The organism is Winogradskyella sp. HaHa_3_26, assembly GCF_019278425.1.
Taxonomy (GTDB): domain Bacteria; phylum Bacteroidota; class Bacteroidia; order Flavobacteriales; family Flavobacteriaceae; genus Winogradskyella; species Winogradskyella undariae.
In genome coordinates this window covers 1,679,557-1,794,899 of the sequence record NZ_CP058981.1, presented here as the reverse complement: position 1 = coordinate 1,794,899, position 115,343 = coordinate 1,679,557, and the positions used below count along the sequence as shown (strand labels likewise).

Genomic DNA, 115,343 nt, shown 5'->3' with positions numbered 1-115,343 from the left:
GGGGCATTGTAACCTAGCTTATCGCTTCGCATCATTTGTAAATCTAACTGAACGGTACGTTTGCTAACATCAACATCTTTGCCTTCATATTCGTAAAGCGCATCTGAAACCGCTTCAATTAGGTCGTTGAGCGTCCATTTTTTAAACTGATTTTGAAGACACTTATCAATGGTTTTATATCTAATTAATGCGTTTTTGTTTACTGCCATATTGCTAAATCATTTTATACTAAGACTTAGCAGGTTTTAAAAACCTAGCAAGTCTAAAACTATAAATTTAAACGAAAAAAACAATACGCAAAAGGATTACGTAGTTGCTGAAACTTTTCATTTCAAAAAAAATTGCCATATTTGCACTAATAAATAACTAAAACAATAAATCTATGATATTACATAAATCAAAATATAGGATGCTGAAAAGCTATTTCTGTAGTGTAGAGAAATAGATAAAACTAAAATATTCAAGTTAAAAAAAGCATCCTCTTAAAAAAGGATGCTTTTTTTATTAATTTTTTTCAAGTTGATAATTATGCATGCCTAAAACGCAAATAACTACACTTCAATTCGTTAGATAATCTGCCATTTGCGGACAGGGATAACTTATTTTAAATTCGACGTAAATACTTGATTAACAATAAAATATGTTTAAATATAATTTGGATAGTTCAAAAATATCCCTTTATATTTGCAGCGGAATAATATTCCAAATTAGTCGCTAAGCATTACTGAAATGAAAATATATTTTCATAGAATGTACCCAAGAAAAGCTTGCTAAGCACAACCAAAATAGAAATAGAATTAAAAATTAGAAACTATGAGTTTATGTATAACATATCAAAACAATCCAAAAGGAATTCTGCCTTTTGTGATGCTTCGTGATTATCGTTAGATAAACTTTTCAAATTTATAAATGAGAAATCCGAAGCCAGTTAAACACTGTTTCGGATTTTTTGTTTTCCACAATTAGCGATTCTGCTAAACATCTTTCCACAAACAGTTATTACCTAATGTCATGCTGAGCGCAGTCGAAGCATCTTAAACGAATTTAAAAACAATTTTAAAATGAAACACACACAATTCACATAGAAACCGATTCCTAATTCGAAGTAATTATTGGAATCACCAAAACAGACAAAAAACAATTTTTAACATGTCTAATGAAACCAATAAACATAAAAGAACAGCGGTTAAAAGAAGTCCGTCGTTTACAAAATAGGCAATGGGAAATTTGGAAACTTCAACGTGAGTTAGGTTACATAAAATTTAAAGAACCTATACGTCACGGTTGGTATAAAGAAATTGTTATAACAGAAAGAATTGAACGCTATAAAAACAAGGCTGAAATTCTAGAACTTTATAATAAAATCGAAAGGTATTATTGGGGAAGAACGAAAGAAGAGGCTGAAAAGAAATGGCTGAATCAAACGTCAAAATACCTCATATACAAAGGATTTCCGACTATAAGCAAAAAGCAGTTTAACAAACTAAGTTTTAAAGCACAATGTATGTGTACTGCGTTTCAGTTTAGAAACGAAAACAAAAAACTAAGCGTTCGGTTTTATATAAGAATCCCAAAAGGAGCCTATAGAATTAAACACGCAAGAGCTTACATAACGCATAGAAAACGTATTGACCCAGAATTAATTAGAGAAGCAGATTATATCACATCTCAATTCAATAAAAAAGGCTATTACAACATTTATGAAGCTATGAATCCTTGGAAAGACGACTGGAATTTAACCTATTTCAAACAAGAAAAATTAAAAACAAAAAGACATCTCAAAGGGCTAAAAAAATACGCGCTTAAGGATGTTATTAACGAAACAGTATCATGGGAAAACCATTAATAAATACTAAAATAATACAAATAACCTCAGGACGAGGACCCGCAGAATGCTGTTGGGTTGTTGCTCAAATTCTAAAACATTTTTTAGAAGCTGTAAATAGCAAAGGCATTGACTATAAAATATTACAAAGAGAAAAAGGCATTGAGAACATGACGTTACATTCTGTAACTGTTCAACTCAAGGGCAATAATCTAAGTCGGTTTTTAAGTCAGTGGACAGGAACAATTCAGTGGATTGGCACTTCAACTTTTAGACCACAACACAAGCGTAAAAACTGGTTTGTTGGTTTATATGAAATTAGAAAAAGTGAACAATTTCAAATTCTTGAAAAAGATATCACCTATCAAGCCACTCGAAGTTCTGGACCAGGAGGACAACATGTAAACAAAGTGAGCTCAGCTATTAGAGCGACGCATCAGCCCACAAAAACGCAAGTGTTGGTTATGGATAGTCGCTCGCAACATCAAAACAAAAAAATAGCAAAAGCACGCTTACAAGAAAAAGTTGCAGAAGTACAATTGGAAGCTTTACAATCTGGAATTAAAAACCAATGGAAAAATCATCTATCGATAGAAAGGGGCAATCCTATAAAAGTTTTTAAAGGCAAAGATTTTAAGAGGAATACAATTGTAAAAGATTTTAAAAAACAACGTTGCGCATTAAAAAATGAATTGCGCAATCAATTAAAAAATTAAAAAATGGACACGAATTTGTTAAACAACTACGTGCTTAAAGCCATAGATGCTTATCCATACGAACTAGAAGAAACAGTAGAAAATCTAAACTACGCCTTATCCTACGAAGCAGACAACGCTTATGCTTTGTACTTAATGGGACGCTTACAAGCAGAGCAGTTTGGTGATTATGAAAAAGCCAAACACTATTACGCAGAGGCTTTGGCTAACAAACTAGATTTTCACAAAGTGTATTCAAAATACATTCTGGTTTTAATGTGGAATGAAGACTACGAAGAAGCTCAAAAACTTATTGACTTTTCTCTAACCGTTAAAGGGTTAAACAAAGGGGAAGTTTACTTGTTTCAAGGGCAACTTTTTGAAATTCTTCAAAAATACAAGAAGGCATTAAAGACTTTAAAGCTCGCAAAAAAGCACGTTTACAATAACAGTTTTATCAGTTTCATCGATTCTGAAATTAAAAGGATCAAAAACAAAATGAAACCTGAAAAGACTAAAAAAACTAAGAGCAAGAAGAAAAAAAAGAAGAAATAAGAATTTATCATTCCTAATTAAATAGGAATCAAAAAATATATAATACATGAATAAAAATATAATAATTATAGATCTCGAAGCCACATGTTGGAATGGAAAAATTCCAGCAGGTCAAGTCAATGAAATCATAGAAGTCGGCATCTGTGTCTTAGATACATCTACAGGATTAATATCTAAAAATGAAGGTATATTAATTAAACCTACACGTTCAGAAGTCAGTCCTTTTTGTACAGAACTAACAACAATTACACAAGAATTGTTGGACTCAGAAGGCATCACTTTTAAAGACGCTTGTGCAAAATTAAGAGATGACTATGATGCACATCAATACACTTGGGCAAGTTATGGTGCTTACGATTTAAATATGATGAAAAAACAGTGTAAGATTAGAGGTGTAGAATACCCTTTGTCTCAAAACCATATTAATGTAAAAACTTTGTTTTTTGAAGTTAAAGGTTTAAACCGGAAAGTTGGAATGAATGGTGCGTTAGACATCTTAGAAATTCCATTAGAAGGCACACATCATAGAGGAATTGACGATGCTAAGAACATTGCAAAAATTCTGAATTGGTGCTTAAATCAAAATATACAATTCTAAAAAAAAGAAGAAAAACAAAAAAAAATTTAACTACGCAAAAAGATTGCGCAATAGCATCAAATATTTGCAGTGTAATTAATAGGAAGTCTTTTTGGAATCAGATTTTTTACAGTAGCGCTCTGCCAGAATAAGGAATCTGGCAGAGCTCAATAGAAGTTCTTTGAAAGAAATTGAAGTTGAATTTTAGCTTCAATATTAATAAAATCATCATTAATTATTAATGATGTGAGGTGGCTTATCGTCTTTAGATAAACTTGGTAACAAGGATAAATCTATTTGTAGACAGTACAAGTGGAGACTGTATTCATTTTGAATATAGTACAAGTAAGCAAGCAGTTAACATAAATCATTATTTGCAAGGGACAACCGTTGACGCAGATAAGGATTTATAGCCAACACACAAGTTAGGCTTGAGGTGGAGACATCAATAGGAAAAGTTGTAGTAATGGGTTACATTTTTGGTTATCCAACCTAATGGAGCGCATTGCAGTATTAAAGTTACCCGACAGAAAACTGTTCGGCAACTTAAAGTACCGTGTGTTGGGAGACACACAAGGAAAAGGTTGGTATTTTGTAGGCCAAAATCTACGAAGCCATTTTCGAAGCCCTTTTCCTAGGTCAATATGTTTGGGTTCGATTCCCAATCCTACACCAATGAAGGATTGCTCAGGTAGAGCATTGTATTTTTATACAGAAAACGCAAAAGACTTCGAACATTATAGTAGTTAGTAGTTGCCTAAATCCATTGAAATATATGGAACGTTAGAGGTCGCAAGCCTTTAATGTGTGGTAAACATTCTAATAAGCCGCCTCAAGAGAGGACGTTTATGAATGGTGAGGGAGCCAACCCTCGTTATTGCAAAGCGTGGTAAAAAGCCACTATGCAAGCCAAGTCTAAGTTGCCGAACAGCTATAATGTATTAAGGCATCAGATAAGTACAGGATTCTCTAAGCAATGAGAAGAACGTGGAAAACTAGGGAAAGCGTAAGCCATAATTCTAGAAAAGCTTATCTAAAAGCGCAGGTATTCTCAGCACGCTTTTTTAAAATATTAATACCTCTTTAGCTCAAAAGGAAGAGCTGCGGAAAAAGATTTACGTAACCGTGGAGTGATAGGATTATGTGGTTGGTGGCACACTCACCAATGACTAGGTTTTGCAGAAGCACCGAAATGCACAAGATGTAAAGTAGGGAAGCGCATTTAGAGTCTGTCTGTTCATTATTATGAAAGTACCAGTTCGAATCTGGTAAGAGGTACAACGTTCTATAAAATATTAAAACTGGAAGCATTGAGCAATTGGTTGGCTCGCCAGACTGAAATGCGTTTTTACGCATTCAACGAATCCTATTAATAAATAGAATCCGTTGAGTTAAAATCTGGTCTTGATAAGCGTGTAGGTTCGAGTCCTACTGCTTCCACATCAAGCAAGTCTTGTTACGTGTTTCGGTATAGCACTATTGTATAAATCCTTACCAATTGGTATGAGGTTTTTATATTCAACTTGACTTGAAGGCTTCGGTTATTTGCCAAAATAATAGCCTCCATCTATGTACACAGGTTCGAATCCTGTCTTCTCTAACGGGAAGTAGCTAAGTCCGGTTAAGCAATAGATCAATTTGTAGGTTCGAGTCCTGCCAAACCCAAATGGGTTTGTGGCGAAATTGGTAGACGCGCAACACTTTAGATGTTGTATTGAAATGGACTCAAAATCCATATCCCAGAGCTTGGTTATCTCACAAAACTAACCACCAAGTGCGTCACACTATAAATGGCAAAACAAAGTGGACTAAAACTCGCAAAGGCAACTTGTTGCAAATGCAGTCAAGAAAACACCTTGAAATACTAATGTATTAAAAGACGCTTTAGGTTTTCTTTTAAGGATTCATTTTTCAATTAACAAGTCGATAATGTCGATTTAAAATTGATGAATCATCCAAGAAACAGAATTTAATACCCCTCTAAATCGCTTGTATTTCCGTAGTTAGAAAGATGGTTTTCTTTCGCTTTTTTTTAATTGAATAGCCATTCTCAAAAAGAGAATTCTATTATAAATATTTAACCGTTCTGATATAAAAAAACAAATCAGAACAAAAAATTAGAAATCATGTTTAAAGAAAGAATTCATGCAGGTACAGTAGGTTTAGTGTTTAAAAACGGTAATTACGCTCGCGTTATTACAGCAGGAAAACATTGGTTAAACTTTAGAGAACAAGTCTTAATATACGATTTGTCTCAAGCATTCGTTGCGCCAAAAGCATTAGAAATCTTACTTAAAGATGATGTTTTGGCTCAGCTCTTAACCGTTGTAGAAGTAAAGGATAGCGAAATTGTTTTAGTTTATGAAAACAACAACTTTAAACACATATTAACAGCTGGTCGTTACACGTTCTGGAAAGGCTTAATAAATTACAAATTTGTAACCGCAGATTTAAGTAAAATCGAAATTACAGAAGACATTAAAAAAGTCTTGTTTAGCACTATGCAATTGCGTCAATACATTAGAACTTTCGAAGTTGCGGCTTTCGAAAAAGCGATTATGATTGTTAATGACGAGTTTGTTAAAATCTTAGAACATGGAACCTACCATTTTTGGAAAAATGAACAAACCATTAAAATCTTAAAAGCAGATATGCGTCAGTTGCAATTAGAAGTTGCAGGTCAAGAATTATTGACCAAAGACAAAGCAGGCGTTCGTATTAATTTCTATGCACAATACAAAGTTACTAATGTAGAAACCGCGTTAATGCAAAGCAAAGATTACGAAAAGCAATTGTACATCACCTTGCAATTAGCGTTGCGTGCCTTTGTTGGTTCTTACACCTTAGACGAATTGTTAGAGCAAAAGGAAACGATTGCCAAAGCCGTTTTAGAAGATGTAAAAACACAAGCCACTAAGTTAGGTGTAAGCGTATTGTATGCAGGTTTGCGAGACGTTATTTTACCAGGTGATATGAAAGAGATTATGAATCAAGTATTGATTGCTCACAAAAAAGCGCAAGCTAATGTGGTGACAAGACGAGAAGAAACAGCCTCTACACGAAGCTTGTTAAATACCGCGAAATTAATGGAAGACAACAGCATGTTGTTCAAATTAAAGGAGATGGAATATGTTGAGAAAATTGCCGATAAAATTGGCGAAATCACGGTTGCTGGTAACGGTAATGTCATTGAACAATTAAAGGATATTTTCTCTGTGAATAAGTAGTGTTATGGTGTTACCCAAACCGAAAAAGGTTTGGGTCGCGCTTTTATTCATGCTTTTCTATTTTAAATTAATGAATTCATGAACATAAATGTTTCACTATATCTTTTTTAAGAAAAATAAAAAAGGATGCCGTTCCAACTACGAAGTAATCACGATTTCTTATTTAATAAAATAAGAATGGATGAGTAATCGCTAACGCAGAACTAGCGAAAAGCTTAATCAAAGCAAAGTGCCTTTAAGCAAAGGCAAAATGAACACAACAAGAAACAATACCTACAAGGTCATAAAACACCCTACAGGATAAAAAAAATTAAGTACGCAAAAACACTACGCAACACACTATAATATTTGTAGTGTAATTAAGATGTCATTCAGAGCACAGCGAAGAATCTCATCAGAGTAAATTATTAATTAAAAAGATTCCCACTTTCGTGGGAAATGAATATGAAAACAAAAATAACAGGTCACGATTTAAAGGCATTAGGTTACAGACAAGGCAAATGGATGAAAGAAGCCATTACACACATCAACAAAAACAACCTTGAAGACGAAGCAATAACAACCTATTTAGAGCAATTTAAATCACCAGATCCCATAGAATTACATAAAACACCCGTTAACTTTTCAATAAATATTAAAGCCGAAAACGAAGAAGAAAAAGACAACGTAGCTAAAGTGATTAACTCAATGCAAACCTTAATGAAAACACCAACATTAGTTAATGGTGCTATTATGCCAGATGCTTGTCCAACGGGTCCAGATGGAACAATTCCGGTTGGAGGTGTAGCTGTTGCAAAAAACGCCATTCATCCAGGGATGCATAGTGCAGATATTTGCTGTTCAGTAATGCTAACCGATTTTGGAAAAGCAGAACCTAAAGACGTTTTAGATGCAGCACATGCTATTACACATTTTGGACCGGGTGGACGTGATAGAGATTCACAGTTTCGTTTTCCAAAAGAATTATTAGACGCTTTTGAGTCTAATTACTTTTTAAATGATGGAGACATGCTTCAAATCGCAAGATCACATTTAGGAACACAAGGCGATGGTAATCATTTCTTGTTTGTTGGAACTTCTAAAAAAACAGGAAATACAATGATGGTCACACATCATGGTTCAAGAGGTCCGGGAGCAAGATTATATACAAAAGGGATGAAAATTGCTGAACGTTTTAGAAAAGAATTATCGCCAGATACTAAGAAACAAAATGCGTGGATTCCATTTGAAACTGAAGAAGGTAAAGCTTATTGGGAGGCGCTTCAAATTATAAGAGATTGGACAAAAACCAATCACGAAGTATTGCATAATTCAGTAGCTGAAACTCTAGAAATTAAGATTGAAAACCGTTACTGGAACGAGCACAACTTTGTCTTTAAAGATGGCGATTTATTTTACCATGCTAAAGGCGCAACACCTTTAGATCCTAAGTTTATGCCAGACATTACAGGACCACGATTGATTCCGTTAAATATGTCTGAGCCTGTTTTGATTGTTGAAGGTAATACCACAACCACTAATTTAGGTTTTGCACCACATGGAGCAGGTAGAAATGTGAGTAGAACCCAACATAGAAAAAGTAAAACGGGTTCTACGATGCAAATCTTTAAAGAAGAAACACGTGGATTAGATGTTCGGTTTTTCTCAAAAGAAATTGATATTACTGAGTTACCATCGGCTTATAAAAACGCAAAAGCAGTTAGAGAGCAAATGAATGAATTTAATCTCGGTAAAGTTATTGATGAGGTGATGCCTTATGGCTGTATTATGGCTGGTGATTTTCAGAAGAATGCACCTTGGAAAATTCGTAAAGAAAAGAAAAAACGAAATAGAAAATGATTAAAAAGACTTGCTAGGTTTTTAAAACCTGCAAAGTCTCATAATTAAACAGACCTAGCAGGTTTTAAAACCTTGCAGGTCTATAATTTTAACCTTAGAAAGGGGAAAAGTGGACTGACTTCAGTTGGTCTGCTTTTTAAAATTTATATATGAATAACGGTTACTGAATAAAGTAATTCGAAACTTTGAGAAGAAAGTATTGTGCTCAATACTTTTCAAAAAAGAAGTTATTTAGGAATCAACAGAAAATGAAAAAGGATGAACAGTTGTTCATCCTTTTTGCCCCAAATCTACCATAAACTTAACCTACTTATGTTATGGTAAATCAAATATAAGTGTACATTTTCTTAATTTTTAATTTTTTGGACAAACGACATATATATTAGTCTAAGCGTGGAAGACAAAGAGGGTTGCGGTGTAATTCGCTCCATATAGGGAGCTTGTGTGAATAAGATAATACACTTTATATAAAAAAAGGATGAACAGTTGTTCATCCTTTTTGCCCCAAATCTACCATGAACTTAACCTACTTATGTTATGGTAACGACAATGTATATTTTTTTTGATAAAAAAAATCAAAAACCAGACTAAGTGCGTTTTTATCCGACTAAAAGTGATTTTTGATTTTTAAATTAAATATCTGAGTGTTTAGTACGCTCTTCTTTTATTGCCTTCAAAGAAATTAATAAAAGCTCTGTTGACTACTCTATTACCGCCAGGTGTAGGGTAATCTCCTGTAAAGTACCAATCACCTAAATTATCAGGACAAGCCTCGTGTAGGTTTTTAACAGATTGAAAAATAACTTTCACTTCTGCTTTGGTGTCCTCTTCAATTAATAACTCTGCGATTTTATCAGAAATCTCTTCATCTGTAAAATTGTCGTATATCTCTTTTACGTAGTTTACAATCTCTTTATCTTTTCTGTTTACTTGCTCAATACATTTATCGTAAACATCTTTAACAATGTGGTATTGATTGGTTTCTTTTAATAACGCTAAAGCAGCTTTAAAAGCGATTAACGTTTCTAAATTAGCCATGTCTATACCATAACAATCAATAAAGCGTATTTGAGGTGCAGAAGAAACCACTACGATTTTCTTAGGGTTTAAGCGGTCCATCATTTTAATGATACTCTTTTTAAGAGTTGTACCTCTTACAATACTATCATCAATAATAACTAAGTTATCAGTTGGCTTTATAACACCGTATGTGATATCGTAAACGTGTGCAACAAGATCATCTCTACTGCTATCTTCAGTAATAAAAGTTCTTAATTTTACATCTTTAATAGCTATTTTTTCAATACGTGGACGTTCAGATAAGATATCTGTAACCGTTTCTGCAGATAGTTTACCATTACCATCAAGTATAGATTTTGTTTTTTGCTCGTTGAGGTGATCTTCAACAGCTTCAATCATACCAAAAAATGAAGTTTCTGCTGTGTTTGGTATATAGGTAAACACACTATTTTTAGTATCGTTATTAATAGCTTTTAAAACTTTAGGCATTAATAAGCGGCCTAATTTTTTTCGCTCTTGATAAATTTCAGAATCACTTCCACGAGAAAAGTATATACGTTCAAAAGAACAAGCTTTGCGTTCTAAAGGTTCTAATATTTTTTTAATCTGAGTAACTCCAGACTTTTTAGTAATAATAGCATGCCCTGGTTCTAATTCTTTAACAGCTTCAAAAGGAACGTTAAAAACGGTTTGGATTACTGGACGCTCTGATGCAACCACTACCACTTCGTCATCTTTATAATAATAAGCAGGTCTTATCCCAGAAGGATCTCTTAATACAAACGAATCTCCATGACCTAATAAACCAGCCATAGCATAACCACCATCCCAGTTTTTAGCAGCACGTCTTAATATTTTTCCAACTTTTAAACGTTCTGCAATTAAAGGAGAACACTCATTTTTATTATAACCTTCTTTTTTTAAATCTTTGTAAATTTTAGCAACAGCATCATCTAAAAAATGGCCAATTTTTTCCATTACAGTAACGGTATCAGCTTTTTCTTTTGGGTGTTGTCCTATTTCAATTAGGTTATCAAAAAGCTCATTAACATTAGTCATGTTAAAATTACCAGCAACAATAAGGTTTCTGTGCATCCAGTTGTTTTGTCTTAAAAACGGATGAACACTTTCTACACTGTTTTTACCATAAGTTCCGTAACGTACATGTCCTAATAAAACTTCTCCGATATATGGAATATGCTTTTTTTGTAAACTTACATCATCTTGGTATTGTGGATTATTAGTAAGATCATCGTTAATACGCTCGTTGATTTGAGCAAAAATATCTTGTATGGGTTGTTGGGCTATAGATCTTACACGACTAATGTAGCGTTCACCAGGTTTAGTATCTAATTTTATGCTTGCAAAACCAGCGCCGTCTTGTCCACGGTTGTGCTGTTTTTCCATCATTAAATACATTTTGTTTACACCATAAAAAGCACTACCATACTTTTCTTTATAGTATTCTAATGGTTTTAAAAGTCTAATAAGTGCAATACCGCACTCATGTTTTAAAGCATCACTCATAATTGTTTGTCCGCAATTAGTGTTATATGTTATTTTGAAAATAAAAACGCGCTCATTTTAGAGCGCGTTAGTTTATGATAATTCGATATCAAACTGTGTTAGAGTCTTAAACTGCTCTAAACGTTTGTAAATTTCTTTGTCTGTAATGTTTTGCATGCGTTCCGTTCCAAATTTCTCAACACAGAAGGAGGCTAAAGTAGAGCCATAAATAACGGCCGTTTTCATGTTTTCAAAAGAAAAATCATCGGTTTTTGCTAAATAACCAGCAAATCCTCCCGCAAATGTATCTCCGGCTCCTGTTGGGTCAAAAACTTCTTTTAAAGGAAGTGCAGGTGCATAGAATACCTGATCATCATGAAACAATAAAGCGCCGTGCTCTCCTTTTTTAATCACTACATATTTAGGACCCATTTCATGGATTTTCTTAGCAGCAACCACTAAAGAATATTCTCCAGTTAATTGTCTTGCTTCTTCATCGTTAATGGTAATGACATCAACATTTTTAATCACAGAAAGCAAATCATCTAAAGCGATATCCATCCAGAAATTCATGGTATCTAAAATGGCTAACTTAGGTTTCTTAGTCATTTGGTTTAATACACCTTGCTGTACTAAAGGGTGTAAGTTACCTAACATTACGACTTCTGCATCTTTGTAATTTTCAGGAACAACAGGATTAAAGTGTTCTAATACATTAAGCTCAGTTGCTAACGTATCACGAGAATTCATGTCGTTATGGTATTTACCACTCCAAAAGAAGGTTTTACCATCTTTTACAACTTCTATACCTTCAATATCAACGTTTCTATTTTTTAAGAGATCTAAATATTCTTGTGGAAAATCACCTCCAACTACAGAAACTGCTGCAGAATCTACATTAAAATTTGAAGCTGATAAACCTATATATGTTGCTGCTCCACCGAGGATTTTATCGGTTTTCCCAAAAGGGGTTTCAATAGCATCAAAAGCTACTGTACCAACAATTACTAACTTGCTCATTACCTTAATTTGAATTAAGTCGCAAATTTACGTAAAATATATTCTATGTGAAACATGAAATTAAACAATGGTAGTTAGGTTTTAATTCTTTCTATCTTAAACCTGACATCATTTTAATGACTAATGTGTCGTGTTTTTTAATTCTTGATGATATTTAACACCAACGATTAGATTTCACAAAAAGGCCACAATTTTTAAATTGTGGCCTTTTTGTAAACTTTAAAAAAATAGTATAAATTAAATTTTTGTATTATAATTTAACTATACCAATGTGCATTAGATCTCCGTTTACAGTAGTCGCAGAATTACCAATAAAATAACTAATATCTACAATATCGTCAGCTGCAAATACATATTGAAACGTACCAGAAGCTCCAAAATAATCTTGTGAAGGCAGGTTTACAGCACCTCTTGCCATGTACCCAGTACGTGTTCCATTTATAAATATTGCAAAAATGTATTTTACACTACCTGATTCTAAATTTCTAGTAGCCCAACTTGCATTTATTAAATAAGTTCCGTCTTCAAGGATTTTTATTTGACCATCACCTAATACTTCAAAATAATCAGTATTATTTTCAGTAACATCACTTGTACCTAAAGGAAAATTATCAAAACTAGATGAACTACTAGTTGTAAAAATTGATGCTCCATTAAAGTTTTTATACATTGTTAAAGAAGGTGTTCCTTCTGATTCTGAAGTTAAACGTTTCCAGCTTGTTGAGCTTAATTGGTAAACCTCAAGGCTTTCTGTTGTTGTATTATAAATAGTAAGACCTTCAGCAGGAGACGCAATAAGATCACGCTCTGTAGTTGTCATTCTAGGTAATAATAAACCACCTTCAGTACTTTGCAATTCTAAAATACTAGATGCATCTGGATTTTCTGTACCAATACCTACTTGGGCAAAACATGTTGTTGTGCATATTAAAAAAGCACCTAATAAATTTAAAATAGACTTCATGATTCTTGTTTTGTTGAACTTAGATGACAAATTAACATTAAAAAATGTAATTTATCAAGCTTCGATGCTTTAATTTTTAAATCGCATATGGGGCTTTTCTTGGGGAATTTTTCCTACAGTTTTTTTTAAATTGATTAAAGTTTGTTTAATTATATGATTTTCAGGTTTTTAAATTGCGGTTTTAAGGTGGTTATTTATTTTAAATATACAATTTTGTTGAGTGAAATATTTTTAAATGTTTGTGTGTCACATAGATTATTGCAATTTCACTTGAATAATTAAAATTATTGGCGTTTATTGCATACTTCCTGATAAATTTGGATCAAAATGAAATATAATTTTATTGTTTTATTGTCAATTTTTTGTTTAAGTCTTGAAGCTCAAGATTTATCAAGTACAATGACTGTTCGTGAAGGTACATCTGTTTCAATTGCAGATGGTGCTATTTTTACTGCTGATGAGTTAAATCTAAAATCTACATCAGATAGTTTTGCTTGCGTTATGTTAGACGGAACCATTACTGATGGAACTGTTGTTAATTATGATAGGTATGTTAATGTTGTTGGTACTTCTGGAGCAAACGGAGGAAATGATTTGGTGTCATTACCTGTTAAAGCTACCGATACAGATTATAATGACTTTTTAAATTATGGTACTGTTAATGGTGATGATAGCATGGCTAATTATAATTATATTCCAAGTTCAGGAGCTTTATATGCATTTGGTCCTTACAGTAATGTTAGTCAGTCGTATGTTAATTATAATTCAATTTCTAATGCTACGGTTTTATTACAGCGAGGTGTTGGCTATAGAGCTGCAACAAGTAGTGGACAGACCTTGAGATTTTCTGGTACTATATCTAAAGATACTGAAAACGTAACGATTACTACTACAGATCCAATAATTGCACCAGATACAACTGGTGATCCAAAAAATTGGAATTCAGTAGGGAATCCATATCCTACATATTTAAATTCTACTCTGTTTTTAGATGAAAATGAAGATCAATTAGCAGAAGATGCTGCAGGTATATATGGTTATAATAGCGGTACGCAGTCTGGTACTGGTACTATTGGTAATTTTACAATAATTAATAGATTGGTTAATATAGGTCTTAGTATAACTCCTGGTCAAGGGTTTTTAGTTGCTAATGATTTCACTGATGCCTCTAACGTCATAAGCTTTACACCTGCAATGCGTGTTTTTAGTGGCTCTGATGATTTTATATTAGGAAGAGATGAAAATGTAAATGAAATGGTAAGATTAAAGGCAGAACATGCTGGCGGTGATTTTGCTACAGAAATATATTTTAATGAGAATTCTACACATGGTGTAGATCGTGGTTATGATGCAAAGCTTTTTGGAGCATCATCACTTAGTTTTTCATTATACTCTGAATTACTAGAGGATAGTGAAGGAAATGGTATGGCTATTCAAAGTTTAGGGTCTTCAGATCTTAGTGATGTTGTTATTCCTTTAGGTCTTAAGGCTTCTCAAGGACAACAAATTACTTTTAGTATTGAAACTTCTACTTTGCCTGCTGATGTTGAGGTTTATCTTGAAGATAATATTGAAAACACATATACATTATTAAATCAGGGTAGTTATACATTTACGGCAGATACTGCAATTAGTGGAACAGGGAGATTTTATTTAAACATAGGTAACGTTACATTATCTCAAGTAGATAATGACTTTAATAGTTTAAGCTTATATGCTGCGAATAAAAATATTTTTGTAAATGGACAATTGTTAGCAACAACTCAGGTTGATGTTTATGATACTTTAGGACGTATAGTAATGTCTTCTAGTTTAGAAACAGGCTCTGATGCAAATAAAATTAATGCATCACAATTAAGCACAGGTATTTATGTGGTTAAATTGGCTAATGGTAAACAAGAGCTTACTAAAAAAGTGATTATTAAATAATAAGGAATTATATATAATTATAAAGGGTTCGTATTAAATTTAATACGAACCCTTTTTTGTTTGTTATTCTTAAAACAGGAGTGTTTTAGCTAGCTTCTAGTAATAGATAGGTGTTTGTGTTACTTTCTTCCAAAGTCCGCAGGAATCTCACCCCAAGCCTTTGTTTCCCACTTTACAATCGTTGTAGAATATTCATTAGTTTTTAACCACTCTACAGCACGATCTACCAAATCGTAAACAGGTTTGTTTTTTGTATTTCGTTTTAACTTAGAATTGCATGTTTTTTTACGTACCCAACTCATAGCGGTTCTAGAATCGGTGTACATAATGCGCTCGCTTTTATGTTGTTTTAAAAAAGCTAAACCGTGCACTAGTGCTAAAAATTCGCCAATATTATTAGTGCCTTGTTCAAAAGGCCCTTGAATAAAGAGTTGTTTTTTTGTTTTGGTATCTACACCTCTATATTCCATAATCCCAGGATTACCACTAGAAGCCGCATCTACAGAAATAGAATTGTAATTTGGTAATCCAATTTTCTTGAGTTCTGCATTAGTAAGGCCACTACTAAAGGTTTTGTTCTTACCGATGTAATCAAAATAATTTCCTTTTAATGCTTTTTCGGCTTCATCAAGTGTTGGGAATGATTTGTATTGCGCACCTTGGTAATCTTTTATTTGGGTTTTACATGCATTCCAAGAGGTAAAGACACCTTTTTTGTGTCCTTGCCAAACGGTATAATATTTTTTTTTCTTTTTACTCATCTTCAGTTTCCGTGAAAACGGGAATCTCTTTTGTTATTCTGAATGAAATGAAGAATCTCATAAAGATGCTTCGACAAGTTCAGCATGACATTTGATTAATTTTATAATAACTCATTAACTACTACAGGAAAATGCTCCATCTCTAACAAATGAATTTTTCCTGCAACATCATCTGCTGAATCCGATGGTAAAACTTCACATTTTGCTTGAAAAATAATAGCACCTTCATCGTAATTTTCGTTCACATAATGGATTGTGATACCTGTTTCAGTTTCTTTATTAGCAACCACAGCGTCATGAACATTCATGCCATACATGCCTTTTCCACCATAATTAGGAAGCAATGCAGGGTGAACATTAATAACTTTATTTTCGAATTCTTTTAATATGAATTCGGGAAACTTCCAAAGAAAACCAGCTAATATTATAAGGTCTGGTTGTGCCGTTTTTAAAATGTTTAAAACATCTTCGGACTTAGAAAAAGCAATTCGATTAAAAGACAATGCGCTAACATTTAGTTTTTTACAGCGCTCTAAAACTTTGGCATGAGGATTGTTTGTTAATACCTGAATAACAGACGCAGTATCGCTGTTTTGAAAGAACTTAATTAAATTTTCTGCATTAGATCCACTTCCGGAGGCAAAAATCACAATACGTTTCATCAATTAATTTTATTTTAGATTATATTGAAATGTAATTTATGAATTAAAATTTACAGAATGTTTAGCAAACTTTAGTTCAGTTCATTGCATTTACAGTTATATTTGTTTCAAATATTCGAACAAAAAAAAGAATAATAATTTACAATTAGCGGTAAAAACCAAATACTTCTATCGATTTGCATTATTTTATGTGTACATTTTATCGGTAAAGGTGTTTTTTAAAATAAAGTTTTTTACTTTTGCCGTCTAATAAAACTTAAAATTAAAAAATTATGTCAGACATTGCATCAAGAGTAAAAGCGATTATCGTAGACAAGTTAGGTGTTGATGAAAACGAAGTTGTAACTGAAGCAAGCTTCACAAACGATTTAGGAGCGGATTCATTAGATACTGTTGAATTGATAATGGAATTCGAAAAAGAATTTGATATTCAAATCCCAGATGATCAAGCAGAAAACATTGCAACAGTTGGTCAAGCAGTTTCTTATATAGAAGCAGCAAAATAATAACTCTATTTTTATGGAATTAAAGCGAGTAGTAGTTACAGGTTTAGGTGCACTTACACCAATAGGAAATACCAAAGATGAATATTGGGATGCTCTTATTAGTGGAAAAAGTGGTGCTGCCGAAGTAACACATTTTGATCCTGAAAAATTCAAGACTAAGTTCGCTTGTGAAATAAAAAACTTTGAAGTTACTGACTTTATTGATAGGAAATTAGCAAAGCGAATGGATAAGTTTTCGCAGTATGCAATGGTCGCTTCTGATGAAGCAATTGTAGACTCGAAACTAGATCTAGATTCTTTAAACAAACTAAGAGTAGGTGTTATTTGGGGAGCTGGTATTGGTGGTTTAGAAACATTTCAGAATGAAGTGTTAAACTTTGCTGCTGGTGATGGTACACCTCGTTTTAATCCTTTCTTCATTCCGAAAATGATTGCTGATATAGCACCTGGAAACATATCTATAAAATATGGTTTTATGGGTCCTAACTATACTACAGTATCTGCGTGTGCTTCTTCTGCAAACTCAATGATCGATGCTTTAAACACTATACGTTTAGGGACTTGTGATGTGATTATAACAGGAGGAAGTGAAGCTGCAGTTACTATTGCTGGTATGGGCGGATTTAATGCTATGCATGCTATGAGTACTCGAAATGACGATCCTCAATCAGCTTCTAGACCATTTGATGCTAACCGTGATGGTTTTGTGTTAGGTGAAGGTGCTGGTGCGATTGTTTTAGAAGAGTATGAACATGCAAAAGCAAGGGGAGCTAAAATTTACGCCGAAGTATTAGGTGGAGGTTTATCTTCTGACGCATATCATATGACAGCGCCACATCCTGATGGGATTGGAGTTGTTGCTGTAATGAAAAATTGTTTAGAAAACGCTGGTTTAAAACCGGAAGACGTAGATCATATAAATACACACGGAACATCTACACCTTTAGGTGATGTTGCAGAGTTAAAAGCTATATCTGAAGTATTTGGAAGCCACGCTAAGAACATAAATATTAATTCTACAAAATCTATGACAGGTCACTTGTTGGGTGCTGCTGGAGCTATTGAGTCTATTGCCTCAATATTAGCGATGGAGCATGGTATTGTACCACCAACAATCAACCACGAAACGGTTGACGAAAACATAGATCCAGAATTAAATTTAACGCTTAATAAAGCTCAGAAACGAGATATTAAAGTAGCAATGAGTAATACCTTTGGATTTGGTGGTCATAACGCCTGCGTATTATTCAAAAAATTAGATTAAATCCCGAATGAGCTTCATTCGTAACATATTAAATTCCCGCTCTCAAGAAGACGGGAATTTTTTTATTCAACTTAAGAAAATTATTGGGTTTAAACCCAAGACTAAGTCGTTGTATATTACTGCATTTACGCACCGTTCTATGAATATTAAGGACGCTAAAGGAAATGCAATTAACTATGAACGTCTAGAGTTTGTTGGTGACGCCATAATTGGGGCAGTTGTCGGCGCATACTTGTTTAAAGAGGTTCCACATGGTGATGAAGGTTATCTAACTAAGATGCGTTCTAAAGTGGTGAGCAGAGAAAATCTTAATAAGTTAGGTGAAGATCTAGGACTTATAAACTTTGTAGAAAGTAGAATTCCGACTTCTAATTTTGGTAATAACATACATGGTAATCTTTTTGAAGCTTTAGTTGGAGCCATTTACCTAGATAGAGGTTATAGTTTTAGTGAAAAATTTATTTACAAGAGTGTTATTACGCCACATGTAGATATTGAGTCCTTAGAAGGTAAGGTGATAAGTTATAAGAGTTTACTTATAGAATGGTGCCAAAAAGAAAAGAATACCTTTAATTATGAGGTTTATGAAGATACAGGTAAAGATGAGTTAAAACATTTTTCTGTAAAACTTTCTATTAATGATAAAGTCGTTTCTAAAGCTCGTGCCACATCTAAGAAAAAGGCCGAAGAAAAAGCTTCTAAACGCGCTTTTTTTGCTTTACAAAACAAAATTAACAGCTCTCATTAATCCGTAATTTCTTCCTATTAAATTAAAAGCATTTAACGAGAACGTTTTCGCTGGTTTTAAGAACTAATCTTAACCATTTCTTAAGCTAACTAATCTTTTAAAGTGGTATATTTGCAATTCAAAGTTATAATTGAATGGCTTTACACAAACTTCAGGTTGATGATTTTTATGATGACTCCTATACATTAATTGCGATTCATTGTAGGTTAGAAGATTATCGGTTGGCTTATTTGCTTAATAAACATTTAGAGCTTAGATTAGAGCGTAAAGATCAAGATGTTGACTTTAAATATTTGGAATCCTCTTACAGTATTTTTGAATGGGATAATGAAACCGAATATGTATTATGGAATTTAATTTCAAATGTATGTAAAAAGGAAGAAGATAGTCTGCTTAGTTCTGGGACGTTATTTGATGATAACGAAAAAGTACTGAAAACATTTTATCTAATTTCTGAATATAAAAAAGTAGATTTTTTTCTTAAAATTTCTGAAGAATCACACAATTTTGATGAAAACTCTATTTTAAGTAAGTTAAAAAGTATTCCACAAATTATAACAAGTTATACGGTAGATCCGTTAAAAATAAAATCAAAAGACCACTTAATTTTTTGAATAGATGTCACACAAGAAAACAAAAATAGTAGCCACATTAGGCCCAGCAACAAGTAGCAAAGAAGTTTTAAAAGCAATGCTAGATGAGGGGGCAAATGTATTTAGAATCAATTTCTCTCACGCTGATTATGCAGATGTTGAAGAGCGTATTAAAATGATTCGCGAACTTAATAAAGAGTATGGTTATAATGCTTCAATCTTAGGAGATTTACAAGGTCCTAAATTACGTGTTGGAGTAATGAAAGAAGAAGTCATCGTAAATGAAGGTGACGAAATTATTTTTGCTACAGGAGAACGTTTTGAAGGAACTAAGGATCGTGTTTACATGACTTATGATAGGTTTCCTCAAGATGCTAAACCAGGTGAACGTATATTATTAGATGACGGAAAATTAATTTTTGAAGTTGTATCTACAGATAATGTAAGTGAAGTAAAAGCTAAAGTAATTCAAGGAGGTCCATTAAAGTCTAAAAAAGGAGTTAACCTTCCTAATACAGATATTTCTCAGCCTGCATTAACAGAAAAAGATATAGAAGATGCAATTTTTGCAATCGGTCAAGAAGTAGATTGGATCGCTTTATCTTTTGTACGTCATGCTGAAGATTTAATGCAACTTGAAAAATTAATCAGTGAGCATAGTGCACATAAAATTCCAATTATAGCTAAAATTGAAAAACCAGAAGCAGTAGAAAATATCGATAAAATTGTTGCTTACTGTGACGGTTTAATGGTAGCTCGTGGTGATTTAGGTGTTGAAATTCCTGCAGAGGAAGTTCCTTTAATACAAAAACAATTAGTACTTAGAGCTAAGCGTGCTAGAATTCCTGTAATTATTGCTACCCAAATGATGGAAACAATGATTACAAGTTTAACACCAACACGTGCAGAGGTTAATGATGTTGCCAATTCTGTTATGGATGGTGCTGATGCAGTAATGTTATCTGGTGAAACTTCAGTTGGTCAATATCCTGTACAGGTTATTAGACAAATGGCTAATATTATTCGTACTGTAGAACATTCTCCACTTATTCAAGTACCACAATCTCCACCACATATTCGTACTAAACGTTACATAACTAAAGCGATTTGTTATCATGCAGCCAATATGGCAAATGAAATTAATGCAAAAGCGATATCTACATTAACAAATAGTGGGTATACGGCATTTCAAATTTCAGCATGGAGACCTTCAGCTCATATTTTAGTATTTACTTCTAACCGTCGTATTCTTACTCAATTGAGTTTATTATGGGGTGTTACAGCATTTTACTATGATAAGTTTGTAAGTACTGATGAAACGATTGATGACGTTAATACTATAGCTTGTAAAAAAGGTTATGCTAATGTTGGAGATATGCTTATTAGTTTAGCAGCGATGCCAATACAAGATAAAGGTATGGTAAATACACTAAGAGTTAGTGAGATTGAAAGCTGTAGCTTATAAATAATTTTGTTAATGATAACTTAGACTCTGTTTCAGTCTTTAGGTTAATTCGTTAGCTTACTATATTTCTAAAGTCAATTATTGAACGATTAAAATTTAAACTTTAATTGTACACTAATTGACTTTTTTTCTTTTAAATCCTTTTCAGGAAGTTTAGCATTGATGTTTAAATTAGATAGTGAAATTCCTAATAAACGAACGGAGTTATTCAGCCTATCTTGGTATAATAAATCCTTAGCTGTTTCTAAAATAATTGAAGTTTCTTTCACATAATAGGGCAAAGTTTTACTTCGTGTTTGTAATGTAAAATCACTATATTTTATTTTAAGAGTTATTGTTTTACCAGATACATTGCTTTTTTGCAATCGTTTTGCTACTTCTTCAGCAATCTGCTCTAATTTTTCTAGCATAAAGATTTCAGAAGAAAGATTTTCACTAAAGGTGCGTTCTGCAGCTAACGATTTACGAATGCGATTTGGTTTCACTTCACTTGTATGAATACCTCTTACAACATTGTAATAGTACAGACCAGATTTCCCAAAGTTTTTACTTAAGTAATCTATAGATTTAGTTTTTAAGTCTTTCCCTGTAAAAATCCCTTTTTGATACATTTTTTCGGCGGTTACTTTACCTACACCATAAAATTTTCTAATATCTAATTCCTCTAGAAAAGGAAGTACATCTTCGGGGTTTACGGTTTTTTGTCCATTTGGTTTATTGTAATCACTAGCAACCTTTGCTATAAATTTATTAATAGAGATGCCTGCGGAAGCTGTAAGGCCTACTTCTTCATATATCCTTTGTCTTATCTCTTCAGCAATTAAAGAAGCGCTAAAAAGCCCTTTTTTGTTTTCTGTTACATCTAAGTAAGCTTCATCAAGTGATAATGGTTCTACTAAGTCTGTATAATCTAAAAAAATGGTTCTTATTTTTTTTGAAATAGTTTTATAACGCTCAAAATCTGTTTTAACAAAAATTAAATCAGGACAAAGTTTTATCGCCAATCGGCCAGACATGGCACTTTTTACACCAAACTTTCTAGCTTCGTAACTTGCAGCACTTACAACACCTCTTGTTCCTCCACCTCCAACAGCTATGGCTTTACCTTTCAGTTCCGGATTGTCCAATTGTGCTACAGATGCATAAAATGCATCCATATCTACATGAATTATCTTTCTTATTGGTAAATCGCTTAGCATACTGTAAATTTATGAAATCCTGTGGCTGCAGGAATCTCTAATTTGAGATTATAATTAATTAAATAATATCCCTGTATTTTTCAGGACAAAAAATGGAAGAAATAGAACGTAAATTTTTAGTGACTTCTAATGTTTTTAAATCGGAAGCTTTTAATAGTTACAGTATAAAGCAAGGTTTTTTAAATAGTCATAAAGAACGAACTGTACGTATAAGATTAAAAGATGATCAAGGTTTTATTACCGTTAAAGGAAAGTCTTCAGTAAATGGGTTAACGCGTTTTGAGTGGGAAAAAGAAATATCTAAAACGGAAGCTGAAGCTTTATTATTACTTTGTGAACCTGGTATTATAGATAAAACACGTTATGAAGTTAAATCTAATAATCATGTTTTTGAGATTGATGAATTTTATGGTGACAATGAAGGTTTAATTATTGCTGAAGTTGAATTAATTTCTGAAAATGAAACCTATAAAAAACCAAATTGGTTAGGAAAGGAAGTTACTGGTGATATAAAATATTATAATTCAATATTAAGTAAATCCCCATATAAATCATGGTAAAATTAAAACAAGTACTTTTTTCTTCTTTGGTTGTTTGTAGTTTTTTTAGTTGTAAGAATGAAACGACAACGGAAGTTAATGCACAAATTCCACAAGTTGTTAATTCTAAGCAACCTGTAATTGAATTAGATAAAGTATTAAAAGAGCCAAAAATATCAGTAGCTGATTTAAAGAAACAGTTAGAAGCTGATGGGTTTAAGGTGTTTGATTATGTAGACAATAAGACTCAAGATACAATATTAATGCAACAATATTTTATGGCTTTCTTGAAAGAAGGACCTATTCGTAATCAGAATGAAGAAGAGGCTGCTTTACTACAAGAGGAACATTTAGCACACTTAAGTAAAATGTATAGTTTAGGTTTGGCTGATATCTCTGGTCCATTTGATGATGATGGAGATATTAGAGGTGTTACAATTTATAATGTACCTACATTAAAAATAGCTGATAGTTTAGCAAATTCTGATCCTATGGTTAAAGAGGGGAGGCTAACTATTGAAACTCATCCCTGGTGGGCTGCAAAAGGTCATCATTTACGGTAAATAAAAAAGCTCTGAATTTCTTCAGAGCTTTTTTTATAAATCATTAATTGATTTTTATTCTTCTATTGTTTCTGTTTCTTCAGTTACAATAATAAATTCAGAACGTCTGTTTTCAGCGTGTTGTGCTTTAGTACATCCAGTAGAACAATCTACTTTAGGTTCTGTTTCACCTTTACCTTCACCTGTAATACGAGATGCGTCAATACCTTTAGAGATTACATACTGTACCGTAGTTTTAGCTCTACGATCAGAAAGACCTGTATTATAAGATTCAGGTCCTCTAGAATCTGTATGAGAGGTTGCATAAATTTTCATTTCAGGATATTTGTTCATAATCTGAACCAATTTATCCAATTCAAATGCTGCTTGTGCTGTAATGTTTGACTTATCAAATTCGAAGAAAATCGGAGCTAAATCTATTGTTTCAGCTAAGATTAATTTTTCGATAGGATCTAAAGAAATCTGAACATTGTTTTCTTCTTCGTTAGTTCCTTTGACTTGTACTTTTTTACTGTCAAAACCATCCATAACAACTTCCAATTCTGTGTTTTCTTCACATTCTATCATGAATTCAACAAGACCTTCTGCGTTTGATGTTTTAGAAACAACCTTATTACCTTCTGCATCAAATAATGTTACTGTTGCACCTGCAATTGGCTCACGTGTTTTATCATCTAAAACTGTAGCATTAATTAATACATCACAAAGCGGTTGTAGTTTTTTAAATTCATAAATATCATCACTTCCTTTTCCGCCAGCTCTGTTAGAAGATACTAAACCTTGGTCATTTTCTTCGTCAATTATAAAGGCAAAATCATCAGTATTACTGTTTATAGGAATTCCTAAATTACGAATTGTAGCTATTTTACCATCTATTTCTTTTGTATAAAATACATCTAAACCACCAAGTCCTAAATGACCATTAGAAGAGAAATATAATGTATTGTTACTACTGATATATGGAAACATTTCTTGTGCTTCAGTATTTACTTTTTGTCCCATGTTAACAGGTTCTCCTAAAGTACCATCTGTATTAATAGAAGCTTTGTAGATATCAAAGTTTCCATATCCACCTGGCATATTAGAGGCAAAGTATATTGTTTTACCATCTGCACTTACTGAAGGATTTTTTACAGAATAGTTTTCACTGTTAATAGCTAAACTTTCTACAGTATCCCAATCATCACCTAATTTAGTTGCTTTAAATAAATAAAGTTGACTAAATCTAGCGCTGCTAATTGAATCTTTTTCGTAGTCTTTTTCAAAATAACTTTCTCTTGAAAAGTACATTGTTTTTCCATCTGGAGAAAAAGATACTAAACCTTCATGGTATTTTGTATTGATCTCATTGTTTGCTAATGTAGCTTCTTGAGAAGTACCATCTGTGTTTTTAGTAATGGTATAGATATCTAAAAATGGTTGATCATTCCAACCATAGTTTTTTCTATTATCATTACGACCAGAAGTAATATAAAGTTTACCATCATTCATAATACCTCCAAAGTCTGATTGTTCAGAATTATAATCAGCATTTTGAATGTTAAACTTTTTACCTTGTTCTAAAATTTTAGGTAAGTAATCTGGATTCTCCCTGTATGCAATAGCTCTATTATCTGAAGGGTTCATTGTAGCAAATTTATCCATTTGCACATTAGATGCTTCATACTTTCCATTAGCCTTGAGCATTTGTGAGTACTTAAAAACCATTTCAGGATCACTTGAAGTTTCTAAAGCTTTAGCATACCAGCGTTCTGCTTCTACGGTATTAAAAATGTTATAATAACTTTCTGCTAATTGTCCGTAAACATAGCTGTCTGCTTTTCCTTTTTCAACAAGCTTATTATAATCATCTACAGCCTTTACAAATTCGTAACGGTCAAAATGTTTATCTGCTTTTTTTGTGTCTTTGTTTTGAGCAGTTAAGCAAAAGCCACTCATCAACGTAATAAGTAATAATGTATTAAAGTTTTTCATAATTGTTTTAGCTTAACTGATTAAAAGTATCTAGGTGAACGAGAAACACGTTTTGGGAAATTAAGATCAAATAATAACATGATCTCATGAGATGCAGGCGCGTACTCTTTAATGTCTGATGTTATAGCATCGTATGCGTAACCAATTCTTACAGACGGTGTAATAGCAAAGTTTACTAAACCAGAAAACGAATCATCTAATCTGTAAGAAGCTCCTATTTCAAATTTCTTAAAGAATCTAGCATTTAAGTTAACATCAAAAGACGTCGGTGCATCAAAAGCAGATTTTACCATTACAGAAGGTTTAAGTTCTGTATTAGGTGAAATATCAAACACATAACCACCAGATAAGAAGTAGTGTTGCGTTTCAGATCCTATTTTATAACCATTTGCATCTAAATGCACTGATGATAATAAGTTAGGTGCAGATAAGGATACATAGTATTTATCGGTATAGTAAAATAATCCAGCACCAACGTTTGGAGTGACCTCATTAACATCTTGAGAAAAGAATGCATCAGTTGGATCTACAACATCTAAACTTGTTAAACCGATATCATGAAATGTAGCACCGGCTTTTACACCAAAGGCAAGGCGGTGTTCACCGCCAAGCTTTAGAGTGTATGAAAGATCTACATAAGCATTGGTTTCTGTAACCGGCCCAATATGATCTGAGATTAAAGACAGACCTAAGCCTAGGTTATTACCAATTGGTGTATGTCCAAAAAATGTTCCTGTTTCAGGTCCCCCATCAATCTTAGTCCATTGATTTCTGTATAATAGTCCAAAAGAAAGGTTTTCTTTTGATCCAGCATAAGCAGGATTTACTATGTTCATATTATACATGTACTGGGTGTACTGAGGATCTTGTTGACCGTGCATTTTAAATGCTAAAAGCAAGACCACTATAATAGTGAGTTTTTTCATTGTAATTATTTGATTCGGTTAGTTTTTATTTTGATTATCTGTTAATATAAACCCAAGCACTTTTAGATTTTGCTCCACCTTCATAAATAACGGTGTAGAAATAAGTTCCAACAGGTAAATCATCCCCATCGTTTGTTTGACCATGCCACTCATTTCTATAATTATCTTTAGAATATACAAGTGTTCCGTATCTATTAAATATTTCTAGTTTAATTACACCAAAACTGCTTAAGTCAAAAGTATCATTTTGACCTGGTGTAACACCTGGTGAAATACCCTCTGGGAAAACACAAGATTCAGCTTCTTCTACAGTAATATCTATTGGGTTTATACAGCCTGAATCGTTAAATTCTATTATTGCTGTATACTCACCTGACTCTAAAACAGTATCTAGAGTTAAGCCACTACCTTCAATTGGTGTACCTTCTAATTCCCAACTTATAGTTACATCTGCTTCATCAAAATTTAAAGGTAATATACCAATTGTAACCGGTGTAGTTGCATCTGGACATACAATATTATTATATTGAGCGTCAATATCAGCCAATGGCACAAGGTTTATCTCTATATTAAATGATGTTGTTTCGTAACATCCCGTTACTGTATTTAATGCTCTTACATAAATAGTTTCTCCACCACTAGTATACGTATTTGATAATGCATTTGTTCCTGCTTCTGCATCTTCTAATGACGTGTAATATGAAACTTCCATATTGTCTTCAGAAGTAACTTCACTGTCAATTGATGTTAAATTGAAATCTGTAAGACCATCAACTGCACCATCTAAATCATCACATACAATGAAATCTTGAGGTTGGTTAATTACTGGTCTTTCATTCACTATTAATTCTACATCAGCTAATTCAGGACATCCTAAATAACCATCGTTAAATGCAGCTGTATCTTCTACTCTTATTGTTAATGTTTCTCCTGCAGATTCATATGGAGAACTAACAGGGTTTAAAGTTTGATATGCATCACCTATACTCGTATAATACGTTACCGTAAATCCTGTAAGGCCAAGTGATGTTGTTAATGCATCTAAATCAAACTCTTCTATTCCATTTGCTTCAGGTCCATCACATACTGTAATTGTTTGTGGGTCAATAGGATCTGGTTTAACATATAGATTAATATTTACGAATTGAGATAAAGCGTTTGAATTACATTGAGTGTCAAATGCTTGTACTTGATAGACTCCTGATTCTGTAACGATAAGACTATTTCCGTTTTCACCATCTATTGTAGTTCCATCTTTAGTCCAGATAAAATCATCTGCAAAAGGTGAGTCTGTTTCAATTGTAATTGAATCATAATCACAAACAGGAACTTCATCTATTTCTGATACATCGTTAGTAGGGTCTATATAAATATCATCACTTACAATTGAAGCGGTTATATCTGCTATTGTACTACCGGCACCAGCACCTCCAACATTTGTTTGTCTTACTTGTATTACACCTACGTCTTGTGCAAAGTTTGTAATTAATAGTAGGTATATTTCGCCTTGTTGAGCTCCTGTAAGTGTAACATCTTCAACTGCAGCTGCAGAATAACTACAGTCTACTACAGCTGATAAATCACATAAATCGTCATCTTCTGCAAATGGTCCCCATAGAATAAAATCGACATCTAATTCTTCTCCAATTGGATTATCGTTAGCATCAAAAGCCGTGTTTTGTACCATTTCAATTAAAATATCTCCAGATGTTCCTATTTCTAAAAGACTATAGGTAGGGTTTGGTGTTGAAAATAGACAGTCTATAGTACCATCACCAGGAGTTACGTTTATTGTATTATAAGTATATAATATATCACTTTCATCACTACCACTACAATAGTTTTCAGCTAAGTCACATTCCAAGTTTTGAGGAGCAACGTATGGTGTAATACATAGATCAAAAGTTGTATCTTCATTAGAATTGCCACCAGAATATACTCTAATATAGTATGTTTCTCCAATGGTAAGATCCGTTGCTGCACTAGATACTTCAGAGAAGCCAGATGTACATGAAATTTCTGTTAAGTTGTCGCAAGTGCCCTCGTAAACTGAATGATCTAAATCAGTAGTATTACTGCCTCCTATGTTTGCAAACGAGATTAATTGAGATTCATTTTGTGCTACAAACTGAAACCAAACATCATCATCCGGATCTCCACCACATGATGGATCTGCAATACTAGGTTCCGTTGGTGTTGCAGCTAATAATGTACCTGGTGTGCTCTGTACACATAAGATGTCATCATTAACAAATGCAATAGTCGCATTACAAGGATTATCATTTTCTGGTGGACAACCTGTAATTTCGTAATTAGAACTACTTATAAGACAATTACTATCTTGTTCATTCTCAACGAAAACTTTTGCTACGGTTCCATATCCAAAAGGACCTACTTGGTAAGTACCTGTATTTAGCGCTTGTATTGTATTTGTATCAAAATTATTTGAAATTTCAAGTGAAGTTGCACTACCTAAATCATTAATAGTTACATTAATAAAAAATTGATCATTATCGCAATCTATAACTGTTTCGTATTCTGCTTCAGCTAACGTACAAGTTAAATCTTCAATGTTAACGATGAAATCTAAAGTTACCCCACTTGTTCCTGTATAACAAGGCGTTGGTGTTGAAAAATTAGTAGTTACGACACGCATTCTGTGCTCACCGACTTGAGCTGATAATGGTACTATAAAAGAAGCGTCAAATAAATGTGATGAATCTGTAAAATCTGCACCTGCTGATTCACCATCGAAGACTAATTCTGTATCATCGAAAATTAAATCATTATTAAAATCAATCCATACGCTAGTGTTATAGGTTGAAGTATGTCCAAATTCTATCTCGAAATCTGTTGTTATTCCTCTAAATATATTAACAACAGTTGATGTGTTGTTTTCATAATTAACATCTCCAGAACTAGGGAAATCTATAACTCCAAGTCTAGCATTGTTAACCCCATCACCTGTATTACTTGTTGGGAGTGAAACACAATACCCTGTATAGAATTCAAAAGGACCATTATAAGAACTTTCGTCACCAGGACTACATATTGCTTGTACATAAAATTCATAACTTGTATCAGCTGTTAATCCAGATAATACATATGGATTAGAGGTAATACCTAGTTCAAAAGTACCTGTACCCATTTGAAAACCAGCTTCACCATATTGTATATTCCATGATGTAGCTCCTGCAGCTTCTGTCCAACTTAATTCTGTTGAAGTTAAACTTAAGTTTGTCGCGGCTAAATCTACAGGTTCAGGACATGTAGGAATACCTCTTACTCTAAAGTTATCTACAAAGACTTGAACATCTACAGAGTCATCTACAGTTCCTTCAGATGCTAAAATTCCAAATTGTACAATCTGACCACTATATGCTGTTAAGTCTACTACAGGGTGTTCTCCATTTGCAGATACTACAGAAGTACTATCATAAGTTAATAGACTTATCCAAGTAGTTCCATTGTCTGTTGACATAAGTAGTTGTACAATATCATCAGAACCTAAAGTTCCTGCAACGGTTGAACTAGCATAATCCATAATACCAAAATCAAATTCTACTTGAAATGGTCCGCCTGTTAAATCAAATTGAGGGGTAAGTAACCAATCGCTTTTTGAAGCTAGCCATAAGTTAATAGCATAAGCACCTGTGTTTCCATCATTAAGAAATCCGTCCTCTAACCAAGACCCATTTCCAAAATCTGATGGTCCTGTTGTTGCATCTCCACTATCAGCTTCATCCCAACAATCTGGAGTTATATTTGAGAAGTTTTGAATATAATCAGGTATAAAAACATCACATAATGTTGTAAAAGTATAAGGTCCTGCCCATGCACTAAATTCACTGCCACAATTAGCTTGTACATAGTAGTCGTATGTTGTTAATCCGCTTAAGCCAGTTGCTGTATATGGATTAGAAATATCTGTTGCTGTTGGTGTCCCTGTCGGTGTAGTTCCATTAGGTACAACTTCAACATTCCATTGCGATACTGTTCCTGCTTGTTCCCAGCTAAGTTCTGCATTACTTGCTCCAATTCCTGTTGCTGTTAAAGCACTTGGGGGAACACAATCTGGTGCTTCTGTAATATTTATAGTCATATCCGCAGTTACACCATAGAAACCTGAATAACAAGGGTTGGGCGTTAATTGTCCAGAGTCAGCTGTACCTATTCTCATATTGTATACACCTAAAGGAGCATCTGGCATTAAAAAAGATGCGTCTAATATCGTTGGATTATTAAATGTAGATTCCCCTTGATAAAATAGCTCTGTATCGTTATCAAATACTAAATCATTATTGATATCAATCCAAACATTTACATAATATGTATATCCTGTAAGAAATGTTATTTGCATGTTAGCTGTTATAGAAGCTGCTAAATCAACTGTTGTAGCTGTAAAATCTTCATAAGTAATATCTCCACCAGATGTAAATACTTCACTTCCTAATTGTATTTGTCCAATACCATTACCATCATTGCTTGTTGGTGTAGAATCGCAATAACCTGTATAAAAAGTAAAAGGTCCAGCCCATTCGCTTGATCCGTTTGTTGTACCACAGTCAGATTGGTAGTATACATAATAGGTTGTAAACTCTGTTAAACCTGTTAAAGATGTTTCTGGTGTTCCTGTTATGTTAGTAGCAAATTCTTCCTCACCGTTTCCTGGGACAAAATCAGTTTCGCTAGTGTATTCTAAATTCCATAATGTTTCTGTATCTCCAGCATTCCAAGCTAAATCTACAGATGTTGTTGTTAACATTGAAGTAGACATCGCAGAAGGTATAATACATGTAGGACTTTCATATAATGTTACAACAATATTAGACCAGTTTGCATCAGAGATAAAATAAGATTGATTAATAATTAAGTCTAAGGTTCCGTCTGTTGTTGGGGCATAAGCTCCTGGTAACTCGCCAGCAAATGTTATAACGGCATCACTTCCCAAACTACCATTAGTTGTTGGTGGATCTATTGTAACGCTACCAGCTGATGTTGTTAGTGTTATATCAGCCTCTGAAGACCAAGGACCTCCAGCCCCTGCAGACCAATCTGCAGTTACTAAAAAGGAATTATAAGATCCTGATGATGAAGCTGGCACTCCAGATGAGTTTGCAACGTCATTTAGTTCAATAGTAACAGGTGTTCCTTCAACCACGTTTGTGGGACCTACTACTGTTGGAAAACTATACTGAGCACTAGCCGTTAGGAAAAATCCCAGCATAATTAAAAAAAGAGTAATTTTTTTCATAGTTAATCAGTTTGTTGAAAATTATTCGTTCTCTATAAAACACTTTCTTTTTGTAACTAGTTGATTACAAATAGTTTTGTTGGTTTTGTAGAGAATAAGAGGTGTGAAATGTACTGATTTCGCTAGTTAGACGATCATACAATACAAACCCGAATATATAAAAAATGTCTATTAACATCTTGTTAACACTGCTAAAATAGATTAACTACAAGATTAATCGATAAATGGTCTGTGGATTTTTTATGAAGGCTTTAATTCAATGAAAACAGGAAAGTGATCACTATAACCACCATGGTATTTTTGCCCCACAAAAGTTCGAAAAGGTTGGCCTTTGTACCGACCTTGCTGCTGAGTGATAAATTTATTGTTAAAAACCTGAGCATTATGGAATGCTAGTTTGGAGTTATTGGGGTCAAAAAAATTAGTACTAAACAAAATTTGATCGAATAATTGCCATTGAAAATTATGACTAGAACTTCCATTATCATAAGACCAAACCGTTTTAAAAGGATTAAAAAGAAGGCTTTCGTCTTCTAGTAATTGTATGCTTTTGGTATTGGGATTATCATTAAAGTCTCCCATTACAATTATTTTTGCATCTAGATCATCTTTTTTTAACGATTTAATAACGGAATTAACCACATTTGCGGCAGCAATACGCTTAAATTCGGTTTCTTTAATCCCTTCTCTTCGTGAAGACCAATGATTAACAATGACATTAATTTTTTCATTATTAAGTTCACCTTTTACTAGTAAGATATCTCTAGTATAATCTTGTTCTCCATTTTCTCTTTCAAGATACACAGAGAAAGTTTCAGAGTGGCTTACTTTAAATATAGCACTCTTATATAGTAATGCAACATCAATTCCTCTTTCATCTGGAGAGTCGTAATGTATATAACTATAGTTTTCACCTTTAAGATCAGGACTATTGATTAAGTCGGAAAGCGCTTTCTTATTTTCGACTTCAGCTAAGCCAACTAATATGGGTGACGTTTCATTATTATCATTACCTATTTTAGAAATTACGGACCCTAATTTCAATATTTTATTTTCGTAACGCTTTTTTGTCCATTGTTTTCTAGATGTTGGCAAAAAGTCATTATCATTTATTAGGTTATTGTTTTCTATGTCAAATAAATTTTCGATATTATAGAATGCAATAGTGTAATTTGGAGGTGTATTATTCATAGGGATTAAATATAGGTTTTTAAACATTATATTGGGATAAACCAAATGCTTAACTTTGTACTTTACTTTAAATATGATAGAAAAAAAAGATATAGATTTAGAAAAAGCAGTACTCATTGGTGTTGTAACTCAAAACCAGGATGAGGAAAAATCTAAAGAATACTTAGATGAATTAGAGTTTTTAACCTTTACTGCTGGTGGTGAAGTAGTAAAGCGTTTCACACAAAAAATGGCTATTCCTAATCCTAAAACCTTTATTGGTACAGGAAAAATGGAAGATGTAAGGTTGTTCGTTGAAGCAAATGATATAGGTACCGTTATTTTTGATGATGAATTATCACCAGCTCAAGAACGAAACATCAGTGGCATACTAAATTGCAAGATTCTTGATAGAACCAACCTTATTCTAGACATTTTTGCACAACGTGCACAAACGAGTTATGCTAGAACACAGGTTGAATTGGCACAGTGTGAATATTTACTACCAAGATTAAAAGGAATGTGGACACACCTTGAACGTCAAAAAGGGGGAATAGGAATGCGTGGACCTGGTGAAACAGAGATTGAAACAGATAGACGTATTGTACGTGATAAAATAGCATTATTAAAAGCAAAGATTAAAGTTATAGATAAACAACAAGCCGTACAACGTGGTAATCGTGGTAAAATGGTGCGTGTGGCGTTGGTTGGTTATACCAATGTAGGGAAATCTACTTTAATGAATGTGATTAGTAAAAGTGATGTTTTTGCTGAAAATAAATTGTTCGCCACCTTAGATACTACCGTTAGAAAAGTAGTGATTGGTAATTTGCCATTTTTAATGAGTGACACCGTTGGTTTCATTAGAAAATTACCAACCCAATTGGTGGAATCTTTTAAAAGTACTTTAGATGAAGTTCGCGAAGCTGATTTATTACTTCACGTTGTAGATATTTCTCATACTAATTTTGAAGAGCACATCGATTCGGTTAACCAGATTTTAGACGAAATTGATAGTAAAGACAAGCCAACTATCATGGTTTTTAATAAAATTGATGCTTATGAGCCAGAACCTTTTGACGAAGAAGATTTAGTTGAAGTACGCACAGAAGCTAATTTTACTATTGACGAATGGAAAAAAACATGGATGTCTAGGGTAGGTGATAATGCTTTATTTATTTCAGCATTAAATAAAGAGAACATGGACGATTTTAGAAAACGTGTTTATAAAGAAGTCAGAGAAATCCATGTGACCCGTTTTCCATACAATCATTTCCTATATCCAGATGTTGAAGATATAGAATAAAAACCTTTCCTTTTTATGAATACTTCCCAATCGCGTTTTAAAACTTCGATTAAAAAGATATTAAAAAGCAAATGGATAAAATGGCTCGTTATTTTAATAGCAGCCATTTTATTATTTCTTTTTGGTTTATACATTAGCATATATGCTGGTTTTTTTGGAAAAGTTCCAACCATAGACGATATCAGTTCTATTAAACAAGAACAAGCCACGCAGCTTTTAGATAAAGACGAAAAATTAATAGGTAAATACTATATTTATGACAGACAACCTGTAAAGTTTGAAGACTTACCCAAACATCTTATTGAAGCCTTAGTTGCGACAGAAGATTCTCGTTTTTATGAGCACGACGGTATAGATAATATTAGTTTAATGCGTGTGTTTGTTAAGAATTTAATTCTTCAAGATAAATCAGCCGGAGGAGGAAGTACAATAACGCTTCAGTTGGCTAAAAATTTATATGGAAGGAAGAATTATGCATTTTTTAGTATGCTAATTAATAAGTTTAAAGAGTCTATTGTAGCACAACGTATTGAAGAGGTTTATTCTAAAAACGAAATTTTAACCCTATACCTTAATACGGTTCCATTTTCCGATAATACCTATGGTATAGAAAGTGCATCGCTTAAATTCTTTAATAAATCGGTGAAAGATATTTCTATTAATGAAGCAGCAACTTTAGTTGGGACACTAAAAGCGAATACCTATTACAATCCCAGAGTACACTTAGATCGCAGTAAAGACCGACGTAATGTGGTTTTATTTCAGATGAAGAATTACGGTTATCTGTCTGAAGATTCCTTAGCTTATTATTCTGATCAGGCGTTAGAATTAGATTATCGCTCTTTTAATCACGATGTAGGTTTAGCCCCTTATTTTAGAGCTGAAGTTAAAAAGCAGTTAGAATCTATTTTAGATACTTTAGAAACACCAAATGGTGAAAAGTATGATTTATATAAAGATGGACTTATTGTACATACCACTCTAGACTACAAAATGCAAGAATTGGCAGAAATGGCCATGCAAGAGCACATGAGTAAATTGCAAGCTGCTTTTGAAAGTTCTTACGGGAAATTTGGACCTTGGGAAACAAATAGGAAACTTCTAGAAAGTGAAATTAATAAATTACCACAGGTAAAAGCTTACAAAGAAAAAGGACTTACGGATCAACAAATTAAAGATTCTTTAAGCATTAAACGACCAACAGATTTATTTACTTGGCAAGGCGATACGATTAAAAATATATCTACACTAGATAGTTTGAAGCATTATCTAAAGTTTTTAAATACAGGAATGCTATCTATTGAGCCAAAAACAGGAGCCGTAAAAGCTTATGTTGGTGGCATTGATTATCGCTATTTTAAATACGATCATATTTCGCAAAGTGAGCGCCAAATCGGCTCTACCTTTAAGCCTTTTGTATATACCGCTGCTATTGATAATGGATTAAATCCGTGTACCTATTTTTCATTGAACAAAGTAACCTATACTAATTATGATGATTGGACACCGACCAATTCAGGAAGCGAAGAGGAAGACATTTATATCAATTACAATTTAGAAAATGCTTTAAGTAATTCCGTTAATACCATTTCGGTTAAAGTGTTAGAAGAAGTGGGGATTGAAAAGGTGATTGCGCAAGTTGAAAAACTAGGAATCACAAAAGAAATGCCCGAAGAACCTTCTTTAGCATTAGGTGTTGCTGAAATTAATTTGAAAGAATTAACAGGTGCATATGCGAGTTACTTAAATAAAAGTAAATCCGTTACTCCTTATTATATCACTAAAATTGAAGATAAAAACGGAAATGTTATTGCAACCTTCGAACCTGAAATTGCCGAAAAACAAGCCTTCAGTGATTATACAAGGCAAGTGCTTTTAGAGATGATGAAATCTACAGTAAATAAAGGAACCGCAACACGATTGAGAAATACTTATGGTTTAACCAATGATATTGCAGGTAAAACAGGAACTACACAAAACAATAAAGATGGTTGGTTTGTTGGTTTAACGCCAAATTTAGTCACTATAACTTGGGTTGGTAATGACAACCATAGTATTGGATTTAAATCTACAGGAATGGGGCAAGGTGCCAATTCGGCTTTACCGATTTTTGCCAAATTCTATCAGAAGTTAAACAAGGATAACGACTATAAATCGATAACAAGGGCTAAGTTTGAAAAACCTTCAAATAAAGTATTAGAAGATTTAGATTGTGAGCCAACTAAACGAGATGGCTTTATTAAACGCTTGTTTAAGAAGAAGGATAAGAAAAAGAAGTTCAACTAAAGTTGTGATGTAATTGCATAAAAAAGCCTGTCTAAAGATAATTTAGACAGGCTTTTGTACTTTTTATAAGTTGGTTAATTAAAACGAGTATGATAAACCAACAGTGTAATAAGATTGTAATTTATTGTCTACAGAATCGAAAGTTTCTGAAGGATTACCTCCATCTGCAACAGGTAGATTTTGTATGTAATTTAAAGCTTCTTGTTTGTTGCTACGTAAACCAAAGTCAAAACCAACACCAATCATTTTCCATAATTTATAACTAAATGAGTTTGTCCATGTCCAGTTAGATAAATCAGAAGATTCATAGCTTTGAAAAGCAGATAGGTTTGTTTTGAAGTGGATAGCTCCAATTTGTCTTGTATAATCTGCTACAATTTTAGCACCTAAAGAAGATTCGAAAACAGTGTCTTCATCAGCAAAAACAAAATTGTAGTTTAAAGGATGTACTACTACGATTAGGTTTTCAATTGGTGTCCATGTTGCACCAATACCAAGGTCTAAATATCCAGGATCATTAAAGTTATCTAAAAGTGTTGTTCTGTATTCTCCTAAAGCTGAAATAGCTATTGTTTTAGTGATATTTCTACCGTAAAGGGAAGAAATATTAAAGACATCAGTAGTAGATTCGAAAGAATCGCTGTCCGTATTATCATCTTTATCATCTAATTTTACCCATGCAAAATTTGTAGTTAAAGCGTTTCTCCAAAAATATTTGTCTTCAATTTTATTTGCAAATGCATTAAAAGAAATTCCAATATTTCCAGAACTGTTATTTGGTGTTCCTTGAGAGTACCAGTCGCTAAATTCAGATAAGTTACCACCAATGGTACCAAAAGCACCTGTTCTCCAACCTGGTAAAGCGTCAATTTGTGCTTGTAAAGCATTAGCTTCTCCTTGAAACTTGTTTGCTTCTGCTTGTTTCTCGGCTTTTTGAGTTTGTAATTCTTCTTTTGTTTGAGAAAAACCAAAGCTAATGGCTAACATTAACGATGCTGATAAAAATAATTTCTTGTTGATATTCATAATAAGGTAAATTTTAATTTTTTATTGTTTTAGGTTACATTAATTAAATTACTCTATTGTTAGACCCATTTTATTGAGTGAAGTCACAATTTATATTCGATAATAATATAATTTAAAGGTGTAAAATTATTTTGTTTTCATCTAGTAAGCCAACTCAAAAATAGATTTTAATAAAATTTTAAGGTTTGCTTATGTTCTATCGTTTTTTATATAGAGGAACAGCAGAGCAAGCCTCGCCAAACATAATAGATCTGGCAATTGGTTTTAATTTTTGAGAGAGTAGTACTAATGCATTTGCTGGTACAGGTTTGTTAGAACAGCCTTTTATAATCACCGGAAACCCTTCATATTCTGAAGCATCTAAGTTAGAAATAATGTGAGCGTAAAGTAAAGATTCTAATTCATCTAAAGTACCTATAATAGTTTGTTGACTGTAGGTTTCTAGTTCTATAGCAATAAGCATATATGCCCAATCGGGTACAATAGCATCAGTAGAGCAGTGTAGTGCTACAAAACAATCTTGGTATTGGGACCAATCTTGTGCTGCAACATAAGCTCTAAATTCTTTTTCACGAAGTACAAAGCCTTCCAATAACCAATCTTTTATATCAAAAAGAACACGTTTCCCTTTAGGATAGTAATCTTCTAAATCTATAACTCTTAGTTTGCTACTTGCAACTCTATTTATAATGTCTTCTGCCATAATTTAAAGGTAATTATTTTATTGATAGCCTTCTGCTTGTAGTGTAAACAATTCAGCATACAGGTTTTGGTTTTTCATGAGTTCTTCATGGGTTCCAATTTCTAAAGCTTTACCGTGTTCTAATACCAAAATTCTATTGGCTTGACGAACAGTACTGAAACGATGCGAAATAATAATACTCGTTTTTCCTTCGGTTAAACCAATAAAACGTTCAAAAACGTCGCTTTCTGCTCTTGCATCTAAAGCGGAAGTTGGTTCATCTAAAACCATAACTTCTGCGTTTTTCATATAAGCTCTTGCTAAGGCTACTTTTTGCCATTGTCCTCCAGATAATTCTTGCCCGTTAAAAAAGCGTTTTCCTAATTGTTGATTGTAGCCTTTTTTTAGTTCTTTAACAACATCGTTAGCCAGACTTAGTTCTGCAGCATTTTCAATTTTAGCTTGGTTATCTATTTCGTTAATATTTCCAATGGCTATATTTTCTTTTACGGTAAATTCATATCGAAAAAAATCTTGGAAAATAACACCAAAATATTCCTGATATTCGGCTATGTTGAAACGATTAATATTAACGCCGTCTAATAATATTTCACCCGAAGTAGGTTCGTAAAAACGCAATAGTAGTTTTATTAATGTGGTTTTTCCGGCACCATTTTGACCTACAAAAGCGAGTTTTTCGCCTGCTTTTAATGTGAAGGTGATTCCTTTTAGAATTTCATTATCAGAATTAGGATAAGCGAAATGAACATCTTTAAATTCAAAGCCTATTTTAATATGTTTTGGTAATTTAATATCTTCTTTTGATTTCGAAACGATTGAAATATCAATAAAATCAAAATAATCCTTAAGATATAAGGCACTTTCCGAAATACGCGTAAACTTAGAAAAGAAGTCTTGTAAATTCTTCATTAAGCGGTTAAATGCACCTGATAAAAAGGTTAATTCACCCAAGGTTATTGTTCCTGATAGTACGCGATAGATAATAAACACATAAGCTCCGTAATAACTAATAGAACCTAAAACGTTGAATAGAAAGCCAAGTGCAGAACGCTTTATGGCTAGTGTTTTATTAAGCTGGTAATATTCTTCGGACAGGTTTTGAAAACGATTCACAATAAAATCTGTCAAGCCAAAAAGCTTAATTTCTTTTGCTGTTTTATCGTTAGCACCTATAAAACGTAAATAGTCTAATTCTCGACGTTCAGAAGTCCAGCTTCGTGCTAATGAATATTGTTGTTGGCTAAAGCGTACCTCATTTATAAATGAAGGGATAATACTTAGAACCAACAGAATTATTAAATACGGTTCAAAATAAATTAAACCTGCAACAAGTGTGGCGATAGAAATACCGCTTTGTACTTGAGAAAGTACGTTAGACATAAGTCCAACACGTCCGTTGGTTTGTGTTCTGGCACGTTCTAATTTATCGTAGAATTCAGAATCTTCTAATAAACTAATATTAATCTGATTGGTCTTTTTTATAATAGTAACAGAGCTGGTTATATTATACTCGTCACCAAGTAAACCATCAGTTAATGAAATGGCTCTGCTTATTAAATCTGAAAGGATGATTAAGCCAAATTCGGTCCCAACATAAGTCCAAAGTGTGTAATAATCTGGATTGTCTAATGAGATTTGTAAGATAATTTCATCTACAATCAGTTTTCCTATCCATAAAATAATAACAGGAAGTACGGCACCTATTAATCTACAGAATGCAGATAAAAGAAATAAGCTTTTGTTGACTTTCCAAATTTCTTTAAAAAATCGAGGAATATATACTAAAGCATTAAAAGACGATTTGAAATTTGTTTTCTTATCGTCTTTTAGTGATGTAAAATGTCTTCTTGGCATTTATAAATTTTAATTAAAGCATTCCAAGCTCTAACTTAGCTTCTTCGCTCATTAATTCTTGAGACCATGGTGGATCGAAAGTAATTTCTACTTCAGCATCTTTAACCTCGTTGAGAGACTTCACTTTTTCTTCTACTTCTAAAGGTAAAGTTTCTGCAACAGGACAATTAGGCGTTGTTAGTGTCATTAAGATTTTAACCTCATAATCTTCATTTATAAAAACATCATAGATCAATCCTAGTTCGTAGATGTCTACAGGGATTTCTGGATCGTATATTGTTTTTAAAACTCTAAGGATTTTCTCTCCTAATTCTGCCGTATCTATAGTATTATCGCTCATTTTTTTAGTTTATGTGTTTAAAGATTTAGAGTTTAGTGATGTAAAACTCTAATATTTAAACTTAATTCAATTGTGTCTGGTATGCAATAGCATACAATTTTAGTTGTTTTATCATGCTTACAAGGCCATTAGCTCTTGTTGGTGATAAATGTTCTTTTAAGCCAATTTTATCAATAAAATCGGTGTTTGCATCAAGGATTGCTTTAGGATGCTGGTTAGAAAATACTCTGATCAATATCGCAATAATACCTTTAGTTATAATGGCATCACTATCTGCAGTAAAGTTTACTTTATCGTCTTGCATATTGGCATGAACCCAAACCTTACTTTGGCAACCTTTAATAATATTATCTTCGGTCTTATATTTTTCTTCTATTATTGGTAAGTCTTTACCTAGATCTATCATGTATTGGTAACGTTCCTCCCAATCTTCAAACATAGAAAACTCGTCAATAATTTCGTTTTGTACTTCTTCAATAGTCATAGTCTCATTGTTTGTGGCAAAATTACAAAATCGCTATTGCTTTGCTAGTTTTTCTTTTACGGATAACACTTTATTAACTAAATTTTCAATAGCTTGTGGTGGATTACCGTGGTCAAAAGTTTTTGTCATGTACATTTGGTCTCCAACAGTAATAGACAGATTTGCGTGCGGTGCTCCATCATATTGATGTTTTGTAGATGGTGGTGTTAACTTATAGAGTGTTTCTAAATCAATAGCTTCTACTAATTCGTTTATGGCCTCCCAATCCTTTGTTTCAATTTGAAAGGTCTCATTATTGATAAGGCTTTCGTCTTTTGAAATTAAAATTTGATCTTTTGAAATAAGGATATAATCAAAAGAGTTTCTTGAGTAATATTTGTAATTAACAGAGGTCTGGTAATTGATATCGCTTTTTTTATTTTTTTCTAAAGGAATAGTTTGAGGTATTTTTGTTATTAATACTTTTTCATTATTTGAAAATGAAATTACATCATTTTTGATAGAAAAAGTATTGATAGAATTTAAGTGTTTTAGAACCTGTTTTTCAATGGCATTAACATCTTTACTGCACATTTTTTTTGTAGTAGCAATATTAGAAAAGCTGATGTTGTTATTTTCTACATTATATGATCCGAAGAAATTATTACATCCAGAAAACCCTGTAACTTTATTCGTAGCTTCATCAAAATGAATAGCTATTTTGTTTGAAGAGACATTGTTATCACCAATTTGGTTTATGTAATAGTTGCCCGAAGGTGTTTCTTGCATTTGTTTGCTGTTTTCAAGGGCTTTTTTAGACGAATCACAAGAGATGAATGTCAAAATAAAGGTAAAAAAACTAAGTAAAAATTTCATCTGTTAAGTGTTTAACGATTTAAGTTACACTTTTAATGCCAAGGTTTAAGAAAGCATCATGATTGCTTTTTTAAGCGCAACAATAAAAGCGTCAATTTCTTCTTTAGTATTGTAGAACATAAAGGAAGCTCTTATAGTTCCTGGAATCTTGTAGAAATCCATAATAGGTTGTGCGCAATGGTGACCTGTACGAACTGCGATACCCATTTTGTCTAAAATAGTTCCGATATCATAAGGGTGAATAGTGCTAACATTAAAAGAGATTACTGAGGTTTTTTCTTTTGCTGTACCGTAAATTTTAACGCCTTCAATTTTAAGCAATTCTTCTGTACCGTAATCTAAAAGTTCATTTTCATATTTAGCAATAGTATCAAAGCCAATATTATTCATGTAATCTAAAGCAGCTCCAAAAGCAATACCTCCACAGATATTAGGTGTTCCTGCTTCAAATTTATGTGGTAGTCCAGCGTAAGTTGTTTTTTCAAAGGTTACTTGGTCTATCATTTCACCACCACCTTGGTAGGGTGGTAATTTTTTAAGCCATTCTTCTTTTCCGTAAAGAACGCCTACTCCAGTTGGTCCACAAATTTTGTGTGCAGAACAAACATAAAAATCAACATCTAATGCTTGAACGTCTGGTTTTAAATGCGGACAAGATTGTGCGCCATCTACTAAAACAGCAGCTCCAACACTATGTGCTTTTTCTATAATATATTCAATAGGGTTTATAGTTCCTAAAGCGTTAGAAATATGATTTACAAAGACTAATTTTGTGTTTTCGTTTAGTAAAGCATCAAATTCTGGTAGAATTAATTCGCCATCCTGATTCATAGGAATGACCTTTAAAATTGCACCTGTGCGTTCGCAAAGCATTTGCCATGGCACTATATTGCTGTGGTGTTCTAAGGCAGATACTATAATCTCATCGCCTTTATTTAATAATGAAGTAAAACCTGTAGCAACCAAGTTAATACCATGAGTTGTACCTGCTGTATAAATAATTTCGTAGGGTTGCTTGGCATTAAAATGTTTTTGAATTTTAATACGTGCTTGCTCATAAGCGTCTGTTGCTTCTTGGCTTAGACTATGAACGCCTCTATGAATATTTGCATTGTAGTTTGTGTAATAATCTACAATAACATCTATAACTTGCTGAGGTGTTTGCGATGTTGCGGCGTTATCAAAATATACTAATGGTTTTCCGTTAACCTTACGATTAAGGATAGGGAAGTCTTTTCTTATTTTTTGTACGTCGAACATAGTTTATTTAAATATAAAACCTGTCGTGCTGTTGAAACAAAACAGGTTTAAAATTTTAGTTTATAAATCAAACCCAATATTTACGCCTAATTTTTCGGCAATAAGTTTAGTGATTCTTGTTTTCATTTCTGGAATTTTAACAGAATCTAAAACGGTATTACTAAATGCAAACATTAATAATGCTTTAGCTTCTTTCTCTGGAATACCACGAGAACGTAAGTAAAACATTGCGCTTTCATCTAATTGACCAATAGTACAACCGTGAGAACATTTTACATCATCTGCAAAAATTTCAAGTTGAGGTTTTGTGTTAATAGTTGCTTTATCGCTAATTAAAATATTGTTATTAGCTTGAAAAGCATTTGTTTTCTGTGCTAATTTTTCAACAAGAACTTTACCATTAAATACCCCTGTAGATTTATCATCAAAAATACCTTTGTAATCTTGGTGACTTTCGCAATTTGGTTCAATATGATGCACTAAAGTATTATGGTCTATATGTTGCTTATCACCAATAATGGTTATGCCTTTCATTGTAGAATCAATACGCTCACCGTTTTGGTAGAATTCAAGATTGTTTCTTACTAATTTACCTCCAAAAGAAAATGTATGCACTTTGGCTAAACTTTCTTGTTTTTGGTTAATAAAAGTACTATCAATTAAAGAGGCACTTTGGTTGTCATTTTGAATTTTATAATAGTCAACTATGGCACGTTTATTAGCAAAAATTTCAGTCACAGAATTCGTTAAAACAGCATTTTCTGTTAAGCTCTGGTGACGTTCAATAATTTGCACATGTGCATTTTCATTTACAACAATTAGATTACGAGGTTGTAATAGCATTGCAGCTTCGTTACCTGTTGAAAAATGTATAATTTGAATTGGCTTATCTACAACTTTGTTTTTTGGAATATTGATGTAAGCACCTTCCATAGAGAATGCAGTATTCAAAGAAGATAAGCTGTCTTTGTTAGCTATTTTATTAAAGTAATTGTCAATGATTACTTTGTATTTAGGCTTAGATAAAGCAGCAGACATTAAACAGACATCTAAACCATCGTGTGTTGTTTGAGATAGGTGTGATGAATATTTTCCGTCTACAAAAATGATTTTATACGAATCAATTTCATGGATAAAATATTCTTTAACATCTTTATATTCAAGTGCTTTTTCGCTTTTAGGAAATACACTATAATCCTGTTTTAAAACGGAATTTAATGATGTATATTTCCAGTTTTCCTGTTTTTTAGTAGGAAAACCTTCTGCTTCAAATATTTTTATAGCTTCTGTTCGTATGTCATGTATAGAAGAGTGTACATCTACATTATCTTCAAATGCCATAAATGACGATACTAATTTTTCTTTTAATTCCATATTTCTGTCATTCCTACAAAAGCAGGAATCTTTTTAATGTTAACTTATAAGTTTATTATGGATTCCTGATTTTTCAGGAATGACAAGCTAAGCTTATGCGTTTACTTCTTCTTTAATCCAATCGTAACCTTTTTCTTCTAGCTCATGTGCTAATTCTTTACCTCCGGATTTTACAATCTTTCCGTTTAATAAAACGTGAACAAAATCTGGTACGATATAATCTAATAAACGTTGGTAGTGTGTAATTACAATTACAGCGTTGTCTTTAGATTTTAATTTATTAACTCCATTAGAAACAATACGTAAAGCATCGATATCTAATCCTGAATCAGTTTCATCTAAAATGGCTAATTTAGGCTCTAACATTGCCATTTGAAAAATTTCATTTCTTTTCTTTTCACCACCAGAAAATCCTTCGTTTAAAGAACGTGATAAAAACTTACGGTCAATTTCTAATAATTCTGATTTCTCACGAATCATTTTTAACATGTCTTTAGCAGGCATATCTTCTAAACCTTTAGCTTTACGAGTAGAGTTAATAGCTGTTTTTATAAAATTAGTTACACTAACTCCAGGTATTTCTACAGGGTATTGAAATGATAAGAATACGCCATTGTGTGCTCTTTCTTCTGCAGCTAAATCTTCTATATCTTCATTTTCTAATAATATAGAACCTTCAGTAACTTCGTAGTCTTCTTTACCTGCAATTACTGAAGCTAAAGTACTTTTACCAGAACCATTTGGTCCCATAATAGCATGAACTTCTCCTGCTTTTACTTCAAGATTTATTCCTTTTAATATGGCTTTATCTCCTATACTTGCGTGTAAATTATTAATCTTTAACATAGTCTTATTTTGCTAATTTTATAACGTCTTTTGATTCTGGATCAGGTGCTTCCACCTTTAAAATTTCTTTTATTTCTACTCGGTACTGCCATCCTTCTTCGTCTTCGTTTTTTTCAAACTGTCTAACTCTGACGGTAACAGGTACCATATCTGTATCTTCTTTTTTATAAGCTTTTACTTGCTTATCTAGTTGGTGCATATTCTGGTCTATTACTACACCGTAAATTTCATTCGCGGTTTGTAATACTGCTGCATCTGCATAATACACAAATTCACCTCTTAAAGTAATAAACCCATCGTTTTGATCGTAAGATTTTGCACGATTTGCTTCTAGATTTACCTCTTCTTGTTTTGGTTCGTTTTTACAAGCAAATAATGCTAAAGCTAAAACGATGATTAAGTTGATTTTTTTCATATTTAAATTTTATATCTATAATACTTTTGCTTCAACTAAGCTTAGTGACCAACTTTAGGTTTGTTATCCAACAGAACCTTCTAAGCTAATCTCTAATAATTTACGAGCTTCAACTGCAAATTCCATTGGTAACTTATTCAATACCTCTTTACTAAAACCGTTAACAATTAATGCAATAGCTTTTTCAGTATCAATACCTCTTTGGTTACAATAGAAAATTTGATCTTCACCAATTTTACTTGTTGTTGCTTCGTGTTCTATTTTTGCTGTTTTGTTTTTTGCTTCTATATATGGGAATGTGTGTGCGCCACAATCGTTACCCATTAATAAACTATCACATTGTGAAAAGTTACGAGCGTTATCTGCTCTAGGTCCTATTTGAACCAATCCACGATACGAGTTTTGTGACTTACCAGCAGAAACACCTTTTGAAATAATAGTTGATTTTGTGTTTTTACCTAAGTGAATCATTTTAGTTCCTGTATCTGCTTGCTGATAATTATTAGTTACAGCAATAGAATAAAATTCACCTACTGAATTATCACCTTTTAATATACAGCTAGGATATTTCCATGTTACAGCAGAACCCGTTTCAACTTGTGTCCAAGAAATTTTTGCGTTTTTCTCACAAAGCCCCCTTTTTGTTACGAAATTGTAAACACCACCTTTACCTTCAGAGTTTCCAGGGTACCAGTTTTGTACTGTTGAATATTTTATTTCAGCATCATCTAAAGCAATAAGCTCTACAACAGCAGCGTGTAATTGATTTTCATCTCTGCTTGGGGCAGTACAACCTTCTAAATAAGAAACATAACTTCCTTCGTCTGCAACAAGAAGTGTTCTTTCAAATTGTCCTGTTCCTCCTTGATTAATTCTGAAGTAAGTAGACAATTCCATTGGGCATTTTACACCTTTTGGAATATAACAGAATGATCCGTCACTAAATACAGCAGAATTTAAAGCCGCATAGAAGTTATCTTTAATAGGTACAATTGTTCCTATATATTTTTTTACTAATTCTGGATGCTCTTTTATAGCTTCAGAAATAGACATAAAAATAATTCCTTTTTCAGCTAAAGTCTTTTTAAAAGTAGTTGCTACAGAAACAGAGTCTACAACAATATCCATTGCAACATTGTTCATTTTTTTCTGCTCATCTACAGATATCCCTAACTTTTTATACATTGCTAATAGATCTGGGTCTACATCGTCTAATGTTTTATTAGGGTCTATTGCAACTGGTGCAGAATAATATGCTATGGATTGAAAGTCTGGTTTCTTGTAATGTACATTTGCCCATTCTGGTTCGGTCATTTCTTTCCAAGCCTTAAAAGCCTCTAGTCTCCATTCGGTCATCCATTCTGGCTCTTCTTTTTTCTTAGAAATAGCGATAACAATTTCTTCATTTAGACCAATAGGGAAAGTTTCAGATTCTATATCTGTGAAAAAACCATATTCGTATTCTTTGGTTTTTAATTCTTCTCTAAGATCGTCTTCTGTATATTTACTCATAATAATTTTTACGTTTGTTTAAGCTTCTCCGAATTGGAAGGTTGAGGTAATTTTGATTTCTTGATTTAAAGAGAAAAAGATTCTCCACAACCACAAGTACGATTTGCATTAGGGTTATTAAATACGAAACCTGTTCCATTTAGTCCACCTGAATATTCTAAGGTTGTACCAATGAGATAAAGGAAGCTTTTTTTGTCTACAATGATTTTTATATCATTTACTTCAAAGATTTTGTCGTCTTCTAGTTGTGTTTTATCAAATTTTAAATCATAAGATAAACCAGAACAACCACCACTTTTTACACCAACTCTAACGAAATCGGTGCTTGGGTCGAAGCCATCATCAGTCATAAGTTCTATGACTTTCTTTTTTGCATGTTCAGAGACTTTAATCATATTTCATAGCTAGATTAATTCTAAATAGAATGCAAATATACAATATAGCAAGTGTTTAACCATAGGTACTAACATTATATTAGTATATGGTTAGATAAGCGTTGACTATAGTAGGTTAACCAAGTAAAGGCCAAGTAGAAAAGTGAATTAGGATGCGACTTTTGTTTTTGCGATGCATTTTGTAAGTCGATATAATTCTTGTAATGTTTCTGAGATTTGTTTGTTTGCAACAGTATTGTTTTCAAAATTTCCATGATGATCTGTAACAACAACTGTGTCGCAATGTGTGCATGTCATCTCTATCGTGTGATCTATATTTGTTTTAGATTTTACATAATTATGGCCAAAAATAGCACAAGGTAGAGCTTTGGTAGTCTTAGGTTTCATTAGTTAGGGTGTTTGGGGATGAGCAATTTATATAAATTTTGATTGCTACAGGTTGAAGTGCTTAATTTTTCGATGAAATGCACTTGTTTTGTTGGTTTTGAGTCGATTTATCTCAAAAATCTTATGTTTTTTTAATCGGAAATGAATTATTAAGGTTTGAATTTAAGTTGTTTAGAGTGTCTTTTATTAACTGTTTATAGCCGTTGTTCTGTTTGGTGTCTTTAAATTATTATTAAATTGTTTTATAAATAATTGTTTTAATTCAGCTTATTAAAAAAAAGCATAATATTTTTGCATTATGATTGAAGATAAAAACCCACAGCGAACTCCTTTGAGTGAATTAGGAGAGTTTAAACTAATTGAGCACTTAACTGAACATTTTAAAGTCACACAGAAATCCACAATTAAAAGTATTGGTGATGATGCTGCTGTACTTAATTTTGATAAGAAGCAAGTTGTTGTTTCTACTGATTTGCTTGTCGAAGGTGTGCATTTTGATTTGAGTTATGCGCCGTTAAAGCATTTAGGTTATAAAGCTATTGTTGTTAATCTTTCTGATATTTATGCTATGAATGCAACAGCAACTCAGGTTACTGTTTCTATAGCTGTATCTAACCGTTTTCCTTTAGAGGCTTTAGAAGAATTATATGCAGGTATTACAACTGCTGCTCAAGTTTACAATGTAGATGTCGTTGGTGGTGATACGACCTCTTCAACTTCTGGTTTAATTATTTCTGTTACCGCTATCGGTGAAGTTGAAAAAGGTGATGAAGTTTTAAGATCTGGTGCTAAACCTAATGATTTGTTAGTTCTATCTGGAGATATAGGTGGAGCATATATGGGATTACAAGTTTTAGAGCGCGAAAAAGAAGTCTTTAAAGTGAATCCGCAAAATCAACCAGATTTGTCGATGTATACTTATATTATAGAAAGACAATTAAAGCCTGAAGCTCGTAAGGATATTGTTGAATTACTTAAAGAATTAGATGTTAAACCAACGAGTATGATTGATGTGAGTGATGGTTTATCTTCAGAAGTGATACATTTATGTAAGCAAAGTAAGGTAGGTGTTGATCTTTATGAAAATAAGATTCCATTAGATCCTCAGGTTATTTCTACTTGTGAAGAATTTAATATAGATAGTACTACAATTGCTTTGAGTGGTGGCGAGGATTATGAATTATTGATGACTATATCTCAAGAAGATTTTCCTAAAATTAAGGCAAATCCTAATTTAACTGTTATTGGTTTTATGACAGAAGAAGACAGAGGAATGCATTTAGTTACTAGAAGTGAAGAGAAAATTCCTATTATAGCTAAAGGTTGGAATGCGCTTAAAGATCAATCATAAAGACTTTTTGCCCTTTCTCTAGTCGCTTGTTGTGTACGTGATTTAGTACGGTGTTAATTTCTTTAAATTTTGGAGTTAAAGGAATAAACTTTCCGTCTCCATCAATTGTTCTTTCAGTTTTACAATTTTTACACTGATATTCTTTTACGTGATAGGTTACATTTTTGGACACTTTGTAATTATGTCCAAACAATGCGCAATAAAGTTTTTTCATTAACGAGTCTTCTTAGGAGTTAGTGCGCTATTAAATGGAACTGGAATGTAATAAAAATAGTAGAAAAAAAGTTATCAACAATTAATAAATCGACGAACGGAGTGTTTTTTGCTTTAAACGTAACGATTTATGGTTGTATATACGCTCTAAAGCAGAGTTTATGTCCTGATGTTTAGGTGTTAATTCTGTGAGCTTTCCGTTACTACCTGTAGTTAACTGTTTTTTGCAGCATTTACAAGTGTATTCGTTTACGTGGTTAGTGACTTTTTTGGTGATTTCGTAGTTATGACCAAATAAATCACAGTAGATTTTGCTAGGTGCCATACTTGTGATATTTAATTTTCTTACGTAAACATAAAAAATATACGAAAACAAAGCGTTAAAAGACTTTATTTTTCGATAAAGTGTAACAATCTGTAAGTTAATTCTGATTTATTTTCAATATAGCTCATATGTCCACCGGATATTAGTGCGTAATCTATATCTGTGTTTTTAATTTGAAGAGTTAGAGAATCGCTATCTATTAAGCCATCTTCCTCTCCAATAATTATAATTTTCTTTATTGGTAGTTTTTTAAAGAGTTTTATATAGTTTGGCCGTAGCTTCATACCTTCTTGTGCAGCAATGTAACCTTGAACAGGTGTTAATAAGGCTTGCTGAAGTGCTTTATTGTAATCGGCTTCATGTTTAATTTTACTTTCAGCTGTAAATAAATTAGCAAAGGACATTTTTACTAAAGCTTCATAATTGGTTTGTGCCATTTTACAAGCTCTAGATCTAATTAGTTTTCGTTCTTCTGTATCGGCTTCAAATGTAGAATTCATTAAACAGAGTCCGTTAAATAGATTTGGGTGTTTTTCAGCGAGAGCTAAAGCAACATAAGCGCCCATAGAATGGCCAATAAAGTGTGCCTTTTCAATATTTAAATATTCTAAAACAGTAAAAACGGCTTCGGCCATAGTTTCCATAGTATGTACATAACCTAAACATTCTGTTTGTCCGTGACCTAAGAGGTCGATGCAAATAACCTGGTGTGCGTTAGTTAGTTTTGGAACTAAATCATTCCACATATTTACGCTTTCTAAGAAACCGTGCAGTAAAACAACAGATTGTCCTTTTCCTTCGGTAGTAAAATGTATGGTGCTGTTTTTATAGTCTAAAATCATATTAGCAAAGATATATTTTGAAAACATTATGGACCTTTATTCGTTATAACATTTTAGTATCTTTGGTGGCATTCAAAATTAAATTTTCATTTCATGTTTTTAAAACGATTTTTTACTTCGGTTCTATTTGTTTCAGTTTTCTTGTTAAATGCACAAATTAAAGAACAATCCTTAGATAGCTTAATTGAAGCAACATTAACCACGTTTGATGTTCCTGGTATCTCTGTTGGTATTTATAAGGATGGGAAAATTATCTATTCTAAAGGTCATGGTGTACGTTCATTGACTAATAAAAAGGAAATGAATGACGAGACTTTAGTGGGCATCGCTTCAAATAGTAAGGGATTTACATGTTTTGCTCTAGCAATGATGGTAGATGCGGGTAAGTTGAATTGGGATGATAAAGTTCGTCAGTATATTCCAGAATTCAAACTTCATGATGCTTGGGTAACTGAGCAATTTACGGTTAGAGATTTATTAACACACCGTAGCGGATTGGGTTTAGGTGCAGGTGATTTAATGTTTTTTCCTGAAGGAGGAGATTTTACAATTGACGATGTTATTGCTAATGTTCAGTATTTAGAACCTGAAAGTTCATTTAGAAGTCAGTTTAAGTATAATAATAACATGTTTATCATTGCGGGTGAAGTTTTAAAACGTGTAAGTGGTTTGTCTTGGGAAGAATTTATTGAAACTAAAATTTTGCAACCTGTTGGAATGACAAGTAGTAAAGCATCATACAATCGTGTTACCGATAAATCGAATATTATTGATGCGCATACAATGACTGAAGGTGAGGTTATTCAGATTCCGCATGATTGGAGTGCGCTTGCAAACCCAGCTGGTGGAATTGTAAGTAATATTACAGACATGCTAACATGGTCTCAGTTTTTAATGAATAATGCTGTAACTAAAAATGGAGAGCGTCTATTGAGCCAAAAACAATTTCATGAGCTTTGGCAATTACAAACCCCATTAAAAGTGTATCCAAATGATTCTTATAATTCTAACTTTAAAGGTTACGGTTTAGGTTGGTTTGTTTCTGATGTAAAAGGTGGACATAAACAAGTTTATCATACCGGTGGTTTATTAGGTACCGTAACTCAGTTTACAATGATTCCGGATTTAGACTTAGGGATTGTTGTTTTAACCAACCAAATGAATGGTTCTGCTTTTAGTACCATTACAAATACTATTAAAGATGCTTATTTAGGTTATGGCAATAGAAATTGGTTAGAGAATTATGGTTCAGGAAACGCTGATTACATTAAATTTAATGATAGTGTAAAAGCTGAGGTGTATGCTAAAGTAAAAAAAGCAAAGAAATTAAAAACGATACCAAAACCAGAACAGATTGTGGGGACTTATGCGGATGATTGGTTTGGGGATATTGTTATTTCTCATGAAGCTAAAAAAGGATATACAATTAAGAGTGTAAGATCTTCCCAGTTATTTGGTGAGTTATTACCATATAATTCAACAACTTTTGTGGCTAAGTGGAATAATCGAAGTTTTGATGCTGATGTTTATGTCCAATTTACCTTTAATGAAAAAGGAGAAGCTGTTTCTGCAACAATGAATTACATTGCTCCAATTACCGATTTTAGTTTCGATTTTGGAGATTTAGAACTTAAGAAAAAGTAGTAAGTGAATATTCAACGTAAAGAACTTTTAATAACTAGTTTTGGTCTGTTCTCTTTATTTTTTGGAGCAGGAAATTTATTAATTCCGCCATTATTAGGTTATAATGCAGGAGAGAATTGGTTTTTAGTAACCATTGGCTTCATGATTACAGCTGTTGTTATTCCTATTCTCGGGATTCTCGCTCATTCAAGATTACAAGGAACACTATTTGATTTTGGCAAAAAAGTATCTAAAAGTTTTAGTGTAATTTATTGTATTCTAATTTATGTCATTGCTGTTGCTATTCCATCACCAAGAACTGCTGTGGCAACACATGAAGTTGCTGTGTTTCCTGCTTTTGGAACAAGTCCTTTACTAACAAGTTCAATTTATTTCTCTTTGGTTTTGATTTTTGTGCTTAACCGGGCAAAAATCCTCAATGTTATCGGTAAATTTTTAACGCCTTTTATTGTGTTGCTTTTATTGGCTGTTATTGGTATTGCTTTGGCTTCTTCAGAATTTAATACAGGAGTTTCACAATCTAAAACACCAATTATTACAGGTTTTTTAGAAGGCTATCAAACCTTTGATGCTATTGCTTCCGTTGTTGTAGGTGCTGTGATTATTGTGTCTTTAAATTTTAAAAACATGTCAGTTGAGGCTTATAGTTCTAAGCGGACATTAATCAGGAAGTCGGGTTTTATAGCTGGTTTAGGTCTATTTGTTATTTATGCTGGTTTAATAGCTGTTGGTGCTTATTACGGCTCAGATATTTCTATAGATTCAGGATTAAGTAATGATATGCAACGTGCTAATTTATTGCGTGGTATTAGTATTGCTTCTTTAGGTGAATTTGGAAACACTATTCTTAGTGTTTTAATTTCATTAGCCTGTTTAACTACAGCTATTGGTATTGTGGCTGGTACTGCAGATTATTTTAAAGGTTTACTTAATGATTCTAAAAGAGTTTATATTATTTCGGCAGTTCTAGCTTGTGTATTTGGAGTTGTAGTTGGTCAGTTAGATTTTAATTCTATCATTCTAGTGGGTGTTCCGGTGTTATTATTTATATATCCAATTACTATTATTCTTATTTTGTTGAATGTCTTACCAGAAAATATTGCAACTCCTTTAGTTTTTAGAGCGGTTGTTGTCATTACAATTTTATTTAGCATTCCAGATGTTATTGGTTTTTTAAGTCCTACTGAAGGATTGAAAAGTATAACAAATTATATCCCTATGGCAAATTATAGTTTAGGTTGGGTCTTGCCTTCTTTTATTACTTTTTTGAGTGTTTCTGTTTTTCAGCTAAAGAAATAAAGGTCATTTATTTCTTCTAAAGTCTTAATTACACGGTTAATTATTCTATTTTTGTTATATATTTAACAAACTGTGTAAAAAATAACTATTTTTTTAATTTTTATGTTTATTCCAAATGTCACCTCTACATTTGTACCATAAAATTAAAAATTATGTTAGTATATAAGTTTGGAGGTACGTCAGTAGGTTCTGTAGTTAACATGAACCACGTTAAAGATATTATAAGCACTAAGGGTAAGAAGATTGTGGTTTTATCAGCAATGTCTGGTACTACTAATGCTCTGGTTGAAATTTCAAGTTTAATTAAGGGGAATGCAACTAACGAAGCAGAAGCAAAAATTAAGGAATTAAACGAAGCTTACAGAAAAACAGTTTTCGATTTAATTCAAAATAAAGCTTTATATCAAGAGGTGATTCAGTATGTTAATTCAATTTTTGAATCTTTATTAGCTGCTGTAAATCAACCACATTCTGTATTACTTCACAATACCATTTTAGCGAATGGAGAATTACTTTCTACATTTATGTTTAGTAGATTACTGCAACAAGATGGCTTAAAAGTTGCTTTATTGCCTGCTTTAGAATTTATGAGAACGGATAGAGCGAATGAACCAGATAACTTCTATATCAAACAGAATTTAGAGCGTTTAATGCAGGATACAAATGAAGCTGATGTTTATATTACTCAGGGTTTTATTTGCTTAGATGTCGATGGTGTAATAACTAATTTAGAACGTGGAGGTAGTGATTATACAGCAACTATTATTGGGGCTGCTATAGAAGCTGAAGAGGTACAGATTTGGACTGATATTGATGGATTTCATAATAACGATCCTCGTTTTGTAGATAACACAACAGCTTTATCACATTTATCTTATGATGAAGCTGCGGAGTTGGCTTATTTTGGAGCTAAAATTCTACATCCTCACACGGTAATGCCAATGCGTGCATTAGATATTCCGCTTCGATTAAAAAATACAATGGATCCTGAAGCTCATGGAACTTTAATTACTAATGAGGTTAATGGTGAAGGAATCAAAGCGATTGCGGCAAAAGATAATATTACAGCGATTAAAATTAAATCTGTACGCATGCTATTAGCACACGGATTTTTAAAGAAAGTTTTTGAGATTTTTGAGAAATATGAAACGTCAATAGATATGATTACAACCTCTGAAATTGCGGTGTCTTTAACGATAGATAATACGACTCATTTAGAGTCTATTACAGAGGAATTAGAAAAATTCGCAAAAGTTGCAATCGATGACTATATGAGTATCGTTTGTTTGGTTGGAAACCATATTATTTATCACCCAGATACACCAGAATTATTTCAAGTTTTACAAGACGTAAATGTAAGAATGATTGCATATGGTGGTAGTTATAATAATATATCACTTTTAGTAAATACGAGTGATAAATTAGAAACCTTGCAAAAATTACAACGCTATGTTTTTGAAGACAGCAGCGTTGCTGTTTAATTGATTAATTTTAATTTGTTCAAAAAAAAGCCAAAACATTAATTTGTTTTGGCTTTTTTATATTTAAGATTTATATGAGGGTTTTTAGTTCATAAGATCTTCAATCTCATCAGCTTCAATAGGGATGTTGCGCATTAAGTTGAAAGGTTCTCCGCTTTCTTGTATAACAACATCATCTTCAATACGGATTCCGAAACCTTCATCTGGAATGTAAAAACCAGGTTCTACGGTAAATACCATATTAGCTTTCATAGGTTCGTGAAGAATACCGTAATCATGAGTATCTAATCCCATATGGTGAGATGTTCCGTGCATAAAATATTTTTTATACGCAGGCCAATCTTTATCCTCATTTTGTACATCAGCTTTATCTAATAGTCCTAAGCTTAACATTTCTGAAGTTGCTATTTTTCCTACTTCCTTATGGTAATCTGCCCAAATTGTTCCGGGAGTTAGCATTTTGGTCGCTTCATTTTTTACACGATTTATAGCATTGTAAACTTCTTTTTGGCGTTTAGTAAATTTACCAGAAACAGGAATCGTTCTACTCATGTCACTTGCGTAATTAGCGTATTCTGCTCCGATATCTAAAAGAATTAAATCACCAGCTTTACATTGTTTATTGTTTTCAATATAGTGTAAAACGTTGGCGTTGTTTCCTGAAGCGACAATTGGTGTGTATGCAAATCCTTTTGAGCGATTGTTTAAAAACTCGTGCATAAACTCCGCTTCAATATTGTATTCCCAAACATCTGGTTTTACAAATTCTAAGATTCTTCTAAATCCTTTTTCTGTAATGTTACAAGCTTCTTGTATAATGTCTAATTCTAAAGGATGTTTTACAGAACGTAAACGTTGTAAAATAGGATTGCTCTTTTCTACTTTATGTGCTGGGAATTGTGCTCTAACTGCTTTATTAAATCTGTCTTCGCGTGTTTCTGTTGCTACACTAGCACGGTAATGTTCGTTAGTGTTGATGTAGATTGTGTCTGCTTGAGACATAATTTCTTTCATGACACGGTCAAAATCTTGAAGCCAATAAACGGTACTTACACCAGAGGTTTCAAAAGCTTTTTCTTTAGTCAATTTTTCACCTTCCCAAACAGCGATATGTGCATTTGTTTCGGTTAAAAATAAAATTTCTCGGTGTTTTGGATTCGGACAATCAGGAAAAAGTACTAAAGTACTTTCTTCTTGATCTACACCACTTAAATAAAATATGTTTCTATCTTGCTGAAAAGGTATAGTACTATCAGCCCCAATTGGGTAAACATCATTAGAGTTAAAAACAGCTAAACTGTTGCTAACCATTTTGTTTTTAAAGTTTTTTCTGTTGTTTATGAAGAGATCGGAGTTAATTTGATTGTATTTCATAATTTTGGAATTTATTTTGAATTACAAAGCTAAGGTTTTATTTAACGAATACTTAAAATAGAAGTTTTGTATCTTAGGTTTTTAACATTTCATTATCATTGTTAATTTTACAATTATAATGAACCTGAAAGTTGAGGTTGAAATTAAATATAAAAACTTACTACAACGTATTCGTTCAATGTTTACAGGGGATTCAAGAATAAAAATTTAATTATTATTTGTGGTGATGACCTATAAAGTGATATTAATCATAAAATTGAATTGAGCAACCGTATACTTTTGTTCAGCTAAATAAAAATAGTTATTGAATATGGGATTTATTTCAGAATTACTCACCAAAGACTACTTTGTATTATTCCTAGTTATTGGCTTTGGGATTGCGCTTGGTAATGTGCGAATAAAGGGAATTAGCTTTGATACTTCGGCAGTTATCTTTGTGGCTATTTTCTTTGGGTATTTATATAATTTTTATGGCGTAAATTTTAGTATTCCACCGATTATACAGAGTGTAGGTTTAGTATTGTTTATTTACACAATTGGTATGCAAGCTGGGCCTTCGTTTTTTAGTTCATTTAAAGAAAATGGAGCAAAACTTATTCTGCTTGCAGGAATTAGTGTCATAGCTGGTGGGCTTACTGCTATATCTATTTCTTATTTGTATGATGTAGATATGAACATGATGAGTGGTTTGCTAACAGGTGCATTAACTTCTACACCGGGTTTGGCAGCATCTATAGAAGCTTCAGGGTCACCGTTAGCATCCATTGGTTATGGTATTGCATATCCGTTTGGTGTTTTAGGAGTTATTTTATTTGTAAAGCTTGGGCCTTTATTATTTAAAGTGAATATTAAAACTGAAGAGAAGAATTTTGAAGAGATATCAAAATCAAGTACACCTCCAGTAATTAATAAGAATTTAATTATTTCTAATGAAAATGTAAACGGGAAAACGATTAAAGAATTGAGAATACGTTTTATGACTAAGGCGAATATTTCTCGTATAATGAAACCTAATCAACTTCCGTTCTATCCAACACGTGATACTATTTTAGAGACAGGTGATATTATAAAAGCAGTTGGGACTGTCAATGCATTAAGTCGTATAGAGCTATTGTTAGGTAAAGTTACTGATATAGAAATACCACGTAGTGGCAAATATGATATTAAGTGGTATGTTGTTAGTAATGATACTGTGGTTAACAAAACAATAAAAGAACTTAACCTTTTTGAAAATTACTCGGCAACCATCACACGTATAAGAAGAGCTAGTATAGATTTAGCACCTCACCCTACAACTCGAGTTAAATATGGTGATAAAGTTTTAGTATCTTCTTCTAAGGGTAATGTGTCAGCAGTAACACAGCTTTTTGGTGATAGTTTAAAAAGAATAGGAGAAACAAGTTTTTTACCTGTTGCATTTGGTATCGCTATCGGTGTAATACTTGGTTTTATTGCTATTCCATTAGGAAGTATGCATCTTAAATTGGGTTTAACAGGGGGTGTACTTTTAGCATCAATATTTTTAAGTTGGAAAGGTAAATTTGCTGGTGTAATTTGGAATTTGACAGGTCCTGCAAATCAAATATTACGTCAATTTGGACTGTTGTTATTTTTAACTCCCGTTGGCTTAAATGCAGGACAAAGTTTGGTTTCAGCCATTCAAGAGCATGGGGTTGTTTTATTTCTATATGGAGCAATTATTACATTAGTGCCAATGATTATAACAGTTATTGTAGGTCGCTTTTTTATGAAGATTAATTTCTTGTCTATTTTAGGTGCTTTAACAGGTGGAATGACATCAACACCGGGTTTAAGTGCTGCGGATTCTATGACAGAATCTGAAGCCCCTCAAATTGCTTATGCTGCAGTTTATCCTTTTTCATTGGTCTTAATTATAATAATTGCCGAAATAATGGCAGTGTTGTAATTGATAGAGCGTGTTCTAAAGTGTTGTATTCATTGATTTTATGATGTGTTCAAGAGGAAGACTAACAATGGTATTGAAGGCTAATTAAATTGATTCTAAATAAATTATTTATAACACGGTGAAGTTGTCAAAAACCCATTTGCTGTGTATCTTTGTTAAACATAAAAACTAATCAAATCAACAATGAGCGGAATTCTAAATTCGTCGATAGGAAGAAAGATTGCCATGGCACTTTCTGCGTTATTCCTAATTTTTTTCTTAATTATTCACTTAGCAGTTAACATTACGTCAGTTTTTAGTGCTGACTTGTTTAACGAATTATCTCATTTTATGGGAACCAATCCGTTAGTACAATTTGCGCTACAACCCGTTTTAGTTTTCGGAGTGATTTTTCACTTTGTACTTGGGTTTGTTTTAGAAGTGAGAAATAGAAAAGCTGTAGGGAATATTAGCTACAAAAAAAATAATGGAGCAGCAAACTCATCATGGATGAGTAGAAACATGATTTACAGTGGACTTGCTATTTTAGCATTTATTGTACTTCACTTTATTGATTTTTGGGTTCCAGAAATTAACCATAAATATATAGAAGTATTACCAGAAGATCCAACAAGATACTTTGGTGAGTTACAACATAAGTTTGTTCCAATATGGAGAGTTATAGCATATGTAGTAGCTTTTGTCTTCTTATCATTACACTTAATGCACGGATTTACTTCTTCTTTACAGTCAATGGGAGTTGCTTCTAGTAGAAAGAAATTCTTTAAAAACTTTGGGTTAGCATATTCAATTATCATTCCTTTAGGTTTTGTTATCGTAGCATTATTTCACCACTTTAACCATTAATCTTAAATATATATGGCTTTAGATTCAAAAGTACCAGAAGGTCCAATTAAAGATAAATGGACAACTTATAAAGATAATATCAATCTTGTAAACCCTGCAAACAAACGTCATATCGACATTATTGTAGTAGGAACAGGATTAGCTGGAGGTTCTGCAGCAGCAACTTTAGCAGAATTAGGATATAACGTAAAAGCTTTTGCTTACCAAGATTCACCTCGTAGAGCGCACTCAATTGCGGCTCAAGGTGGTATTAACGCAGCAAAAAATTACATGGGAGATGGTGACTCTAATTACCGTCTTTTTTATGATACTGTAAAAGGTGGAGATTACCGTTCGCGTGAAGCAAACGTCTATCGTTTAGCTGAGGTATCTGGTAATATTATTGACCAATGTGTTGCTCAAGGTGTTCCTTTTGCACGTGATTATGGTGGATTATTAGATAACCGTTCATTTGGTGGTGTATTAGTATCAAGAACGTTTTACGCTAAAGGACAAACAGGACAACAATTATTATTAGGAGCTTATTCTGCAATGAACCGTCAGATTGCTCGTGGTAAGATTGAGATGTTCAACCGTCACGAAATGTTAGATGTTGTAAAAGTTGATGGAAAAGCAAGAGGTATTATTGCTCGTAATTTAATTACAGGAGAAATAGAACGTCACTCAGCTCACGCCGTAGTTATAGCAACTGGAGGTTACGGAAATGTATATTTCTTATCAACCAACGCTATGGGTTCTAATGCAACTGCAGCTTGGAAAATACATAAAAAAGGAGCCTATTTCGCAAATCCTTGTTTTACACAAATTCACCCAACGTGTATTCCACGTTCAGGAGATTACCAATCTAAATTAACGTTGATGTCAGAGTCATTACGTAATGATGGTAGAATTTGGGTTCCTGCAAAATTAGAAGACGCTAAAGCAATACAACAAGGAAAATTAAAACCTACTGATATTGCAGAAGAAGATAGAGATTACTATTTAGAACGTCGTTACCCTGCTTTTGGTAACTTAGTACCACGTGATGTAGCATCTAGAGCAGCAAAAGAACGTTGCGATGCTGGTTATGGTGTTAATGGAACAGGAGAAGCTGTATATTTAGATTTCGCATCTGCTTTTGTACGTTATGGTAAAGAGCAAGCAAAGATTCATGGAATTAAAAATGCTTCTGACGCAGAAATTAAAAAATTAGGTCAAGGAATTATAGAAAGTAAGTATGGTAACTTATTTCAGATGTATGAAAAAATCATCGCTGAAAATCCATATGAAACTCCAATGATGATTTATCCTGCAACACACTATACAATGGGTGGTGTTTGGGTTGATTATAACTTAATGACTACTGTTGAAGGTTTATACTGTATTGGTGAAGCTAACTTCTCTGATCATGGTGCAAACAGACTTGGTGCTTCTGCTTTAATGCAAGGTTTAGCTGATGGTTATTTTGTATTACCTTATACAATTGGTGATTACTTATCTAATGATATTAGAACAGGAAAAATTTCAACTGAAACAAAAGAATTTGATGAAGTTGAAAAAGAAGTAAGAGATAGAATAGAATTCTTTATTAATAATGAGGGAACTAAGTCTGTCGATCATTTCCATAAACGTCTTGGGAAAGTAATGTGGGACAAAGTAGGAATGTCTAGAAACGCAAAAGATTTAACGGAAGCTATGGCTGAAATTAAAGCGATTCGTGAAGAATTCTGGAAAGAAGTAAAAGTTCCTGGTACTGCAAACGAAATGAATGTAGAATTAGAAAAAGCGGGTCGTGTTGCAGATTTCTTAGAATTAGGAGAATTATTTGCTAAAGATGCTTTAGAAAGAAACGAATCTTGTGGTGGACACTTTAGAGAAGAGTCTGTAGAACTAGATGGAGAACAAAAAGGAGAAGCAAAACGTAACGATAAAGATTACGCTTTTGTATCAGCTTGGGAATACAAAGGAGAACCAGCAGATGCGGTTTTACATAAAGAAGAATTAGAATTTAAAGATATTGAACTAAAACAACGTTCATACAAATAAGATTGACATTATGGATTTAACACTTAAAATTTGGAGACAAAAAGACTCACAAGATAAGGGTCAAATGGTCGATTATAAAGTAACTGATATTTCAGAACATATGTCTTTCTTAGAAATGATGGATGTTTTAAATGAACAATTAGTAAATACAGGTGAAGAGCCTGTTGCTTTTGATCATGATTGTCGTGAAGGAATTTGCGGAATGTGTTCTTTATATATTAACGGTGAAGCTCATGGTCCTGACCGTGGAATCACAACTTGCCAGTTACACATGCGTATGTTTAACGATGGTGATACTATTACAATTGAACCATGGAGAGCAGCAGCTTTTCCTGTAATTAAAGATTTAATTGTAGACAGAATGGCTTTTGAGCGTATTCAACAAGCAGGTGGTTATATTTCTGTAAACACTTCTGGTAATACACAAGATGCTAACTCACTTCCTATTTCTAAACACGCAGCAGACGAAGCTATGGATGCAGCAACTTGTATTGGTTGTGGTGCTTGTGTAGCGAGTTGTAAAAACTCTTCTGCTATGTTATTTGTAGGCGCTAAAGTATCTCAATATGCTTTATTACCTCAAGGACAAGTTGAAGCTGCAGATCGTGTTAAAAACATGGTAGCACAAATGGATCTTGAAGGTTTTGGTAACTGTACAAACACTGGTGCATGTGAGGTAGAATGTCCTAAAGGAATTTCTTTAGAAAACATTGCTCGTATGAACCGTGAATTTATGTCAGCAAACATTAAAGGTTAAGATTAAAACCTAATTTCTTCTCAACAGAAGACGTTAAATGATATATAAATCCCAAGCATAATTATGTCTTGGGATTTTTTCTTTTCTTATATTTCAATTTTATTATAGACTTATGCAAAATCCAGCGTCTTTTTACAAAGAACAACTAGAAATAAATCAAGCAGCTTCTAAACAAATATTTAAAAAGCTTAGCTTATATAGTATACTTAGACTTACCATTTTTGTACTTGTAGTAACAGGAATTTATTTTACCTATCAGAACTGGCAAATCGCTGCAGGAATTGCTTTAGTTGGTATTGCTTGTTTTTTGTTTCTATTAACTCGCTATACAGATCTAAAATCGAAACGAAACTTACATAAAAGGTTAATTGCTATTAATGAGGAAGAATTAAAAATAGCAAAAGGTGATTTTTATGAAAGAGCAGATGGGGAAGCGTTTCAAAACCCTAAACACTTTTTTAGTCTAGATATCGATTTATTTGGTAAAGGATCTTTCTTTCAATTTATGAATAGAACAGCACTTAAAGAAGGTGCTCAGAAATTGAGTGAAAATTTACTTTCTAACGATATAACTAATATCAAAGAGCGACAAGAAGCTATAAACGAATTAGGAGATTTACCAAAATGGAGACAAAATTATGTTGCTGTAGCTCAAGGCGTGGAGATAGAGCATTCTGCAACGTCAATAATTACCTGGTTAAAAGAATATAAACCTTTTTTAGGTAAAACACAGTATATTTTAACCATCGTATATGCTATGGCATCGGTTGTACTTTTAGGCTTAGGAATTACTGAAATTATATCGATTTCTATAGCCGGTTATTGGTTGCTGTTAGGTTTAGGGATTACAGGTCGTTATTTAAAACATATTAATAACCTTTCACAACATACGGAACGCGCAAAAGACACTTTTAGACAATATGCATTGTTATTAAAAGCGATTGAAACCACAGAATTTACTTCTAAATTATTAAAAGAAAAGCAAAAATTAATTCAGTCTGAAGATGTGAAAGCTTCTGAGATATTTTCAAAATTCTCAAAGGTTTTAGATGCTTTAGATAATAGAAACAATTTGATCTCTGCTGTTTTTGGGAATGGATTTCTTCTTATTGATATTAGAAATAGTTTTAATGTTGAAAAATGGATTTCTAAATATGGACATAAAGTAGATGATTGGTTTGAGGTTGTTACCTTTTTTGATGCCTTTAATAGTTTTGGTAATTATGCCTTTAATCATCAAGATTTTACTTACCCAATTATAACGGAAGATCCGGTGACTATTTTAGCAGAAGGTTTAGGGCATCCGTTATTAAATGCAGAAAAACGTGTAGATAGTGATTTAGAGTTAAAAGAAGAACAATTTTTCATTGTTACGGGTGCAAACATGGCAGGGAAAAGTACGTTTTTAAGAACTATAGCGCTTCATATCGTTATGGCTAATGTTGGACTACCAATTTGTGCAAAACAAAGTAAATACAAGCCTATTAAGTTAATTACAAGTATGCGAACTACAGATTCATTAACCGATGATAGTTCGTACTTCTTTAGTGAGCTTACACGCTTAAAGTTTGTGGTAGATACCATTGAAAATGATAAAAATTATTTTGTTATTCTAGATGAAATTCTAAAAGGAACAAACAGTACAGATAAAGCAATTGGCTCTCGTAAGTTTGTTGAGAAATTAGTGAAACAAAACGCTACAGGTATTATTGCAACCCACGATTTAAGTCTTACTGAAATTGAAAAAGAATTAGTAGCCGTAAAAAACTATTATTTTGATGCCGAAATTATAAATGATGAGCTCTTCTTCGATTATAAATTAAAGCAAGGTGTTTGCCAAAATATGAATGCCAGTTTCCTACTGAAGAAGATGGAAATTATATAAATTAAAAACCCTTTCTTAAAGATATAAGAAAGGGTTTTTAGTAATTATGTGTTTGCTTTTATTTCAATTTTAAAGCATCTACAGCATGATAGAAAAAGTCTTTTTCATCATTCATAGATACAAATAAACCATTAGGGAATTTTTTTCCTAAGGACGTCGTTACAATATCACAACCATCCGTTTCTAACGTTCCTAGATTTAAGGTTTTAACATAGCTATTATCACTACGTTTATAAAAGTTAAAACTATGATCTTGTTGGTTAGAGACTATAATAAAACCTTCACCATTTGGGTAAGTTGCTATAGCAATACCTTCAATGTCCTTTTTAAAGTTTTCACCACCAAATAGCGAAATCTCTTCATTTCCCATTTTAGGATCTGCATATATTTTTCTAATGCCAACACCTTCATCAGAGCAGTACACAAAACCTAATTCATCATCTACAGCAATAGCTTCGATTTCTTTTTTTCCACTAAATTTGCCTACTTTTCTTAAAAGATTAGCATGAATACCTAAAGAATCAGATTCTAAACTATACTGGTGTAAATAACCTTCTACAGGACCATTTTTTCGACTTACAAATACAGAAATAGCTTCTGTTTTAGGATTTTTATATATAGAAACTCCCATTGGTCGTTTCATTTCTACATCGGTTTCCTCAGTAAATACTTTAAATCCGCCATTATCTAAAGGTGTCATATCTGGAATAGAGTACATACGTATTTGATGTTTTTCTCTTTCTGAAAATACCATAATATCCGTTTCTGTAGAGTCGTTAATTTTAAATCCGTATTCTACATCGACGTTATTAGGATAAGCAATTCCTGTTAGACTTTTTTCTTTGATAATTTTTCCATCTAAGTCAAACGCATAAACACCGCCATTAACTTCGTCTTTATTGGTACCGAAAACAATACTTTGCTCAGGGTTTTCTTTGTTAATCCATATTGCAGGATCATCACTATCGTGTGGTAATTTTTCGGTTATTAAAGTTGGTGCTATTTCTGGTAAACCGTTTCCACATGAAACAATTACCATAGACATGATACTTAATATTATTACTTTCTTCATCTTCTTATTTTTTAAATAGGTCATATTTTAATCCTACAGTTAAACGCTTTTCGTAGTACTCCATTTGCATTGTTCTGCCTTTTACACCTTGGTAATAACGTAACGGTTGGTTGGTAATGTTGTTTAAATTAACATACATACTTAAGTTACTGCTAAGTGCAATGTTTGCATTGAAATCTAAGAAAAACTGCTCGTCATAATAACGATCTTCAAAAGCATTTCCGCCAATTTCATCGATGTAAGAATCTGAGTAATTAGTAGATATACGTAAACTGAATTTTTTTCCTGCATAACCTAAAGAAGCATTGTACATGTTAGGTGATGTTTGTGGTAAATCTAAGTCTAAACGCTCTTCACCATCTTCATTTCTAATTCCGTCTGTACTAGAAGTAAGGTATGTATAGTTTAAATACACACTAAGGTTTTTAGCAAAACCAGGTAGGAAGTCTAAACGACGTTGGAAAGAAAATTCAGCACCTAAAACAGAAGCATCATCACCGTTTAATGGTTGGTAAACTTCATAACCGTTTTCATCTTCTGATTGAAAAGTGTAAACAAAATCTTGAATATCTTTATAAAATACACCACCAGAAATAATACCTACAGACTTAAAGTAATGTTCTGCCATAATATCAAAATTCATAGATGTTGTAGGATTAAGTTCAGGATTTCCTAAAAATATCTCTTCATCTTCATTGCTTATTTCACGGTAAGCTACTAAATCTACATAGTTTGGGCGCGCTAAAGTATTTGTCCAAGCAAATCTTAATATCGTGTTGTCATTAATATCATATTTTAAATGCACACCTGGTAATACGTTAGTATAAGTGTTTTTATCTTTCAACGTATTAATTCCTGAAACATCACCATCTGTATCAAAAACTAACTCGCTACCTTCACTTTCAATAGACGTATGTTCTACTCTTATACCAGCTAATATGCTGAATTTGTCTGATAAATTTTGAGTTAACATCACGTAACCAGCATATACATCTTCATTGACGTCAAAGTTTCCTGTAATGTATTCTTCAGGAAGATCTTCACCTTCAAATAATTCTGTATTGTAAAGGTCTAGGTTCCCGATGAATTCTGGGCTAGCAAAATTTCCTATTTGATATTGGCTACCTGCTAAGAAATCTGAATTAGTATAGTTTCTTGTTGGTACCATTCCTAATAAATCTAAAGCACCTGTTTCATCTCCATATTCTGTAAAATCATTGTCTCTATTTTTATTCTTAATTCTAGTTTTTGCACCAATTTTTAAGAACCCTTCGTTGCCTTCAATTAAAGATAATGGCAAACGTGCATTTACAAACAAGTTGAAATCTTTCTCTTCAGTATATTGATTTTCTTCAGTTAATTCACCAAATTCAAAATCTTCAAAACTACCTTCTCCAGTTAATGGCGTGTATAATGGCTTATCTTCATTGTTGTTAAATGTAATTCCGTATTCGCTTTCGTATTCTAAATAACGTTCGTTTAAGCGTTCTTCAGAGGCTTTAGAGAAAGACGCGGTCCAATCTAATTGCATATCACCAAATAAGTGCTCACCACCTAAACTGTAGTTTTGCATTCTTTGATCTTCTAAACGTGTGTTTTGGTTACGGTCGCTATTAATACCACCTTTAGACTGACGTTTAGCTTCTACAAGAAAGCTAGTTAGGTTTCCATCAGCATCTACAGAGAAATCTCCTGCTCCGATATCTTCACCATCTAAAATTTCGTGTTCTAATCTAAATCTATTTTCTCTGTCATCTCTCCAGTTATAGATAGATTTGAAGAAAATAGTATTGTTTTCGTCTAATTTATAATCGAAATTAGCAGAAAAACTTCTTCTAATACGTTGTACTTGGTATTCTCTAATTTCAAATACATTGGCGTAAGGATTAACATCTACTTCTAGAAGATTGTCTTCATCTCCTGCATTATATTCAAATTCGTCAGTCCATTCTGCTTCTACATTATGACTACCAAAATCGTTATCATTAACAGATGCAGCTACTACCCAACCAAATTTGTCGTTTTTAGAGCGATCACCAACTAAGAAAGAACCATTTAAAATTCTTTTATCTGAAATAAAGTTGATACCAGAACCAGCTGTTGCAGATAAACGGAAACCTTGAGGTGATGTTTTGGTAATTAAATTTATTGATCCACCAAGCGCATCGGCATCCATATCAGGAGTTACTGCTTTATTAACTTCTATAGTTTGAATCATATCTGATGGAATTAAATCCATCTGTACATTTCTATTATCACTTTCTGCAGAAGGAATTCTACTTCCGTTTAAGGTTACCGAATTTAATTGTGGTGATAATCCACGTATAATAACGTTTCTTGCCTCACCTTGATCCATTTGCATGGTAATACCAGGAATACGTTTAATAGCATCTCCAATATTTGAATCTGGAAATTTACCAACTTGGTCTGTAGAAACAATGTTTGTAATATTTTGTTTGTTCTTTTGAGTGTTTAATGCTCTAGATTGTCCGCTTAGTCCAAATCCAGAAATTAATACTTCGTCTAAACTAGTGTCTTCAGAATTTAATGTAAAATTAAGAGTTACAGTTTCATTTGGTTTTACAACAACCGGATGTGTAATGTCTGCATAGCCTAAATACTCTATAGTAATATTGTAGTTACCTTGAGGTATGTTTACTAAGGTATACTTACCATTAAAATCAGAAACAGTTCCTTTGTTTATAGTTACTATTGAAACGGTAGATCCAGGAACTGTTAGTCCGTTTTCATCGGTTATGATTCCTTGGATATTTCCATTTTGTGCATATCCCAAAATCGGTAATGCTAATAAGAGGAATAGATTAAAAAATTTTTTCATTTTAGGTTGGTTTTGTTTTTTACAAAACTAGACTTAAGCACTATTTTTTAGCGAAAGTATGTGTTATCAAAAAGTAACAAAACCTAGTAAAATAGGCATATATAAGAGCAACATTTACATTAAGATAACATTGAAAAAAGATTAAGGATATGTAGTTTATAAATGGAGTAGAAATACCAAAAGATCGTCTTTAGAATCTATTGGTAATTTTTTTCTAAGTCTATATCTCGCAATTCTTACACTGTCTGGTGTAATATGAAGAATATTTGCAATTTCTTTAGAGGATAGATTAAGAGTTAAAAGCATGCTTAATCTCGTTTCTGAAGCAGAAAGTTGTGCTAATGCTACTTTGGTTAAATTTTCAAAGAAATTAGGTTGTATTTGACTGAAGTAACCCATAAGTTCTGTCCATTCATTTTGGTTAGCTAAATCGGCTTCTATTTCTTTTGATATAGCTATTAACTTCGTTTTTATTAAGGTGATGTTTCTGTCTTTTAATTTTGAAAGTGTCTTAGACACATCAGAAAGCATCTTGTTTTTATGAGCAATATTTAAACTGTAATTAGTTAGTGCAGATACTTTAATTTCTATTTCGTGCTTTAAAGATGTTTCTTGAGCTATTTTTTTATCTAGGTCAACCTGAAGTAATTGTTGTTTGTATTCTAAAATGTGTTTCTCGTGTTTCCTTCTTTTTTTCCAATAAATCAGCCCACCTATTAATCCTAAGATTATAAAAGCAGCACTTATTACAATGATATACTGTCTCACTTCTGTAATCTGCTTTTGTTTGTTTAGTAATAGTAATTCGGCTTCTTTTTCCTTTACAGCATAAAGTACTTCCATAGTACTAACGACTTCTATATTCTTTCTCTTTAATTCTTGTTCGTTTACTATACTTTGGTTGTTGAGGTATTTATAGGCTAATTCATAATTACCCATGTCAGAGTAAGTTCTGGCAAAGTCTTTATAAGCACTCTCTATTTGTGAGCTGTTGTTTGTTTCTTTTGCTAATTTTAAAGCTTCATTAGTGTATTTAAGCCCTTTTTCAAAATAACCATTTTTGCTATTAGCATCTCCTTTATTATTAATAATGTTTATTTTGATATCAGAATTACTGTTTTTAGCATACCCATATGCTTTTTTGAAATAATTATATGCGGTATCAAATTGTTCTAAATCTTCGTAAATACTCCCAATGTTTTCATTAGTTATAGCTAAACCAGTACTGTCTTTTAAAACCTGAAACGTTAACAAGCTAATGTTTTGGTATTCTAATGCTTTTTTATATTCCCCTTGTTTTTCGGCAATGCTTCCTAACAAAGCATGAACATTTGCAATACCTTTATTGTAATTAAGTGTTTTTGAAATTTGAAGACTTTTTGAGGCGTGGTTTTTAGCGTCATCAAATTTCTTTAAATCTAGATTTATTCGCGCTAAAGCATTTTCTACATAGACATAACTAGTGTCTTTTGTTTTATAAATATTACGAAAATCTTGATAATATTTTATAGCCTCACTAAATAGACTTAGTTGGTAAAAGAAATCACCTAACTTAAGGTGCAACTGTGCTATTTGTGTAGAATCTTGTGAGAATTTTGCTTTATGTAAGCTCTGTTTTAATTCATAAAGCTTTACGTCGAGATCTTTCAGTTCTCTGTTTGTGTTTTGTGCGTGAGATGTTATTCCCAAAGCACAGAAGATAAAAACAATAAATTTCAATTTAAGCAAAGCAACATCTATTTAGATAACTTGTAAAATAAAGCGATGTATATTAATTGAATGGTCTTGTTTTGTGAAGATAATGTTATATAATAAAAAAAGCGTCTAATATAGAATTAGACGCTTTTTAATGTTTTAAGAAAAGATGTTCTTAAGCCTCAAAAGGCTCTATAGAAACGTAAGATCTGTTATCTTTTTTCTTAGTAAATTTTACTAAACCATCAACTTTAGCATGTAAAGTATGATCTTTTCCTTGGTATACGTTCTCAGCTGGGTGATGAGTATTACCACGTTGTCTTAAAATGATATTTCCAGCAATAGCAGCTTGTCCACCAAATATCTTTACGCCTAAACGTTTTGATTCTGATTCTCTACCATTCTTCGAACTACCAACTCCTTTTTTATGAGCCATGATCTAAGGTTTTATTTTGTTAATATTAATGTAGTTGAAAATTACTTTTCAATTCCACCGTCTAATCTGTCTTGTAATTCTTTTAACTCGTCCCACTTACCATCTGCAGCTAATTTAGCTTGTTTTGGCCAAGTATCAGTAACGATGTGAGATAATCTAGAGCTAGCTTCAGAAAGGATGTTACTCAATTCCTCAGGTTTAGCTTCTGCAACTTTAGCAAAAGTATCTAAACCAGCGTTAACCAATGCTTCAGCAGCTTTTGGTCCAGCACCTTCGATTTTCTTTAAGTCATCAGCTTTACCAGTTGCTTTTTTAGCTTTTGGTGCTTCTGCTTTTTTAGTTTCCTTCTTTGGAGCAGCTTTTTTTGCTCCAGAAGCAGTAATACTTTCAATTACGATTTCAGTTAAAGATTGTCTGTGTCCGTTTTTTACACGGTAACCTTTACGTCTTTTCTTCTTGAAAACTATTACTTTGTCACCTTTAAGGTGCTTTAAGATTTTTGCACTAACTTGTGCTCCATCTATAGCTGGGGCGCCTAAAGTAATATTGTCACCATCACCTATTAAAAGAACATTGTCGAAAGAAACTTCCTGACCTTCTTCTATAGCTAAACGGTTAACAAAAACTCTTTGGTCTTTTGCAACTTTAAATTGCTGCCCTGCTATCTCTACAATTGCGTACATAGCGTAACGTTTTTATTAATTTGTTTATTAAAAATAATGCTTTCTTCTCAGAAAGCGGATGCAAATATACTCCTAATTTCTTAATTTACAAACGTTTTGAGTATTTTCAAAATGCTTTAGTGTTAAATAGATAAATATGAGCGATATTATTGGTATTGATTGGTTTAAGTCTTCGTGTTTTTAGATGTTATTATGCTCTAAAGTAAAATCATTGTTTATTTTTGTGAGACTTATGTAACAAATTACAATAAGTATAGACCAATACGTAAACATTTTAAACAAAACTACAATGAAAAACTATTTACTGGCTTTGGCTTCTTTGTTGTTATTTAGCCATCAGGCTATAGCACAAAAAGTTGAATTTGAGGAATTTGATCTAGACAATGGATTACATGTTATTATGCACAAAGATAATACAGCGCCTGTTGTTATAACATCTGTAATGTATGATGTTGGAGGAAAAGATGGTGACCGTGCTCGTACCGGATTTGCACACTTTTTTGAGCATTTATTATTTGAAGGATCAGAAAATATTGGTCGTGGAGAATTTATGAAAATTATCCCTGCAAACGGAGGTACTTTTAATGCTAACACTTCTCAAGATAGAACTTATTACTACGAGATTTTTCCTTCTAATAAATTAGAATTAGGATTGTGGTTAGAGTCAGAACGTATGTTACACCCGGTTATTGACCAAATAGGTGTTGATACACAAAATGAGGTTGTAAAGGAAGAAAAACGTCAAAGTATGGATAACAGGCCTTATGGTGGTTTATTAAAAGCAATTGGTGAGAATCTTTTCAGTGCACATCCTTACAAGGATCAAAACATTGGTAAAATGGAGCATTTAGATGCTGCAACCTTAGAAGAATTTAATGCGTTTTTTGATAAATATTATGTACCAAACAATGCTGTATTAGTAGTAGCGGGTGATATTGATTATCCTAAAACTAAAAAAATGGTGCAAGATTATTTTAGTGCTGTTAAAAAAGGACCTGAAGTAGTGCGTAACTTTCCAAAAGAAGCACCTATTACTGAAACTAAAAAAGCTATAGCTTACGATAAAAATATTCAAATACCTGCAATTATTGCTGCTTACCGTTTGCCTGGTCAATCAACCAGAGATGCTTATGTGTTAGATATGATATCTACTTATTTAAGTGCAGGAAAAAGTTCAGTACTTCAAAAAAAGTTAATGGATGAACAAAAACAAGCTTTAGGTGTACAAGCCGTTAATATCGGTCAAGTTGATTATAATATTTTTGCATTATTTGCTTTACCATTAGGTGATGTTAGTTTAGATACTTTATTAGCAGAAATGGATGAGGAAATTGTAAAAATTCAAGATGAATTAATTAGTGAACGTGATTACGAAAAGCTTTTAAATCAATACGAGAATAACTTTGTAAGTTCTAACTCTAGTGTTGCTGGTATTGCAAGTTCTTTAGCAACATACTATTTATTGTATGGTGATGTAAATATCATTAATAATCAATTAGAGACTTATAGATCTATAACAAGAGAAGATATTCAAGCAGCAGCTAAAAAGTATTTAAGTCCAAACCAACGAGTAGAAATTCAGTATCTACCAACAAAAGACGAACAATAATATGAAAACAGCATTTAACATGAACACTAAAATAGTAGCGTTTTTCGCATTATTTATAATGACTATTAGTGCCAATGCACAAATAGATAGATCTCAACCACCTGTGGCTGGTCCTGAACCAGAAATTTCAATAGACAAGCCAGAAGAGTTTACCTTAAAGAATGGATTAAAAGTACTTGTGGTAGAAAACCACGTTTTACCAAGAGTATCTTATTCTTTACGTATAGATAACAGTCCAATTGCAACAGGTAAAAAAGCTGGAGTAGAAAGTTTAATTGGAAGTATGTTAGGTAACGGAACAACAACAATTTCTAAAGACGCATTTAATGAAGAAATAGATTTCTTAGGTGCAAGTTTAAATATAGGAATTAGTGGAGGTTTTGGAAGTTCACTAACGAAGTACTCAGACAGAATATTAGAATTAATGGCTGATGCAGTGATTAATCCTCTATTAACTGAAGAAGAGTTTGATAAAGAAAAAACAAAATTAATAGAAGGTCTTAAATCTGATGCAAAAAGTGCAGATGCTATTGCGGGTAGAGTTGGTTCTGCTTTGGCTTACGGAACAAAACATCCTTACGGAGAGTTTGTGACAGAAGAAACTATAAATAATGTTTCTTTTGGTGATGCCGTTGCATTTTATGAAAAAAACTTCAATCCTAATAATGCATATTTAGTTGTTATTGGTGATGTAGAGTTTAAAGATGTTAAGAAGAAAATTAAAAAATACTTTAAAGATTGGACTAAGTCTGTAGATGTAAGTACTACGGTTCCAAAACCTAGTCCTAATGTACAGTACACACAAATTAATTTTGTAAATGTACCAGACGCAACACAATCTAATATTTCTCTTACTAATAATGTAAATTTAAAGATGAATGATCCAGATTATCATGCAGCTTTAATTACTAACAACATCTTAGGTGGTGGTGGAGAAGGTTATTTATTTAAAAACCTTAGAGAAGAGCATGGTTACACTTACGGAGCTTATTCTCGTTTAGGAACAGATAGGTATGGTGCATCTCGTTTTAATGCAACTGCTAAAGTTAGAAATGCAGTTACTGATAGTGCTGTAGTTGAAGCTATAAAAGAAATCAATAGAATTAAAACTGAACCTGTAGATCCACAGTTATTAAAAGATGCTAAGGCAAAATACGTTGGTAATTTTGTAATGGCTTTAGAGCGTCCGCAAACAATTGCTAGTTATGCTTTAAACATTAAATTAAATGATTTACCTGAAGATTTTTACACAACTTATTTGCAAAAAATAAATGATGTAACAGTTGAAGATATTCAGCGTGTCGCTAACAAATACTTCAAGACAGATAATTTAAGAATTGTAGTAGTAGGTAATGGTGCAGATGTATTAGATAATTTAGAGAAAACAGGAATTCCAATTATGTATTTTGATGAGTATGCAAATGCTACTGAAAAACCTGTATTTGATGTTAAGTTACCAGAAGGTGTAAATGCCAAATCTGTAATGAATAAATACATTGATGCTATTGGTGGTAAAGACAAAGTTGAAGCTTTAAGTTCTATTTTATTAAAATATGAAGCTAGTGCAATGGGGTCTACTATTATTAGTGAAGAAAAACGTATGGATGGTAAACTAGTACAGACCATTTTCATGAATGGAAATCCTATGATGACAGTTTTAACTACACAAGAAGTTGTGACTATGAACAAAAATCCACTTCCAGAAAATATGGTTGCTGATATGAAGGCTTTAGGTGGTTTATTTACAGAATTAAATTTATTAAATTCTGATAATTCAAAAATCACTAGCATTGAAGAAGTAGAAGGTAAAGATGCTTACAAAGTTCAGGTTTCTGGAGAGGTAGTTTCTTTAGCTTATTTTTATGATGTTGAAACAGGACTTAAAGTAAAAGAAGTACAAACGACTTCTATGCAAGGTCAAACTCAGAGTCAAGAAGTAGTTTTAAAAGATTATAAAGACTTCGAAGGAGTTAAGTTCCCAACAACTAGAGAAGGTTCTCAAATGGGACAACTGATCGTTTATAAGCTTTTAGAAGCTAAATTAAATTCAGGTGTAACAGCTGCTGATTTTAAATAATTAGAATAACATACATGTTTAAAAAAGCCGAAGTGAAAACTTCGGCTTTTTTTTATATCTAATCCTTTGAGTTCTTAATTATATGCCATGCTAAATTAACTCATGTAAATCTACGAACCGGTAGATATTTATAAAGAATATTTTAAATGATCACTTATAAATAAATTAATTATTCAGTTTATCCGCTGTAATTATTCTATGTGTAAAAGGAATTAATTGTTAGTCTAATCTTTCTTTCGGTATTTGTTATATAAATATTTTTGCCTTTTTTAATAAATTCAGATTCGTTAGTTTCTAATAGAATTTCAGAAATCAATGTTTCAATTTTATCTTTAGAAAGTTCTAAATTCAACTTTTTATTTATTCTACCGTAAACAAGTTCTGTGTAACAAATTTTGTTTAAAATATCTTTTTTGTAAGTGTTCATTTGTTAGTTTTTATTGGTAAATATATGTCAATTATAGAGTTTGCTTTGTTCTATTAAAACAGATAATCATCCGTTTTAAATTTTTAACTTGAGATTTTTTCAATGTCCGCGAACTCCTTTCAGATGAAATTTTAATTTGTTTTTGTTAGTCTTCATCACTTTAATAAAATAGTTAGATCACTTTATTGGTTATAACGATTTTAAATAAAGGTTTTTTATGTGAAATTAATATAAATGAGTCATAAAATTCGTTAATTATCACCTATGAAAGGGCAATATTTATTAGTTTTAGCCAAAATTTAATTAGTTAATTCAATGAAGACATTAAGAATAACAGGTTTAGTAGCGATTATGGCTTTTGTTTTTACATCTTGTAAAAATGAAACACAGCCAGAAGTGAAAACAGTAGAGGTAGCAGCAACAAAAAAAGAAGCTACTAAAACTTTAGATCCAAATGCAACTTATGCTAAAGTAGAATTTGGAATTGAAGGAATGACTTGTGCAATGGGTTGTGCTAAAGCTATTGAAAAGAAAATGGCTAAAATGGATGGTGTAAAATCTGCTAAAGTTGATTTTGATAAACGTCTAGCTATGGTTGAGTATGATGAAGCTAAAGTAACACCTAAGTCTTTAGAAGAAACAGTTGGTAAAGTTGCAGACATCTATAAAGTTAAAGACATGCATAAAGTTGATGCTTTTGGTGGTGAAAAAAAAGCTTGTAGTGCTGACTGTAAAAAAGAATGTTGTGCAAATAAAACAGAAGCTGATAAGAAAGCCTGTTCTAAAGATTGTAAAAAAGAATGTTGCAGCAAGGATAAAAAAACAGAAGAGAAAACTGAAGAAAAAGCTAAGTAGTTAGTTTTACAAAAAACACATATAGAAAAAACGCAATCCGAAAAGGGTTGCGTTTTTTTATTTAACTATTTTAAATAAGACCTTATTAAACTTTAAGTAATATAAGGGCTAGCATAATACAACCAGCAGGTATGATCCATAATAAATATATAGGCATAGTGTTAGGCTTAGCTTTTGCATTAAGAATGGTTCTTTTCTTTCCATTGTAGCGCATCCAATTTTTAGAGATTACGAATAGCGCTATTAAAACAAATAATACCCAAAACTTTGTTGAAGACATTACAGTCATCTTCATTTGTGTGGCAAATGCTTTTAAAAACGCTCCCAAAACAAGGATTATACTAACCTCTAAGGCATTAATATAAAATAAAGCTATAGATATACTTTTTTTACCCAATGCTTTTTTATAGTGGTTAAAAATGGAAATATAGTAAGTGTCAGATAATGCAGCCATTTGAGTAAAGTCTTTAAAAAAATAAAACCTGCTGATTACGTAATCAGCAGGTTTTAAAGATATGTTTATATTCTTAATTAGCCATGATAGAAATATCATCTATTTGGTAAGCTCCATCTAATGCTTCATTGTTTCCAGAACCAACAACTTTGAAGGCAATATGTATTGTACCTGTATAAGATGAAAGATCAATTAAACCAGAATCAACAAATTCATACCAAGAATTATTTTGAGAAGGTAAGTTTGCAGAAAGAGGAATCCAAGTTGCTCCTAATACATCAGTTCCATCAAAGTCACTAGAAACAAAAACTTCTAAAGTGTTTGCATCAGAATCTACATGGTGTTGAGCAGCTTTGAAGTTTAAGAACTCATTAGCTTGAGCGTCCATATCAAATCCAGGTGTAACTAACCAAGCAATGTTACTGTCATTACCAGATCCAAAAGTGCTAAATTCTGTATAGCTATTATCTTGGTAAGTTTTTTCTCTCCATCTCCAAGAACCTGCTTCAGCAAAGTTTGTCCATCCAGTAAAATCTAAATCGGTGTTATTAGTAGCAGTTTCAAAATCTTCAGAAAAAATATTAGTAAAATCAGATGGGTCTAAAGCAGAACATCTATCATTTTCCATATTTACATCATCAACTGTGTTTAATGCTAAAATGTAACTAGTAGCATCATAAGTTTTACTAACTACTGCTTTTATAGTTCCATTTCCTTCTGGTAAAAGGTCTGTTTTATAATCAGCAAAAGAACTTGTTTCTAATAAAAATGTTTCATATCCAAAACCACTACAAGTTTGTAATGTTCTAGATGTGTCATAAACTTCTACAGGATCAAAATAACGTAACCCAGCTAAGTTATCTGCAAACTCTACATTATTTACTTCAACAAACATTCCAACATGGTCATCTGTTACTTCAGAAAAGGTAAGGTTTAATGGAACAATCTCTTCAGATACGTTAGATCTTAATATGTTAGTTGCGATTTGATTAAAGTTTAATGATGTTACGGTACCACCATATTGGTCAAATTCTGGATCTGTACCAATAGTGTAAATACCACTACCTGTTCGCTCTTCACCAATATGAAGGTCTAAAAGTTTAATGTATACTTCTCTACCCTTATTAAATTGGTTATAATTATCTACTTGGTCTAAAATAACCTTCATAGCACTTGTTGGGTTTTCTGCACTATTTTGAATATATAATTCTTTGTAGAAATTACCAGCTTTATCGCTAGAAGAAATGTAACCTTTTATATAGATACTATCTGTAACTTGAAAAGGAATTGCATCGTCATTTTCGTCATCATTATTTGGATCTGAATTATATAATGCTTTAGCGTAACTAAACGGTACTTCATTATAATTATCAATTAAATCTTGAAGATCATAATTTTCGTCGTCTCCTAAGCTAGTTGGTATCGTGTAATCATCATCTTGAACACAAGATGTAATAGCTATTGAAGCTATTAAGACTAACATTAATTTTGAAAATTTAATCGCTTTATTCATAACTTTTTTGTTTATAATTATTGAATCTATGAAATTTACACATTTCATAATTGTGATATTATTTATTAATTTTTCTTTTTTAGAATCTTACGTTAAGGTTAACAAAGTAATTTGCACCACGTCCATACCAATATTTTGACCCAAATCTAGGGTTACCATCAGCATTATCGTCTCTTAACTCTGCGTAATTAGCATTTCTACCTTGTTCAAAACCACCTGTTTTATATACTTCGTCTAAGATATTACCAACACTAGCAAAAAGACTAATGTAGTAATCACCTACTTTCCAAGATTTACCACCAACAAGGTTTACCACCATATAATCGCTGATTTTTTCTTGTTTTAATAATTCGGTAGCTAAATCTTCGTCATAATCGTTTATTGGTAATCCGTCAGAATCTAAGTAGAAATTCTCTGTTCTTGTTAATGCATTAACGTCAATGTAAGCGTTAGAAAAGAAGTTGGCTGTTGCACCAAACCACCAGAAGTTAGGATCTCTATATTCAAAACCAATAGATGCAGCTCTTTGAGGACCCCCAGCTAATTTGTAATCTTTTAAATTTGCTTGACCATAATCAATTGAGCCATCACCAGAACCAAAACTGGCAGAAGTTAAATACAAGTTAGGATTGTTATCATAAGTATATTGACCTATTGAAGCAGCACCTTTTAATTTAATTGTTGGTGTTACTTGTGCTTCAAGACCTAATTCTACTCCTAAATGTTTTTTATCTATACCTTGTAAAACTTCTTGAACAAAGGCAGATGTATCATTGTCCTCTATATCGTTTCCTCCACTTAAACCATCAGCATAGTAGAATCCTACTTCGTTAGCATCTTCTATTTTAGAATAGAATGCTGTAACCTTTGCATTTACAATTGGAGATCTAAAAATATAACTTGCATCGAATGACGTTACTATTTCTTCACTAATGTCTTTTACAACATTATGATTTTCTCTAGAATTAGAGTATGTGTTTCTTAAGTTAGGAGCTCTTGTTAAATAACCACCGTTAACATCAATTAAATGTTTTCCGGAAATTTTATACGTAAATCCTGCTTTTCCACCTGCACCAGTAAAAGAAAGTTCTTCTCCTTTACCATAAGACGATGGTCTTCCGTCAAGTCCATCAAATCTACTATTTTCCCATAAACCTTCTCTTTGGTATGTTGTGTTAGCGATATTACCTGAAACGTAGAAATCAAATTTATTATACTTAAACTGTGCTTGAGCATAACCTGAAATTACTTCAGCAAATAAGTTATAGTTGTATCTGTATTTATCACCTTCACCTACTAAACGACCTGCGTTTCGGTTATCGTATTCAAAACCATCAAAAGAGTCAACGTTTAATAGACCTACACTAGAACCTAATAAGTCGATAACCTCACCGAAGTTTTCAGATTTAAGGTTTTTGTAGTTTACTGCACCATTCAAAATAATATGGTCATTAATTTCAGAAGTAAATATAGAGTTAACTGTTAATTGAGTGTCATCTGCTCTATCTTCGTATAATGCATAAGCAGAGCTAATATCATTGATGTTATTAGTAAGATTGGCATCTATAATACGGTTCCAATCTAATTGACCATCTGCTATAAATTCTTGTTCTGCTAAATAAGCACCTGCAAGATCATCTCTTTGCTCATGATAGCTAGGTAATAATTGGTAGTATGCAGCACTAGGGTTTCCTCCTCCAGAGTAATCTAATCTACTGTTTCCTAATTTACCAAATTGGTAACCTACATTAGTATTTAATTTTGTTTTAGAAGAAATATCCCAGTAATGATTTAACATAAAGATAGGTTCTTCAACTTCTTTAATACGTGAGTTTTTTTGCTCACCATCTAAACTACCCCAGTATTCATTGTATTTAATTCCTTTTAAGTCATAAACCTCCTGAGTGTTAGCTGAAGATTTTCCTCTTCTATTCGGTGTGTAAACAGAAGTAAAGTTAATACTGTGTTTATCGTTTATTTTCTTTTCTACAGAAGCGAAAAATGAGTTAGAATCATATACGGTTCCATCTACAAAACCTTCATCTCCCCATCGTCTACCAAGCATAAGAGCAAAAGACCATCCGTCATCTAGTAATCCAGAAGCGTAACTTGCCATAGCACGATTTGTATAACTTCTATTTGAATTAGAAAAAGTAACTCTACCACCTTTTCTGTAAGAAGACGCTCTTGTTATAATATTAGATGTTCCTAATACACCACCAAAGTTGTATTCAGAAGGTGTAAGACCTGTTGTTAACACTTGGTTACGCATCATGTCGTTTAATCCACCCCAATTACTCCATTGTGGTCTTCCGTTGTAAAGTTTGTTCATTTCAATACCGTTCATTAAAACAGAACCGTTTTCAGAATCTAATCCTCTTACCTTAAAAAATGAAGAACTAAATTCGAATGCTGCTGTTCTCTGAAAAATGTCTAATGAAGAAGATAATAAACCAGAGATGTTATCTGCCCCACTAGTATCATCATTTAATTCATCATCAGATAATGTAATTGTAAACATATCTTGTACATCGGATACATCGATATCTAAAGTCATATCTGTAATATCAACTGTCTGTCCTTTGTTTACGATAATAGGATAGCGTTTAGTCTTATATCCTGTTTTAGAAACTCTTAGAACTTGCTCTCCTAATGGAACATTGCTGGAGAAAGTAAATTCTCCGAAGCCATCAGTTAATGTTGATTTTTGAGTTTCTTCAATAGTTATTGTTACATCTGGAATTGGTTCAGAAGATGTAGCATCTTTTACACTACCTTTTATAATGGTGCTTTGCGCCATCATAGTAAAGGAAGTTAAAACTCCAAAGAGTAAAATAATTAGACTTTTTTTCATAATTAAATTTAAGTTAATAATGTTTGATTATTAAATAATAGTTATTTAAGGCGTGCAAATCTACATTATTTATAATAAATATATACTTTTGGCCCAAGAATTGTAAAGTAATTAATGTTAATTTAATATTCACAAGATGAAAAGTTTGAGGTTCAAATTTATAGCTATACTGTTGTTAGTGTCAGTAAGCATAAGTGCACAAGAAAAAAAGAAATACAAAATACATACCGTAGCTTTCTATAATTTAGAGAATTTATTTGATACTATAAATGACACAACTATATATGATGAAGCCAGTCCTATGATGGAATTGAATGAGTCTCTAAGAGGTGAGGCTTATAAGAAAAAACTTCATAATATGGCAAAAGTAATTGCAGATATAGGTTATGATGACACACATAACTCTCCTGCTGTAATTGGTGTTTCTGAAGTTGAAAACCTTCAGGTCTTGATGGATTTGGTTAATGATCCTCAATTATTAGATAAAGATTACGGTATTGTGCATTTTGATTCTCCTGACAAAAGAGGAATTGACGTCGCATTATTATATCAAAAAGCACTTTTTAAGCCTCTAGAAACGAGTTCTCATGAGTTACTTATATATGACGATTCTACAAGAAAACGTGTATTTACAAGAGATCAATTGTTAGTTAGTGGAGAATTAGAAGGAGACTTAATTCACATCATTGTTAACCACTGGCCATCTCGTAGTGGTGGTGAAGCAAGAAGTAGATTTAAGCGTGTTGCCGCTGGTAAATTGAATAAGCAAATTATTGATTCATTACAAGCTAATGATCCTTATGCTAAAATCATGACTATGGGAGATTTTAATGATAACCCAACAAATGATAGTATGAAAAAAGCTATAAAAACTGAAGCTGACAAAGAAGATGTAAAGCTTAAAGGTGTCTATAATCCTTTTGAGAATCTATATAAAAAACAAGGTTTAGGAACAACAGGTTATAGAGATGCTTGGAGTTTGTTTGATATGATTTTATTTACACAACCTTTATTAGAAAAGGATTATTCTTCTTATAGATTTTATAAAGCTGGTATTTTTAATAAAAGCTATTTAACAAACAAAGAAGGGCGTTACAAAGATTATCCTTTAAGAATGAAAAACGCAGGTCTTTCAGGTGGTTATAGTGATCACTTTCCTGTCTATATTTACTTAATTAAAGAAGATAATAAGAAATAGTCAACTTATTACATTATAAAAAAAGCGTCTAGAAATAATTTCTAGACGCTTTTTTTTATGTGTTATAATTTGAAATTTAAAACCAAATACTCCAAGGTATTTTAGCTAATACTAATACTAAAGCTAGCGTATAAAAAATAGCCAACATTTTAAATTTAGATCTAGATGTCAATTTCTTTTTGTGTTTAGAATAACCGATTGTTAATAAAGCTATCGCAATAAGCATTGTAAGTGGGTGCTCTACAACAAGGTTTCTTAATGCTTTGTTACCCATTAATTTTCCCATTCCACCAACTTGTTCTATTAATGAGAAGTAATCTTTCATAAAAAATAAAACAATTCCAAGTAGCAATTGAATGTGCATTGTTATGAGAGCAAATAGAGATAATCTAAAATCTTTAGCATCAAATTCTTTATCTCCAAAAAATTTAATAAGTGCGTTAAATGTAGCAAGTACTAATACTAAAAGTACTAAATATGCCCATTTTGAATGTATAAATTGAATAGTTCCCATAATGATAAGTTGATTTATTTCTGCAAAAATAGGGATTTACTCATGAAAGTTATTACTCCGAAATCGTAATTCGATGTTTTAATTCATTTCCTAGTTGGTCTGTAACCGTTATAATATGTTCACCAGGACTTGGTAAAATGGCCATATCGTGAATATCCTTTGTGCTTCCTATGTATTGATTATCAATATACCAATAGAGTTCTAACTCTGGTTTAGAAAGGGCTACTTTTAAGATGAGATCGTTTGTTTTTCCATCAAAATCTTTAGGTAAATAAATAGTGCTTTGTTGATTGGGATAAATAAATTCCATAGAAACTCCAGTAGATTCGGCACAATCAGACCGGTATGGAGGTAAGGGTTTGTAAAAAGGGTTTTTAGTCTTGTAATAATAAGCTTGTAAAGGTGGTAATATAAACCACGCTTTGTTAGTGATATTTGAAATGGCTTCGCAAGATGAATTTACTTGATACTGTTCTGAACTATCTAAATGGACTAATTTATGAAATGGACAGGCTTGTGTTTTTTTTCCACTAGCTTGAATGTATCGCATTTCTGTATCATCACAAATAGTAGAAGCTCTATAGCCACTTTTCTTACAGATGCTTACCTCTAGCATTTCGTCATAGGGTTTTGCAAACCAATTGCTCTTTGGTAATAGGTCAAAAACATCAAATAGAATAGGAGCGGCAGTTTGTACACCGACTAAACCGGGTCTTCCTTCTCCATCTGCATTACCAACCCAAACACCAACAACATAATCTTTAGTTGTACCAATTGCCCAAGCATCTCTAAAGCCAAAACTTGTTCCAGTTTTCCAAGCAATCTCTTGAGAAGAGTCGTAATATTCCCAACTTTCATCGCTTTCTGGTCGATTAACTTGTTTCATGCTTTCAAACGTTAAATATACGGAAGCGGCGTCAAAAACATTTTTTTCTTTCGATAATTTACCGAAATCAACATTTTCTTTCGAATCGAAAACGGGTTGTGTGAACTCGTTTGAGTAATATTGACTAGAATTCGCATTAAAATGGTTTAATGTAGAGGCCATGCCGGCATAACTTTTACACAAGTCCCAAAGGTTGCTTTCTGCACCTCCAAGCACAAGAGATAAACCGTAATGATTGGCGTTGTATTTTAAATCTTTAAGTTGAAGTGCTTTTAGGTAATGGTAAAAACGATCGAGTCCAAACTCTTGAAGCATTCTTACTGCTGGTACATTTAATGAACGTGATAAAGCTTCGTTAGCATGTACAGCTCCGTCGTAAGTTTTGTTATAATTTTCGGGTTGATAACTTCCAAACTGAGTTGGTACATCTGCAACTAAAGTATTTGGTAATAAATCGCCAGCATCTAACATTGCTGCATATAAAAAAGGTTTTAAAACACTACCAGTACTTCTTGGTTTATCAATAATATCAACACTATTTTGATGGGCTTTATCCGTTGGAGAATTACCTATATAAGTTAGGACTTCTCTTGTTTTTACATCTAAAACTAAAACTGAAAGATTATGAATTTCGTTTTGTTTTAATAGATTATAATGCTGTTCTACAATAGTATTAGTCTGTTCTTGTAAATTAATATTAATGGTTGTTTTTACGCGTTCACCTCTATTACTTTTAGCTACTTTTTGTAACAAATGGGGTGTGATTTGTGGTAAAGGATATGGTCTTTGTGGTAAACCTTCTGCAATAGATAATTTATAGGTTAGTTCGTCGATCGTTGCGTTGTCATAAAGTTTTTTTAATAATCTATTCCGCTTGTCTAACAATCGCTTCTGATTTTTTCCAGGGTAAATTAAACTAGGGGCATTAGGTAAAACGGCTAAAGTTGCACTTTCGGCCCAAGATAAATTAGAAGCATTTCTATTAAAATAGCGCCATGCTGCAGCATCTATACCAACAACATTTCCTCCAAATGGTGCGTGACTCGCATAGAGGTTTAAAATTTCATCTTTAGACAATCTAAATTCTAATCGTGTGGCAAGAATAAGTTCTTTCAGTTTTTCAAAGTAAGTACGTGATTGTCCTTTTCTAGAGAGTCTAATAACTTGCTGCGTTATAGTACTTCCTCCTCGTTTTACAGATCCTGAGTTTAAATTTTGTTTAAGAGCTTTAAATATTGAAACAGGATTAAAACCAGGATGTTTGTAGAAGTATTCGTCTTCAAATTGAAGAATACAAATTTTGAATTTATCAGGAACACTATCATTAGCAGGAAAACGCCATTGGCCATCTTCTGCAATTAATGCGCCTAATAATTCATTAGATCGACTTGTAATAATGGTTGCTGTCGGATCTTTAAATAATTGGTGGGGTAAACAAAAATAATAAGCAATTAAAAGTAATGTCACCACTACAGATTTGATTCTATTTCGCTTTAAAAAATTAATTAACCTATACATAGACTATACAAAAGCTGATTTGCCAAACTTCTGCTTAAAATTTAAGATTATTAGACAAATATATCTATATATTTAAACGTGAGAAATTCATTATTAGACTTAAAGTTACTTGTATTTATTAGTATTTCTTTATTATTTTCAAAAGAAATGCATGGGCAATTAGGATTCTGTCAAGGGAACTCTGGAGATCCTATCTTTTCTGAAACCTTTGGTTCGGGAACAGATTATGGACCTGGCTTACCCACAGGCACTACGACGTATACATTTGTTAATACTACAGGACCACAAGATGGTGAGTATACCATTTCTCAAAACACATTTTCTTATGGGTGGAATTTACCTAGTGATCACACAGGAGACGTTAATGGAAAGGCGCTCATTGTCAATGCAAGTTTTACAACAGGTGAATTTTATAACATAGCAGTTAGCGGTTTGTGCGAAAACACAACGTATGAATTTTCTTCTTGGTTGATAAATATCTTACCGAGCTCGGGTTGCGGTGGAAACGGGATACCTGTTAATGTTGAATTTCAGATTTGGGATGATACAAATACCAGCCTTTTAGCGAATGGTAATACTGGGGATATTTATGGATCCGCTACTCCGAATTGGGAACAATATGGTTTAGTGTTTCAAACGCTGCCTGGTCAAACTTCTGTTATCTTAAAAATTATTAATAACGGAGCCGGTGGTTGTGGTAATGATTTGGCCATAGACGATATTATCTTTAAAAGTTGTGGGGACTTAATTGCAACAGAAGATAATGGCACTGGAAACTCTATTGAGATGTGTAGTACTCAGGCTCCTTTTTCAGATACCATTACGGCTATTCCTGATAATACTGTTTTTAGTACTCATTTTTACCAATGGCAAGTGAGTAATGATGGAGTGAACTGGACTGACCTTGCAGGTGAAATAAATGCTTCTATAGGTGTCTCAGGAATTACGACAACAACTTATTACCGAGCTAAAGTTGCAGAATATGCTGCAAATTTGAATAATTCAGACTGCTTAACGTTTTCTGACGTTTATGAAATTGTAATAAATCAAGCTCCACCACCCCCAATAATGGCATGCTGGGAAACGGCAACATTTGATGATTCGTCGTGTAGTTGGACGGTTGTAGGAACACAGCCTGTTGAACCCGTAGGTTTGGAGTGTTGGGAATCTACATTTTTTAATACAAATACCTGTACTTGGGAAATAAATGGAACGCAGCCTATTCAACCCACTTTAGAATGTTGGGAAATAGCAACTTTTAATGATATAACGTGTACATGGGATATTTTAGGTACGCAACCAGTACAACCAAATATTGAATGTTGGGAAACAGCAACCTTTAATTCTACAACATGTGTTTGGGATGTTTCAGGGACACAACCAGTACAACCGGCTTTAGAATGTTGGGAAACAGCAACTTTTAATGATATTACGTGTTCATGGGATGTTTCGGGTGCGCAACCTGTTCAACCTACTTTAGAATGTTGGGAAACTACAATATTTAATACTACAACATGTACTTGGGATATTTCAGGAATACAACCAGCACAACCCACTTTAGAATGTTGGGAAATAGCAACTTTCAATGATATTACGTGTTCATGGGATGTTTCAGGTACGCAACCTGTTCAACCTACTTTAGAATGTTGGGAAACTACAATATTCAATACTATAACATGTACTTGGGATATTTCCGGAATACAACCAGTACAACCAGATTTAGAATGTTGGGAAATAGCAACTTTTAATGATATTACGTGTTCATGGGATGTTTCGGGTGCGCAACCAGCTCAACCCACTTTAGAATGTTGGGAAACTACAATATTTAATACCACCACATGTAGTTGGGATATAGTTGGAGCTCAACCAATAGAATTTATTGAAGAATTCTTGAGTTTCTGTGATGGAAATGAGGTTGTAATGCAAGCAGATTCAGATATCGTTAATCCAACCTATCAATGGAGTTCAGGTGAGGTTACTGAATTCAAAACCGTTGACGTTGCTGGGACTTATGAAGTTTTAATTACGGATGGGTGCTTTACAATTGAAAAAACGATTTATGTAGAACAAATACCAACTCCAAATATAGAAAGCATTGCGTCTGATGGCAGCTCAATAATTGTAAATATGTCTAATTCTGGAGATTTTGAATATTCATTAGATGGTATTTCATTTCAATTTAGTTCTATATTTTCTAATATGGATGCTGGTTCTTATACCATTTATGTGAAAGCTTTTGATTGTGATGTTATCATAGTAATGAATTATTTTCACTTTTTTATACAAAAATTTATAACACCAAATGGTGATGGTCAGAATGATTTCTTTGCTTTAAATTTGGTTCCGTATTTTAGAACGTCAGAAGTTTATATTTTTGACCGATACGGTAAGTTATTATTCTCATCTATTAATAGAAACGTGTTTTGGGATGGTACATTTAATAATGAAGATTTACCGACTTCAGATTATTGGTACCGAATTGTTTTAGATGGAGAAGAATTTGTTGGACACTTTGGTTTGAAACGTTAAAATACAATCCTGGCAGGTTTTAAAACTTACCAGGATGAATTTTTCAAATTAACAACCTTTAGGTATTTCAAATTCAATAACTTTTTCTGTAATATTATTTTCAGAATCGGTAATGATGAATTTTAAAAACATGCGGTTAGTGGCTAAACCAACAGGATTAGTTTTAAGATTATCTGTGTTGGTTATTTCGGTTAACCATGCTTCACCACATTGATCTATAATATCTGTTTTTAATTCTTCGATAGCTGAGGTTACAAACTTTTTCCAGTCATTTTCGGTATAAGTTAAAGTCTGAAATGTATTAGATGTTAATTGTTTTAAAGGTTTCCATTCCGAATCAAATTGCGTCCAATCTTTAACATCGCAAGGTGTGTTTGTATCTATAAAAGCGATACTATTCTCGTAACGTTGAAAAATACTTACATGTTTATAGTCGTTATCTACCAACACAATTTTTTTGCCTTCGGGCGAAGCGCCTAGATCAACACTAATTTTAGCAGAGTCTAACTGTTTTAAATTGTAGTTTCTTTTATAGTCTTTAGTGGCTAGATTCTTTAATTCGACATTCAACGCGTTAAAATCAAACCTTATCGTTTTAGAAATCTTAGTTGGTGATAAATACCCATTAAATACATAACCGATATGGTTTCTTGTTTCCACTTTTACCCATTCTCCACTTACCTTTTTTCCGCTATCGAGAATAACGAGTTTGTGTTCTGTTTTTTCTAATATTCCTATGGCTTCACCATAAGATAGTTTACTCAATAATTTTCCGTCTACGTCTGGTTGATCTCTAAGAGATAATCCGCTTTCTGCGGCTACATAAGCATTTTGTTGTGCTGTTACGAATGCTACACTCAGTAACATTACAATCGCTAAAATCTGTTTTGTGATTTTCATAATTTTGTGATTTAAGATTAAACATTTGTTTTAGCGGTTTTGTTTTTTAGCATGCTTGCCTTCCGGACGGCGAGTTTTTAATTTATGTATGGTTTTTTATGGTGAAGTCTTTTTCGAGTGAATTTGAAGCGCTTCAAATTTGTGTCGAGAAACAGATATATTTACAAATGTTCTCGATACAATTCTGATAAAAGATCAGAATCACTCGAATTGACGTTAAGTTAATTTTTCTTTATTTTTCAACAGTAATCCACTGTCCTTTATTTCTTACTAAATAATCATTATCGTACATCGCCTCAGCTTGTGTACCTGGTAAATAATAGGTTCCTAAGTAAGATGCGTTTAACATAACAGAGAATGTTTTAGTGCCATATCTTCCTTTTGCATTCATATCAAAATAGAAGTTTACACGATCATCTCTAATGTCTGTATATCTAGCCTGACTTACGGTTGTATCTCCAAAATCTGTAAATCGTGTATTTACAATATCCCAACCAGAAGGGAAAATTTGGGTTAGAGCAACATCATTAACAAAATCACTTGTTAGGTTAGAAATGCTAACTGTAGCGACAAAATCTTGACCTTGTTGTAATTTTGTTACATCAATAGTATTGCCTTGTAAATCTTTATAAGTCGTTGAAATGGTAAAGCCACGTTGCTCTGCTAATTCTTCGCCTAATTTTAATTTCCCAGAGTTAATCACTCTCACATAGACTAAGTTATTTTTAGCATTGTTTATAGCAATTCCGTTGCTTCCGTCTTTAATAGAAACTGTACGTTGTGCAATAGCATTTTTAGTTTCTATAGTTTCTGATTTACCATTAATAGTATAGCTTAATTTTAAATCTTTTCCGCCATTTTTAATAACCATTTTCCCCATAGCTAATAAACTATAAGCCGTGGTTTGTGTGCTCATCCATTGGTTGCTAGATAAATCTTTAGCGATAGATTTTGCTAAATCTCTAGCTTTAGGATTACCGGTAATAATCATAGTTTCTAAAGCCATAGCTCTATTTCTATCTACAGAACCATAAGTATAATAGTTAGATTTAGGGGGGTGAAAATCGATATTAGCCGATTTTGAAATGGCATCACTCGCTTCCTTTTGTCCTGCTAAAGCATAAGCGGCAGCTAAACGCCATTTTGCTTCGTTAGAAATTTCATCAAACTCACGCAACCTATTCATGCTTGCTAAATCTGCACTACCTGCTAAAGCCAACGTGTATAAACGGTAGGCTTGTGCTAAATCAGAATGGTAAACCTTATAACTTGGTCTCCAATCTCTAGCCGCTTGCTTTTGGTACGCAATCCAGTTGCTTTTAAAAGTTAACGGTAATACGAATCCTTTTTTCTCTGCTTCAATCATAAAATGACCTGAGTAACTTGTTCCCCAGTCATTGGCCGAACTTTCTCCCATCCAATAACTCATTCCTCCGCTAGGTTGTTGAAAATTACCCAAGCGCTTAATGCCTTTTTCTATGTTTTGCTGTACTTCTTTTTTCTTTTGAGTCGTTAAATCAAAGATATCACCCAAGAATAATTGAGGGAATACACTAGAGGTTGTTTGCTCTAAACAGCCGTGTGGATAACGAACCAAGTATTGTAACCTACCTGTAAAATCCATTGGTGGTAAGGTTGAGAATTCTACGGTTGCAGAATTTGTTCCTGTAACTCCAAAAGTGGTAATATCTATATTTTGTTTGCCATTAGCTTCTAGTTCATAATCCATAACACGAGACGTATACGGATTAGGATTTTCTACATCAATCTCTACTTTGTACGTTGATTTTTCACCATTTCCTGTCGCGATCACTTCCACGGTGTTTACACCTTTTGCTTTGGTAACATCTAATTCAAAATACACCATTTTTTCATCTGGTTTATCAAATTTTAGAGATTGCGTAGCGCTTCCTTTTACCGTAATTCCATCACTTAATTTTAAAGATAGTTTTACATTTTTTACTTTATTTTCCATGGCAAAAACAGTCACAGGAAGGGTTACTTTTTCACCTGGACTTAATTTACGTGGCAAAGTTGCTAATACCATTAGTGGTTTTCTAACCGGAACTGATTTTTCAGCACTTCCGTAAGCTTCAGTTGTATTGTTACCAGCAATAACCATAGTACGAACAGCTCCTATATAATTTGGCATTTTAAGTTGGTGTATTTTGGTTTGCCCTTTGTCTAAAAGAAAAGGTCCTAAATAGGTAACTACAGGTTTAAAACGATTTGCTTTTTTGTTTTTTCCGCCAGCTGCGCTTCCATCACCACCAATAGCAAATACCTGATCAATACTACCTGAATAAGCACCAATAACATCGTCGAAAATATCCCAAGTTTTTACACCTAATGCTTCACGGGCATAAAAACTATCCCAAGCATTTGGGGTTTTAAAACGCGTTAAATCTAGTAAGCCTTCTTCAACAACTGCAATAGTATACGTCATGGCTTTGTCATTTTTTTCAGAAACTTCTATTTTATAAGATTGCTCTGGTTGAATAACATCTGGCATGTTTATTACAGGCTCTAATTTTGTTGCTGGATTTTCTACCATCACCGGAATTACACCGTATAAACGAATTGGTAAATCGTTAGACGTAATGGCATGTGGTTGCAATAATGAAATATTGATAAATACGTTTGGTGCCATTTCTGGTGTTACCGGAATATCAACAGTAGTCTCTCCAGTGGTTGTTTTTACCCATTGATGTTGCAATACTTCTGAACCATTTTCTATACTTACCAATGCTCTTCCTTCAGAACCTGAAGGGAATGTTAATTTAGCCGTTTCACCAACATTATATTTTTCTTTATCTGTTGAAAACACTAACATTTTAGCAGCTTCTTTATCACTAGAAGGGTTTGTAGACCACCAGTTTTTATAGAAGTAAGCCGTTCTACCTGTTGCATGTCCGCTTACAGGGTCTACAACTCTAATTAAATAACGCCCGCGTTCTTCTTCAGGAATCTTAAGGTTAAAATGACCTTTACCGTTTGCGTCTGTATTTATAGAAAATGTTTGAACAGGTCTGTGGTAACTGCTAGATATGTAGCTCGATAAGTTATCGTAAGAAGAATTCCACCACCAGCGCCATTCAATTTTATAAACCTTTACTTCAACATTTTCTCTTTGTACAGGTTTGCCTTCAGCTGTTACAGTTGCTACATCAAACTTTTGATTTTCATCTGTAAAAAATGAACCATAACTATTTCCTTTTGGTGATTGCAGACCAACAAAACTTTGATAAGGTGCATAAGGCATGGTGAAAGCATCTAGTGAAAAATCACCTCCATTTTCAAAAGCTCTAACTAAAAACTGAGCCGTTAGCATCCCTGGTGCGTTTCTACCAATATTTAGTCTAGAGTTAATTGTTGCATTACCTTCTTCGTCTAAATTACCTTCGAAAACATTAGTTTCTTCAGAATCAAACGTTCGTGTAGGGTCGTTAAAAACATAATTTTTATAGCCTTTAAAACTTGTTGAAGTCGATGCGAATTTCACTTTAACTTCAGCTTTTAAGTTTTTTGCAGGTGCACCATGTAACCAAGTCACGTTTAAGTCACCTTGAAGTGGTTGGTTATTGTTTAAAATCTCGTTTTCGAAATCTATTTTTATTTTAAGTCGGTTTGGTTTTACAGTTTCAATTTTTAAACTTTTTGAAAATGTAGCACCACCAACAGAAACCTTTGCATTATAGTTTCCGGTTTTGTAATCGGTTGAGGTTGGAACTATAAAATCATAGAAATGATTGAGGTTGTCTATAGAGATTTTTCTGTAAACTAATTTTCCAACAGGATCTGTGATTTCTAATTTTACAGGATGACGTTTTGGTAATTTATTGGCGTTGTCATTCAGCATAAAAGTTAAAAATAAGCTATCACCAGGTCTCCAAACACCACGTTCTCCATAGATGTAACCTTTTAATCCGCGTTGAAGTCTGTTTCCTGAAACATCAAATTTACTTAGGGATAGAGAATTTCCATCTTCTAGTTTTATGTAGCTTACACTTTTACCTTTGATTGCTATGGCAAATGCAGCTTTGTTTTTAGCATCAATTTTTAAGATTCCTTGGTCGTCTGTGGTTCCTTTTGCTAACTCTTGTTGTTGGTAATTGTATAAAGTGATTTTTGTTCCACTTTCTGGCTTTGTGTTTAAAATATTAGTTACTGCAAAGAAGTAATTATTGTCTGTGCCCTGTTTGGCAATTATACCAAGATTAGAACTAATGATATTTTGAGATACAGTATGGCCTTCATAGTTGTAGTAAGAATTTGTACAAGGGTTTTCTCTATCTCTCCATCTGTAATCTGTGTTTTTATAGCTGTAACTTAAATTATCCCAATAGCGTTCTTCTAATTGATCTTCTTCGGCTTCTGATAAATCTTGTGGAGCATAATAATCGTCATCATAATAGTCGTCGTAATAATCGTCTTCTTCAATATTAGTTGTAGTAGCATTTGAGTCACAATTATATAAAGAATAGTCCTTTTTAAAGCTCAACTCTACTCTGTAGATAGCTCCAGGATCTGATGTAAGATATTTAGATAAATCAATGCTGTAAGCTTTCCATTTTCCTGTGTTTTGGCTTTCGTCTTGAATTAATGTTATGGTTTCTTTCGCAATACGTCGTCCTACTTTTTTAATTGAATATTGATTAGTGTTATCAATATTGTTGTCTTGTAAAAACTGAAGTACGTTATCTTCAAATATTTTAATAATCCTAACATCTACTTTGCTTAAACTAACAGCTTCAAAATTGAATTTTAAGTTATCTGAATTTGGAAGAATTGTTCCGTTACTGATTAATCTTACTTGAGGTTTTAATTCTTCAAAAGTTAAGATTTCAGAATAAGGATTCTTTAATTTAAAACCATCTGTACTTTTGATACCTTTAAATACTTCAACTCTAATATCTCCAGTTAATTTAGTATTCGGGTAAACCTTTAATACGTTTCCGTCTACAATATATTTTGGATTTCTAACGCCTTGAATAGATACTAATCCTGAAAAATTTTGTTGCTTTAATAAAGGGTCTGAAAAATTTAGAGATAAGAATTGTTCTGGACTCTGAATGATATCAGTATTAACGATTGTAAAATTATTTTTGCCAGGAATTGTTATAGAATTTTCACCTTTGTTTTCTGCTTTTATAGCTTTTCCATCCCATTGTACATCAATTTTGCTGTCTTCTAATAATCTATTGATACTGTCAATTTTAAACTCAAAGAATTTTGAACTTGTATTGGCTTCATTCCATACTAATTTTAAAGATTTATTGGTTTGCGAAGCAGATACCAATTGTTTAGCTTTTTCTAAAGAAATAATATCGGCAGAGCGCAGTTGGGCATGTAGATATTGCCACGCTTTACTGTACGATTGTAAATTTTGTGTGGTAATATTAAAACTTGGAGTTATGGTTTTAAACTGAAAGGTATAACCTTCAAATTCTGATGGTATATTTTGATAGATATCACTTAAATCTACGTTTACGGTATATTCTGTTGCTGATTCTAAATTTTCATCTGGAGTAAAAAGAAGCGTATGATTGTTCATTGCTTTTAATTCTCCTTGAACGTGAGGTGTTATTTTTACCAATTCTGAAGGTAAAGTTTTATCAATTTCCCATCCGCTAACGGTGTCTGATAAACTAATTTTTATTGGGTCAGTAACAGAAACTAAACCAGAGGTTGTGTAGCTAATGTAATCTCTAAACTTAAAAATATTATCAGTTTCTACAGTTTTGTCTTTACAAGAAAACGCAAAAGCTAAAATAAAAAGTAGGATGAGGTGTTTTTTGATGTTCATGATGTGTATAATTAAAATCTTGGCTAGATAAAGGTAAGTTTATTCTTGTTAAATAAGTACGCTAATTTTTTAGTATTTGGACTTGTTGTTTTTGTTAAATTGGTCTTAAAGTTTGTCTTTATATTTAAATGAGTTAATCAAATCGAAATTGTTTTATTATACAATTTTGTTTTTTTTATTAAACGAGACAAGCAATTTTATCAATTTAATTGCACTTCAAAGTTACATTATTAAAGAGAGTTGTGTTTCGACTAACTAACATTTTATTAGTAACTTCGTAAAGAAATTTAATAATTTATAAAAAATAAGCACATATGGAAGCAGTATCTGCCGATTTCGGAATAAAAGAAGCCTTGCAACAGTTGGGTGTTAACGCTATAAATGAAGGGTCTTCTACGGGTTCTAATAGTTTTTCTAACGGAGAAGTTATTGAATCCTATTCTCCTGTAGATGGCAAGTTAATTGCTAAAGTAAAAACGACGACAAGAGCAGATTACGATAAAGTAATGGATGCAGCAACTGGTGCATTTAAAACTTGGAGAGATGTGCCAGCACCACAGCGTGGAGAAATTGTACGTCAGTTTGGAAACAAATTAAGAGGCTTAAAAGAACCGTTAGGTAAATTAGTGTCTTACGAAATGGGGAAATCTTTGCAAGAAGGTTATGGTGAGGTTCAAGAAATGATTGATATCTGTGATTTTGCAGTTGGATTATCTCGTCAATTAAATGGGCAAACTATTCCATCGGAAAGACCAGGTCACGTAATGAGAGAGCAATGGCATCCTATTGGTGTGGTTGGTATTATCTCAGCATTTAACTTTCCTGTAGCTGTTTGGGCTTGGAATACTGCTTTAGCTTGGATTTGTGGTGATGTTTGTGTTTGGAAAGCTTCTGAAAAATCATTGTTATGCTCTATAGCATGTCAAAATATTATAGCAGAAATATTAAAAGAGAATAATTTACCAGAAGGTATTTCTTGTATCATTAATGGTGATTACAAAGTTGGTGAAATGATGACAACAGATGCTAGAATTCCTTTGGTTTCTGCAACAGGTTCTACAAGAATGGGACGTATTGTTGGTGCTAAAGTAGCGGAACGTTTTGGTAAATCTTTATTAGAATTAGGAGGGAATAATGCTATTATAATTACACCAACTGCAGATTTAAAAGTAGTGGTTCCTGGTGCTGTTTTTGGTGCTGTTGGGACTTGTGGTCAGCGTTGTACTTCTACACGTCGATTAATTATTCATGAATCGGTTTACGATAAAGTAAGAGATGCAATTGTTGGAGCTTACGGACAAATTAAAATAGGGAATCCGTTAGATGAAAATAATCACGTTGGACCATTAATAGATAAAGATTCTGTAAATACTTATTTAGCTGCTATTGAAAAAGCAAAAGCTGAAGGTGGAAATGTTTTAGTAGAAGGTGGTGTTTTAGAAGGTGAAGGGTATGAAAGTGGTTGCTACGTTAAACCAGCCATCATTGAAGCTGAAAATCATTTTGAAATTGTACAGCATGAAACATTTGCTCCAATTTTATATTTAATGAAGTACTCTGGAGAGGTTGAAAATGGAATTGATAAACAAAACGGAGTTGCTCAAGGTTTATCTTCTGCGATTATGACTAACGAATTAAAAGAAGCTGAGAAGTTTTTATCTTATGCAGGTTCTGATTGTGGAATTGCTAACGTAAACATCGGAACTTCTGGTGCGGAAATTGGTGGAGCATTTGGTGGTGAAAAAGAAACAGGAGGTGGACGCGAGTCTGGGTCTGATGCTTGGAAAGTTTACATGCGTAGACAAACTAACACAGTTAATTACTCTGATGAATTACCATTAGCTCAAGGAATAAAGTTTGACCTTTAAGTGAAGGTTAAGTTATAGAAATAATAAAAGCCACATCGAAAGATGTGGCTTTATTTTTTTATATTGTGAGACGCAACCTTTTTGTTTAAATAACATCTATTGGTAAATAAAAGTCTTTGTTTACATGAAACAACTATTACTATTAATTTTATACGGCTTCACAATAACACTAGTAAGTTGTGATGTTCAATTAGAACCTAATGTTAGAATTTTAGCCAAAGGAACTGTAACGGATCAAGATAATTTACCTATTTCAAACGCGAAAATCAGTGTTCAGACTAGAAGAAGTAATTACAGCTTTGGAGAGGAACAATATGTTATAGGGGAAGGATATAGTGACAATGACGGTAGTTTTTCGATACTCTCATTTTATGATAAGGATATGGATTTTGCAATTGAAATCGATGCCGGTGAAAACTATAGTACTTATGTCTATAAAACAAATACCTTAGATTTTACACCCTTAGACTTAACTTTTAATCTAGAATCTATAGCCTTAAAAAGGCTGGCAAACTTTAATTTTAATATGGTTAGAACGAGTGGAGATTCTAATTCTATCAATTATAGTATTAAATATATTGAGGATTTCTGTTTAGAATATTATGAAGGCATGCAACTTAATGCGTCTCAAAGTATGTGTTACCAAGAGTATATTTTAAATAGATCTGCGAATGATGATAACCCAAATTACGATACTACTTTACGTGTACCATTTGGTGAGACTGTACAGTTTACATATACCATAAATGACGAGCCTGAAATAACTGAAATGATCACTATTAATCAAGAAAATTATGACTTTACCTTCAGCTATTAAAGGATTGATAATAACGTTAGGATTATTATTCTGCTCTATTGGTTTTAGCCAAAATACGTTAGATGCAGATGAACCCGCAACGGAGCAGCGTAGTACTTTTTATAACGCAGTAGAACGTCAACGATTTTTTGCCATTACGGTTGGTGGTCATATTCCTTTTACTAGTGGAGATAATTTTATGGGTGAAGGATTAGAAGGTAAATCAGGGTTTGATTTTAAAGTGCAGATGTATGTGTATAAGCACTTGTTTGTTGGTCTCTCAACGGGTTCGAGTTATTTTGAAGTTAAAAATCAAGAGTTATTAGGTCTGTATAAAAAATCAAGGGTTGCCTACGATTATGTCTATATAGGTTATGAGTTTTTTCCGGCCGATAAACTAAGACTAGGTGTTAATATCTCCATAGATGGCAACCTAGCTTACAAAAATTATGATTTTAATACGTTAGATATTAATCATCAAAAGGATACGGCAACTTTAAATCGTTATGGGTTTTATCTCAATTATGAGCTAGGAAAACACTTTATGATTTATCTCGATTATGGTTATAATGTGAGTAAAACAGATATTGAAGTGCCATCAGAATTAAACGATTTTTTTGGAAAAGGGAATTATAGCACCATAGGTTTGGGGCTCGCTTTTACAATTGGTAGTCGTGATTTAATATCTCGTTTTGTAAAATAATGGATTGAAAAATTTAATTATATCTAACCTTTCTAAGTATTCTAATCGTTTCTTTATAGGCGCTATATAGTTTTAAGCTGTGTTTTTTTAAATAGGGCTTAGCAATTTCTAGTTTTAATAGCGCGTTTTCAAAGCCATTAAAATAACAGATTAAATAACTAGCCGCTAAATCCTTTAGATCCTCTTCTTCATTTCGTTTAAGAGGTCTGTTTTTTTGAAGCTTTTTTAAAATAGTATTGTTTGTATTGTAGATATGATGCAATACTTTTTTGTCAAATTGAGGCGGCTCGAAAATAAGATTTGTTTCAATAGAGTAATTGGCATTATCATTAAAGTGAATAATTTTTTCTTCAAGTTTATAGTACTTGTAAGATTGGTGCAGACCGAGTTTTACATATTCAACTATTTTAAAAGAATCTTCGGTATATGAAATAGCCACTTCATCTAAAGCAGAATAAAACAGAAGAACATGTTCGTTTACCATTTCAATGTCAACCCTAGAAAAGAATATTTCGTTCTTCACCTGTTTTTTAGCACCAGACCAACACAGCACAAAGTACTCTTTAAAAACTATGTATTGTGGGTTAAAATCTTGGCGTTTATTTAAGAAATGAAAAACACCATCGAGTGTGAGTTGAATATTGTTCTGAGCATTGTTTTCAATCGCAGCAACAATATTAGAGTTCACATCTTTAATTTCAAGATCAAAAACTTTGGGCATACTGATGCTACCATCTCTAAAAAAAACAGAGCCACCATAGTATTTCCAGATGTTTTTTCTTAGCGATGTTATGCTGTCAATAGGTCTAATGGTAACTAAGCCTACAACTTTGTTTTCTGGTAAATGCGGAAAAGGAATGTTTTCGTATTGAACAATTGGAGGATTGGTGAGATAGGCATTAATGAGATTTTGAATTTTACTATCGTCAAAAAAATCAACCCCAATAATTTTGTTATCTTCATCTTCAACCCCAATTACAATGTAAGAATTGTTTTCTGGATTACTATTAGAAAGTGCACAGATGTGTTTTAAAAATTTCCCTTTTCCTTCTTTAGAACCAATATCAATTTTTCGCTTTTTGTCATAAAAACTGTTCTCATCGTTATGAGCAAGCAGATGTTTTATGAGAAGGCGTTTATTGATCATGGTTACTTCTTATAAAATTAAAAATCTCATTATTAAAGTAATTCGATTTCCTGTTTTAGGTTTTCTATGGCTTGTTTTTCAAATTTAGTTTTAAACCTTTCTGTAAAATATAACGAATCTCTTTCTAGAAACTGTTTGAGAACTTTTTTTCGTCCAGGTTTGTAAAGAATATCTGGATAAATTGCGTATTCTTTTCTTATAGATTCCGTGTAGCTCTTGTAGGTCTCCCAATCGGATCTTAAAATGGATAAATCTAAATCTAATAAATAGGCGTTATCTGTATTTTTATTTAAAGCTAATTGGTGCTTTTTAGTCGAAATGATTAGTGTTTTTATCTTTTCAATCTTAAAATCATCAATCTTAAAATCATCAATCTTTAATGTTTTCAGGGCTTTCTCACAGTAATTGGCACTTTGCTCTTCGTTGTCTTTATGAGTTGATTTATAAATAATATCGTGATACCAAATGGCAAATTTTACAGCGTTTAAATCTTCAATGTCATTTTTAAAATCTTCTAATTGAAGCAGCATGTTGTAGAGGTGAGAAAGATTGTGGTAATGTCTGCTTTTAGAATTGTAATGATTCTTAATATCTTTCCACATAATTTTGGCTAGAGAATTGTCAGTATAGTTTAATACTAATTTGTTCCATTCATTCTCTAGCCAATGATTCATTACAATTCTTTTTTTACAATTGTAGAACTTGCTTGTGCTGTACAAAACATTAAGACATCTGCAATATTTACATGTGCAGGTCTAGAAATCGCAAAATAAATAACGTCAGCAACATCTTCGGGCTGCAATGCTTTGTAGCCTTTGTAAACATTATCTGCTGCAGCATCTCCTTTGAATCGTACTTTTGAAAATTCAGTTTCTACCAAACCGGGATTAATGGCACCTACTTTTATTCCAAATGGATTTAAGTCAATTCGCATGCCTTCGGTTATAGCTAAAACAGCGTGTTTACTTCCGCAGTAAACATTACCATTAGGATAAACTTCTTTTCCTGCAGAAGAACCAATATTAATAATATGTCCCGATTTACGTTCTGTCATTCCGGGGATAATGGCTTTGCTAACATAGAGTAAACCTTTTACGTTAATATCCATCATGGCATCCCAATCGTCTAAATTTCCAGTTTGTATTGGGTCTAAGCCGTGTGCATTTCCGGCATTATTAATTAAAATATCTATGTTTTTAAATTCTTCTGGTAATGATGCAATGGCTTCTAAAGCTTGTGTTTTATCACGCACATCAAAATTTAGAGTATGCACGTCAGTTTCTTTAGATAAAGCCTTTTTTATGCTGTCTAATCGTTGTTGGCGACGGCCGCATAAAACTAAATTAATGCCGTGTTTAGCAAATTCATGAGCCGTTGCTCGTCCAATTCCGCTTGTTGCTCCAGTAATTAAGGCAACTTTTTTTGTGTTCATAATATTGTTTTTGAGTTGTAAAAGTTTGTTTTTATGAAGTGCTTTTGTTTTAAGGAACTTCGTGTCCTTGTGCAGCAGTTAATATTAAAAACCAATCTTCTATTTCTATTTCAATTTTTGTAGCTTCAGTGGCTAGTTTCAATCTTTTTTCAGTTGTTGTGCCTACAACAGGGTGAATGCCTGAGGGATGTTTCATAATCCAAGCCAATAATAATTGGTCTTCAGTAGCATTGTATTTCTCCATTAACTCACCAAGTTGTTTGTGTATACGCCTGTTTTGCTCATGGTCTTCTTTAAAAACAGTTCCTAGCGGTGACCAAGCCATGGGTTTTATACCACTTGTTGTCATGTAATCTAGAGTGCTATTATACATTGCAGAATGTTCTGTAAGCGAAAATTCTATTTGGTTGACGTCAATATCCATACGTAAACCAATCATTTCCATTTGTGGTGGTGTAAAATTAGAAACTCCAAAATCTCTTATTTTTCCATCTTTTTTTAATAGTGTTATGGCTTCCGCAATATCTTCAGCCACCATTAAAGGACTGGGTCTGTGAAGAAGTAATAGGTCTAAATATTCTGTTTCTAGATTTTTTAAAGATGTTTCAACAGACTGAATAATATGTTCTTTAGAGTAATTATAATGTTTAACAACATTACTTCGGTTACCAGATAGAAGTTGAATACCACATTTTGATATAAGCTGAATAGCTTCACGGTCTATATTAGAGTCCTTTAAAGCTTTTCCAAATTCGGCTTCAGTGGTGTAGCCACCATAAATATCTGCGTGGTCAAATGTGGTTATGTTATTAGAAATGCAGAAGTTTATTAATGACTCCATTCCTTTCTTTGAGAGTTGTTTTCCCCAGCTCCCCCAAGTCATTGTACCTGCTATTAATCGAGAATATTTCACTTTGTTTTCTGTTTATACGGGTTTTTATGCTATTCATGTATAAAAGTACTCAAAACATTAGCAATGAAGGTATCATTGTAGAGTAATTATTCTAAACCCCAAATTATGAAACATTTACACCTAACCAAACTTTTCGCATTCGCCTTTATTATTTTATTAAGTACTACAAGTTGCTCTCAAGATGAGCTTTCTGATGGAGAATTATCAGGCATTACAGTAAGTCTTAAAACAACTTCTAATGATACTAGTGCTGTATTTTTAGAGATTGAAGATGTGCAGGTTAGAATAGGTAAAGATGCTAGTTTAGCGAGTTCTTGGACCAGTTTAGAAACGATTAACTCAGGGATACATAATGTAAGTGATCTTAATGGTGACTTAGAATTAATGCTTGTTAATCAATCTGAAATGTCATCGACTTATATTTATGAAATTAGATTGGTATTAGGTGATAATAATTTTTTAAACATGAATGAAACTTTAGTAAGCTTAGATGTTACAGGAGAAGGATGTAAAACACCATCTAATATAATTGAAACTGAATTTAATGCCAATCACTTTTATAATGTGATTATAAACTTAGATTTAGATGAGTCTGTAAGCTTTGATGAAAATGAAAGCATGATGACTTTTAAGCCTAAGTCATATACAGAAATAAGACAAATTGAATATTAATTATCCTAATCCATGATTAATAGTTATAAAGAGAGTAATGCTTCGGTGTTACTCTTTCTTTTTTTTAACCAATTGTTAACAGCAACTAACAAATAATTTTAACACTTTGCAACATATAAAATATTTCTAAAAATAGTTTTGTTCTTAAACCCACAAAAAATGGAAGAAACGAGTACAGTTGATATTAAATCAATTAATGAAAAGATAGAAAAAGAAAGTGCATTTGTAGACTTACTAACCTTAGAAATGAATAAGGTAATCGTAGGGCAAAAGCATATGGTAGAACGTTTGCTTATTGGTTTACTTGGTCAAGGGCATATTTTATTAGAAGGTGTTCCTGGTTTAGCAAAAACATTAGCGATTAATACACTTTCTAAAGCAATAGATGCTAGTTTTAGTAGAATTCAGTTTACTCCAGATCTTTTACCAGCCGATGTTGTTGGTACATTGATTTATAATATGAAGGAGAATGACTTCAAAATTAAAAAAGGACCGATTTTCGCAAACTTCGTTTTAGCAGATGAGATTAACAGAGCGCCAGCAAAAGTGCAATCTGCTTTGTTAGAAGCAATGCAAGAAAAGCAAGTGACTATTGGAGATGAAACTTTTATTTTAGATAAACCATTTTTAGTAATGGCAACAATGAACCCCGTTGAGCAAGAAGGAACATATCCTTTGCCAGAAGCACAAGTGGATCGTTTTATGTTGAAAACTGTCATCGATTATCCAAAAATTGATGAAGAGCAAATGATTGTTAGAGCAAACTTAAGAGGAACTTACGAAAAAGTAAATCCTGTTGTTTCTGTAGCTCAGATTTTAAGTGCTCAAAAAGCAGTTAGAGAAGTTTACATGGACGAGAAAATTGAAAAATATATTCTCGATATTATTTTCGCAACGCGTTACCCTGAAAAATATAAACTAGGAGATTTAAAACCTTTAATTTCTTTTGGTGCATCACCTCGTGGTAGTATTAACTTGGCAACAGCAGCTAAATGTTATGCTTTTATAAAAAGAAGAGGTTATGTAATTCCAGAAGATGTACGTGCTATTGTGCATGATGTTTTACGTCATAGAATTGGTATTACTTACGAAGCTGAAGCAGAAAATATAACTTCAGAAGATATTATCAATAAGATTGTAAATGTTATCGAAGTACCATAAATGGCGGTTGATAAATCAGTAATCCGTTAGTGATCGCTGACTAGAAATCTGATTTATATTAACTGTGAACTGAAGCTTGAAGACTGCAAACTGAAAAAATGGATACTAAGGAATTACTCAAAAAAGTACGAAAAATAGAGATTAAGACACGTCGTTTGTCTGATCATATATTTGGAGGCGAATACCATTCTACTTTCAAAGGTCGTGGTATGACTTTTTCTGAAGTACGTCAATACCAATTTGGAGATGATGTAAGGAATATAGATTGGAATGTTACGGCAAGAACCAGTCAGCCGCACATTAAAGTATTCGAGGAAGAGCGAGAGCTTACCATGATGCTTATGGTAGATGTTTCTGGTAGTGAAATGTTTGGTACGCACAATCAATTTAAAAATGAAATTGTAACAGAAATAGCAGCAACCTTAGCATTTTCTGCAACACAGAATAATGATAAAATAGGGTTGATTTTATTTTCAGATGACATTGAACTTTATATTCCCCCTAAAAAAGGGCGTTCTCATGTGCTTAGAATTATTAGAGAATTAATAGAGTTTCAACCTAAAAGTAAAAAAACAAATGTTTCTAATGCGTTTAAGTTTTTATCTAATGTAATGAAGAAGAAAGCGATTGTTTTTGTGCTTTCTGATTTTATAGCAGACGATTATAAGCAAAACTTGAAAATTTCAGCAGGAAGACACGATATTACAGGGATTAGAGTTTACGATCAGCACGAAGCTGAAATTCCTAATTTAGGAATGGTGCAAATGGAAGATGCTGAAACGGGTGAGATAATGTTGGTTAATACGGGTTCTAAACAAGTAAGACTTGATTATAGTACGTTTTACGATGATAAAGTGACTTATTATAAAGATAGTTTTACCAAATCTGGAGCTGGTACTATTGATTGCCGTGTTGATGAAAGCTATGTAAAAAAATTACTAGGCTATTTTAAAAGAAGAGGATAAAGCTCTAAGAAGTAAAAGTAAGAATTGAAAAAGTGAAAAGTTTTAAATCCATATATAACGTATTAACAAGAAATATTGGCTTAACTGTTGTCTCTAAAAAGGCTTCGGTTTTAGGCTTGTTTTTTGTTTTTTGTTTTCTGTCTTCAACACTTGTATCGGCTCAAGTAAAAACAGAAATAGATACCACCAAAATTAGAGTTGGAGAGCAAATCAACTATAAAATTAATGTCGAAGCAGATTCTTTGGCTTTAGTTGTTTTTCCAGAAGGACAAACTTTTATGCCTTTAGAAAATGTTGAAGCTTTAAAAATAGACACTACAAAAAGAGAAGCGAAGTTTTTATTATCTAGAGTTTATAAATTAACCCAATTCGATTCGGGTTCGTATACCATTCCTAGACAGAAAGTAATTATTGGCGAAAAAGCCTTTTTTACAGATTCGTTAAAAGTTGATGTCAATACCATTGTAGTCGATACTACAAAACAAAAGCTTTACGATATAAAACCAATTATAGAAGTTGAAGAAGTAGGCGGCAATTGGTGGAAATGGTTATTGGGGATCGTATTGATCGTAGCATTGGTAGCGTTTTTATTGTATTGGTTTATTTGGAGAAAAAAACCACTAACAGAAGAAGAGGAAATTGCCTTATTACCTCCTTACGATCGTGCAAAATTAGCATTACAGAAATTAGATGAAAGTCAATATTTAATACGTTCAGAGGTTAAGGAATATTATTCTGAATTGACTTTTATTGTTAGAAAATATTTAGATGAGCAAGTTTATGATCGTGCTTTAGAAAGTACAACTTCAGAATTAATTACACGTTTAAATTTATTAAAAGAAGGCAATCAAATACCACTTTCTAAAGAAACAATTTTACATATAGAATCGATTCTTCAACGTGCCGATTTAGTAAAGTTTGCAAAATCAGCACCAGATACAGCACTTGCCGAAATGGATAAGTCAACCATTGGTAAAGCAATCGACCATGTAAAAGTGAGTCTTCCAGAACCTTCTGAAGAAGAAAAATTATTAGATCAAAAATATAAGGAAGAACAAGCGCGTAAAAAGAAACGCCAAAAAGTATGGATTACTGTTGGTGCCTCAGTATTTCTTCTTGTTGCGACTTATGTTGGTTTTGGGCTTAAATACGGATTTGGTTATGTAGCAGATACTATTTTTGGTCAAGAAAATAAAGAGCTTCTAGAAGGTAACTGGGTAGAAAGCGCTTATGGTTTTCCACCTGTTTTTATAGAAACACCAAAAGTTTTAAAACGTGTTGAGACTGAACTTCCAGATGAGGTTAAGCAAAAAATGTCAATGACTACGTTTGCATATGGATCAATGACAGATGTCTTTAGTGTTGTTATAAATACAACAACGCTAAATGTGCCAAAACAACAACCTGCACAAGGTGAAGAAAATAAAGAAAATCCAACTTTCGATTTATTAGAAGTTTCAGAACAAACCATTAAAGATTTCGAAGCAAAAGGTGCGAGTAACATTGCGGTTAAGAAAGATAAATACATTACACCAAATAAAGCGGAAGGATTAAAAACATTTGGAACTTTAACATTAAAAAATCCAAATTCTGAAAGCACAGTAGACGCAGAATATGTAGTACTGTGTTTTGCAAACGAAAATGTATTACAACAAATTATAATTACTTGGCCAACTGATGATGATTATGCCAATGATATGGTAGAGCGAATTACAAACTCTATAGAACTGAACCCTGAAGAGTTACAAGAAGAGACAAAATGATGTTTGAAAATATAGAATTTTTAAATAAAGAATTATTCTGGTTGTTATTGCTTTTGCCAATAGCGATAATCTGGTATGTTCTAAAGCACAGTAAGCAAACGGCAGAGCTAAAAATGTCTACCACTAAAGGCTTTAAGACATCATTGTCTTTTTGGTCTAAATTTAGACATGCTCTTTTTGCTTTACGTTTAATTGCTTTAGCCCTTTTAATTACAGCTTTAGCAAGACCAAGAACTGTAGATGTATCTACAAAGACAAAAACCACTAACGGAATTGATATTGTTATGGCAATTGATGTTTCGGCTAGTATGTTGGCAAAAGATTTACGTCCCAACCGATTAGAAGCTTTAAAAGAGGTCGCTGCAGATTTTATAGATGGTAGACCTAACGATAGAATTGGTTTAGTAGAGTATGCTGGTGAAGCGTATACAAAAACACCAATTACAAGTGATAAATCTATTGTAAAAAGATCTTTGAGAGATATTAATTACAATAATATTATTGAAGGAGGAACCGCTATCGGTATGGGACTCGCAACTTCTGTAAACCGATTAAAAGATAGTAGAGCAAAAAGTAAAGTTATTATTCTACTTACGGATGGTGTTAACAATTCAGGGTTTATAGATCCTAAAATTGCTAGTGAATTAGCCGTAGAATATGGAATTAAAGTTTATGCTATTGGTTTAGGGACTAATGGAATGGCATTATCGCCAATTGGTATTAATCCAAACGGAACTTTTAGATATGGCCGTTCTCAAGTAGAAATTGATGAAGCCTTATTAAAAGATATTGCAGCAGAAACCGGTGGAAAATATTTTAGAGCAACTAATAATGACAAGTTAGCTGAAATATATGGCGAAATCAATAAGCTTGAAAAAACCGATGTCGAAGAAAAGAAATATTACAATTACGAAGAAAAATATAGACCATTAGTATTACTAGCTGGACTATTATTATTGATAGAATTATTATTAAGAAACACAATATTTAGAAGCTTTGTTTAGACTCGATGAAAACATATGGTTTTGGACGTTATTGGTCATACCGGTAATTATTCTTTTGTTTATAGGACTTCAAATTTGGAAGCGTTCTGTACAAAAGAAATTCGCAAATTCTAGCTTATTAAAACGTTTAAGCCCAAATCAATCCCTATTTAAAAGTGTGCTAAAAGTATTTGTACTTTGTGCTGCTTTTGCATGTTTATCTATTGCTTTGGTCAACCCAAAAATCGGAACAAAATTAGAAACCGTACGTAGTGAAGGTGTAGATATAGTATTTGCAGTAGATGTTTCTAAAAGTATGCTTGCTGAAGATATTGCACCTAACCGTTTAGAGAAATCTAAACAATTGGTAACGCAAATTGTAAATAGTTTGGTGAGTGATCGTGTGGGTATTATTGCTTATGCGGGTAAAGCATTTCCGCAATTACCAATAACCACAGATTATGCTTCTGCAAAGATGTTTTTACAGAATATGAATACCGATATGATGTCTTCACAAGGAACAGCAATTAGCGAAGCGATTCAACTTTCTAAAACTTATTTCGATAATGAAGATCAAACCAATCGTGTTTTAGTCATCATTTCAGATGGAGAAGATCATGATGGAGAAGCACTAAATGTCGCAGAAGAAGCAGCAGAACAAGGTATAAAAATACTAACGGTTGGTGTTGGTGATCTAAAAGGAGGGCCAATTCCTATAAAACGAAATGGTGTTATTCTAAATTATAAAAAAGATAATAATGGTGAAACTGTTATTACGCGTTTAGATGAAACCACTCTAAAAGATATTGCATCAGAAGCAAACGGAGTCTACATTAGTGGTCGTAATACAGCAGATGTTGTAAGTGCTATTAAAGGAGAATTAGATAAAATGGATAAACAAGAATTTGAGTCTAAACAAATCGCAGATTTTAAAGATCAATTTCAGTGGTTTTTAGGGATCGGAATTTTGCTTTTATTTATAGATATTTTCTTCTTAGAACGAAAAACAGCTTGGTTAACAAAGTTGAATTTGTTTAATGAATCTGGTGCATAATATTTACCTTGAATCATATAATTGTTAAAAGCGACAATTCAATTTATGATTTAAGTAAAACCCCATCGAATTATAACTTTTAGAATTTTTTTAACGCTAAGTCATTAAAGGCTTTAGTAATTTAGAGGTCGTTTTCATAATTAAAAAACATATGAAATTTTACATACTACTTATTATACTTTTTATTGGAGGTTTAGGCTTTTCTCAAGAATTAAGCGAAAAACAACTTGAAGCAGACAAAAACGCCACTAATTTAGTTTATAAAGCGAATACTTTAATTAGTGATGATAGTTATATTGAAGCAGAAATGGAATATAGAAAAGCCATTTCAGAAGCCCCATCAAAAGCTGTAGGTTCTTATAATTTAGCACATTCTTATTATCAAAAAGGAAGCTTTAATGAGGCTTTATTTAGAAGTCAAGAAGCAGCTAAAAATGCAACGAGTAAAGACGAAAAACACAGAGCATTTCATAACATTGGTAATATTTTAATGAAAAATGAACAATGTAAAGAGGCTGTTGAAGCTTTTAAGAATGCGCTTAGAAATGATCCTACTGACGAAGAAACACGATACAATTACGCTTTAGCTAAAGAATGTGCAGAGCAACAAAAGCAAGATGGTGGAGGTGATGATAATAAGGAAGACGAAAATAAGGATCAAGAGCAAGATAAAGAAGATCAAGAAAAGAAAGAGGACGAGAATAAAAAGGACGATAAAGAAGATAATAAGGACAAGAAAGACGAAGGAGATCAGGATAAAAAGGATGGTGATAAAGATGAAGATGAAGACGGAAAACCTAAAGATGATAAAAAGGATGATGGTAAAGGGAATGAAGATAACAAGGATCAGAACCAAAAACCTAAGCCTCAACCAGGACAAATGTCTCCTCAGCAGGTAAAGAATATTTTAGAGGCGATGCAAAATCAAGAACAAAAAGTTCAAGAGAAAATGAATGCCGAAAAACAAAAAGGTGCTAAGGTTAAGACTGAAAAAGATTGGTAAACTTGCAGAAAGTCGTTAGTTTGCGTTTTCTTATAAAAGTCGGTATTTACAACAAAAAAATAGAGTTAAAGATGTCTTTAAGACAGAAATAGCTATGAGATTAATTAAAAACATATCAATTTTACTTTTCATACTTGCAACAAGTATAGCTTCTGCACAAGTGAAATTTGAAGCTAAAGTCAGTAAAAAGCAATTAGGAGTTAATGAACGTTTACGTATAGATTTCGAAATGAATCAGGACGGTGATAATTTTGTACCGCCTAGTTTTTCTGATTTTGATGTTGTTGGTGGTCCTAATACATCTGTAAGTAATTATTCTAGAAACGGAAAGCGTTCGTATTCTAAAACATATAGTTATTTTTTATCTCCTAAAAAAAGAGGAAATTTTACCATTAAGCAAGCTACAATTGAAATTGATGGAGAATCTTATAAAACGTTCCCTATTAAAGTTACCGTAACAGAAGCTGTTAAAGCTCCTAATGGTAATGGGGCTGCTTCAGATGTGGCCTCAGATAAAATTCATTTAGTTGCAGAAATTTCTAATTCAAGTCCATATTTAAACGAAGCTATAACTGTAGTTTATAAGTTGTATGTTTCTCCAGATATTGGAGTAAGTAGTAACTGGCGTGAAAAAGAAACGCCTAGATTTAATGATTTTTGGAGTCAAAATATAGAAATTAAAGGGCTTAATATTTTAGAAGGTGAATATAAAGGTGAAAAATACCGTTATGTTATACTTAGAAAAACAGTTTTATATCCACAAAAAACAGGACCTCTTAAAATAGATCCTTTAGTTATGGATATTATAGCTGAAGTTCCAACAGGTCGTGTAGATATTTTTGGAAGACAAATACCTACAAAAGTACCACAGGTGGTTACTGCGGGTAGTAGAACAATTAATGTAAAACCATTACCAGAAAAAGATAAACCTTCAGATTTTAAAGGTGCAGTAGGTAATTTTTCATTTAAGGTATCAACTTCTAAAACGGAATTAAATGCAACAGAATCCCTTCAAGCTAAAATTGAAGTGAAAGGGAAAGGGAATTTAAAATTATTTGAATTACCAAAACTGACTGTTCCAAGTTCGTTAGAGGTTTATGAGCCTGAACATGAAGAAAACGTTAGAACTAATTTAAGTGGTATGCAGGGAAGTATTTCGGATACTTATACGATTGTACCTCAGTATCGAGGAAAATATCCTGTGCCTAGTATATCATTTTCATATTTTAATCCAAATACGGAAACTTATAATCGTATTACCTCAGACGAAATTGTAATTGATGTCGTTGAAGGTCCAACGGCGGCTAATGATAATTCAAATGCTACAGCTGAAAACGCTAAGCAAACAGTTACTGCTAATACTAATACATTTGCGTTTATTAAAACATCATCTAATTGGACGTCTGTAAAATCAGAACCGTTCTTTAAATCAAAAAGCTTTTGGTCATTGTTATTGTTGCCGTTTTTAGCAATTCCTTTGGCTATTATTGTGAGAAGAAAGCAAGATGCTCGTAGTGCAGATGTTCAAGGTAATCGTATAAGAAAAGCAGATCGTTTAGCTAAAAAATATCTTACCGAGGCTAAAAAAGCTATGGGTCAAAAGGAAGCATTTTACTTAGCTCTAGAGAAAGCTTTACATAATTATTTAAAAGCAAAATTAAATATCGAAACAAGTGATTTTAATAAAGGGAAAATTGAAAGCTTATTAATTGATCGTCATGTTGAAAGTGAAGTTGTTTCAGATTTTATTTCAATTTTAGAAAATTGCGAATTAGCACGTTATACGCCAATTACACAGGTTACGATGCAGAATGATTATGATAAAGCAGCGAAAACAATTTCATTAATAGATAAACAACTCAGATAATATGAGAGCGCTTACCATTTTACTTTTTTGTTGTTTTAGCGTTATTGGTTTTTCTCAAAATGACCAACAATTTGATAAAGCTAATGCGTTATACAACGACGGAAAATACGCAGAAGCTATTGATCAGTATGAAGCTATTTTAGATTCAAAAGAGCATTCAGCAGAATTATATTTTAACTTAGGAAATGCAAATTATAAGCTTAATAATATTGCACCTAGTATATATTATTACGAAAAAGCACTACAGCTAGATCCAAAAGATAAGGATATACAGAGCAACTTAGCATTTGCACAAAACATGACGATTGATGCTATTGAGAAAGTGCCTGATGTTGGTTTTTCTAAGATTATTAATAATATTGTGAACACATTTAATACGGATACTTGGGCAGAAATTGCAATTGGAGGTGTTCTTTTATTTGTGATTATATTTTTAATGTATCATTTTTCGTATTCAACATCAAAAAAACGTGTTGCTTTTGTTGTGAGTATTGTGAGTTTAATAGTGGCTTTTTTAGCCGTAGCCATGGCTTTTCAAAAGTCGGGTTTAGATAAAAAGAATAATCCAGCAATTGTTTTTGTACAAGAAAGTAGAGTGAAATCAGACCCTAATCCTACTAGTGAAGAGGTGTTTAGATTACATGAGGGAACAAAGGTTCAAGTTGTTGAAACTTATGAGGATTGGAATAAAATTAAACTATCTGATAATTCTACAGGTTGGATTCCTTCAAAAGAAATTAAATTATTAAAAGTTTTTTAGAACTTATTTAACGGTTTTTTAAGTCTAACTTATTATATTTGGCGCTTATGCCAAAAGCTTCAAAACATATAATTACTGCTTTTTTATTCATATTATTTGTGGCGCTTATTTCTGCGCCTTCAGTAATAATGTCTGTAGATGATTCTATAGACACGACTTGTTTCTTTAGCATAAGTGAAGAAGAAGACAACCACAGTGTTAAGATTCTTTTTGATAAAAATCACCAAACATCAGAGTGTGTGTTTGAAAATAATACAGATAAACATTTAGTGGGGTACACATTTGGGCATTATCCAAAACCGCATTTTAATTTAATTTCTCCACCCCCGGATTCTATTTCATAATTTTTGTAAAAAAGGGAGACCATCTTTAGTCTCAAAAAAAATTATTGAAAATTGGCTTTAGTGAACACCCTATTGCCCTAATTATTTATACATGTTTAAAACTATTAAAAACGACTTCCCAGCAAGTATCGTTGTATTTTTTGTGGCATTACCTTTATGTTTAGGTATTGCATTAGCCAGTGGCGCGCCTCTTTTTGCAGGAGTAATTTCTGGTATTATTGGAGGAATTGTAGTAGGAGCCTTAAGTGGTTCTAAAATTGGAGTTAGTGGACCTGCAGCAGGTTTAGCAGCAATTGTGCTAACTGCAATTGGATCATTGGGAGGCTATGAAAACTTTTTAGTAGCCGTTGTGTTAGGAGGAGTTATTCAGTTGATTTTTGGATTATTAAAAGCCGGGATTATTGGTTATTATTTTCCTTCATCTGTAATTAAAGGAATGTTAACCGGTATTGGTATAATCATTATCCTTAAGCAAATTCCTCACTTTTTTGGTTATGATGCAGAACCAGAAGGAGCAGATAGTTTTATAGAAACTTCGGGAGAAAATACGTTTTCAGCAATATTAGGTATTTTCGATAACATTATTATAGGCTCTATGGTTGCAGGCTTTATAGCATTGGGTATTTTGCTACTATGGAGTAACGTATTATCTAAAAAAGGTAAGTTTTTCCAAATTATTCAAGGACCATTAGTTGCTGTAGTAGTTGGTATTATTTTTTATGTATTAACACAATCTAGTGAAAGCTTTGCTATTGCAGAATCTCATTTGGTAAGTGTGCCTATTCCAGATAGTTTTGACTCTTTTATTGGTCAATTTCGTTTCCCTAATTTTAGTGTCATTACAAATCCTGAAGTTTGGATCGTAGCATTTACAATTGCCTTAGTAGCAAGTTTAGAAACATTATTATGTGTAGAAGCATCTGATAAAATTGATCCTGATAAAAATGTAACCCCTACAAACAGAGAATTATTAGCTCAGGGTGCAGGTAACATTGTTTCTGGTTTAATTGGAGGTTTACCTATTACTCAAGTTATTGTTAGAAGTTCTGCGAATATCCAATCGGGTGGAAAATCTAAAATGTCGACTATTTTTCACGGTTTTTTACTTTTAATATCTGTAGTTTTAATTCCTACATTATTAAATAAAATTCCATTATCTGTATTAGCAGCAATCCTATTATTAGTAGGTTATAAATTAGCTAAGCCATCATTATTTAAAAAGATGTACGATTTAGGTTGGAAGCAATCTGTGCCATTTTTTGTAACCGTAGCAGGAATTGTATTTACAGATTTATTAGTAGGTATTAGTTTAGGGTTATTAGTAGGTATTGTAGTTATTTTATTGAAAAACTACCAAAACTCACACTTCCTTCATATTGAAGATGAAAGTAACGGAAAGAGTGTTATAAAAATGACACTTGCAGAAGAAGTAACTTTCTTTAATAAAGGTGCTATTTTAAAAGAATTAGATAATTTACCAAAAGGTAGTTATTTAGAATTTGATGTTACCAAAACGAGATATCTCGATTATGATATTATTGAAATATTAGAAGATTTTGCTTTTAAAGCTAAAGAACGAAATATTAATATCAAATTAATTTCTAAGCGTGGAATTGTTGAAAATCCAGAAAGCTTTATAGAGTTCTTTAAACTGAGACCTAAATCTAAAATCAGTTTAAGTTAAAACAAGATGATTAATCGTAAGTTTTAACTAAACAGAAAAACCCTTCTGTTGAAAATGAAGAACAATTAGTCGTACATATTATTTAAATAAGAGTTTAATGATATGTCCTAAGTTTTTTGATGGGTATTAATAGTAATTATTAAGAGAAAAGAAAACACATGAAAGCACATACAAGAGAAACACAATCAACAATGACGCCTCAAAAGGCTTTAGATTTTTTAAAAGAAGGAAACGTTAGATTTCAAAATAACTTAAAAGCGAATAGAAATTTATTAGAACAAGTTAATGATACAAGCGAAGGGCAATTTCCATTCGCAACAATATTAAGCTGTATCGATTCTCGTGTATCTGCAGAATTAGTATTTGATCAAGGTTTAGGCGATGTCTTTAGTGTACGTATTGCAGGTAATTTTGTAAATGAAGATATTTTAGGAAGTATGGAATTTGCTTCTAAATTAGCTGGTACTAAACTTATTGTTGTTTTAGGACATACAAGATGTGGAGCTATAAAAGGGGCTTGTGATGACGCAAAATTAGGAAACTTAACCAAGTTGATAGAGAAAATTAAGCCGGCAGTAGAAGCGGTTAAAGAACCTCAAGATGCCAGTTTAAGAAATTCTAAGAATTTAAAGTTTGTTGATGAGGTATCTCATATGAATGTAGATTTAACCATAAAAAGAATCCATGCTGAAAGTCCGGTACTTACAGAAATGGAAAAAAACAATGAGATTCAAATCATTGGCGCTATGTATGATGTAAATACAGGAGCTGTAGATTTTTACGAATATGATAATTAGTCTAATAAGACTTTTTTAATTTATATAGTTAGGCAGTATTGACATAAACGTTAATACTGCCTAATTTTTTTATAGTTGAGATAATTAAAAAGATTCATCTTAATACATAGCATTTTTAGTAAATTTGATTAAAACTGTATATGGTATAAAACACCTGAAATAATATGGATATAGATAACGTATTTAAGAATAACGAAAGTTGGATAAAAGAAAAGCTTGCTATAGAACCCGATTATTTTGAGAAATTAGGTAAAGGGCAAACTCCTGAGTTATTATACATTGGTTGCTCTGATAGCAGAGTTACTGCTGAGGATTTAATGGGATTAGGTCCTGGTGAAGTTTTTGTACATAGAAACATTGCCAATATGGTGGTTGGTACAGACTCTAATTGTATGTCTGTAGTCAATTATGCAGTAACACATCTAAAAGTAGATCATGTTTTAGTCTGTGGGCATTATGCTTGTGGCGGTGTAAAAGCAGCTATGGAATCAGCAGATTTAGGTGTTTTAAACGGATGGTTAAGAAATATTAGAGATGTGTATAGAATGCATAAGGATGAGCTTAATGCCATTGAATGTGAAGAAAAAAAGTACGATCGTTTAGTAGAGCTTAATGTAAAGGAACAATGTGTTAATTTAATTAAAACAGCAGCAGTACAAAAAGCTTATAGAGAGCGTGGATTAAAAGTACATGGGTGGGTTTTTGATGTCCACACAGGAAAATTGATAGACTTAAAAATAGATTTCGATAAATACCTTAAGGATATTATGGAAATCTATCACTTAGACTAAAAAAAGATAGTTATTGACCTGTGAGTTTTAAAACTTACAGGTCTTTTTTTAGAAATTAAACCTCTTCTTTTTCTTCTTCATTAGAAGTGTTTTCTTCTATAGTTTCAGATTTCTTAATTATAGTCGGAAAAATCATTGGTGCTAAAGATTGTATTGGGCTATAAAGTATACTTTCTTCTAAATCTTCCTTTTCCATAAAGGGAAGTGTATCATTCATTTTATCAAATACACCTAATAATACACTTAGAATTAAACCAATTTTAAGTGCGCCAAAAACACCACCTGCTAATTTGTTTATTAATCCTAAAGCAGCAAAATCTGCTAATTTTGTTAAGGCTTTTCCGGCGAGACCTATAGTTAAAACAATAACCACAAAAGTGATAGCAAAGGCTACAATATTCATGGTTTTTTCATCCCAATCAACATTAGGTTCTATAAAATTAGCGGCATAATCACTAAAATGAATTGCGCCCCAAACTCCTAAAACTAATGCCACCAAAGAAGCAACTTCTACAAAAAGTCCTTTAAATAATCCACGAACAAACCCAAATAATAATAGGGCAGCTAAAACAATATCTATAACACTCATATAATTGGCGGTTTAGGCAAAAATACATGATTTTTTTAAGTTGAAATTTGAGCTTTTCAATTAAATAAATAATAACCTAATTGAAGCTACTTTTGTTTCTTAACTTTGAAGCCTTAAATAAGGGTTGAATCTTAATTTAGAATTTTCAACTAAGAATAAGGTTTTTAATAATTAAAGAAATTCCCGTTTTTAAGGGAAATGAGCATGGCAAGAGACGAACAATTAAAAGAACGATGGGATTTGTTGGTAGAAAAACTCTCAAATCAATTTGCAGATGGTGATAGATTAGATCTCGATTCTATAATATATCTCATTGGAGTGCAAGAGCTTGGTCAGTTACATAGAGAATACAAAAAAGATCATAAACTAGATTTAATGCATATTGCTATTTGC

The 115,343-nt window shown here is 32.6% G+C and carries 93 protein-coding genes and 1 tRNA gene (2 of these 94 only partly in view); 48 read left to right on the top strand and 46 right to left on the bottom strand.

The window, feature by feature from the left end; all coding sequences use genetic code 11:
- Positions 1 to 209 carry the beginning of a helix-turn-helix transcriptional regulator gene (locus tag H0I32_RS07715; protein WP_179314224.1) on the bottom strand. 802 nt of this gene lie to the left of the window's left edge, so only the first 209 of its 1,011 coding nucleotides appear in the window; its start codon is at positions 207 to 209; its stop codon lies beyond the left edge, outside the window.
- A 947-nt stretch (positions 210 to 1,156) separates the two neighbouring features.
- Here H0I32_RS07715 and H0I32_RS07710 point away from each other — a divergent pair.
- The 7 genes from H0I32_RS07710 (at position 1,157) to H0I32_RS07680 (ending at position 8,718) form a co-directional block, all read left to right on the top strand.
- On the top strand, positions 1,157 to 1,846 hold the full coding sequence (locus H0I32_RS07710) for a hypothetical protein (protein WP_179314225.1): 690 nt from the start codon (positions 1,157 to 1,159) through the stop codon (positions 1,844 to 1,846).
- On the top strand, positions 1,831 to 2,541 hold the full coding sequence (gene prfH / locus H0I32_RS07705) for a peptide chain release factor H (RefSeq protein WP_179314226.1): 711 nt from the start codon (positions 1,831 to 1,833) through the stop codon (positions 2,539 to 2,541). Before H0I32_RS07710 ends, prfH begins: the two co-directional genes overlap by 16 nt.
- 3 nt (positions 2,542 to 2,544) lie before the next feature.
- Positions 2,545 to 3,075 carry a tetratricopeptide repeat protein gene (locus H0I32_RS07700; RefSeq protein WP_179314227.1) on the top strand — a complete coding sequence of 177 codons (531 nt, stop codon included), beginning with the start codon at positions 2,545 to 2,547 and terminating at the stop codon, positions 3,073 to 3,075.
- Positions 3,076 to 3,121: 46 nt separating this feature from the next.
- Positions 3,122 to 3,673 (top strand): 3'-5' exonuclease, encoded by a 552-nt coding sequence (locus tag H0I32_RS07695; RefSeq protein WP_179314228.1) that lies wholly within the window; start codon positions 3,122 to 3,124, stop codon positions 3,671 to 3,673.
- Positions 3,674 to 4,955: 1,282 nt separating this feature from the next.
- Positions 4,956 to 5,092 (top strand) — tRNA-OTHER (locus tag H0I32_RS07690).
- Positions 5,093 to 5,778: 686 nt separating this feature from the next.
- Complete coding sequence (locus tag H0I32_RS07685) at positions 5,779 to 6,879, top strand: slipin family protein (RefSeq protein ID WP_173587504.1); 1,101 nt, start codon at positions 5,779 to 5,781, stop codon at positions 6,877 to 6,879.
- A gap of 438 nt (positions 6,880 to 7,317) precedes the next feature.
- Positions 7,318 to 8,718, top strand: coding sequence for an RtcB family protein (locus H0I32_RS07680; RefSeq protein WP_179314229.1), 1,401 nt, complete (start codon positions 7,318 to 7,320; stop codon positions 8,716 to 8,718).
- A 648-nt stretch (positions 8,719 to 9,366) separates the two neighbouring features.
- Here H0I32_RS07680 and H0I32_RS07675 read toward each other — a convergent pair.
- The 3 genes from H0I32_RS07675 to H0I32_RS07665 all read right to left on the bottom strand — a co-directional run bounded on the left by H0I32_RS07675 (position 9,367) and on the right by H0I32_RS07665 (position 13,228).
- Positions 9,367 to 11,265: an amidophosphoribosyltransferase gene (locus H0I32_RS07675; RefSeq protein ID WP_179314230.1), complete on the bottom strand. Its 1,899-nt coding sequence runs from the start codon at positions 11,263 to 11,265 to the stop codon at positions 9,367 to 9,369.
- Positions 11,266 to 11,337: 72 nt separating this feature from the next.
- Positions 11,338 to 12,264: a PfkB family carbohydrate kinase gene (locus H0I32_RS07670; protein ID WP_179314231.1), complete on the bottom strand. Its 927-nt coding sequence runs from the start codon at positions 12,262 to 12,264 to the stop codon at positions 11,338 to 11,340.
- A gap of 250 nt (positions 12,265 to 12,514) precedes the next feature.
- Entirely contained in the window at positions 12,515 to 13,228 is a 714-nt protein-coding gene (locus H0I32_RS07665) for a hypothetical protein (RefSeq protein ID WP_179314232.1), read from the bottom strand.
- 327 nt (positions 13,229 to 13,555) lie between these two features.
- Here H0I32_RS07665 and H0I32_RS07660 point away from each other — a divergent pair, with 327 nt between their 5' ends.
- Positions 13,556 to 15,157: a T9SS type A sorting domain-containing protein gene (locus H0I32_RS07660; protein WP_173587499.1), complete on the top strand. Its 1,602-nt coding sequence runs from the start codon at positions 13,556 to 13,558 to the stop codon at positions 15,155 to 15,157.
- A gap of 119 nt (positions 15,158 to 15,276) precedes the next feature.
- Here the strand turns inward: H0I32_RS07660 and H0I32_RS07655 are convergent, their stop codons facing one another.
- Both H0I32_RS07655 and H0I32_RS07650 read right to left on the bottom strand, forming a co-directional pair.
- Entirely contained in the window at positions 15,277 to 15,918 is a 642-nt protein-coding gene (locus H0I32_RS07655; protein ID WP_179314233.1) for a viroplasmin family protein, read from the bottom strand.
- Positions 15,919 to 16,019: 101 nt separating this feature from the next.
- Complete coding sequence (locus tag H0I32_RS07650; protein WP_173587497.1) at positions 16,020 to 16,580, bottom strand: phosphoribosylglycinamide formyltransferase; 561 nt, start codon at positions 16,578 to 16,580, stop codon at positions 16,020 to 16,022.
- Between the two features lie 272 nt (positions 16,581 to 16,852).
- Here H0I32_RS07650 and H0I32_RS07645 point away from each other — a divergent pair, with 272 nt between their 5' ends.
- The 5 genes from H0I32_RS07645 (at position 16,853) to pyk (ending at position 21,156) form a co-directional block, all read left to right on the top strand.
- Positions 16,853 to 17,086: an acyl carrier protein gene (locus tag H0I32_RS07645; protein ID WP_013869581.1), complete on the top strand. Its 234-nt coding sequence runs from the start codon at positions 16,853 to 16,855 to the stop codon at positions 17,084 to 17,086.
- Positions 17,087 to 17,099: 13 nt separating this feature from the next.
- The gene (gene fabF, locus H0I32_RS07640; RefSeq protein ID WP_173587496.1) at positions 17,100 to 18,350 is read left to right on the top strand and encodes a beta-ketoacyl-ACP synthase II; all 1,251 of its coding nucleotides are present in this window, start codon (positions 17,100 to 17,102) and stop codon (positions 18,348 to 18,350) included.
- A 7-nt stretch (positions 18,351 to 18,357) separates the two neighbouring features.
- Entirely contained in the window at positions 18,358 to 19,098 is a 741-nt protein-coding gene (gene rnc, locus H0I32_RS07635; RefSeq protein WP_173587495.1) for a ribonuclease III, read from the top strand.
- A 134-nt stretch (positions 19,099 to 19,232) separates the two neighbouring features.
- Positions 19,233 to 19,712, top strand: a complete 480-nt coding sequence (locus H0I32_RS07630; RefSeq protein WP_173587494.1) for an IPExxxVDY family protein — start codon at positions 19,233 to 19,235, stop codon at positions 19,710 to 19,712.
- A 4-nt stretch (positions 19,713 to 19,716) separates the two neighbouring features.
- Entirely contained in the window at positions 19,717 to 21,156 is a 1,440-nt protein-coding gene (gene pyk / locus H0I32_RS07625) for a pyruvate kinase (RefSeq protein ID WP_173587493.1), read from the top strand.
- Positions 21,157 to 21,245: 89 nt separating this feature from the next.
- Here pyk and dinB read toward each other — a convergent pair whose 3' ends face one another.
- A complete protein-coding gene (dinB, locus tag H0I32_RS07620; RefSeq protein ID WP_173587492.1) occupies positions 21,246 to 22,355 on the bottom strand; it encodes a DNA polymerase IV in 1,110 nt (369 codons plus the stop codon).
- A 92-nt stretch (positions 22,356 to 22,447) separates the two neighbouring features.
- On the opposite strand from dinB, the gene H0I32_RS07615 reads away from it, so the two are divergent.
- Positions 22,448 to 22,915, top strand: coding sequence for a CYTH domain-containing protein (locus H0I32_RS07615; RefSeq protein ID WP_173587491.1), 468 nt, complete (start codon positions 22,448 to 22,450; stop codon positions 22,913 to 22,915).
- Positions 22,909 to 23,457, top strand: coding sequence for a YciI family protein (locus H0I32_RS07610; protein ID WP_179314234.1), 549 nt, complete (start codon positions 22,909 to 22,911; stop codon positions 23,455 to 23,457). Before H0I32_RS07615 ends, H0I32_RS07610 begins: the two co-directional genes overlap by 7 nt.
- A gap of 54 nt (positions 23,458 to 23,511) precedes the next feature.
- On the opposite strand, the gene H0I32_RS07605 is transcribed toward H0I32_RS07610, so the two are convergent.
- The 4 genes from H0I32_RS07605 to H0I32_RS07590 all read right to left on the bottom strand — a co-directional run bounded on the left by H0I32_RS07605 (position 23,512) and on the right by H0I32_RS07590 (position 32,802).
- Positions 23,512 to 25,431: an OmpA family protein gene (locus tag H0I32_RS07605; protein WP_218747121.1), complete on the bottom strand. Its 1,920-nt coding sequence runs from the start codon at positions 25,429 to 25,431 to the stop codon at positions 23,512 to 23,514.
- A 20-nt stretch (positions 25,432 to 25,451) separates the two neighbouring features.
- Positions 25,452 to 26,357 (bottom strand): type IX secretion system membrane protein PorP/SprF, encoded by a 906-nt coding sequence (locus H0I32_RS07600; protein ID WP_173587489.1) that lies wholly within the window; start codon positions 26,355 to 26,357, stop codon positions 25,452 to 25,454.
- Positions 26,358 to 26,391: 34 nt separating this feature from the next.
- On the bottom strand, positions 26,392 to 31,611 hold the full coding sequence (locus H0I32_RS07595) for a GEVED domain-containing protein (protein WP_179312273.1): 5,220 nt from the start codon (positions 31,609 to 31,611) through the stop codon (positions 26,392 to 26,394).
- Positions 31,612 to 31,851: 240 nt separating this feature from the next.
- Complete coding sequence (locus H0I32_RS07590) at positions 31,852 to 32,802, bottom strand: endonuclease/exonuclease/phosphatase family protein (protein ID WP_246293546.1); 951 nt, start codon at positions 32,800 to 32,802, stop codon at positions 31,852 to 31,854.
- 73 nt (positions 32,803 to 32,875) lie between these two features.
- On the opposite strand from H0I32_RS07590, the gene hflX reads away from it, so the two are divergent.
- Positions 32,876 to 34,087 carry a GTPase HflX gene (hflX, locus tag H0I32_RS07585; RefSeq protein ID WP_179312277.1) on the top strand — a complete coding sequence of 404 codons (1,212 nt, stop codon included), beginning with the start codon at positions 32,876 to 32,878 and terminating at the stop codon, positions 34,085 to 34,087.
- 15 nt (positions 34,088 to 34,102) lie between these two features.
- Entirely contained in the window at positions 34,103 to 36,373 is a 2,271-nt protein-coding gene (locus H0I32_RS07580) for a penicillin-binding protein 1A (RefSeq protein ID WP_179312279.1), read from the top strand.
- Positions 36,374 to 36,451: 78 nt separating this feature from the next.
- Here the strand turns inward: H0I32_RS07580 and H0I32_RS07575 are convergent, their stop codons facing one another.
- The 13 genes from H0I32_RS07575 to H0I32_RS07515 form a co-directional block, all read right to left on the bottom strand.
- Positions 36,452 to 37,399, bottom strand: a complete 948-nt coding sequence (locus H0I32_RS07575) for a DUF3078 domain-containing protein (RefSeq protein ID WP_173587484.1) — start codon at positions 37,397 to 37,399, stop codon at positions 36,452 to 36,454.
- Positions 37,400 to 37,595: 196 nt separating this feature from the next.
- Positions 37,596 to 38,102: a DUF2480 family protein gene (locus H0I32_RS07570; RefSeq protein WP_179312281.1), complete on the bottom strand. Its 507-nt coding sequence runs from the start codon at positions 38,100 to 38,102 to the stop codon at positions 37,596 to 37,598.
- A gap of 18 nt (positions 38,103 to 38,120) precedes the next feature.
- Positions 38,121 to 39,956 carry an ABC transporter ATP-binding protein gene (locus H0I32_RS07565; RefSeq protein WP_179312283.1) on the bottom strand — a complete coding sequence of 612 codons (1,836 nt, stop codon included), beginning with the start codon at positions 39,954 to 39,956 and terminating at the stop codon, positions 38,121 to 38,123.
- Between the two features lie 13 nt (positions 39,957 to 39,969).
- Positions 39,970 to 40,296, bottom strand: a complete 327-nt coding sequence (locus tag H0I32_RS07560) for a DUF59 domain-containing protein (RefSeq protein WP_173587481.1) — start codon at positions 40,294 to 40,296, stop codon at positions 39,970 to 39,972.
- Between the two features lie 61 nt (positions 40,297 to 40,357).
- The gene (locus tag H0I32_RS07555) at positions 40,358 to 40,780 is read right to left on the bottom strand and encodes a SufE family protein (RefSeq protein ID WP_173587480.1); all 423 of its coding nucleotides are present in this window, start codon (positions 40,778 to 40,780) and stop codon (positions 40,358 to 40,360) included.
- A 33-nt stretch (positions 40,781 to 40,813) separates the two neighbouring features.
- Complete coding sequence (locus H0I32_RS07550) at positions 40,814 to 41,635, bottom strand: META domain-containing protein (RefSeq protein ID WP_179312285.1); 822 nt, start codon at positions 41,633 to 41,635, stop codon at positions 40,814 to 40,816.
- Positions 41,636 to 41,680: 45 nt separating this feature from the next.
- A complete protein-coding gene (locus H0I32_RS07545; protein WP_173587478.1) occupies positions 41,681 to 42,895 on the bottom strand; it encodes an aminotransferase class V-fold PLP-dependent enzyme in 1,215 nt (404 codons plus the stop codon).
- A gap of 60 nt (positions 42,896 to 42,955) precedes the next feature.
- On the bottom strand, positions 42,956 to 44,269 hold the full coding sequence (gene sufD / locus H0I32_RS07540) for a Fe-S cluster assembly protein SufD (RefSeq protein WP_179312287.1): 1,314 nt from the start codon (positions 44,267 to 44,269) through the stop codon (positions 42,956 to 42,958).
- Between the two features lie 93 nt (positions 44,270 to 44,362).
- Positions 44,363 to 45,115, bottom strand: a complete 753-nt coding sequence (gene sufC, locus H0I32_RS07535; protein ID WP_173587476.1) for a Fe-S cluster assembly ATPase SufC — start codon at positions 45,113 to 45,115, stop codon at positions 44,363 to 44,365.
- Positions 45,116 to 45,119: 4 nt separating this feature from the next.
- Complete coding sequence (locus H0I32_RS07530) at positions 45,120 to 45,530, bottom strand: hypothetical protein (RefSeq protein ID WP_179312289.1); 411 nt, start codon at positions 45,528 to 45,530, stop codon at positions 45,120 to 45,122.
- A gap of 63 nt (positions 45,531 to 45,593) precedes the next feature.
- Positions 45,594 to 47,042, bottom strand: a complete 1,449-nt coding sequence (gene sufB / locus H0I32_RS07525; protein ID WP_173587474.1) for a Fe-S cluster assembly protein SufB — start codon at positions 47,040 to 47,042, stop codon at positions 45,594 to 45,596.
- 65 nt (positions 47,043 to 47,107) lie between these two features.
- Positions 47,108 to 47,437 (bottom strand): HesB/IscA family protein, encoded by a 330-nt coding sequence (locus H0I32_RS07520; RefSeq protein WP_173587473.1) that lies wholly within the window; start codon positions 47,435 to 47,437, stop codon positions 47,108 to 47,110.
- 147 nt (positions 47,438 to 47,584) lie between these two features.
- Positions 47,585 to 47,824, bottom strand: a complete 240-nt coding sequence (locus H0I32_RS07515) for a hypothetical protein (protein ID WP_173587472.1) — start codon at positions 47,822 to 47,824, stop codon at positions 47,585 to 47,587.
- A 298-nt stretch (positions 47,825 to 48,122) separates the two neighbouring features.
- Here H0I32_RS07515 and thiL point away from each other — a divergent pair, with 298 nt between their 5' ends.
- Positions 48,123 to 49,175: a thiamine-phosphate kinase gene (thiL, locus tag H0I32_RS07510; RefSeq protein WP_179312291.1), complete on the top strand. Its 1,053-nt coding sequence runs from the start codon at positions 48,123 to 48,125 to the stop codon at positions 49,173 to 49,175.
- Here thiL and H0I32_RS07505 read toward each other — a convergent pair.
- The 3 genes from H0I32_RS07505 to H0I32_RS07495 all read right to left on the bottom strand — a co-directional run bounded on the left by H0I32_RS07505 (position 49,159) and on the right by H0I32_RS07495 (position 50,555).
- Positions 49,159 to 49,389: a DUF1660 family phage protein gene (locus H0I32_RS07505; protein ID WP_179312293.1), complete on the bottom strand. Its 231-nt coding sequence runs from the start codon at positions 49,387 to 49,389 to the stop codon at positions 49,159 to 49,161. The two genes, thiL and H0I32_RS07505, sit on opposite strands and share 17 nt — an antisense overlap.
- An 81-nt stretch (positions 49,390 to 49,470) precedes the next feature.
- Positions 49,471 to 49,713, bottom strand: a complete 243-nt coding sequence (locus tag H0I32_RS07500; RefSeq protein WP_173587469.1) for a hypothetical protein — start codon at positions 49,711 to 49,713, stop codon at positions 49,471 to 49,473.
- Between the two features lie 65 nt (positions 49,714 to 49,778).
- Positions 49,779 to 50,555 carry an alpha/beta hydrolase gene (locus H0I32_RS07495; RefSeq protein WP_179312903.1) on the bottom strand — a complete coding sequence of 259 codons (777 nt, stop codon included), beginning with the start codon at positions 50,553 to 50,555 and terminating at the stop codon, positions 49,779 to 49,781.
- Positions 50,556 to 50,648: 93 nt separating this feature from the next.
- Here H0I32_RS07495 and H0I32_RS07490 point away from each other — a divergent pair, with 93 nt between their 5' ends.
- From H0I32_RS07490 to H0I32_RS07480, 3 genes are all read left to right on the top strand, one after another.
- The gene (locus H0I32_RS07490; protein ID WP_173587467.1) at positions 50,649 to 52,199 is read left to right on the top strand and encodes a serine hydrolase; all 1,551 of its coding nucleotides are present in this window, start codon (positions 50,649 to 50,651) and stop codon (positions 52,197 to 52,199) included.
- Between the two features lie 3 nt (positions 52,200 to 52,202).
- The gene (locus tag H0I32_RS07485; protein WP_179312295.1) at positions 52,203 to 53,498 is read left to right on the top strand and encodes a branched-chain amino acid transport system II carrier protein; all 1,296 of its coding nucleotides are present in this window, start codon (positions 52,203 to 52,205) and stop codon (positions 53,496 to 53,498) included.
- A gap of 152 nt (positions 53,499 to 53,650) precedes the next feature.
- Entirely contained in the window at positions 53,651 to 54,979 is a 1,329-nt protein-coding gene (locus H0I32_RS07480) for an aspartate kinase (protein ID WP_179312297.1), read from the top strand.
- Positions 54,980 to 55,063: 84 nt separating this feature from the next.
- Here H0I32_RS07480 and H0I32_RS07475 read toward each other — a convergent pair whose 3' ends face one another.
- Positions 55,064 to 56,353 (bottom strand): aminopeptidase P family protein, encoded by a 1,290-nt coding sequence (locus H0I32_RS07475; RefSeq protein WP_179312299.1) that lies wholly within the window; start codon positions 56,351 to 56,353, stop codon positions 55,064 to 55,066.
- A 310-nt stretch (positions 56,354 to 56,663) separates the two neighbouring features.
- On the opposite strand from H0I32_RS07475, the gene H0I32_RS07470 reads away from it, so the two are divergent.
- The 5 genes from H0I32_RS07470 to H0I32_RS07450 all read left to right on the top strand — a co-directional run bounded on the left by H0I32_RS07470 (position 56,664) and on the right by H0I32_RS07450 (position 63,793).
- Complete coding sequence (locus H0I32_RS07470; RefSeq protein ID WP_179312301.1) at positions 56,664 to 58,280, top strand: aspartate:alanine exchanger family transporter; 1,617 nt, start codon at positions 56,664 to 56,666, stop codon at positions 58,278 to 58,280.
- 183 nt (positions 58,281 to 58,463) lie between these two features.
- Positions 58,464 to 59,126: a succinate dehydrogenase cytochrome b subunit gene (locus tag H0I32_RS07465; RefSeq protein ID WP_173587462.1), complete on the top strand. Its 663-nt coding sequence runs from the start codon at positions 58,464 to 58,466 to the stop codon at positions 59,124 to 59,126.
- A 12-nt stretch (positions 59,127 to 59,138) separates the two neighbouring features.
- Positions 59,139 to 61,151: a fumarate reductase/succinate dehydrogenase flavoprotein subunit gene (locus tag H0I32_RS07460; protein ID WP_173587461.1), complete on the top strand. Its 2,013-nt coding sequence runs from the start codon at positions 59,139 to 59,141 to the stop codon at positions 61,149 to 61,151.
- Positions 61,152 to 61,161: 10 nt separating this feature from the next.
- Complete coding sequence (locus H0I32_RS07455; protein WP_173587460.1) at positions 61,162 to 61,908, top strand: succinate dehydrogenase/fumarate reductase iron-sulfur subunit; 747 nt, start codon at positions 61,162 to 61,164, stop codon at positions 61,906 to 61,908.
- A 112-nt stretch (positions 61,909 to 62,020) separates the two neighbouring features.
- Positions 62,021 to 63,793, top strand: a complete 1,773-nt coding sequence (locus H0I32_RS07450) for a MutS-related protein (RefSeq protein ID WP_179312303.1) — start codon at positions 62,021 to 62,023, stop codon at positions 63,791 to 63,793.
- Positions 63,794 to 63,851: 58 nt separating this feature from the next.
- On the opposite strand, the gene H0I32_RS07445 is transcribed toward H0I32_RS07450, so the two are convergent.
- The 5 genes from H0I32_RS07445 to rplU all read right to left on the bottom strand — a co-directional run bounded on the left by H0I32_RS07445 (position 63,852) and on the right by rplU (position 70,518).
- Positions 63,852 to 64,865 carry a phytase gene (locus H0I32_RS07445; RefSeq protein WP_179312305.1) on the bottom strand — a complete coding sequence of 338 codons (1,014 nt, stop codon included), beginning with the start codon at positions 64,863 to 64,865 and terminating at the stop codon, positions 63,852 to 63,854.
- A gap of 4 nt (positions 64,866 to 64,869) precedes the next feature.
- On the bottom strand, positions 64,870 to 67,704 hold the full coding sequence (locus H0I32_RS07440; protein WP_179312307.1) for a TonB-dependent receptor: 2,835 nt from the start codon (positions 67,702 to 67,704) through the stop codon (positions 64,870 to 64,872).
- Positions 67,705 to 67,860: 156 nt separating this feature from the next.
- The gene (locus H0I32_RS07435; protein WP_179312309.1) at positions 67,861 to 69,393 is read right to left on the bottom strand and encodes a tetratricopeptide repeat protein; all 1,533 of its coding nucleotides are present in this window, start codon (positions 69,391 to 69,393) and stop codon (positions 67,861 to 67,863) included.
- A 181-nt stretch (positions 69,394 to 69,574) separates the two neighbouring features.
- Entirely contained in the window at positions 69,575 to 69,835 is a 261-nt protein-coding gene (gene rpmA / locus H0I32_RS07430; protein WP_173587455.1) for a 50S ribosomal protein L27, read from the bottom strand.
- A 41-nt stretch (positions 69,836 to 69,876) separates the two neighbouring features.
- The gene (rplU, locus tag H0I32_RS07425; protein ID WP_179312311.1) at positions 69,877 to 70,518 is read right to left on the bottom strand and encodes a 50S ribosomal protein L21; all 642 of its coding nucleotides are present in this window, start codon (positions 70,516 to 70,518) and stop codon (positions 69,877 to 69,879) included.
- Positions 70,519 to 70,807: 289 nt separating this feature from the next.
- Between rplU and H0I32_RS07420 the strand changes: the two genes are divergently transcribed.
- Together H0I32_RS07420 and H0I32_RS07415 are read left to right on the top strand one after the other, a co-directional pair.
- Positions 70,808 to 72,127, top strand: a complete 1,320-nt coding sequence (locus H0I32_RS07420) for a M16 family metallopeptidase (protein WP_173587453.1) — start codon at positions 70,808 to 70,810, stop codon at positions 72,125 to 72,127.
- Positions 72,128 to 72,146: 19 nt separating this feature from the next.
- On the top strand, positions 72,147 to 74,204 hold the full coding sequence (locus H0I32_RS07415) for a M16 family metallopeptidase (protein WP_179312313.1): 2,058 nt from the start codon (positions 72,147 to 72,149) through the stop codon (positions 74,202 to 74,204).
- A gap of 196 nt (positions 74,205 to 74,400) precedes the next feature.
- Here the strand turns inward: H0I32_RS07415 and H0I32_RS07410 are convergent, their stop codons facing one another.
- Positions 74,401 to 74,631, bottom strand: coding sequence for a DUF3781 domain-containing protein (locus H0I32_RS07410; protein ID WP_217363244.1), 231 nt, complete (start codon positions 74,629 to 74,631; stop codon positions 74,401 to 74,403).
- Positions 74,632 to 74,946: 315 nt separating this feature from the next.
- Here H0I32_RS07410 and H0I32_RS07405 point away from each other — a divergent pair, with 315 nt between their 5' ends.
- The gene (locus H0I32_RS07405; protein ID WP_179312315.1) at positions 74,947 to 75,486 is read left to right on the top strand and encodes a cation transporter; all 540 of its coding nucleotides are present in this window, start codon (positions 74,947 to 74,949) and stop codon (positions 75,484 to 75,486) included.
- Positions 75,487 to 75,571: 85 nt separating this feature from the next.
- Here the strand turns inward: H0I32_RS07405 and H0I32_RS07400 are convergent, their stop codons facing one another.
- The 3 genes from H0I32_RS07400 to H0I32_RS07390 form a co-directional block, all read right to left on the bottom strand.
- Positions 75,572 to 75,940, bottom strand: coding sequence for a hypothetical protein (locus tag H0I32_RS07400; protein WP_179312317.1), 369 nt, complete (start codon positions 75,938 to 75,940; stop codon positions 75,572 to 75,574).
- A gap of 73 nt (positions 75,941 to 76,013) precedes the next feature.
- Complete coding sequence (locus H0I32_RS07395; RefSeq protein ID WP_179312319.1) at positions 76,014 to 77,453, bottom strand: DUF5689 domain-containing protein; 1,440 nt, start codon at positions 77,451 to 77,453, stop codon at positions 76,014 to 76,016.
- Between the two features lie 79 nt (positions 77,454 to 77,532).
- Positions 77,533 to 80,307, bottom strand: coding sequence for a TonB-dependent receptor (locus tag H0I32_RS07390; RefSeq protein WP_179312321.1), 2,775 nt, complete (start codon positions 80,305 to 80,307; stop codon positions 77,533 to 77,535).
- A gap of 136 nt (positions 80,308 to 80,443) precedes the next feature.
- On the opposite strand from H0I32_RS07390, the gene H0I32_RS07385 reads away from it, so the two are divergent.
- Complete coding sequence (locus tag H0I32_RS07385) at positions 80,444 to 81,505, top strand: endonuclease/exonuclease/phosphatase family protein (RefSeq protein ID WP_179312323.1); 1,062 nt, start codon at positions 80,444 to 80,446, stop codon at positions 81,503 to 81,505.
- Between the two features lie 76 nt (positions 81,506 to 81,581).
- Here the strand turns inward: H0I32_RS07385 and H0I32_RS07380 are convergent, their stop codons facing one another.
- Positions 81,582 to 82,022: a hypothetical protein gene (locus tag H0I32_RS07380; protein WP_173587767.1), complete on the bottom strand. Its 441-nt coding sequence runs from the start codon at positions 82,020 to 82,022 to the stop codon at positions 81,582 to 81,584.
- A gap of 49 nt (positions 82,023 to 82,071) precedes the next feature.
- Complete coding sequence (gene pbpC / locus H0I32_RS07375) at positions 82,072 to 84,423, bottom strand: penicillin-binding protein 1C (RefSeq protein ID WP_179312325.1); 2,352 nt, start codon at positions 84,421 to 84,423, stop codon at positions 82,072 to 82,074.
- 78 nt (positions 84,424 to 84,501) lie between these two features.
- Between pbpC and H0I32_RS07370 the strand changes: the two genes are divergently transcribed.
- Positions 84,502 to 86,952, top strand: a complete 2,451-nt coding sequence (locus H0I32_RS07370; protein ID WP_179312327.1) for a T9SS type B sorting domain-containing protein — start codon at positions 84,502 to 84,504, stop codon at positions 86,950 to 86,952.
- Positions 86,953 to 87,000: 48 nt separating this feature from the next.
- On the opposite strand, the gene H0I32_RS07365 is transcribed toward H0I32_RS07370, so the two are convergent.
- Both H0I32_RS07365 and H0I32_RS07360 read right to left on the bottom strand, forming a co-directional pair.
- Positions 87,001 to 87,852, bottom strand: coding sequence for an SH3 domain-containing protein (locus tag H0I32_RS07365; protein ID WP_179312329.1), 852 nt, complete (start codon positions 87,850 to 87,852; stop codon positions 87,001 to 87,003).
- Positions 87,853 to 88,084: 232 nt separating this feature from the next.
- On the bottom strand, positions 88,085 to 93,658 hold the full coding sequence (locus H0I32_RS07360) for an Ig-like domain-containing alpha-2-macroglobulin family protein (protein WP_179312331.1): 5,574 nt from the start codon (positions 93,656 to 93,658) through the stop codon (positions 88,085 to 88,087).
- Positions 93,659 to 93,972: 314 nt separating this feature from the next.
- Here H0I32_RS07360 and H0I32_RS07355 point away from each other — a divergent pair, with 314 nt between their 5' ends.
- From H0I32_RS07355 to H0I32_RS07345, 3 genes are all read left to right on the top strand, one after another.
- Positions 93,973 to 95,526 carry an aldehyde dehydrogenase family protein gene (locus tag H0I32_RS07355; RefSeq protein ID WP_179312333.1) on the top strand — a complete coding sequence of 518 codons (1,554 nt, stop codon included), beginning with the start codon at positions 93,973 to 93,975 and terminating at the stop codon, positions 95,524 to 95,526.
- 124 nt (positions 95,527 to 95,650) lie between these two features.
- A complete protein-coding gene (locus H0I32_RS07350) occupies positions 95,651 to 96,343 on the top strand; it encodes a carboxypeptidase-like regulatory domain-containing protein (RefSeq protein WP_173587441.1) in 693 nt (230 codons plus the stop codon).
- Positions 96,321 to 97,025: an outer membrane beta-barrel protein gene (locus tag H0I32_RS07345; protein ID WP_179312335.1), complete on the top strand. Its 705-nt coding sequence runs from the start codon at positions 96,321 to 96,323 to the stop codon at positions 97,023 to 97,025. Before H0I32_RS07350 ends, H0I32_RS07345 begins: the two co-directional genes overlap by 23 nt.
- A 13-nt stretch (positions 97,026 to 97,038) precedes the next feature.
- On the opposite strand, the gene H0I32_RS07340 is transcribed toward H0I32_RS07345, so the two are convergent.
- From H0I32_RS07340 to H0I32_RS07325, 4 genes are read right to left on the bottom strand one after another with little or no spacing between them, the layout of a single operon-like run.
- On the bottom strand, positions 97,039 to 98,172 hold the full coding sequence (locus H0I32_RS07340) for an ATP-binding protein (RefSeq protein ID WP_179312337.1): 1,134 nt from the start codon (positions 98,170 to 98,172) through the stop codon (positions 97,039 to 97,041).
- 32 nt (positions 98,173 to 98,204) lie between these two features.
- Complete coding sequence (locus tag H0I32_RS07335) at positions 98,205 to 98,846, bottom strand: hypothetical protein (protein WP_246293548.1); 642 nt, start codon at positions 98,844 to 98,846, stop codon at positions 98,205 to 98,207.
- Complete coding sequence (locus H0I32_RS07330; RefSeq protein WP_179312339.1) at positions 98,846 to 99,604, bottom strand: SDR family NAD(P)-dependent oxidoreductase; 759 nt, start codon at positions 99,602 to 99,604, stop codon at positions 98,846 to 98,848. The genes H0I32_RS07335 and H0I32_RS07330 overlap by 1 nt, the downstream gene beginning before the upstream one ends.
- A gap of 49 nt (positions 99,605 to 99,653) precedes the next feature.
- Positions 99,654 to 100,517 carry an aldo/keto reductase family oxidoreductase gene (locus tag H0I32_RS07325; RefSeq protein ID WP_256928794.1) on the bottom strand — a complete coding sequence of 288 codons (864 nt, stop codon included), beginning with the start codon at positions 100,515 to 100,517 and terminating at the stop codon, positions 99,654 to 99,656.
- Positions 100,518 to 100,622: 105 nt separating this feature from the next.
- Here H0I32_RS07325 and H0I32_RS07320 point away from each other — a divergent pair, with 105 nt between their 5' ends.
- From H0I32_RS07320 to H0I32_RS07260, 13 genes are all read left to right on the top strand, one after another.
- On the top strand, positions 100,623 to 101,189 hold the full coding sequence (locus H0I32_RS07320; RefSeq protein ID WP_179312341.1) for a DUF4382 domain-containing protein: 567 nt from the start codon (positions 100,623 to 100,625) through the stop codon (positions 101,187 to 101,189).
- Positions 101,190 to 101,348: 159 nt separating this feature from the next.
- On the top strand, positions 101,349 to 102,350 hold the full coding sequence (locus tag H0I32_RS07315) for an AAA family ATPase (RefSeq protein WP_173587436.1): 1,002 nt from the start codon (positions 101,349 to 101,351) through the stop codon (positions 102,348 to 102,350).
- A 98-nt stretch (positions 102,351 to 102,448) separates the two neighbouring features.
- Positions 102,449 to 103,315, top strand: coding sequence for a DUF58 domain-containing protein (locus H0I32_RS07310; protein ID WP_173587435.1), 867 nt, complete (start codon positions 102,449 to 102,451; stop codon positions 103,313 to 103,315).
- A gap of 74 nt (positions 103,316 to 103,389) precedes the next feature.
- Positions 103,390 to 105,078, top strand: coding sequence for a hypothetical protein (locus H0I32_RS07305; RefSeq protein WP_179312906.1), 1,689 nt, complete (start codon positions 103,390 to 103,392; stop codon positions 105,076 to 105,078).
- Complete coding sequence (locus tag H0I32_RS07300) at positions 105,078 to 106,082, top strand: vWA domain-containing protein (protein ID WP_179312907.1); 1,005 nt, start codon at positions 105,078 to 105,080, stop codon at positions 106,080 to 106,082. The genes H0I32_RS07305 and H0I32_RS07300 overlap by 1 nt, the downstream gene beginning before the upstream one ends.
- Positions 106,075 to 107,115: a vWA domain-containing protein gene (locus tag H0I32_RS07295; protein ID WP_179312342.1), complete on the top strand. Its 1,041-nt coding sequence runs from the start codon at positions 106,075 to 106,077 to the stop codon at positions 107,113 to 107,115. Before H0I32_RS07300 ends, H0I32_RS07295 begins: the two co-directional genes overlap by 8 nt.
- 151 nt (positions 107,116 to 107,266) lie before the next feature.
- A complete protein-coding gene (locus tag H0I32_RS07290; RefSeq protein WP_179312344.1) occupies positions 107,267 to 108,118 on the top strand; it encodes an aerotolerance regulator BatC in 852 nt (283 codons plus the stop codon).
- 94 nt (positions 108,119 to 108,212) lie between these two features.
- Complete coding sequence (locus H0I32_RS07285) at positions 108,213 to 109,985, top strand: BatD family protein (protein WP_179312346.1); 1,773 nt, start codon at positions 108,213 to 108,215, stop codon at positions 109,983 to 109,985.
- A 1-nt stretch (position 109,986) separates the two neighbouring features.
- The gene (locus tag H0I32_RS07280) at positions 109,987 to 110,745 is read left to right on the top strand and encodes a tetratricopeptide repeat protein (protein ID WP_173587431.1); all 759 of its coding nucleotides are present in this window, start codon (positions 109,987 to 109,989) and stop codon (positions 110,743 to 110,745) included.
- Between the two features lie 47 nt (positions 110,746 to 110,792).
- Positions 110,793 to 111,089 carry a hypothetical protein gene (locus H0I32_RS07275; RefSeq protein ID WP_173587430.1) on the top strand — a complete coding sequence of 99 codons (297 nt, stop codon included), beginning with the start codon at positions 110,793 to 110,795 and terminating at the stop codon, positions 111,087 to 111,089.
- A gap of 91 nt (positions 111,090 to 111,180) precedes the next feature.
- Positions 111,181 to 112,773 carry a SulP family inorganic anion transporter gene (locus H0I32_RS07270; protein ID WP_179312348.1) on the top strand — a complete coding sequence of 531 codons (1,593 nt, stop codon included), beginning with the start codon at positions 111,181 to 111,183 and terminating at the stop codon, positions 112,771 to 112,773.
- A 158-nt stretch (positions 112,774 to 112,931) separates the two neighbouring features.
- Positions 112,932 to 113,570 carry a carbonic anhydrase family protein gene (locus H0I32_RS07265; RefSeq protein ID WP_179312350.1) on the top strand — a complete coding sequence of 213 codons (639 nt, stop codon included), beginning with the start codon at positions 112,932 to 112,934 and terminating at the stop codon, positions 113,568 to 113,570.
- A gap of 164 nt (positions 113,571 to 113,734) precedes the next feature.
- A complete protein-coding gene (locus H0I32_RS07260; protein ID WP_173587427.1) occupies positions 113,735 to 114,361 on the top strand; it encodes a carbonic anhydrase in 627 nt (208 codons plus the stop codon).
- 55 nt (positions 114,362 to 114,416) lie between these two features.
- Here the strand turns inward: H0I32_RS07260 and H0I32_RS07255 are convergent, their stop codons facing one another.
- Positions 114,417 to 114,950, bottom strand: coding sequence for a CvpA family protein (locus tag H0I32_RS07255; protein ID WP_179312352.1), 534 nt, complete (start codon positions 114,948 to 114,950; stop codon positions 114,417 to 114,419).
- Between the two features lie 204 nt (positions 114,951 to 115,154).
- Between H0I32_RS07255 and H0I32_RS07250 the strand changes: the two genes are divergently transcribed.
- Positions 115,155 to 115,343, top strand: partial view of a hypothetical protein gene (locus tag H0I32_RS07250; protein ID WP_179312354.1) — the 5' portion only. The gene runs 168 nt beyond the window's last position; 189 of the gene's 357 nt are visible here — the first part of the coding sequence; it begins with the start codon at positions 115,155 to 115,157; its stop codon lies off the right edge, out of view.

What these genes read in the sequence shown, in the direction of transcription:
- H0I32_RS07710 (WP_179314225.1), top strand. Translation starts at nt 1,157, where the DNA reads ATGAAACCAATAAACATAAAAGAACAGCGGTTAAAAGAAGTCCGTCGT.
- prfH (WP_179314226.1), top strand. Translation starts at nt 1,831, where the DNA reads ATGGGAAAACCATTAATAAATACTAAAATAATACAAATAACCTCAGGA.
- H0I32_RS07700 (WP_179314227.1), top strand. Translation starts at nt 2,545, where the DNA reads ATGGACACGAATTTGTTAAACAACTACGTGCTTAAAGCCATAGATGCT.
- H0I32_RS07695 (WP_179314228.1), top strand. Translation starts at nt 3,122, where the DNA reads ATGAATAAAAATATAATAATTATAGATCTCGAAGCCACATGTTGGAAT.
- H0I32_RS07685 (WP_173587504.1), top strand. Translation starts at nt 5,779, where the DNA reads ATGTTTAAAGAAAGAATTCATGCAGGTACAGTAGGTTTAGTGTTTAAA.
- H0I32_RS07680 (WP_179314229.1), top strand. Translation starts at nt 7,318, where the DNA reads ATGAATATGAAAACAAAAATAACAGGTCACGATTTAAAGGCATTAGGT.
- H0I32_RS07675 (WP_179314230.1), bottom strand. Translation starts at nt 11,265, where the DNA reads ATGAGTGATGCTTTAAAACATGAGTGCGGTATTGCACTTATTAGACTT.
- H0I32_RS07670 (WP_179314231.1), bottom strand. Translation starts at nt 12,264, where the DNA reads ATGAGCAAGTTAGTAATTGTTGGTACAGTAGCTTTTGATGCTATTGAA.
- H0I32_RS07665 (WP_179314232.1), bottom strand. Translation starts at nt 13,228, where the DNA reads ATGAAGTCTATTTTAAATTTATTAGGTGCTTTTTTAATATGCACAACA.
- H0I32_RS07660 (WP_173587499.1), top strand. Translation starts at nt 13,556, where the DNA reads ATGAAATATAATTTTATTGTTTTATTGTCAATTTTTTGTTTAAGTCTT.
- H0I32_RS07655 (WP_179314233.1), bottom strand. Translation starts at nt 15,918, where the DNA reads ATGAGTAAAAAGAAAAAAAAATATTATACCGTTTGGCAAGGACACAAA.
- H0I32_RS07650 (WP_173587497.1), bottom strand. Translation starts at nt 16,580, where the DNA reads ATGAAACGTATTGTGATTTTTGCCTCCGGAAGTGGATCTAATGCAGAA.
- H0I32_RS07645 (WP_013869581.1), top strand. Translation starts at nt 16,853, where the DNA reads ATGTCAGACATTGCATCAAGAGTAAAAGCGATTATCGTAGACAAGTTA.
- fabF (WP_173587496.1), top strand. Translation starts at nt 17,100, where the DNA reads ATGGAATTAAAGCGAGTAGTAGTTACAGGTTTAGGTGCACTTACACCA.
- rnc (WP_173587495.1), top strand. Translation starts at nt 18,358, where the DNA reads ATGAGCTTCATTCGTAACATATTAAATTCCCGCTCTCAAGAAGACGGG.
- H0I32_RS07630 (WP_173587494.1), top strand. Translation starts at nt 19,233, where the DNA reads ATGGCTTTACACAAACTTCAGGTTGATGATTTTTATGATGACTCCTAT.
- pyk (WP_173587493.1), top strand. Translation starts at nt 19,717, where the DNA reads ATGTCACACAAGAAAACAAAAATAGTAGCCACATTAGGCCCAGCAACA.
- dinB (WP_173587492.1), bottom strand. Translation starts at nt 22,355, where the DNA reads ATGCTAAGCGATTTACCAATAAGAAAGATAATTCATGTAGATATGGAT.
- H0I32_RS07615 (WP_173587491.1), top strand. Translation starts at nt 22,448, where the DNA reads ATGGAAGAAATAGAACGTAAATTTTTAGTGACTTCTAATGTTTTTAAA.
- H0I32_RS07610 (WP_179314234.1), top strand. Translation starts at nt 22,909, where the DNA reads ATGGTAAAATTAAAACAAGTACTTTTTTCTTCTTTGGTTGTTTGTAGT.
- H0I32_RS07605 (WP_218747121.1), bottom strand. Translation starts at nt 25,431, where the DNA reads ATGAAAAACTTTAATACATTATTACTTATTACGTTGATGAGTGGCTTT.
- H0I32_RS07600 (WP_173587489.1), bottom strand. Translation starts at nt 26,357, where the DNA reads ATGAAAAAACTCACTATTATAGTGGTCTTGCTTTTAGCATTTAAAATG.
- H0I32_RS07595 (WP_179312273.1), bottom strand. Translation starts at nt 31,611, where the DNA reads ATGAAAAAAATTACTCTTTTTTTAATTATGCTGGGATTTTTCCTAACG.
- H0I32_RS07590 (WP_246293546.1), bottom strand. Translation starts at nt 32,802, where the DNA reads ATGAATAATACACCTCCAAATTACACTATTGCATTCTATAATATCGAA.
- hflX (WP_179312277.1), top strand. Translation starts at nt 32,876, where the DNA reads ATGATAGAAAAAAAAGATATAGATTTAGAAAAAGCAGTACTCATTGGT.
- H0I32_RS07580 (WP_179312279.1), top strand. Translation starts at nt 34,103, where the DNA reads ATGAATACTTCCCAATCGCGTTTTAAAACTTCGATTAAAAAGATATTA.
- H0I32_RS07575 (WP_173587484.1), bottom strand. Translation starts at nt 37,399, where the DNA reads ATGAATATCAACAAGAAATTATTTTTATCAGCATCGTTAATGTTAGCC.
- H0I32_RS07570 (WP_179312281.1), bottom strand. Translation starts at nt 38,102, where the DNA reads ATGGCAGAAGACATTATAAATAGAGTTGCAAGTAGCAAACTAAGAGTT.
- H0I32_RS07565 (WP_179312283.1), bottom strand. Translation starts at nt 39,956, where the DNA reads ATGCCAAGAAGACATTTTACATCACTAAAAGACGATAAGAAAACAAAT.
- H0I32_RS07560 (WP_173587481.1), bottom strand. Translation starts at nt 40,296, where the DNA reads ATGAGCGATAATACTATAGATACGGCAGAATTAGGAGAGAAAATCCTT.
- H0I32_RS07555 (WP_173587480.1), bottom strand. Translation starts at nt 40,780, where the DNA reads ATGACTATTGAAGAAGTACAAAACGAAATTATTGACGAGTTTTCTATG.
- H0I32_RS07550 (WP_179312285.1), bottom strand. Translation starts at nt 41,635, where the DNA reads ATGAAATTTTTACTTAGTTTTTTTACCTTTATTTTGACATTCATCTCT.
- H0I32_RS07545 (WP_173587478.1), bottom strand. Translation starts at nt 42,895, where the DNA reads ATGTTCGACGTACAAAAAATAAGAAAAGACTTCCCTATCCTTAATCGT.
- sufD (WP_179312287.1), bottom strand. Translation starts at nt 44,269, where the DNA reads ATGGAATTAAAAGAAAAATTAGTATCGTCATTTATGGCATTTGAAGAT.
- sufC (WP_173587476.1), bottom strand. Translation starts at nt 45,115, where the DNA reads ATGTTAAAGATTAATAATTTACACGCAAGTATAGGAGATAAAGCCATA.
- H0I32_RS07530 (WP_179312289.1), bottom strand. Translation starts at nt 45,530, where the DNA reads ATGAAAAAAATCAACTTAATCATCGTTTTAGCTTTAGCATTATTTGCT.
- sufB (WP_173587474.1), bottom strand. Translation starts at nt 47,042, where the DNA reads ATGAGTAAATATACAGAAGACGATCTTAGAGAAGAATTAAAAACCAAA.
- H0I32_RS07520 (WP_173587473.1), bottom strand. Translation starts at nt 47,437, where the DNA reads ATGATTAAAGTCTCTGAACATGCAAAAAAGAAAGTCATAGAACTTATG.
- H0I32_RS07515 (WP_173587472.1), bottom strand. Translation starts at nt 47,824, where the DNA reads ATGAAACCTAAGACTACCAAAGCTCTACCTTGTGCTATTTTTGGCCAT.
- thiL (WP_179312291.1), top strand. Translation starts at nt 48,123, where the DNA reads ATGATTGAAGATAAAAACCCACAGCGAACTCCTTTGAGTGAATTAGGA.
- H0I32_RS07505 (WP_179312293.1), bottom strand. Translation starts at nt 49,389, where the DNA reads ATGAAAAAACTTTATTGCGCATTGTTTGGACATAATTACAAAGTGTCC.
- H0I32_RS07500 (WP_173587469.1), bottom strand. Translation starts at nt 49,713, where the DNA reads ATGGCACCTAGCAAAATCTACTGTGATTTATTTGGTCATAACTACGAA.
- H0I32_RS07495 (WP_179312903.1), bottom strand. Translation starts at nt 50,555, where the DNA reads ATGATTTTAGACTATAAAAACAGCACCATACATTTTACTACCGAAGGA.
- H0I32_RS07490 (WP_173587467.1), top strand. Translation starts at nt 50,649, where the DNA reads ATGTTTTTAAAACGATTTTTTACTTCGGTTCTATTTGTTTCAGTTTTC.
- H0I32_RS07480 (WP_179312297.1), top strand. Translation starts at nt 53,651, where the DNA reads ATGTTAGTATATAAGTTTGGAGGTACGTCAGTAGGTTCTGTAGTTAAC.
- H0I32_RS07475 (WP_179312299.1), bottom strand. Translation starts at nt 56,353, where the DNA reads ATGAAATACAATCAAATTAACTCCGATCTCTTCATAAACAACAGAAAA.
- H0I32_RS07470 (WP_179312301.1), top strand. Translation starts at nt 56,664, where the DNA reads ATGGGATTTATTTCAGAATTACTCACCAAAGACTACTTTGTATTATTC.
- H0I32_RS07465 (WP_173587462.1), top strand. Translation starts at nt 58,464, where the DNA reads ATGAGCGGAATTCTAAATTCGTCGATAGGAAGAAAGATTGCCATGGCA.
- H0I32_RS07460 (WP_173587461.1), top strand. Translation starts at nt 59,139, where the DNA reads ATGGCTTTAGATTCAAAAGTACCAGAAGGTCCAATTAAAGATAAATGG.
- H0I32_RS07455 (WP_173587460.1), top strand. Translation starts at nt 61,162, where the DNA reads ATGGATTTAACACTTAAAATTTGGAGACAAAAAGACTCACAAGATAAG.
- H0I32_RS07450 (WP_179312303.1), top strand. Translation starts at nt 62,021, where the DNA reads ATGCAAAATCCAGCGTCTTTTTACAAAGAACAACTAGAAATAAATCAA.
- H0I32_RS07445 (WP_179312305.1), bottom strand. Translation starts at nt 64,865, where the DNA reads ATGAAGAAAGTAATAATATTAAGTATCATGTCTATGGTAATTGTTTCA.
- H0I32_RS07440 (WP_179312307.1), bottom strand. Translation starts at nt 67,704, where the DNA reads ATGAAAAAATTTTTTAATCTATTCCTCTTATTAGCATTACCGATTTTG.
- rpmA (WP_173587455.1), bottom strand. Translation starts at nt 69,835, where the DNA reads ATGGCTCATAAAAAAGGAGTTGGTAGTTCGAAGAATGGTAGAGAATCA.
- rplU (WP_179312311.1), bottom strand. Translation starts at nt 70,518, where the DNA reads ATGTACGCAATTGTAGAGATAGCAGGGCAGCAATTTAAAGTTGCAAAA.
- H0I32_RS07420 (WP_173587453.1), top strand. Translation starts at nt 70,808, where the DNA reads ATGAAAAACTATTTACTGGCTTTGGCTTCTTTGTTGTTATTTAGCCAT.
- H0I32_RS07415 (WP_179312313.1), top strand. Translation starts at nt 72,147, where the DNA reads ATGAACACTAAAATAGTAGCGTTTTTCGCATTATTTATAATGACTATT.
- H0I32_RS07410 (WP_217363244.1), bottom strand. Translation starts at nt 74,631, where the DNA reads ATGAACACTTACAAAAAAGATATTTTAAACAAAATTTGTTACACAGAA.
- H0I32_RS07405 (WP_179312315.1), top strand. Translation starts at nt 74,947, where the DNA reads ATGAAGACATTAAGAATAACAGGTTTAGTAGCGATTATGGCTTTTGTT.
- H0I32_RS07400 (WP_179312317.1), bottom strand. Translation starts at nt 75,940, where the DNA reads ATGGCTGCATTATCTGACACTTACTATATTTCCATTTTTAACCACTAT.
- H0I32_RS07395 (WP_179312319.1), bottom strand. Translation starts at nt 77,453, where the DNA reads ATGAATAAAGCGATTAAATTTTCAAAATTAATGTTAGTCTTAATAGCT.
- H0I32_RS07390 (WP_179312321.1), bottom strand. Translation starts at nt 80,307, where the DNA reads ATGAAAAAAAGTCTAATTATTTTACTCTTTGGAGTTTTAACTTCCTTT.
- H0I32_RS07385 (WP_179312323.1), top strand. Translation starts at nt 80,444, where the DNA reads ATGAAAAGTTTGAGGTTCAAATTTATAGCTATACTGTTGTTAGTGTCA.
- pbpC (WP_179312325.1), bottom strand. Translation starts at nt 84,423, where the DNA reads ATGTATAGGTTAATTAATTTTTTAAAGCGAAATAGAATCAAATCTGTA.
- H0I32_RS07365 (WP_179312329.1), bottom strand. Translation starts at nt 87,852, where the DNA reads ATGAAAATCACAAAACAGATTTTAGCGATTGTAATGTTACTGAGTGTA.
- H0I32_RS07360 (WP_179312331.1), bottom strand. Translation starts at nt 93,658, where the DNA reads ATGAACATCAAAAAACACCTCATCCTACTTTTTATTTTAGCTTTTGCG.
- H0I32_RS07355 (WP_179312333.1), top strand. Translation starts at nt 93,973, where the DNA reads ATGGAAGCAGTATCTGCCGATTTCGGAATAAAAGAAGCCTTGCAACAG.
- H0I32_RS07350 (WP_173587441.1), top strand. Translation starts at nt 95,651, where the DNA reads ATGAAACAACTATTACTATTAATTTTATACGGCTTCACAATAACACTA.
- H0I32_RS07345 (WP_179312335.1), top strand. Translation starts at nt 96,321, where the DNA reads ATGACTTTACCTTCAGCTATTAAAGGATTGATAATAACGTTAGGATTA.
- H0I32_RS07340 (WP_179312337.1), bottom strand. Translation starts at nt 98,172, where the DNA reads ATGATCAATAAACGCCTTCTCATAAAACATCTGCTTGCTCATAACGAT.
- H0I32_RS07335 (WP_246293548.1), bottom strand. Translation starts at nt 98,846, where the DNA reads ATGAATCATTGGCTAGAGAATGAATGGAACAAATTAGTATTAAACTAT.
- H0I32_RS07330 (WP_179312339.1), bottom strand. Translation starts at nt 99,604, where the DNA reads ATGAACACAAAAAAAGTTGCCTTAATTACTGGAGCAACAAGCGGAATT.
- H0I32_RS07320 (WP_179312341.1), top strand. Translation starts at nt 100,623, where the DNA reads ATGAAACATTTACACCTAACCAAACTTTTCGCATTCGCCTTTATTATT.
- H0I32_RS07315 (WP_173587436.1), top strand. Translation starts at nt 101,349, where the DNA reads ATGGAAGAAACGAGTACAGTTGATATTAAATCAATTAATGAAAAGATA.
- H0I32_RS07310 (WP_173587435.1), top strand. Translation starts at nt 102,449, where the DNA reads ATGGATACTAAGGAATTACTCAAAAAAGTACGAAAAATAGAGATTAAG.
- H0I32_RS07300 (WP_179312907.1), top strand. Translation starts at nt 105,078, where the DNA reads ATGTTTGAAAATATAGAATTTTTAAATAAAGAATTATTCTGGTTGTTA.
- H0I32_RS07290 (WP_179312344.1), top strand. Translation starts at nt 107,267, where the DNA reads ATGAAATTTTACATACTACTTATTATACTTTTTATTGGAGGTTTAGGC.
- H0I32_RS07285 (WP_179312346.1), top strand. Translation starts at nt 108,213, where the DNA reads ATGAGATTAATTAAAAACATATCAATTTTACTTTTCATACTTGCAACA.
- H0I32_RS07280 (WP_173587431.1), top strand. Translation starts at nt 109,987, where the DNA reads ATGAGAGCGCTTACCATTTTACTTTTTTGTTGTTTTAGCGTTATTGGT.
- H0I32_RS07275 (WP_173587430.1), top strand. Translation starts at nt 110,793, where the DNA reads ATGCCAAAAGCTTCAAAACATATAATTACTGCTTTTTTATTCATATTA.
- H0I32_RS07270 (WP_179312348.1), top strand. Translation starts at nt 111,181, where the DNA reads ATGTTTAAAACTATTAAAAACGACTTCCCAGCAAGTATCGTTGTATTT.
- H0I32_RS07265 (WP_179312350.1), top strand. Translation starts at nt 112,932, where the DNA reads ATGAAAGCACATACAAGAGAAACACAATCAACAATGACGCCTCAAAAG.
- H0I32_RS07260 (WP_173587427.1), top strand. Translation starts at nt 113,735, where the DNA reads ATGGATATAGATAACGTATTTAAGAATAACGAAAGTTGGATAAAAGAA.
- H0I32_RS07255 (WP_179312352.1), bottom strand. Translation starts at nt 114,950, where the DNA reads ATGAGTGTTATAGATATTGTTTTAGCTGCCCTATTATTATTTGGGTTT.